The sequence below is a fragment of the Brevibacterium sp. CBA3109 genome (assembly GCF_040256645.1).
Taxonomy (GTDB): domain Bacteria; phylum Actinomycetota; class Actinomycetes; order Actinomycetales; family Brevibacteriaceae; genus Brevibacterium; species Brevibacterium koreense.
In genome coordinates this window covers 2,290,646-2,405,988 of the sequence record NZ_CP158281.1, presented here as the reverse complement: position 1 = coordinate 2,405,988, position 115,343 = coordinate 2,290,646, and the positions used below count along the sequence as shown (strand labels likewise).

At 63.5% G+C, this 115,343-nt stretch carries 106 protein-coding genes and 1 tRNA gene (2 of these 107 running past the window's edge); 91 read left to right on the top strand and 16 right to left on the bottom strand.

Going from position 1 to position 115,343, the window contains the following annotated elements:
• From leuD to AAFP32_RS11005, 6 genes are all read left to right on the top strand, one after another.
• On the top strand, positions 1-210 hold the 3' end of the coding sequence (gene leuD, locus AAFP32_RS11030; protein WP_350269179.1) for a 3-isopropylmalate dehydratase small subunit. The gene continues 390 nt to the left of window position 1, outside the view; 210 of the gene's 600 nt are visible here — the last part of the coding sequence; the start codon falls outside the window, past its left edge; the stop codon is at positions 208-210.
• A gap of 162 nt (positions 211-372) precedes the next feature.
• Positions 373-1,689 carry a UDP-N-acetylglucosamine 1-carboxyvinyltransferase gene (gene murA, locus AAFP32_RS11025; protein WP_101619672.1) on the top strand — a complete coding sequence of 439 codons (1,317 nt, stop codon included), beginning with the start codon at positions 373-375 and terminating at the stop codon, positions 1,687-1,689.
• Positions 1,686-2,474 (top strand): lysophospholipid acyltransferase family protein, encoded by a 789-nt coding sequence (locus tag AAFP32_RS11020; protein ID WP_101619673.1) that lies wholly within the window; start codon positions 1,686-1,688, stop codon positions 2,472-2,474. Before murA ends, AAFP32_RS11020 begins: the two co-directional genes overlap by 4 nt.
• On the top strand, positions 2,471-3,484 hold the full coding sequence (locus AAFP32_RS11015) for an NAD(P)H-dependent glycerol-3-phosphate dehydrogenase (RefSeq protein WP_350269178.1): 1,014 nt from the start codon (positions 2,471-2,473) through the stop codon (positions 3,482-3,484). The genes AAFP32_RS11020 and AAFP32_RS11015 overlap by 4 nt, the downstream gene beginning before the upstream one ends.
• Before the next feature lie 84 nt (positions 3,485-3,568).
• Entirely contained in the window at positions 3,569-4,102 is a 534-nt protein-coding gene (locus AAFP32_RS11010) for a YbhB/YbcL family Raf kinase inhibitor-like protein (RefSeq protein ID WP_350269177.1), read from the top strand.
• Between the two features lie 56 nt (positions 4,103-4,158).
• Positions 4,159-5,274, top strand: coding sequence for a D-alanine--D-alanine ligase family protein (locus AAFP32_RS11005; RefSeq protein WP_350269176.1), 1,116 nt, complete (start codon positions 4,159-4,161; stop codon positions 5,272-5,274).
• 423 nt (positions 5,275-5,697) lie between these two features.
• On the opposite strand, the gene AAFP32_RS11000 is transcribed toward AAFP32_RS11005, so the two are convergent.
• Both AAFP32_RS11000 and AAFP32_RS10995 read right to left on the bottom strand, forming a co-directional pair.
• Entirely contained in the window at positions 5,698-6,654 is a 957-nt protein-coding gene (locus AAFP32_RS11000; protein WP_350269175.1) for a hypothetical protein, read from the bottom strand.
• A gap of 281 nt (positions 6,655-6,935) precedes the next feature.
• Complete coding sequence (locus AAFP32_RS10995; protein WP_350269174.1) at positions 6,936-7,466, bottom strand: DUF3515 domain-containing protein; 531 nt, start codon at positions 7,464-7,466, stop codon at positions 6,936-6,938.
• Between the two features lie 32 nt (positions 7,467-7,498).
• Between AAFP32_RS10995 and thiL the strand changes: the two genes are divergently transcribed.
• The 5 genes from thiL to AAFP32_RS10970 are packed head-to-tail and all read left to right on the top strand — an operon-like array spanning position 7,499 to position 13,362.
• Positions 7,499-8,554, top strand: coding sequence for a thiamine-phosphate kinase (gene thiL, locus AAFP32_RS10990; protein ID WP_350269173.1), 1,056 nt, complete (start codon positions 7,499-7,501; stop codon positions 8,552-8,554).
• Position 8,555: 1 nt separating this feature from the next.
• Entirely contained in the window at positions 8,556-10,133 is a 1,578-nt protein-coding gene (locus AAFP32_RS10985) for a DAK2 domain-containing protein (RefSeq protein ID WP_350269172.1), read from the top strand.
• A complete protein-coding gene (locus tag AAFP32_RS10980) occupies positions 10,130-12,277 on the top strand; it encodes an ATP-dependent DNA helicase RecG (protein WP_350269171.1) in 2,148 nt (715 codons plus the stop codon). Before AAFP32_RS10985 ends, AAFP32_RS10980 begins: the two co-directional genes overlap by 4 nt.
• Before the next feature lie 48 nt (positions 12,278-12,325).
• The gene (locus AAFP32_RS10975) at positions 12,326-13,084 is read left to right on the top strand and encodes an RsmD family RNA methyltransferase (RefSeq protein WP_350269170.1); all 759 of its coding nucleotides are present in this window, start codon (positions 12,326-12,328) and stop codon (positions 13,082-13,084) included.
• Positions 13,081-13,362 carry a hypothetical protein gene (locus tag AAFP32_RS10970; RefSeq protein WP_350269169.1) on the top strand — a complete coding sequence of 94 codons (282 nt, stop codon included), beginning with the start codon at positions 13,081-13,083 and terminating at the stop codon, positions 13,360-13,362. The genes AAFP32_RS10975 and AAFP32_RS10970 overlap by 4 nt, the downstream gene beginning before the upstream one ends.
• 66 nt (positions 13,363-13,428) lie before the next feature.
• On the opposite strand, the gene ehuA is transcribed toward AAFP32_RS10970, so the two are convergent.
• From ehuA to AAFP32_RS10950, 4 genes are read right to left on the bottom strand one after another with little or no spacing between them, the layout of a single operon-like run.
• Complete coding sequence (gene ehuA, locus AAFP32_RS10965) at positions 13,429-14,247, bottom strand: ectoine/hydroxyectoine ABC transporter ATP-binding protein EhuA (protein WP_350269168.1); 819 nt, start codon at positions 14,245-14,247, stop codon at positions 13,429-13,431.
• A complete protein-coding gene (ehuD, locus tag AAFP32_RS10960; protein WP_350269167.1) occupies positions 14,234-14,893 on the bottom strand; it encodes an ectoine/hydroxyectoine ABC transporter permease subunit EhuD in 660 nt (219 codons plus the stop codon). The genes ehuA and ehuD overlap by 14 nt, the downstream gene beginning before the upstream one ends.
• Positions 14,890-15,690: an amino acid ABC transporter permease gene (locus AAFP32_RS10955; protein ID WP_350269166.1), complete on the bottom strand. Its 801-nt coding sequence runs from the start codon at positions 15,688-15,690 to the stop codon at positions 14,890-14,892. The genes ehuD and AAFP32_RS10955 overlap by 4 nt, the downstream gene beginning before the upstream one ends.
• Positions 15,691-15,714: 24 nt before the next feature.
• Complete coding sequence (locus AAFP32_RS10950; RefSeq protein WP_350269165.1) at positions 15,715-16,611, bottom strand: transporter substrate-binding domain-containing protein; 897 nt, start codon at positions 16,609-16,611, stop codon at positions 15,715-15,717.
• A 115-nt stretch (positions 16,612-16,726) separates the two neighbouring features.
• Here AAFP32_RS10950 and AAFP32_RS10945 point away from each other — a divergent pair, with 115 nt between their 5' ends.
• From AAFP32_RS10945 to mutM, 7 genes are all read left to right on the top strand, one after another.
• Positions 16,727-17,488, top strand: coding sequence for a GntR family transcriptional regulator (locus AAFP32_RS10945; protein ID WP_101619687.1), 762 nt, complete (start codon positions 16,727-16,729; stop codon positions 17,486-17,488).
• Positions 17,485-17,973 carry a pantetheine-phosphate adenylyltransferase gene (gene coaD, locus AAFP32_RS10940; protein WP_350269164.1) on the top strand — a complete coding sequence of 163 codons (489 nt, stop codon included), beginning with the start codon at positions 17,485-17,487 and terminating at the stop codon, positions 17,971-17,973. The genes AAFP32_RS10945 and coaD overlap by 4 nt, the downstream gene beginning before the upstream one ends.
• 3 nt (positions 17,974-17,976) lie before the next feature.
• Positions 17,977-19,164: an MFS transporter gene (locus AAFP32_RS10935; RefSeq protein WP_350269163.1), complete on the top strand. Its 1,188-nt coding sequence runs from the start codon at positions 17,977-17,979 to the stop codon at positions 19,162-19,164.
• A 121-nt stretch (positions 19,165-19,285) separates the two neighbouring features.
• A complete protein-coding gene (locus tag AAFP32_RS10930; RefSeq protein WP_350269162.1) occupies positions 19,286-19,804 on the top strand; it encodes a DUF177 domain-containing protein in 519 nt (172 codons plus the stop codon).
• Between the two features lie 2 nt (positions 19,805-19,806).
• Positions 19,807-20,010: a 50S ribosomal protein L32 gene (gene rpmF, locus AAFP32_RS10925; protein WP_009885115.1), complete on the top strand. Its 204-nt coding sequence runs from the start codon at positions 19,807-19,809 to the stop codon at positions 20,008-20,010.
• A 3-nt stretch (positions 20,011-20,013) separates the two neighbouring features.
• Complete coding sequence (gene rnc / locus AAFP32_RS10920) at positions 20,014-20,718, top strand: ribonuclease III (RefSeq protein WP_350269161.1); 705 nt, start codon at positions 20,014-20,016, stop codon at positions 20,716-20,718.
• Positions 20,719-20,743: 25 nt separating this feature from the next.
• Positions 20,744-21,688, top strand: a complete 945-nt coding sequence (gene mutM, locus AAFP32_RS10915; RefSeq protein ID WP_350269160.1) for a bifunctional DNA-formamidopyrimidine glycosylase/DNA-(apurinic or apyrimidinic site) lyase — start codon at positions 20,744-20,746, stop codon at positions 21,686-21,688.
• 107 nt (positions 21,689-21,795) lie between these two features.
• Here the strand turns inward: mutM and AAFP32_RS10910 are convergent.
• A tRNA-Asn gene (locus AAFP32_RS10910) sits at positions 21,796-21,868 on the bottom strand.
• Between the two features lie 86 nt (positions 21,869-21,954).
• Here AAFP32_RS10910 and smc point away from each other — a divergent pair.
• From smc to AAFP32_RS10820, 18 genes are all read left to right on the top strand, one after another.
• Positions 21,955-25,554: a chromosome segregation protein SMC gene (gene smc / locus AAFP32_RS10905; RefSeq protein WP_350269159.1), complete on the top strand. Its 3,600-nt coding sequence runs from the start codon at positions 21,955-21,957 to the stop codon at positions 25,552-25,554.
• 199 nt (positions 25,555-25,753) lie between these two features.
• Entirely contained in the window at positions 25,754-26,155 is a 402-nt protein-coding gene (locus AAFP32_RS10900; protein WP_009885107.1) for a hypothetical protein, read from the top strand.
• Between the two features lie 180 nt (positions 26,156-26,335).
• Positions 26,336-27,478, top strand: a complete 1,143-nt coding sequence (gene ftsY, locus AAFP32_RS10895) for a signal recognition particle-docking protein FtsY (RefSeq protein WP_350269158.1) — start codon at positions 26,336-26,338, stop codon at positions 27,476-27,478.
• 205 nt (positions 27,479-27,683) lie between these two features.
• Complete coding sequence (locus tag AAFP32_RS10890) at positions 27,684-28,904, top strand: ammonium transporter (protein ID WP_350269157.1); 1,221 nt, start codon at positions 27,684-27,686, stop codon at positions 28,902-28,904.
• 256 nt (positions 28,905-29,160) lie between these two features.
• On the top strand, positions 29,161-30,777 hold the full coding sequence (gene ffh / locus AAFP32_RS10885; RefSeq protein WP_350269156.1) for a signal recognition particle protein: 1,617 nt from the start codon (positions 29,161-29,163) through the stop codon (positions 30,775-30,777).
• Between the two features lie 160 nt (positions 30,778-30,937).
• Positions 30,938-31,363 carry a 30S ribosomal protein S16 gene (gene rpsP, locus AAFP32_RS10880; RefSeq protein ID WP_101619695.1) on the top strand — a complete coding sequence of 142 codons (426 nt, stop codon included), beginning with the start codon at positions 30,938-30,940 and terminating at the stop codon, positions 31,361-31,363.
• A 1-nt stretch (position 31,364) separates the two neighbouring features.
• The gene (locus AAFP32_RS10875) at positions 31,365-31,595 is read left to right on the top strand and encodes an RNA-binding protein (protein ID WP_009885102.1); all 231 of its coding nucleotides are present in this window, start codon (positions 31,365-31,367) and stop codon (positions 31,593-31,595) included.
• A 244-nt stretch (positions 31,596-31,839) separates the two neighbouring features.
• Positions 31,840-32,343 carry a ribosome maturation factor RimM gene (gene rimM / locus AAFP32_RS10870; RefSeq protein ID WP_101619799.1) on the top strand — a complete coding sequence of 168 codons (504 nt, stop codon included), beginning with the start codon at positions 31,840-31,842 and terminating at the stop codon, positions 32,341-32,343.
• A gap of 8 nt (positions 32,344-32,351) precedes the next feature.
• Positions 32,352-33,179 (top strand): tRNA (guanosine(37)-N1)-methyltransferase TrmD, encoded by an 828-nt coding sequence (gene trmD / locus AAFP32_RS10865; RefSeq protein WP_350269155.1) that lies wholly within the window; start codon positions 32,352-32,354, stop codon positions 33,177-33,179.
• Between the two features lie 175 nt (positions 33,180-33,354).
• Positions 33,355-33,696: a 50S ribosomal protein L19 gene (gene rplS, locus AAFP32_RS10860; protein WP_101619697.1), complete on the top strand. Its 342-nt coding sequence runs from the start codon at positions 33,355-33,357 to the stop codon at positions 33,694-33,696.
• A 33-nt stretch (positions 33,697-33,729) separates the two neighbouring features.
• The gene (gene lepB / locus AAFP32_RS10855) at positions 33,730-34,353 is read left to right on the top strand and encodes a signal peptidase I (protein WP_101619698.1); all 624 of its coding nucleotides are present in this window, start codon (positions 33,730-33,732) and stop codon (positions 34,351-34,353) included.
• 129 nt (positions 34,354-34,482) lie between these two features.
• On the top strand, positions 34,483-35,187 hold the full coding sequence (lepB, locus tag AAFP32_RS10850) for a signal peptidase I (RefSeq protein ID WP_350269154.1): 705 nt from the start codon (positions 34,483-34,485) through the stop codon (positions 35,185-35,187).
• On the top strand, positions 35,187-35,918 hold the full coding sequence (locus AAFP32_RS10845; RefSeq protein WP_350269153.1) for a ribonuclease HII: 732 nt from the start codon (positions 35,187-35,189) through the stop codon (positions 35,916-35,918). Before lepB (AAFP32_RS10850) ends, AAFP32_RS10845 begins: the two co-directional genes overlap by 1 nt.
• Entirely contained in the window at positions 35,915-36,232 is a 318-nt protein-coding gene (locus AAFP32_RS10840; protein WP_350269152.1) for a DUF2469 domain-containing protein, read from the top strand. Before AAFP32_RS10845 ends, AAFP32_RS10840 begins: the two co-directional genes overlap by 4 nt.
• 276 nt (positions 36,233-36,508) lie before the next feature.
• Entirely contained in the window at positions 36,509-36,877 is a 369-nt protein-coding gene (locus AAFP32_RS10835; RefSeq protein WP_350269151.1) for a YraN family protein, read from the top strand.
• A complete protein-coding gene (locus AAFP32_RS10830) occupies positions 36,874-38,424 on the top strand; it encodes a YifB family Mg chelatase-like AAA ATPase (protein WP_350269150.1) in 1,551 nt (516 codons plus the stop codon). The genes AAFP32_RS10835 and AAFP32_RS10830 overlap by 4 nt, the downstream gene beginning before the upstream one ends.
• Positions 38,421-39,656, top strand: coding sequence for a DNA-processing protein DprA (dprA, locus tag AAFP32_RS10825; protein ID WP_101619703.1), 1,236 nt, complete (start codon positions 38,421-38,423; stop codon positions 39,654-39,656). The genes AAFP32_RS10830 and dprA overlap by 4 nt, the downstream gene beginning before the upstream one ends.
• A gap of 52 nt (positions 39,657-39,708) precedes the next feature.
• Entirely contained in the window at positions 39,709-40,668 is a 960-nt protein-coding gene (locus AAFP32_RS10820; RefSeq protein WP_350269149.1) for a tyrosine recombinase XerC, read from the top strand.
• Between the two features lie 68 nt (positions 40,669-40,736).
• Here AAFP32_RS10820 and AAFP32_RS10815 read toward each other — a convergent pair whose 3' ends face one another.
• Positions 40,737-41,678, bottom strand: a complete 942-nt coding sequence (locus AAFP32_RS10815; RefSeq protein WP_350271489.1) for a D-alanyl-D-alanine carboxypeptidase family protein — start codon at positions 41,676-41,678, stop codon at positions 40,737-40,739.
• Positions 41,679-42,343: 665 nt separating this feature from the next.
• Here AAFP32_RS10815 and rpsB point away from each other — a divergent pair.
• The 9 genes from rpsB (at position 42,344) to AAFP32_RS10770 (ending at position 50,410) form a co-directional block, all read left to right on the top strand.
• Entirely contained in the window at positions 42,344-43,315 is a 972-nt protein-coding gene (rpsB, locus tag AAFP32_RS10810) for a 30S ribosomal protein S2 (protein ID WP_350269148.1), read from the top strand.
• A 34-nt stretch (positions 43,316-43,349) separates the two neighbouring features.
• Positions 43,350-44,177 (top strand): translation elongation factor Ts, encoded by an 828-nt coding sequence (tsf, locus tag AAFP32_RS10805; RefSeq protein WP_350269147.1) that lies wholly within the window; start codon positions 43,350-43,352, stop codon positions 44,175-44,177.
• Between the two features lie 173 nt (positions 44,178-44,350).
• Positions 44,351-45,103: a UMP kinase gene (gene pyrH, locus AAFP32_RS10800; protein ID WP_101619708.1), complete on the top strand. Its 753-nt coding sequence runs from the start codon at positions 44,351-44,353 to the stop codon at positions 45,101-45,103.
• A 150-nt stretch (positions 45,104-45,253) separates the two neighbouring features.
• The gene (gene frr / locus AAFP32_RS10795) at positions 45,254-45,811 is read left to right on the top strand and encodes a ribosome recycling factor (protein ID WP_101619709.1); all 558 of its coding nucleotides are present in this window, start codon (positions 45,254-45,256) and stop codon (positions 45,809-45,811) included.
• On the top strand, positions 45,811-46,833 hold the full coding sequence (locus tag AAFP32_RS10790) for a phosphatidate cytidylyltransferase (RefSeq protein ID WP_350269146.1): 1,023 nt from the start codon (positions 45,811-45,813) through the stop codon (positions 46,831-46,833). The genes frr and AAFP32_RS10790 overlap by 1 nt, the downstream gene beginning before the upstream one ends.
• A 129-nt stretch (positions 46,834-46,962) precedes the next feature.
• The gene (rlmN, locus tag AAFP32_RS10785) at positions 46,963-48,234 is read left to right on the top strand and encodes a 23S rRNA (adenine(2503)-C(2))-methyltransferase RlmN (protein WP_350271488.1); all 1,272 of its coding nucleotides are present in this window, start codon (positions 46,963-46,965) and stop codon (positions 48,232-48,234) included.
• An 83-nt stretch (positions 48,235-48,317) separates the two neighbouring features.
• A complete protein-coding gene (locus AAFP32_RS10780) occupies positions 48,318-48,878 on the top strand; it encodes a DivIVA domain-containing protein (RefSeq protein WP_101619711.1) in 561 nt (186 codons plus the stop codon).
• Positions 48,871-49,590 carry a hypothetical protein gene (locus AAFP32_RS10775; RefSeq protein WP_350269145.1) on the top strand — a complete coding sequence of 240 codons (720 nt, stop codon included), beginning with the start codon at positions 48,871-48,873 and terminating at the stop codon, positions 49,588-49,590. The genes AAFP32_RS10780 and AAFP32_RS10775 overlap by 8 nt, the downstream gene beginning before the upstream one ends.
• Positions 49,591-49,618: 28 nt before the next feature.
• Positions 49,619-50,410: a putative protein N(5)-glutamine methyltransferase gene (locus AAFP32_RS10770; RefSeq protein WP_350269144.1), complete on the top strand. Its 792-nt coding sequence runs from the start codon at positions 49,619-49,621 to the stop codon at positions 50,408-50,410.
• Positions 50,411-50,613: 203 nt separating this feature from the next.
• On the opposite strand, the gene AAFP32_RS10765 is transcribed toward AAFP32_RS10770, so the two are convergent.
• The gene (locus tag AAFP32_RS10765; RefSeq protein ID WP_101619714.1) at positions 50,614-51,813 is read right to left on the bottom strand and encodes an acyl-CoA dehydrogenase family protein; all 1,200 of its coding nucleotides are present in this window, start codon (positions 51,811-51,813) and stop codon (positions 50,614-50,616) included.
• 99 nt (positions 51,814-51,912) lie between these two features.
• Between AAFP32_RS10765 and dxr the strand changes: the two genes are divergently transcribed.
• Together dxr and AAFP32_RS10755 are read left to right on the top strand one after the other, a co-directional pair.
• On the top strand, positions 51,913-53,139 hold the full coding sequence (dxr, locus tag AAFP32_RS10760) for a 1-deoxy-D-xylulose-5-phosphate reductoisomerase (protein WP_350269143.1): 1,227 nt from the start codon (positions 51,913-51,915) through the stop codon (positions 53,137-53,139).
• A gap of 1 nt (position 53,140) precedes the next feature.
• Positions 53,141-54,631 carry a site-2 protease family protein gene (locus AAFP32_RS10755; protein WP_350269142.1) on the top strand — a complete coding sequence of 497 codons (1,491 nt, stop codon included), beginning with the start codon at positions 53,141-53,143 and terminating at the stop codon, positions 54,629-54,631.
• Between the two features lie 6 nt (positions 54,632-54,637).
• Here the strand turns inward: AAFP32_RS10755 and AAFP32_RS10750 are convergent, their stop codons facing one another.
• On the bottom strand, positions 54,638-56,041 hold the full coding sequence (locus AAFP32_RS10750; RefSeq protein ID WP_350269141.1) for a serine hydrolase domain-containing protein: 1,404 nt from the start codon (positions 56,039-56,041) through the stop codon (positions 54,638-54,640).
• 170 nt (positions 56,042-56,211) lie between these two features.
• Between AAFP32_RS10750 and ispG the strand changes: the two genes are divergently transcribed.
• Both ispG and AAFP32_RS10740 read left to right on the top strand, forming a co-directional pair.
• Complete coding sequence (gene ispG, locus AAFP32_RS10745; RefSeq protein WP_350269140.1) at positions 56,212-57,360, top strand: flavodoxin-dependent (E)-4-hydroxy-3-methylbut-2-enyl-diphosphate synthase; 1,149 nt, start codon at positions 56,212-56,214, stop codon at positions 57,358-57,360.
• A 59-nt stretch (positions 57,361-57,419) separates the two neighbouring features.
• Entirely contained in the window at positions 57,420-58,298 is an 879-nt protein-coding gene (locus AAFP32_RS10740) for a GNAT family N-acetyltransferase (RefSeq protein ID WP_350269139.1), read from the top strand.
• 169 nt (positions 58,299-58,467) lie between these two features.
• Here AAFP32_RS10740 and AAFP32_RS10735 read toward each other — a convergent pair whose 3' ends face one another.
• Together AAFP32_RS10735 and AAFP32_RS10730 are read right to left on the bottom strand one after the other, a co-directional pair.
• On the bottom strand, positions 58,468-58,884 hold the full coding sequence (locus AAFP32_RS10735; RefSeq protein WP_350269138.1) for an RNA-binding S4 domain-containing protein: 417 nt from the start codon (positions 58,882-58,884) through the stop codon (positions 58,468-58,470).
• 64 nt (positions 58,885-58,948) lie between these two features.
• Positions 58,949-59,689 carry an NUDIX hydrolase gene (locus AAFP32_RS10730; protein ID WP_350269137.1) on the bottom strand — a complete coding sequence of 247 codons (741 nt, stop codon included), beginning with the start codon at positions 59,687-59,689 and terminating at the stop codon, positions 58,949-58,951.
• 344 nt (positions 59,690-60,033) lie between these two features.
• Between AAFP32_RS10730 and AAFP32_RS10725 the strand changes: the two genes are divergently transcribed.
• Positions 60,034-61,881: a proline--tRNA ligase gene (locus tag AAFP32_RS10725; protein ID WP_350269136.1), complete on the top strand. Its 1,848-nt coding sequence runs from the start codon at positions 60,034-60,036 to the stop codon at positions 61,879-61,881.
• A gap of 13 nt (positions 61,882-61,894) precedes the next feature.
• Positions 61,895-62,701, top strand: a complete 807-nt coding sequence (locus AAFP32_RS10720) for a TSUP family transporter (RefSeq protein ID WP_350269135.1) — start codon at positions 61,895-61,897, stop codon at positions 62,699-62,701.
• Between the two features lie 70 nt (positions 62,702-62,771).
• On the opposite strand, the gene AAFP32_RS10715 is transcribed toward AAFP32_RS10720, so the two are convergent.
• Positions 62,772-63,791, bottom strand: coding sequence for an aminoglycoside phosphotransferase family protein (locus tag AAFP32_RS10715; protein ID WP_350269134.1), 1,020 nt, complete (start codon positions 63,789-63,791; stop codon positions 62,772-62,774).
• Positions 63,788-64,765 carry a hypothetical protein gene (locus tag AAFP32_RS10710; protein WP_350269133.1) on the bottom strand — a complete coding sequence of 326 codons (978 nt, stop codon included), beginning with the start codon at positions 64,763-64,765 and terminating at the stop codon, positions 63,788-63,790. Before AAFP32_RS10710 ends, AAFP32_RS10715 begins: the two co-directional genes overlap by 4 nt.
• A gap of 132 nt (positions 64,766-64,897) precedes the next feature.
• Here AAFP32_RS10710 and rimP point away from each other — a divergent pair, with 132 nt between their 5' ends.
• From rimP to AAFP32_RS10600, 22 genes are all read left to right on the top strand, one after another.
• Positions 64,898-65,362 (top strand): ribosome assembly cofactor RimP, encoded by a 465-nt coding sequence (gene rimP / locus AAFP32_RS10705; RefSeq protein WP_350269132.1) that lies wholly within the window; start codon positions 64,898-64,900, stop codon positions 65,360-65,362.
• A gap of 83 nt (positions 65,363-65,445) precedes the next feature.
• Positions 65,446-66,408, top strand: a complete 963-nt coding sequence (gene nusA, locus AAFP32_RS10700) for a transcription termination factor NusA (RefSeq protein WP_350269131.1) — start codon at positions 65,446-65,448, stop codon at positions 66,406-66,408.
• A 71-nt stretch (positions 66,409-66,479) separates the two neighbouring features.
• Positions 66,480-66,755: a YlxR family protein gene (locus AAFP32_RS10695; RefSeq protein ID WP_350269130.1), complete on the top strand. Its 276-nt coding sequence runs from the start codon at positions 66,480-66,482 to the stop codon at positions 66,753-66,755.
• A gap of 132 nt (positions 66,756-66,887) precedes the next feature.
• The gene (infB, locus tag AAFP32_RS10690; protein ID WP_350269129.1) at positions 66,888-69,890 is read left to right on the top strand and encodes a translation initiation factor IF-2; all 3,003 of its coding nucleotides are present in this window, start codon (positions 66,888-66,890) and stop codon (positions 69,888-69,890) included.
• A 312-nt stretch (positions 69,891-70,202) separates the two neighbouring features.
• Positions 70,203-70,631, top strand: coding sequence for a 30S ribosome-binding factor RbfA (gene rbfA / locus AAFP32_RS10685; RefSeq protein ID WP_350269128.1), 429 nt, complete (start codon positions 70,203-70,205; stop codon positions 70,629-70,631).
• Between the two features lie 183 nt (positions 70,632-70,814).
• Entirely contained in the window at positions 70,815-71,729 is a 915-nt protein-coding gene (locus tag AAFP32_RS10680) for a ligand-binding protein SH3 (RefSeq protein WP_350269127.1), read from the top strand.
• A gap of 13 nt (positions 71,730-71,742) precedes the next feature.
• Entirely contained in the window at positions 71,743-72,660 is a 918-nt protein-coding gene (gene truB / locus AAFP32_RS10675; RefSeq protein WP_350269126.1) for a tRNA pseudouridine(55) synthase TruB, read from the top strand.
• A gap of 80 nt (positions 72,661-72,740) precedes the next feature.
• Positions 72,741-73,364, top strand: coding sequence for a hypothetical protein (locus AAFP32_RS10670; RefSeq protein ID WP_350269125.1), 624 nt, complete (start codon positions 72,741-72,743; stop codon positions 73,362-73,364).
• The gene (locus AAFP32_RS10665) at positions 73,354-73,725 is read left to right on the top strand and encodes a hypothetical protein (protein ID WP_350269124.1); all 372 of its coding nucleotides are present in this window, start codon (positions 73,354-73,356) and stop codon (positions 73,723-73,725) included. Before AAFP32_RS10670 ends, AAFP32_RS10665 begins: the two co-directional genes overlap by 11 nt.
• A 73-nt stretch (positions 73,726-73,798) precedes the next feature.
• Positions 73,799-74,737 (top strand): bifunctional riboflavin kinase/FAD synthetase, encoded by a 939-nt coding sequence (locus AAFP32_RS10660; RefSeq protein WP_350269123.1) that lies wholly within the window; start codon positions 73,799-73,801, stop codon positions 74,735-74,737.
• A gap of 92 nt (positions 74,738-74,829) precedes the next feature.
• Positions 74,830-75,099 (top strand): 30S ribosomal protein S15, encoded by a 270-nt coding sequence (rpsO, locus tag AAFP32_RS10655; RefSeq protein ID WP_009882989.1) that lies wholly within the window; start codon positions 74,830-74,832, stop codon positions 75,097-75,099.
• Positions 75,100-75,592: 493 nt separating this feature from the next.
• Positions 75,593-77,812, top strand: coding sequence for a polyribonucleotide nucleotidyltransferase (locus tag AAFP32_RS10650; protein ID WP_350269122.1), 2,220 nt, complete (start codon positions 75,593-75,595; stop codon positions 77,810-77,812).
• 68 nt (positions 77,813-77,880) lie between these two features.
• The gene (locus tag AAFP32_RS10645) at positions 77,881-79,134 is read left to right on the top strand and encodes a pitrilysin family protein (RefSeq protein ID WP_350269121.1); all 1,254 of its coding nucleotides are present in this window, start codon (positions 77,881-77,883) and stop codon (positions 79,132-79,134) included.
• A gap of 130 nt (positions 79,135-79,264) precedes the next feature.
• Positions 79,265-79,954 (top strand): TetR/AcrR family transcriptional regulator, encoded by a 690-nt coding sequence (locus tag AAFP32_RS10640; RefSeq protein WP_350269120.1) that lies wholly within the window; start codon positions 79,265-79,267, stop codon positions 79,952-79,954.
• A gap of 106 nt (positions 79,955-80,060) precedes the next feature.
• Positions 80,061-81,227, top strand: coding sequence for a Glu/Leu/Phe/Val dehydrogenase dimerization domain-containing protein (locus AAFP32_RS10635; protein ID WP_350269119.1), 1,167 nt, complete (start codon positions 80,061-80,063; stop codon positions 81,225-81,227).
• Positions 81,228-81,234: 7 nt separating this feature from the next.
• Positions 81,235-83,343: an acetate--CoA ligase family protein gene (locus tag AAFP32_RS10630; protein ID WP_350269118.1), complete on the top strand. Its 2,109-nt coding sequence runs from the start codon at positions 81,235-81,237 to the stop codon at positions 83,341-83,343.
• Positions 83,340-85,040, top strand: coding sequence for a thiamine pyrophosphate-binding protein (locus AAFP32_RS10625; protein ID WP_350269117.1), 1,701 nt, complete (start codon positions 83,340-83,342; stop codon positions 85,038-85,040). The genes AAFP32_RS10630 and AAFP32_RS10625 overlap by 4 nt, the downstream gene beginning before the upstream one ends.
• Positions 85,037-86,203: an acyl-CoA dehydrogenase family protein gene (locus AAFP32_RS10620; protein ID WP_350269116.1), complete on the top strand. Its 1,167-nt coding sequence runs from the start codon at positions 85,037-85,039 to the stop codon at positions 86,201-86,203. The genes AAFP32_RS10625 and AAFP32_RS10620 overlap by 4 nt, the downstream gene beginning before the upstream one ends.
• 144 nt (positions 86,204-86,347) lie before the next feature.
• Positions 86,348-86,974, top strand: coding sequence for a superoxide dismutase (locus AAFP32_RS10615; protein WP_101619743.1), 627 nt, complete (start codon positions 86,348-86,350; stop codon positions 86,972-86,974).
• A gap of 199 nt (positions 86,975-87,173) precedes the next feature.
• The gene (locus AAFP32_RS10610) at positions 87,174-87,719 is read left to right on the top strand and encodes a GNAT family protein (RefSeq protein ID WP_350269115.1); all 546 of its coding nucleotides are present in this window, start codon (positions 87,174-87,176) and stop codon (positions 87,717-87,719) included.
• A gap of 65 nt (positions 87,720-87,784) precedes the next feature.
• On the top strand, positions 87,785-88,534 hold the full coding sequence (dapB, locus tag AAFP32_RS10605; RefSeq protein WP_350269114.1) for a 4-hydroxy-tetrahydrodipicolinate reductase: 750 nt from the start codon (positions 87,785-87,787) through the stop codon (positions 88,532-88,534).
• The gene (locus tag AAFP32_RS10600) at positions 88,534-88,992 is read left to right on the top strand and encodes a hypothetical protein (RefSeq protein WP_350269113.1); all 459 of its coding nucleotides are present in this window, start codon (positions 88,534-88,536) and stop codon (positions 88,990-88,992) included. Before dapB ends, AAFP32_RS10600 begins: the two co-directional genes overlap by 1 nt.
• Here AAFP32_RS10600 and AAFP32_RS10595 read toward each other — a convergent pair.
• Positions 88,955-90,319, bottom strand: coding sequence for a heparan-alpha-glucosaminide N-acetyltransferase domain-containing protein (locus AAFP32_RS10595; RefSeq protein ID WP_350269112.1), 1,365 nt, complete (start codon positions 90,317-90,319; stop codon positions 88,955-88,957). The genes AAFP32_RS10600 and AAFP32_RS10595 overlap by 38 nt on opposite strands.
• 127 nt (positions 90,320-90,446) lie before the next feature.
• Between AAFP32_RS10595 and AAFP32_RS10590 the strand changes: the two genes are divergently transcribed.
• The 4 genes from AAFP32_RS10590 (at position 90,447) to AAFP32_RS10575 (ending at position 95,921) form a co-directional block, all read left to right on the top strand.
• On the top strand, positions 90,447-92,450 hold the full coding sequence (locus AAFP32_RS10590; protein WP_350269111.1) for an NADH:flavin oxidoreductase: 2,004 nt from the start codon (positions 90,447-90,449) through the stop codon (positions 92,448-92,450).
• Positions 92,451-92,472: 22 nt separating this feature from the next.
• Positions 92,473-93,150 (top strand): TetR/AcrR family transcriptional regulator, encoded by a 678-nt coding sequence (locus tag AAFP32_RS10585; protein WP_350269110.1) that lies wholly within the window; start codon positions 92,473-92,475, stop codon positions 93,148-93,150.
• Positions 93,151-93,316: 166 nt separating this feature from the next.
• Positions 93,317-94,240, top strand: coding sequence for a 4-hydroxy-tetrahydrodipicolinate synthase (gene dapA, locus AAFP32_RS10580; protein ID WP_350269109.1), 924 nt, complete (start codon positions 93,317-93,319; stop codon positions 94,238-94,240).
• 34 nt (positions 94,241-94,274) lie between these two features.
• Positions 94,275-95,921 (top strand): ribonuclease J, encoded by a 1,647-nt coding sequence (locus AAFP32_RS10575; protein ID WP_350271487.1) that lies wholly within the window; start codon positions 94,275-94,277, stop codon positions 95,919-95,921.
• A 301-nt stretch (positions 95,922-96,222) separates the two neighbouring features.
• On the opposite strand, the gene AAFP32_RS10570 is transcribed toward AAFP32_RS10575, so the two are convergent.
• The gene (locus tag AAFP32_RS10570) at positions 96,223-98,247 is read right to left on the bottom strand and encodes an L-lactate permease (RefSeq protein WP_350269108.1); all 2,025 of its coding nucleotides are present in this window, start codon (positions 98,245-98,247) and stop codon (positions 96,223-96,225) included.
• 122 nt (positions 98,248-98,369) lie between these two features.
• On the opposite strand from AAFP32_RS10570, the gene aceB reads away from it, so the two are divergent.
• From aceB to miaB, 14 genes are all read left to right on the top strand, one after another.
• Positions 98,370-99,974 (top strand): malate synthase A, encoded by a 1,605-nt coding sequence (aceB, locus tag AAFP32_RS10565; protein WP_101641911.1) that lies wholly within the window; start codon positions 98,370-98,372, stop codon positions 99,972-99,974.
• A 153-nt stretch (positions 99,975-100,127) separates the two neighbouring features.
• Positions 100,128-101,588 (top strand): FAD-linked oxidase C-terminal domain-containing protein, encoded by a 1,461-nt coding sequence (locus AAFP32_RS10560; protein WP_350269107.1) that lies wholly within the window; start codon positions 100,128-100,130, stop codon positions 101,586-101,588.
• Positions 101,585-102,736 (top strand): FAD-binding oxidoreductase, encoded by a 1,152-nt coding sequence (locus tag AAFP32_RS10555; protein WP_350269106.1) that lies wholly within the window; start codon positions 101,585-101,587, stop codon positions 102,734-102,736. The genes AAFP32_RS10560 and AAFP32_RS10555 overlap by 4 nt, the downstream gene beginning before the upstream one ends.
• The gene (locus AAFP32_RS10550; protein WP_350269105.1) at positions 102,736-104,208 is read left to right on the top strand and encodes a (Fe-S)-binding protein; all 1,473 of its coding nucleotides are present in this window, start codon (positions 102,736-102,738) and stop codon (positions 104,206-104,208) included. Before AAFP32_RS10555 ends, AAFP32_RS10550 begins: the two co-directional genes overlap by 1 nt.
• A 93-nt stretch (positions 104,209-104,301) precedes the next feature.
• A complete protein-coding gene (locus AAFP32_RS10545; RefSeq protein ID WP_350269104.1) occupies positions 104,302-106,059 on the top strand; it encodes a sensor histidine kinase in 1,758 nt (585 codons plus the stop codon).
• Positions 106,056-106,715, top strand: coding sequence for a response regulator (locus AAFP32_RS10540; protein ID WP_350269103.1), 660 nt, complete (start codon positions 106,056-106,058; stop codon positions 106,713-106,715). The genes AAFP32_RS10545 and AAFP32_RS10540 overlap by 4 nt, the downstream gene beginning before the upstream one ends.
• Before the next feature lie 297 nt (positions 106,716-107,012).
• A complete protein-coding gene (locus AAFP32_RS10535; RefSeq protein WP_350269102.1) occupies positions 107,013-109,808 on the top strand; it encodes a DNA translocase FtsK in 2,796 nt (931 codons plus the stop codon).
• 52 nt (positions 109,809-109,860) lie between these two features.
• Positions 109,861-110,535, top strand: coding sequence for a CDP-diacylglycerol--glycerol-3-phosphate 3-phosphatidyltransferase (gene pgsA / locus AAFP32_RS10530; RefSeq protein ID WP_350269101.1), 675 nt, complete (start codon positions 109,861-109,863; stop codon positions 110,533-110,535).
• Positions 110,536-110,539: 4 nt separating this feature from the next.
• Positions 110,540-111,058, top strand: a complete 519-nt coding sequence (locus AAFP32_RS10525) for a CinA family protein (protein WP_350269100.1) — start codon at positions 110,540-110,542, stop codon at positions 111,056-111,058.
• A gap of 202 nt (positions 111,059-111,260) precedes the next feature.
• A complete protein-coding gene (locus tag AAFP32_RS10520; protein ID WP_101619757.1) occupies positions 111,261-111,590 on the top strand; it encodes a helix-turn-helix domain-containing protein in 330 nt (109 codons plus the stop codon).
• The gene (locus AAFP32_RS10515) at positions 111,590-111,817 is read left to right on the top strand and encodes a DUF3046 domain-containing protein (protein ID WP_101619758.1); all 228 of its coding nucleotides are present in this window, start codon (positions 111,590-111,592) and stop codon (positions 111,815-111,817) included. The genes AAFP32_RS10520 and AAFP32_RS10515 overlap by 1 nt, the downstream gene beginning before the upstream one ends.
• A gap of 371 nt (positions 111,818-112,188) precedes the next feature.
• Positions 112,189-113,307: a recombinase RecA gene (gene recA, locus AAFP32_RS10510; RefSeq protein ID WP_350269098.1), complete on the top strand. Its 1,119-nt coding sequence runs from the start codon at positions 112,189-112,191 to the stop codon at positions 113,305-113,307.
• Complete coding sequence (locus AAFP32_RS10505; RefSeq protein ID WP_350269097.1) at positions 113,288-114,037, top strand: regulatory protein RecX; 750 nt, start codon at positions 113,288-113,290, stop codon at positions 114,035-114,037. Before recA ends, AAFP32_RS10505 begins: the two co-directional genes overlap by 20 nt.
• Positions 114,038-114,076: 39 nt before the next feature.
• Positions 114,077-115,343 carry the 5' portion of a tRNA (N6-isopentenyl adenosine(37)-C2)-methylthiotransferase MiaB gene (gene miaB, locus AAFP32_RS10500; RefSeq protein WP_350269096.1) on the top strand. Its footprint extends 230 nt past the window's final position, so the window shows 1,267 of its 1,497 coding nt (coding positions 1-1,267); the start codon lies at positions 114,077-114,079; its stop codon lies off the right edge, out of view.

Genomic DNA, 115,343 nt, shown 5'->3' with positions numbered 1-115,343 from the left:
CCGGGCACCCCGATCACCGTCGACCTGAACGAGAAGACCGTGACCTGCGATTCGGTGACCGTGACGTTCCAGATCGATGACTACACGCGCTGGCGCCTGCTCGAAGGCCATGACGACATCAGCCTGACCCTGGCCAAGGAATCCGAGATCTCTGAGTTCGAGTCCCGGCGCGCGGCATTCAAACCGACGACCCTGCCCGCGAAGGTCTGAGCGAGCCGATCCGCGGCTCTCGCGGGAGTCCGTGCTGACTCTGAGGTCGGAGCTCGCGCCGTCTCTGAGTTGGAGGGACGTCTGCGCTAGTCTTGGACGAGTCCGGACTAGTCTGGGCCACGCCCGGATCCCACCGGGTGCAAGTGTGACGCAGGGAGGAACATGCTCGAAGTTCGCGGCGGTAATCCGTTAGGTGGAACCGTCCAGGTCAGAGGCGCCAAGAACCTGGTTCCCAAGGCTATGGTCGCCTCATTGCTGGCAGAGACGCCCTCCGTGCTGCGCGGCGTGCCGCAGATCAGGGACGTTGAGATCGTCACCGGTCTCCTCGAGCTCCATGGTGTCCGTGTCACACCTGGCACCGATGGGCAGCGCTCCGACGGTGAACTGCATCTGGACCCTTCCGATATGGCACAGGGGTCGATCGTCGACATCGACGCGCATGCTGGATCCTCGCGGATCCCGATCCTCTTCTGCGGACCTCTCCTGCACAGCCTGGGTCAGGCGTTCATTCCGGATCTGGGCGGATGCCACATCGGTGACCGCCCCATCAACTTCCACCTCGACGTCCTGCGACAGTTCGGCGCCGAGGTCGACAAGACCTCCGGCGGCATCATGCTCACTACCCGTGGGCGCCTGCAGGGCACCAAGGTCGAACTTCCCTTTCCCTCCGTCGGCGCCACCGAACAGGTGCTGCTGACCGCGGTGAGGGCCGAGGGCGTGACCGAATTGCGCAATGCGGCCATCGAACCCGAGATCATGGATCTCATCGCCCTGCTGCAGAAGATGGGCGCCATCATCACCGTCGACACCGACCGCGTGGTGCGCATCGAAGGTGTGGAGACTCTGCGCGGCTTCATCCACCGGGCGCTGCCCGACCGCAATGAGACCGCCTCCTGGGCCTCGGCCGCGCTGGCCACCGGGGGAGACATCTTCGTCGAAGGCGCCTCCCAGCCCGAGCTCATCACCTTCCTCAACGTCTTCCGCCGCATCGGCGGTGAATTCGAGGTCGAGGAGACTGGGATCCGCTTCCGCCACCCCGGCGGCAAGCTCACGTCCTTCGCCCTGGAGACCGATGTTCACCCGGGCTTCATGACCGACTGGCAGCAACCGCTCGTCGTCGCCATGACCCAGGCCGAGGGCCTGTCGATCATCCACGAAACCGTGTACGAGAACCGCTTCGGCTTCACCCACGCGCTCGGGGAGATGGGTGCCCAGATCCAGCTCTACCGCGAATGCCTCGGCGGTACACCCTGCCGCTTCGGACGCCGCAACTACCAGCACTCGGCCGTGGTCTCCGGGCCCACCGAACTCACGGGAACACGTATCGACGTGCCCGACCTGCGCGGTGGGTTCAGCCACCTCATCGCAGCCCTGGCCGCACGCGGAACCAGCCAGGTCCACGGCATCGAACTCATCAACCGCGGATACGAGAACTTCCTCGACAAGCTCATCGGTCTCGGCGCCGAGGTGGCCGCATGAGTGACGAGGACGTGCTGGTCTCCTTCGAACCCTCCGCGGTCCGGTCCCAGCGCCGAGTCGCCTTCGTCGTGGCCTCGACCGCCTATGGGCTCTACCGGCTGACCTCGAAGATCAAGGTCGACAATGCCGAGATCCTGCCGCCTCGGACGCCGCGAATGCGGCGCATGCGAGGGATGCCGGAGACGCGGGGCACCGGTGCCATCATCGCCGCTTACCATGCCAGCCACCTCGACCCGATCCTCGTCGGGCTCGCCCTGTGGCGCAACGGGCACCTGCCGCACTTCCTCGCCAAATCAGGTCTGTTCTCAGGTGCCCTCGGCGCCGTCCTCCGTGGACTGGGCCAGATCCCGGTTCTGCGCTCCTCCACACAGGCCGGTGACTCCCTCGAATACGCGAAGGAGGCTCTGGCCAAGGGCGAATGCGTCGTCATCTATCCGGAGGGAACGCTGACGAAGGACACGGAACTGTGGCCACAGCACTTCAAGACCGGCACCGCCAGGCTCGCACTCGAAACCGGTGCCCCGATCATCCCCGCCGCGCACTGGGGACTTCAGGAGATCTTCCCGCAAGGGGCGAAGGTGCCCAAGTTCCGACCTCTGCGACACACCTCGGTGGTCCGATTCGGTGACCCAATCGACTACGAGGACCTGTGGGCCCACCGCGAGGAGAAGAAGTCCAAGACGGTGCTCACCCACCGCCTGACGAACACCATTGCAGCGATGGTCGGCGAGCTCTCGAACCGTGAGCTGCCCGAGAGATTCCACAACGAGGAGGTCGGCGAATGAGCGTCAAGAAGACCGCAGTGCTGGGAGCCGGATCATGGGGGACGACCTATGCCGCCGTCGTCGCCGATGCCGGATTCCCCGTCACCCTCTGGGCTCGCCGGTCCGAGGTCGCCGAGGAGATCACCACCTCACACACGAATGAACGGTACCTGGGTGACCGTGCCCTGCCCGAGCTGCTGAGTGCCACCGCTGACGACATCGCCGCCGTCACCGACGCCGAGGTGATCATCCTCGCCGTTCCCGCACAGACCCTGCGGGAGAACCTGAGCCGATGGAAGCCGCATCTGCGTCCAGGGGTGAAGCTCGTGAGCCTGATGAAGGGCATCGAGGTCGACACGGGCAAGCGCATGTCCGAGGTCATCGCCGAGGTCGCCGAGGTGGATTCCACCCAGATCGCGGTCGTCTCCGGCCCGAACCTGGCCCGTGAGATCGCCGATCGTCAGCCCACCGCCACCGTCGTGGCTTCAGAGAGCATCGAGACGGCCGAAGTGGTCGCCCAGATCAGCGCGAACGGATACTTCCGGCCCTATACGAACACCGATGTCGTCGGCGTCGAGATGGGTGGTGCCGTCAAGAACGTCATCGCACTGGCGGTCGGCATCGCCGACGGGCAGAAGCTCGGCGACAACTCGAAGGCCTCGATCATCACCCGCGGCCTGGCCGAGACCTCCCGTCTGGCTGCTGCCATGGGCGCCGCGCCGCACACCCTCTCGGGCCTGGCCGGACTCGGCGACCTCGTCGCCACCTGTGCCTCACCACTGTCGCGGAACAGGACATTCGGGCGTCACCTAGGCGAGGGTATGAGCCTCGCCGACGTCATCGCCCACACCTCGCAGACCGCTGAGGGAGTGAAGTCGGCTCCTGCCATCCTCGCCCTGGGGCGCAAGTACGAGGTCGACCTGCCGATCACGGAAGCGGTATGCGCGGTCCTCGGCGGACGGCTGCGGGTTGACGAACTCGCCGGTTTGCTGTTGTCTCGGAAGCGTAAGCACGAGGGACCATCGGCCTGACCGCCTCGGCGGCCCGGGGCCTTTGAAGATCCGAGGAATCCTCAGCAACGTCCACTGCATCATTTCGTACGACAAGGAGCAGACATGAGCATCAACTCGCCGTTCTACAACCTTTCCGACGTCCCAACATTCACTCTCACCAGCACGGATATCGAGAACGGAGCCGAACTGAGCGGGCCTCAGCTCTCGGGCGCGATGGGCGTCGAAGGTGGCCAGGACACCTCACCGCAGCTGTCATGGTCGGGATTCCCCGAGGAGACCAAGGCCTTCGCCGTGACCTGTTATGACCCGGACGCGCCCACTGGCTCCGGCTTCTGGCACTGGGTCGTCACCGACCTCGACGCGTCGACAACCAGTCTGCCCGCCAACGCCGGTGACCCCTCGGCGGACCTGCTGCCCGCCGGTAGCGTGACGCTGCGCAACGACGCGGGCGAACCGCGCTTCGTCGGTGCCGCACCACCCCAGGGGCACGGATCACACCGGTACTTCTTCATCGTCACGGCATTGGCGGAGCCGCTGGGCCTCGACGAATCCGCGTCACCGGCCTTCGCCGGGTTCAACATGTTCTTCAAGGGCATCGCCCGCGCATGGCTGGAATGCACCTTCGAGCTCAAGTGAGCTAGAGTTTTCCAGTCCGTACAATCGGTCACGCGCGCTAACGACCAAGGATCTCCATGCCTGAATCTGATCACCGGCCACTCGTCGCAGTCCTCTTCGGCGGACGATCGAGCGAACACGCCGTCAGCTGCGTCACTGCTGCCGGGGTCATCCGGGCCATCGACGATGACGCCTACCGTGTTCTGCCCATCGGCATCACGAAGGCCGGTGTGTGGCGCATCGTCGAAGACTGGTCGACGATGGCCTTCGACCCGGCGAATATGCCCGAGGTCGCTGACAACGGAACCGAGATCATCCCGCCGATCTCAGCTCAGGGCTCGCCCCTGCTGCACAGGGACGCCGAGGGCCACTACACCGAACTCGGATCCGTCGACGTCTACTTTCCTCTCCTGCACGGCCAGTACGGGGAAGACGGCACCCTGCAGGGCCTGTTCGAACTCAGCGACACGGCCTTCGTCGGCTCCGGGGTCTTCGCCTCGGCGGCGAGCATGGACAAGCACTACACGAAGTCCCTCATGGCCCACGCCCAAATTCCGACATGCCCCTGGGAGCTCGTGACCGAAACCATGTGGGAGGCCGACCGGGCCGATGCTGAGGCTCGGATCACCGGCTTGGGGCTGCCTGTGTTCGTCAAACCGGCACGGGCAGGATCGTCGATGGGAGTCAGCCGCGTCGATTCCGTCGCAGGGCTGGATCAGGCGCTGCGCTCTGCCTTCGACCATGATTCCAAGGTCATCGTCGAACCACGGGTCGTCGGTCGTGAGATCGAGTGCGCGGTCCTCGGCTCCGTTCACGACCGTGAGGTTCGGGTCTCGTTCCCCGGAGAGATCGAAGTCTCCGGCGAGCACTCGTTCTATGACTTCGAAGCCAAATACCTCGACCTCGCCGATGCGCAGCTGACCTGCCCGGCCCGCGTCGATGAGAAGACGACGGCGCGGATCCAGGAGCTCTCGGCCCAGGTGTTCCGGCTCTTCGACTGCACGGGGCTCTCGCGTGTCGATACCTTCGTCACGGATTCCGGTGAGGTCCTCATCAACGAGATCAACACACTCCCGGGATTCACCCCCACCTCGGCGTACCCGTTCATGTGGTCGAACTCCGGCATCGAGTATCCGGCGCTCATCTCAGAGCTCATCACCATCGCACTGGTCGATCACGCCCGCACCCACTGATCATGTAGCCAGTGAGCCACTCAGTCGCTGAGCCACTCAGTCGCTGACCCGCTGAGGGGCCAGCTGTGACAGGTTTCCTCGGAGGTTGCTGGTGCTGCCGACGATGCTTGTGTCTGATCGCCTCAGCCGAATAACTCTGTAGGCAGGCCTTATATGGCACTTTTCTCATCGAGCGGACTGCTTAGCGTCGAGGGGGCACGTTATAGCCTGATCCCTCGACGCCAAGTAGTCCGGTCAATGCTGAGTGGTCTCGTTGGGGTCTGAGTGGTCTCGTTGGGCGCTGGCGGCCGTTCTTGCTTGCCGCGAAGAATTCAGTTGAATATGCTCGTCCCTGCCTGAACTGCCTGAACTGCCTGAGCTGCCTGAACTGGTGTTGCTCCTTGGCAGAAGCACTTGTCGGAGTGCTTTGAGTTGTGTCGGCCCTCAGCCGAACTCGGCGAGGGCTGCCCTGATCTTCGCGAACTCACTCGTGCGGAAGAGGTCTGCCCAAACGAGGTTGAAGACTCGGTACCCGGCGTTGAGCAGCTTCATATGTCGTTCATGGTTTGCAGAACTCGCCTGGTCTGGCCCCGCGGCATTGAGATAGTACTTTCCCACGCCGTGGACCTCGACGATCAGCGGATGCTTGTCATGTCGGAAGTCATTGCGAGCGATCCACGTTCCGAAGCGGTCGTAGGCATCCATCTGGGGAGTCATCCCGGTGATGTTGAACCGAAAGAACTTCACGGCGCACAGCGCTTCCCCCGATGACTCGTGAGCCGGGCTGGACAAGTCGATGGCCTGGGTCGCTCGTCTGCAGCCACGTGTGCCCGATCGGATACTCTCACGCAGTGACTCGCAAGATGTGAGTCCTCGACGCAGCGCCTCAGAGATGAAGGGCACCGAGACTTCAAGTGGATAGTCGTTGGCAAGGTCGAGGAGTGTTCTGGCGATGGTGGTCACGGGCAGATCGCCGATAGCCGCCATTTCTTCGCAGCTCAGTGCACGGTCACGGGTTCGCAGGGTCTTCTTCACGCGGTGAAATCCGGGCCGGACCACCTCGGCGGACTCAGTTGCCGGAAACGGAGGGTCCAGACCGTGGATCAGTGCTGCGGACACATGAGAGAAGACCGCTCCCGACGGAAGTTCGTCAGCATACGAGCGGATCAGCACTTTGAGCCATTCTGAGTTGTCTCGAATGTCTCCATACCGTCGCGGGTAGTCCGTCGCAGTGGCGTCGTGCAGAAGGTGGAGCGGTTGATGGTCAGTCGTGGCGCAGGGTGAATACAGAACGAAGTGCCCGCGCCGAATCCGGCGCAGACAACAGCTCAGTGCACCCTGAATGCCCATCTCCGTGAACCCGAGGTCATGGAGCTCCTTGGATCTGAAGACAGAGACCATAGCCTCATTATGAAGCCAAAGATGATCTAAATGCAATGAACACTATCAAAACGCATCAAGTGGAGGTTGCAGTCACATGACCCAGTGGTCGCCACTCACAGTCCACAAGCACAGGTGACTCTGCCGAAGGGACTGCTTATCATCGAGCGGCCACTGTATAGCGTCGCCCGTCGATGCTAAGTGGGCCGCTCGCTGCGCAGCGGACTTGCTCAGCGGACCCCAGTGGGCTCGCTCAGTGGGCCTGCGCAGCGGGCCCCAGCGGACTTGCTCAGTGGGTCTGCTCAGCTGTCGAGGTCCTCGGCTCCCACGCACTTGGCCTCAGGCTTGATCGCGGTCAATGCCGGCGAGATCGCTGCGAGCACATTGTTGCCCGATTCGGCTTTGCGGTTGACGAGGACTTCGACTGCCGGGGTGCGGCCGTAGCTGGTGAACACCCAGGTGTCTTCCTCCTCGGAGGCCTTCGAGATCCAGTCGACGCTGCTCACGCTCACGCACTGATCGGTGGTCGGTCCGGGTGGGGTGACGCCGCAGCGGACGACTGCGATGTTGGGATCTCCCCACGCTTTCGTGCCTTGGGAGGATGTCGTGCGTGACTTCTCGCCTGCGATCTCATCGGGCATGCGGAGCATGATGTCGGCGCATTTGGGATTCTGTGCGTCCTGGGCGGGGTCGACGACGACAGTTCGCTCGCACCCGGCTAGGCTCACACCCGCTGCCACGGTGACAACGGCTGCGAGGGCTATGGCGCGCGCCTTCCGAGGCGAGGGGTCAGGCGAGGGTCGAGGCGACGGGCGGAGGCGACGAGATCTCATGCAACTACCGTATCTCCCGATAACCTTGAGTCATGACCCGACTGTCCGAACTTGGCGAATCACACGTGCTCGAACGCATCCTCTCTCACAATCGCAGCGGTTCGCAGGTGATCATCGGACCCGGAGATGATGCTGCGGTGACCGCGGTGGACGGCAATCTGGTGTCCACGGCCGACATGTTGGTGGAGAACGAGGACTTCACCCGCGCCTGGCTCGACTGGTCTCGGCTCGGGACCAAAGCCGCCGCACAGAACCTCTCCGATGTGTGCGTCATGGGCGCCAAGCCGCATGGGCTGCTTGTGTCACTGGCGGTGCCGGACTCGACGAAGATCGAGGATCTCGAAGCTCTCTTCGCAGGCATCGTCGCCGAGGCGGCACGTGCCGGCGAGGAACTGGGCTGCGAAGTCCCGGTCATCGGCGGAGACCTCTCGTCCTCGGGCCTCATCGTCATCGCGATCACCGCGTTGGGCACCGTCGGCGATCACGCAGCGATCACCCGCTCGGGGGCGCAGCCGGGAGACTCGATCTACCTGGCCGGAACCATCGGACGCGCGGCAGCCGGATTGGATCTCCTCTTCGCCGGTGTCGACGGCGACGCTGAAGTCGCCCGCAATGATCCTCAACTCGGTGAGAGCCTCACGGAACTCATCACCACCCAACTGGCCCCACAGCCGGACTATGCGGCTGTCCTGCAGATGAGGGAAGCCTCGGCGATGATCGATGTCTCCGATGGGCTCAGTACAGATCTGGGACGGGTAGCGGCGGCCTCGGGAGTCCACGCCGGCATCGACCGTGCCTCGCTCCAAGACCTCATCGATCCGCTGCTGCCTGCAGCACAGCACCTGGTGGGCAACATCGAGGGGGTCGAACCGGACGAAGGGACCGCCGGGGCTGCGTCAGAGGCAGAGGAGTTGGCGTTGTCCTGGGTGCTGAATGGGGGAGAGGACCATGGCTTCGTCGCGTCGTCGGGCCAGTTCGACACACCTCCGGTAGGCTGGCGGAGAATCGGAGAGATGAGAGTCGGCAGCGGGGTCAGTCTCGACGGCGTACCGGTGCCGACGAGCGGCTTCGGCCATTTCGGGAAGTGACATGAGCGGACCCAATCAAGCCATCGGCCTCAACGGGCGTCTGGCCGCCAGGTGGGCTCGGCGGGCCGTTGATCGCCTGCGCAAGGAACGCGTCGAGATAGACGAGCTCAACGTCTTCCCAGTCCCGGACGGCGACACCGGCACGAACATGTACCACACGCTGCGCAGCGCCTACCTGGCCGTCGAAGAACTCACCGGACCCGTCACCCTGCCCCACGTCGTCGCCGCGCTCGCCGAGGGAGCAGGTCGTGGTGCTCGCGGAAACTCCGGACTCATCCTCGCCGTCGCGCTCCAAGGTGTCGCCGATGCCTTGGACGGCGTGACCGTGGCGACGCCCGAAGCCATGGCCGCAGCCCTCGAACTCGCCTCCGCAAGGGCCCGGCAGTCCGTGGCCCGGCCTGTCGACGGCACCATGCTCACGGTCCTCGACGCCATGGCCACCGAGGCGCGGGAGAAGGCCGCCGACGGGGCGAACCTCATCGAACTTATCTCTGCAGTGCGCATGCGCTCCCGGTCGGCACTGCGCGAGACCACCGGACAGCTGCCTGTGCTCCGCGAAGCCGAGGTTGTCGACGCCGGCTCGACGGGCATCGTCGAACTCTTCGACCTCCTCTACGCCACGGTCACCGGCCGGACCCCGCAGGATTCGATGCTCGTCGAGGTCACCAGGTCACCGCGGATCGTCCATCAGGCCAGTGCCGATGAGCTCGAGATCGTGGCAATACTGGCCACGAACCCGGCTTCGACCCTCGCCGAGGCGCTCGATGCCCTCGGTGGAACATCGATCGTCATCAATGGCACCAAGGTCCACGTCCATGTCGCTGACGAGGCCACCGCCGTGACCGTCCTTGACCACCTCGCCGACTACGGCATCGCCCGCCTGGACATGGAAGACCTGCGTCTGCATGAGGAAGAGGGCGAGACCCACCTCGTGGCCATCGCCTCGGGCACCGGACTGCTCATGCACTGCGCGCTCAATGGGGCGACGGCACTGACACCGGATGCCGGTGACACGGTGCGAATGACCAAGGACATCATCGCCGAAGAGGAACGCGAAGTCCTCGTCGTCCCCAGCTCCACCACCGTCCTCAAATCGTTGGGGCAGGTCACCGGGGCACAAGTGCTCCGCTCCCGCAATGTCGCCACCTTGTTGTCGGCACTCGCTGTCTACGACCCATTCGCCCCGGCGGGGGAGATCGTCGCCGATATGACCGAAGCCGCGGCCGGAACCCGCGTGGGCACCATCGTCTCGGCCGAGCAGTTGGCGCTCAATCCTCCTACCGGCGCACTTCCGGTCATCGATGATTCGAGAAGCTCCCACCCTTCACAGTTCTACCGCGTCTTCATCGATGGGAAGGTCAAGACCCAGAGCACCGAACTGACGACCCTGGTCGAGAAGCTCGCCGACCGGCTGCTGGGCGCCGGAGGAGAGCTTCTGACCGTCGTTCATGGTCCCGGCTGCGCCCCCGATGTCCTCTCGCACCTGCGGGACTGGATCCGCAAATCCCACTCCCAGGTGAGATTCCAGGACATCGACTCGAGGGACCGGGCAACACTGCTCATCATGGGAGTCGAATGAGCGCCCGCCTCGACGACTACTTCACCGCACGAGACCGGGGTGCCCTGAAGAAGCGGGGGATCACCTCGGTGGCGGACCTCTTCCGCTTCTTCCCGCGCAGATTCCTCGTCCCGGGGGAGAAGACGCCCCTGGGTGGGCTCCCTTTGGGAGAGACCGCGATCCTCCAGGCCGAGGTCATCTCCGTGGACACCCGGCGCATGCAGAAGCGTCGCGGGACCATCACCGACGTGATCGTCCACGACGGACAGCAGTCGATGAAGATCGCCTTCTTCAATCAGCGCTGGCTGGACAATCAGCTGGTGCCCGGACTCACCGTCGTCTTCGCAGGCAAGGTCGAGGAATACCGTGGGCAGCTGACCTTGAACTCGCCCACCTGGCTCAACCGGGACGAACACGATGAGAAGTGGACCCCGGAGGACCTCAACTCCCCGTTCCCCGTCTACTCACGGGTCAAAGGCATCGCACAGACGCGCCTGTGGAAGGCCATCAAGGTCCTCCTCGACGTTGCTGACCCGGCAGAGTTCGACGACCCGCTGCCGAGCGCTATGCGCGAGAACCTCGACCTGCCAGACCTGCGCACCGCATTCAACGATATGCATCGACCGAGGTCAGCAGCGGCGACGGAGAAGGCCAAACAGCGTTGGAAATGGGAAGAGGCGCTCGCCCTGCAAGCGGAATTCGTCTCCCGCAAGGCCGACTACGAGCAGCTCGAGGCCACCCCTCTGCTCAATGTCGGAGCCCGAAGCCAACGGTTCGATGAGAGTCTGCCCTTCTACCTCACCGCCTCTCAGCTGCGGGTCGGAGAAGAGATCGAAGCAGACATGGGCAGGCGTTCGGCGATGCACCGCCTGCTCCACGGCGACGTCGGCTCCGGCAAGACCGTCGTGGCCCTGCGGGCGATGCTCACTGCCGTCGATTCGCAGGCGCAGGCCGCGATGCTCGCTCCCACAGAGGTGCTCGCGACTCAGCATTTCCGCTCCATCGAGAGCCTCCTCGGCGATCAGATGGCGCTGAGCCCTCTGCTCTCAGGTGATGATCAGGTGCGGGTGGCGCTGATGACGGGGTCGATGCCGGCCCGAGAACGCAAACAACTCGCACTCGACCTCGCCACCGGTCAGATCGACATCGTCGTCGGCACGCATGCCCTGATGTCGGATACGACGATGTTCGACAAACTGGGCCTCATCGTCGTCGACGAGCAGCATCGCTTCGGCGTCGAACAGCGTGAGGCACTGCGGGCGAAAGCCGGACTCAAGGTCCCGCACACCCTCGTGATGTCTGCGACGCCGATCCCGCGGACCGTGGCGATGACGGTCTTCGCCGATCTCGACGTCTCCACCCTCGACGAGATGCCCGCCGGCACCAAGGACATCACCACCCACGCGGTGTCATTGGGGGACCACCCTCGGTGGTTGGGCCGCGTCCTCCAGCTCATCGACAATGCGGCCGAGGACGATCGAGGCGTCTTCGTGGTCTTCCCACGCATCGACCCCTCCGACATCGAAGATCCCGAAACGGGCGAGGTGATCGGCAGCAGAGAGGGAATTGAGGACCTGAGGGACAAGCTCCGGGCCGCCGACGAGCTCCGATCCCGTTCGATCGAGCTGCTCCATGGACGGATGTCGCCGGCGGAGAAGGACCGGACGATGGCCGCGTTCGTCTCCGGTGAGACCGACATCCTGGTCTCCACGACAGTCGTCGAGGTGGGAGTCGACGTGCCCCGAGCGACCATGATGGTCATCTTCGAGGCGGAGCGTTTCGGTGTCGCTCAGCTCCACCAGCTGCGCGGACGCGTCGGGCGAGACGGCAGTGCGGCACTGTGCTTCCTGCTCACCCAGGTGTCCGAGTCCGATGAGAGCTTCGAGCGACTGAGCGAAGTTGCAGGTACTCTCGACGGCTTTGCTCTGGCCGAGTATGATCTCGGCACTCGGGGAGAGGGTGATGTGCTCGGCGCCTCACAGTGGGGAGGATCGTCGCTGAAGCACCTGTCGATTCTGCGCGATGCCCCGATCGTCGAAGAGGCGAGAACCATCGCAGAGAAGATCATCGCCGTCGACCCCGAGCTGGGTTCGCTGCCGGCTCTGCGAACCTTCATCAACAGAGTCCTGCCTGCCGAATCGGCTCACTTCATCGAGGCGAGCTGAGATGAGTGACGGTGGCTTGAGACCGCACTACGAATGGAAGGACGAGCAATGAGAATCATCGCTGGTGCGTTCAAAGGATCCAGACTCGTCGCACCGGGTGGGTCGAATACCCGCCCGACCTCGGACAGGGTCAAGGAATCCCTCTTCTCCATGCTCGACGGGTATGGGGTGCTCAAAGCGGCGAACGTCCTCGATCTCTTCGCCGGCTCCGGCGGACTCGGCTTCGAGGCCATGTCACGCGGCGCGGCCGAAGTCGATTTCGTTGATTCGGCCAGTGCTTCGGCCCGAGCCGTCGAGGCGAATGCCCAGAAGCTCGGAATCGACCACTCGACCCGGATCCACTCCTCGGACGTCGTATCGTTCCTCAGCTCTCAGCATGGTCCCCGACAGCATGCTTCGCTGCAGCGGCAACCCGAAGACCATATGGGGGGATCGGCCCACGGTGGCGGGCTCGACGAGGTTCAGGACGGTCAGGTGCTGGAGACTCGAACCGTTCGCGATGAGGATGAGGGCCGCATCTTCGACCTGGTGTTCATGGATCCGCCCTACCCGCTGGGGGAGGACGCCGTGACCCAGATCCTGGGCAGGCTCTCCAGGCTCCTCGACATGGAATCCATCGTCGTCGTCGAGCGAGCATCACGAGCGCCTGAGCCGACGATGCCAGCTGCCCTTGAGGTCTTTCGCTCGAAGAGCTTCGGTGAGACCGCACTGTACTTCGTCCAGCTCAGGGCCACGTCTGACGAGGCATCGGAGGTTGCTGGGGTTGCTGGCGGAGTGGATGCGGCGACAGCCGACGAGTCGGCGTGAGCTCTCGACGTCCCTGGTATCGCACGCCCTGGGTATTCGCAGCCTGCGGGGTGGCTCTGCTGCTCTTCTGGTTCGCACTCAAATGGCTGACGAGTCAGTCGGACACTGCTGCCGGCGCAGATAGGAACGAGGCGGGTGCGAGCGCCGTAGACCCGGTGAGGCGATCCGATGTCTTCTGGGCCGGGCCCGCAGACATCGTGTTCTGGGTGGCCATGGTGCTCATCGCCATTGCAGTGATCGTGAGGATCTGGCGGCTCATTCGCCGCATCCGCAGCTGAAGCTCGCCGGAACAGCAAAGGCCCACCGGAGTCGCACACCGGTGGGCCATCGCAGTGTTCGTGAGGCTACTGCACGCTGGAGAGGAACGAGCGCGTCCGCTCGTGCTGCGGGTTGTTGAAGAGCTGATCCGGTGGGCCTTCTTCGAGGACCTGGCCGCCGTCGAACATCATCACCCGGTGTGAGACCTCACGGGCGAACTGCATCTCGTGGGTGACCAGAAGCATCGTGATGTCTGTCGTATCCGCGATGTCACGGAGGACTTCGAGCACGTCGCCGACGAGTTCCGGGTCGAGCGCGGAGGTGACCTCGTCGAGGAGGAGTATCTCCGGGCTCATCGCCAACGCTCGTGCGATCGCGACACGCTGCTGCTGACCACCCGAGAGGCGCGAGGGATGCTCATCGGCCTTCTCACCGAGACCCACCTTATCCAAGAGGGCCTTCGCTTCCTTGACTGCCTCACTCTTGGCTTTCCCGAGCACATGGATGGGAGCCTCGATGATGTTCTCCAGCACCGTCATATTGGGGAAGAGGTTGAACTGCTGGAAGACCATACCGATCCGCGTCGTCATGGCACGAGTCGTCTTCGAGGGAAGCTCGACCCGTTTGCCGTTCTTCTCCGTGTGGGTCAGCGGTTTCCCGTCGACGAAGATGTAACCGCCGGTCAGCTCCTCCAAGGTCATGACCAGGCGGAGGATCGTGGTCTTTCCGGAACCGCTGGGCCCGATGAGGGTCACGCGTTCGCCGGGAGCCACGGTGAAGTTGAGGTCCTTGAGGACTGTCGTCTTCCCGAACCGCTTCTCCACGTCCTTGAACTCGATCGCCGGTGTGCCCGAAGTCGAGGGATTCGCAGTCGGAGTTGATGAGGTGTTCTCAGTAGGTGGCAAGGCGTCGGTCCAATCTCTGGATGAGCAATGAGGTCGGGTAGCTGGCGACCAGGAATATGAGCCCGGCCAAGGTGAAGGCTTCCGTATAGGCGAATTTGGCCGCACCGAACTGTTGGGCAGAGGTCACGAGCTCAACGACGGAGATCGCGAACAGGAACGGGGTGTCCTTGAACATCGCGACCGCGTAGTTGCCCAACGACGGGACCGTTGCCCGCAGCGCCTGTGGCAGGACGACGGCGGTGAACTTGCGCATGGGTGGCAGCGACAGTGCCGTCGCGGCTTCGTGCTGGCCAGGCGGCACCGAGTCGATGCCGGCACGGTAGCTTTCGGACATGTACGTCGAATAGTGGATGCCGATGACAATGAAGCCGACGACGAGCGCTGGAATGTTCACCAGGCCGGGGATTCCGGCGAAGATGAAGTAGACGAATATCAGCTGCATGATCAGAGGCGTGTTGCGAACGAATGCAACGAGGAGCCTGACGAGCCAGTTGATCCAGCGTGGCAGGGTCTTGACCGCTACAGCGATGAGGAGGCCGAGGACCGTGGCGATGAGCGTGCCGATGACGGTGGCGATGAGGGTGTTGACGAAGCCTCGCAAGAGGATCGGCAGTGCCTCGAACGCGAATTCCCAATTCCAGATCATAGTGGGCCTCCGTTTCCGAGTGTGCCGGAGTTCGCGCCGCCGCCGGCAGCATTGTGGGAGGCCAGGCGGTCTTGGCGAACCGACTCGCGCGCGTCTCGTCGTGCCGCGCGCCGATCAGCCCGCGAGTTGGGGCGCTTGCGGCCCAGTCGCGCTGTGGCCCTGCGTTCGAGGAAATTCATGAACTCCTGCAGCAGCCAGGCGATGACGAAGTAGATGATGAGTCCGATCGTGAACGAGAAGTACGTGTCGTTCGTCGACTGCCGCAGCTGCCCGATCTTCTCTGTGAGGTCCTGCAGGGTGATGAAGGAGACCACCGCTGTGCCCTTGAGCAGCTGGATGAGCAGGGTCGCCAGTGACGGGATCATCAGCGCCCAACCCTGAGGGAAGATGACGCGAATCATCCTTCGAGTGGGGGAGAGGCTGAGTGCGATCGCGCCCTCCCACTGACCCTTGTCGACGGTCTTGATCGAGGAACGGACCACCTCGGCGGAATAGGCGCCGTAGTTGAGCGCCAGCGCGCCGATGCCGCAGGCCATGGAGTTGAGATCGACTCCGAGGAGGGGGAAGACGTAGAACAGCCAGAACAGCTGCACGAGCAGGGAAGTGCCGCGGAAGAACTCGACAATGATCCGTGCCGGGATGCGCAGCCAAGCGTGGGGCGAGGTCATTGCCAGTCCGAGTGCGATGGCGATGATGACCGCGCCGATCGCACCCCCGACCGTGAGGATGAGCGTTGCCTGAATTCCCTCCCACAGCTGTGGGAGGAAATTCAGCAACGTCGTGAAATTATCCATCATGATTTCTTAGAGCCTGCGCGGAGACTAGGACTGTGCTCCGGGCAGATCGCCCTTGCACAGCTGATCGGTCGTGATCGACCCGTCCGGGCGCTCTTCCTTCGTGAAGCCGTAGTCGCCGACGACGTCGAGGTATTTGTCCTCGTCGCTGACGATCTTCTCGAGCTCCTTGTTCCACGAATCGCGGAGTTCGGTGTCATCGGTGCGGAACACTGTGGCTCCGGCACCGACCTGTGGCACTCCGTCGACTTCCTGAACGAAGGAATCGCTGACCTCGACTCCGGCATCCGGATTGTTCTTCGCCATCCAGTTGAGCGAGATTCCGGTGAGGGCGAAGACGTCTGCGCGGCCCGTGGTGACAGCATCCATGCCGTCCTGTGGGGTGCCGACTTCCTGCGTCTTGATGCCCAGCTCCTTGGCGTAGACAGTGGTCTCAATCGCGCCGCTCATGGTCGCAAGCTTGAGCCCCTTGTCCTTGACGTCCTGCATGTCCTTCATGCCGTCCTGCTTGCCCTCTTTGGTCATCAGAGCAGTGGTGTACATGAATTCGGGATTGCCGAAGGCAGCCTGTTCGCAGCGATCAGGGAGGATCGACATGCCGGCGGAGATCGCGCCGAAACGGTCGGCATTGAGGCCAGGGATCAGTGAGCCGAATTCGGTGTTGACACCTTCGATGTCGTCGACCCCGAGCTCCTTGAATATCTTCTTGGCCATGGCGACGGAGGCTCCCTGGAGCTCACCGTCCTTTTCGAAGCTGTACGGTGCCTCACCCGCGAAGCCGACCGATATCTTGCCGGCATCGATGGCCTTCTGGAGTGTGCTGTTGTCCGAATCGGAATCGGAGTCGCTTCCACCGCAAGCCCCCAGAGTGAGTGTCAGAGCGATGATCGAGGTCGCGGCGGCTAGCCCCTTGATGGCTTTCATAGCTGTCCCTTTCTTAGTACGTCGACACATCTTCGTGGCATGCGTCTCAAGGACACTATTCAATACTTTTGCTGTCCGGATGTCACACTGTCAGACAACGTTATATGATCGTGATATGTCTCAACCCCCGACTTCGGAGCTGCCGGTCCTGCGCAAGGTCATCCGGTCCTCGACGATCGACCTCATCGCCGACCAGATCAGGAACGCCGTCTACAGCGGCTCTCTGGCCCCCGGTCAGTCCATCAACGAGGTGCGCACAGCAGAACTCCTCGTCGTCTCCCGGCCCTCACTGCGGGAGGCACTGCAGCGCCTCGTCAGCGAGGGAGTGATGACCCACGCGCCCGGCCGCGGTGTCTGGGTCAAGCGGATGACGTCTGACGACATCGACGACGTCTATGCGGTTCGAGAAGCCATCGAGGCACAGGCTGTGAAGATCGTCATTCGGGCGGGCAAGCCGGTTGCCCGCATCCACCAGGCGCTGGCCAAGCTTGAGCACGCGATCGAGGAGAACACCGCGCGGGCCATCGGTGACGCTGATCTCGACTTCCATCACTCGATCGTCGCCTGTTCCGGTTCGGTCCGGCTCTCCGACCTGATGAAGGTCTCGATGGTCCACACTCGGCTGCTCTCGCTCTCCGACCCGCGCGGATACGAGGTCAGGTGCGACCTCATCGAGACGCACCGAGAGCTCAATGAGGCGATCGTGGCCGGTGACGAGCCCCTCTCCCTGGCGATCGTGGGCAAGGTCATGACCGGAGCCGCCTCTCGACTGCACAATCCTCTGACGGAGCCCGAGGCTGTCATCGTCAGGGCCGGCGATCACGACGGGCCGGTTGATGACCAGTGGTCGCAGCTGCGGGATACGATGAAGGCATGAAGGTTGTCTGCCCCGGATCCTATGACCCGATCACCATGGGTCATCTCGACGTCATCGCTCGCAGTGCACGTTTGTTCGACGAAGTGGTCGTGGCAGTCGTTCACAATCCCAAGAAGTCCGGTCGCTTCGACCCAGAGGCGCGTGCCGATCTCATCCGCCGCTGCCTGGACGAGGACGAGCGGACCCGAGGAGCAGAGAACGTCACTATCGACACGGTCGCCGGGGGGCTCCTCGTCGACTACTGCACCTCGATCGGCGCCCCTGCGGTGGTCAAGGGGCTGCGCTCAGGCACGGATTTCGCCTACGAGCTTCCGATGGCGCTGATGAACAAGCACCTGAGTGAGCTCGAGACGATCTTCGTGCCCGGCAACCCCGAGTACGAGCACGTCTCCTCCTCGCTCATCAAGGAAGTCCACGCAGGAGGGGGAGACATCACGGGTCTGGTGCCGAGTGCGGTGCTGACCGCGCTGAACGCAGCGCACTGAGGCATGCCTCTTCCTGCTTCCTCACCCCGGGGATGGTTCCTCGGTCTGATCTTCCACACCGTGATCGCGCACGCGACGTACAACGGCGTGCGCGTCCTCATCTCCTACCGGACTCTGGAATTGGGCGGCAGCGGTGTCGTCCTCGGGCTCATGACCGCCTGCTACTCGCTCGTCCCGCTGCTGACTGCACTCCTCATTGGTCGGCTCGTCGACCGCGGCTATGCCACCGCTGTGCTGTGGACGGGAACCATGCTGTCGATCGTGCCCGTCGGGCTCGCTGCGATCGCGCCCAACCTGGGCGTGCTCCTCATTGCCACCATGTGCCTGGGGCTGGGACAGCTGCTGACCACCGTTGCGTCGCAGGCCCTGATCCCGCAGAGCTTCCCCGCCTCGGCGCTGACGGCGAAGTTCGGCTACCTCACCCTCGGCGTCTCGATCGGGCAGACTATCGGTCTGCCCGTGGCCGGTGCCATCGCCGGCGCGACGGATGGTGCGCCGGCGATCGTCAACGCGCTGTGGTTCATGACCGCGGTCTCTGCGCTGACGCTGGTCGCGGCAGCCATCGTCATGCTCCGCGGACGGACCCCTCACGTCTCCCGCGCCGAGGCGGCCAAGGACGCCCGTACGCCCTGGTCTCTGCTCTCAATTCGGGGAATGAAGCCCGCGATCCTTGCCTCCATGACCACGCTGGCCGCGGTCGACCTGATGACGGCCTATCTGCCGCTCATCGGTCAGCAGAACGGACTGTCGGTGACGACTGTGACCTGGCTGCTGACCCTGCGCACACTGGCCTCGGTGATCTCGCGACTCATCATCGGTGTTCTCACACGCAAATGGCACAATCTTTCGCTGCTGTGGACCGCCTCGGCGACGGCCGGCGTCTGCATTGTTCTGATCCCGGTCTTCACCCAGCCGTGGATGCTGGCGATCCTGCTGCTCCTGGCGGGATTCTGCTTCGGACTCACCCAGCCGCTGACGATGACCTGGGTCTCGACCTTGTCGGACCCGGCCAACCGGGCCGCAGTTCTGTCGATCCGCCTTGCCGGCAATCGACTCAGCCAGGTGGCGATCCCCTCGGTGGCAGCCCTGCTCACCTTGATCGCACCGTCGGGCATCGTCTTCACGATCTCCGGGGCATTGCTGTTGGCCGCCGGCGGGGTGACGCTGCGCAATCAGCACGAGAAGTGGTGACCGGGAACACCCGCGCATCCTCGGGGGCTCGATTGGCAATGACCGTCGATGATGACTAGAATGGTGACTCGCGTGTGAACGCAGGAGTAAGCATCCTCAATCACGAAAAGGAGGAGTGAGCATGAAGAAACAGTCTGAGTTCGTCTACGATCTCAGGTCGATGGGATTGCTCGGTCACCCTGGTGAATGGGAACGGGTGAACACCACCCTGTCTGCTCCGGCGGATCTCAAGATCGAAGTGATCGGGGTCGCAGAAGGTTCACCATTGACACTCGAGCTGATGTTCGAAAGCGTGTCGGAGGGAATCTACGTGTCGGGCACAGTCTCGGCCACGGCCCGCGGTGAAGATGTGAGGACTCTCGACGAAATCGAGTTGCCTATAGATGTCGACATCCAGGAGATGTATGTCTATGAGCAGGCCGATGGCGACGAGGATTCCTACCTCATCAACCGCGATCAGCTCGACCTCGAGCCCGTGATCAGAGACGCTGTTGTCATGGCTCTGCCCTTCAGTCCCTCACAGGACCGGAGCGAAGAGTTCAGCTTCACCCTGGGTGAGGACCTTGAGGTCGACGACAGTGAATCGGATTCGCCGTTCGCATCATTGAAGAGTTTGTTGGATGAGAAGAAAGAGAGCTAGACGTGGCTGTTCCAAAGCGTAAATTGTCGCGCAGCAACACCCGCCACCGTCGTTCGCAGTGGAAGGCACAGGCTCCTAGCCTGGTCAAGACTGTGGAGAACGGTCGCGTTGTGTACTCGCGCCCTCACCAGGCCAAAGTTGTCGAAGACGCAGCCGGCACCCCGCTGTTCCTTGAATACAAGGGACGCAAGGTCGCTGACGTCTGACCTGTGGACACTGACACCACAGCAGAACTGCAGAAGAGTCTCGGGATCGATATTGATCCCGAGACTTTTCGTCTCGCCTTAACCCACCGCTCCTTCGCCTTCGAAGCAGGTGGGATCCCCACGAACGAGCGCCTCGAATTCCTCGGTGACTCCGTCCTGGGTCTCGTGGCCACCGAGTCGCTGTACTACGACAACCCGGATCTGGCCGAAGGATCACTGGCCAAGATGCGCTCCGCCGTGGTCAACACCCGAGCACTGGCGTCCATCGCGCGCAAACACCAGATCGGACCTCACATCCTTCTGGGCAAGGGCGAAGAGCTCACCGGTGGTCGCAACAAGGACTCGATCCTCGCCGACACCGTCGAAGCCCTCATCGGCGCGACCTTCGTCGCACGCGGACGCGAAGAGGCCTTCGCCTTCGTCCACAGCCTCATCGACGGGATGCTGAGCGACGCCGTGAATCTCGGTGCCGGGATGGACTACAAGACCACCCTGCAGGAAGCAGCGGCCGACCTGGATCTGGGGGCCGTGAGCTACGAGATCGTCTCCTCGGGACCCGACCATGCCATGGTCTTCACCGCCACCGCGCTGCTGGGCGCCAACGGTTGGGGCAGCGGCGACGGTTCCTCGAAGAAGAACGCCGAAGCAGCAGCCGCGGAAGTCGCCGTTAAGGCCATCCGCACCATCTACCCGGACTACACGCGCTGAATAGTCTCATGCTGAGGTGTTTCTGATGCCCGAGCTTCCAGAGGTCGAAAGTGTGCGCCTCGGCGTCCATGAATGGACTGCCGGGGCCACGATTACCGGCGCCGAGGTGATCGACCCCCGAATACTCGGCACGACGTCCCAGCGTCGCATCGACGCTTCCGCAGCCGACGGGTTCGTCGCCGCCGTGACAGGTAGGCGCATCATCGGTGCCGAACGTCGCGGGAAATTCATGTGGCTGACGCTGGGGGAGACCCCTGCATTGGATCAACTTGGCGGTCATGAGGCGCCCGACCTCAGTCTTCTTATTCACCTGGGCATGAGCGGGCAACTGCGCGTACATCAACCCTGTGACGAGATCCATCGCCATACGCGTGCGATCCTGAGGCTTCAGCGCGGCGGGGCGCAATCGGGCCCGGCTCACGAACCCTACGAACTGCGGTTCATCGACCAGCGGATCTTCGGCCATCTGGGCGTACAGCCATTGATCCATGCCTCCGGGCGACTGGTGCCCGCCTCGGCGAATCACATCGCCGCTGATCCCTTGGAAGCGGCATTCGAACCGGGTCTCACCATCACTGCGCTGGCGAAGAAGCGGACGGCGCTGAAGTCCGCGCTGCTCGACCAGACCCTGATCAGCGGCATCGGCAACATCTATGCCGACGAGGCACTCTTCCGGGCCGGCATCCACCCGCTGGCGATTCCCGCCCGCACACGTCAGTCGCGCTTGGCCGCCGTCCTCGAGTCAGCGACGCGGGTCATGAGCGATGCCCTTCAGGCCGGGGGAACGAGCTTCGACGCGCTCTATGTCAACGTCAACGGTGAATCGGGCTATTTCGACCGGGCACTGCTCGTTTACGGACGTGGACGCCAGGAATGCGTGCGCTGCGGGACCGAGATTGAAAAGATGACGATCGGCGGCCGCACCAGTCACTTCTGCCCGAACTGCCAGAAGCCGCCGCGCTATCGCTGAGGGACTGCACACCCTTCACGAGGTTGTCTGCGGTCGAGAGATCGAGGTGAGGGCTATGCCCGGGCAAAGCAGAGGGCCCCGTCGCGAACGACGAGGCCCTTCCCTTGCTCCCCCGGCTGGGCTCGAACCAGCGACCCTTCGATTAACAGTCGAATGCTCTGCCAACTGAGCTACGGAGGAACGGCGCTTAAATCAGCGCACGAGGAGACACTCTATCAAAAGAATCGAGACTTGCAGGTACGCACCCGAGATATGCTGGGTGGACAATGCATCTCAAAAGCCTGACCCTGCGAGGATTCAAGTCCTTTGCCTCGGCGACGACTCTCAGATTCGAGCCGGGCATCACCTGCGTTGTCGGCCCCAACGGCTCCGGCAAGTCCAACGTCGTCGACGCGCTGTCCTGGGTGATGGGAGAACAGGGTGCGAAGAATCTGCGCGGCGGCAAGATGGACGACGTCATCTTCGCCGGAACCTCGAAACGACAGGCATTGGGCCGCGCCGAGGTGGCCCTGACCATCGACAACACCGACGGAGCCATTCCCGTCGACTACACCGAGGTCACGATCTCCCGCACACTCTTCCGCACAGGGGGAAGCGAATACGCCGTGAATGGGACACCGGCGCGTCTCCTCGACATCCAGGAACTGCTCAACGACTCGGGCCTGGGCAAGGAGATGCACGTCATCGTGGGGCAGGGGCGTCTCGATGCGATTCTGCACGCCGACCCGATCGAACGCCGCAGTTTCATCGAAGAGGCCGCCGGCGTCCTCAAGCACCGCAGACGCAAGGACAAGGCGGTCCGCAAACTCACGGGTCTGCAGACGAACCTTGATCGTCTGTCGGATCTGCGGACCGAACTCAACCGACAGCTGGGCCCCTTGGGGCGTCAGGCCGAGGCCGCGCAGAAGGCCGCCACAGTCCAAGCCACACTGCGCGATTCCACGGCCAGGCTTCTGGCCGATGACACCGTGCGCCTGCAGGCCTCGTTGGCCTCCACCTCCAGCACTGGGAGCGATGACGGCGGTGATCGCATCGGCGACCTCGAACATCGCCGGGCTCGCACAGAGCAGCGGCTGCAGGAGATTGAGACCCGGCTGGCCGCGCTCGATGCCGAGCTTGAGGACCTGCGCACGGCTGAATCCCGAACCCAGACCCAGATCGTGCGTGCCAAAGGGATCGCCCAGCGCGCCGACGACAAGCGCTCACACCTGCTCTCCGAGGTTGCGAGCCTGGGCCGACGAGACACGAAGTCGCCGGAAGAGCTGAGGTCCCAAGCGGAGCACCACAAGGCCGAGCTTCGCACGGCGGAGGAAGCGGTGGAGGAGTCCGCGACAGCACTGGATCACAGCCAGATGCGCAAAGAAGAACTCGCTCTGGCGCTGAAGAAGGCCGAAGACGAGGTCAAAGCGACTCAGCTGGCCATCACAGAGGCGATCAAGAACAGGTCGGCACTGCAGTCGAAGAGTTCCCAGGCGCGTGAGCGCATCAGCGACCTCACCTCCCGAATCGAATCCAACCGGGCAGAGATCGCCACCGCCTCCACCCGCATCGCCGAACGCAGCGAGGAACTGAGCACCGCTGAGGCTGCCATCGAGGGAGTAGAGGCAGGAGAGAGCGAACTCGACACGAAATACGAATCCGCCAGGGATGCCCAGACCACGCTGGAGACCGAACTCGAAGGGCTCCGTGCGCAGAAGGCGCAGACCGCCTCCGAACTGGCTTCGGCAGAGGCTCGGGCGGAGGCGCTGTCTCTCGGTACCGCCTTGGAAGCCGACCTCGAAGACATCGTCAACGCCGATCTGCCGGGTGTCGGCTCCGCCGTGACTGAACGGCTGAGCGTGGCCAACGGGTTCGAAATGGCCGTGGCGGCAGCCCTGTCGAACACGGTCTCCGGTGTGCTCGTCGACTCCGCTCAGGTGGCACTGACCGTCCTCGACCACCTCGGCGAAGACACCAATGTCCACCTCACGATCCCTGCAGGGGCGAGGGCCGGTGCGAGCACAGCCGCCGGTGCAGGCCAGGGGAAGGGCGCGAATCAGGCGAGTGGAGCAGACTCTGAGACACAGGCACTGCCCAGGCTGAGTGGGACTGGCGATGGCGAACCGTTCGTGCGGTGGCTGACCGACGTGGTCAGCAGCGATGTCCCGGAACTGACCGAACTTCTCAACTCTGCACTGGTCTCGGTCGTGTGCGTCGACGACGCTGCCGGCGGGCTGTCCATCATCGACTCCCATCCCGAACTCACGGTGGTCACCCTCGGCGGTGAGATCCTCACCGCGACACGGGTCAGCAGGGCCCGCACAGCCTCGGGCACCCGCCTGGCCTCACAGACCGCGCTTGAGGAGACCCGCTCGGCTATCACCGAACTGGATAAGACCCGCACCCGAATCGAGGCGGACATCGCCCAGATCGAGGCGAAGCTGGCCGCGGCGAAGACAGCGGCGGCCGCAGCCCTCGAGGAACTGCACTCCTCGGACGCGGCGATCATGGCTGCAGGGGAAGAGGTCTCGCGAATCACGGGCGACATCACCACCGCCCAGACCCGCCTGCAACGGGCCAAGGACAACGAGGTGGAGCTCGCGACACGACTGGAGTCTGCCGAACGCGAGGCCCGCACGGCCGAAGCTGCACTCGCCGGGGCAGACGACGTCGAAGAGGTCGTCGACACCTCCGACCGGGATGAGCTGAGCCGGCAGGTGTCCCAGTCCTCTGAAGACGTCATCGAAACCAGGATCAGCCACAAGGCGGCCACTGACCGGGCACGGTTCCTCTCAGACCGGGTTGACTCCCTGCTTCGCCAGGCGGCGGCAGAGGAGACCGCGCGCGAGCAGACCCAGCGGACGATCTCACGTAAGAACAGGTCAGCCGCTTCGGCGCTGCTCATCGTCGACACTGCAGGCAACGCGGCGTCGGCTGCGGAGACGACGGTGACCGAACTCGGCTCCCAGATTCAGGTCCTCGTCGACGAGCGCGGGCAGCTGCGGGAGGAGAAGGGCCACCTCGGCGAGGAGCTGGGCACCACGCGCACAGAACTGCAGCGGCTCAAGGACGCTGCAGCCGAAGCCGAACTCGCACAGGAGCGGTTCCGACTAAAACTCGAAGAGATCGAGAACCGGGCAGGGGAGGAGACCGGACTCGGACTCGAACGACTGGTCGAGCTCTACGGTCCTCATCTTCCGGTCCCTGCCTTCGACGAAGGCGAGGAGGAGCGCCCCTATGTGCGGGCCGAGGTTGAGAAGCGGCACAAGCAGGCAACCGCTGCCCTCAAGCGCATCGGCACGGTCAATCCTCTGGCACTCGAGGAGTACGAAGCGCTCAAGGAAAGACACCAGTTCCTTGAGAAGCAGATCACCGACATCGAGTCCTCGAGGAAGGACCTGATGACACTCGTCGATGAGGTCGACCGGCACGTCGAACGGGTCTTCGCCGAGGCCTATGCGGACACCGCGCGGGAGTTCGAAGACATCTTCTCCCGCCTGTTCCCCGGCGGTGAGGGCTCTCTGAGCCTGACCGATCCCAACGACATGCTGACGACCGGCGTCGACGTCCACGCCCGGCCTGCAGGCAAGAAGGTCAAACGGCTGTCCCTGCTCTCCGGCGGTGAGAGGTCACTGGTCGCCGTTGCCATGCTGGTGGCGATCTTCAAAGCCCGGCCCAGTCCGTTCTACGTCATGGACGAGGTCGAGGCTGCACTCGACGATCTCAACCTGTCCCGCCTGCTGACCGTGTTCGAGGAGCTGCAGGACTCGTCTCAGCTCATCGTCATCACCCACCAGAAGCGAACAATGGAGATCGCCGACGCGCTCTACGGGGTGACGATGCACGGAGATGGTGTGTCCAAGGTCATTTCGCAGCGGATCCCATGAGCGGCAACCGTGGGCGAAAGGCCGATTCGGCAGAGTTGCCCAGGGGAGTCCCAGGGAATTCTCCAGCAGGCACACGACCCCTGAGCGCAAATGTCGTAGGTGCAGACGATAGACTTGAGGACAGGGAAGCATTGTCGAAAAGCTTGAGGAGCGGGACGTCCATGGCCGAGTCGGCGCAATCACGAGGTGACTCGCGAGCATGAATGCAGTACTCGTCGTCATCGTCGGACTCGCCGTATCGTTCGCCCTGGCCCTCATCGTCGTACTCCTCGTCGCACTGCCGGGGCTGAGGGCTGAAGGTCGCCTGAAGTACTCTTCCGATGTGCAGCGGTTTCGACTGCCGGGGCAATGGACCGGATACGACGATGAGGTCCACGAATTCTTCGGACATGATGACGGCACCTCCCATCTGGCGACTCGGGAACAGGCTGCCGTCACCGCGATCCGGGACCATTCCTATGTCCTCAGGCCGCAGCCGCGCCGGCACGCCGCGCCCTCACTGCTGACAGTGAGGCCGCGCACCCGTCATTGGAAGATCCCTGAATCCGGCACAGGGTGGAGAACCACAGCCGGTCTGCTCTTCGGCAGCCGAGGTTCCTGACCGGAGTACACGACACCATCACACGCGCCCCGAGACAGCGGGGTGCTCGGGTGCGGGCCAAAGGAACGCGACAACGGTCTCGAGCCGATGCGCGCAACACGACCGGCACAGCACCCTTGACCGGCGGTCGCCGCGTGAGAGCGTGGGGCCAGCGAAGGTAAACAAAGGAGGATGCACGTCATGGATCAGCCGATCGTATTGCTCATCGTCGCAGCCATCGTCTTCATTCTGGTCGTCGGGCTGGGCTTCACCCTGCGCGTCAACGCCAAGAGGAAGGGGCTGCGCGACAAACGCAGCATCGACGCCGATGTCACCGGCGAGCTCAAGATCGACGACATCTCGGAGGCTGTCGCCAAGGAGAAGGACGCCACCCGTGGCTCCGAAGTTCCCACCGAACCTGCGAACCGACTCGTTCGCCTGCGTGAGCGCCTCGCAAAGTCCAACTCCGGCCTCGGGCGCGGACTGCTCAGCCTCCTGTCTCGTGAGACCCTCGACGAATCGACGTGGGAGGAGATCGAAGACACTCTCATCCTCGCCGATGTCGGAGTCGATCCGACCACTGAACTCGTCGACAGACTGCGCGAACGCGTCAAGGTCCTCGGTACCCGTGAGCCAGAAGAGGTCAGGGGGCTGCTCCGCGAGGAACTCATCAAACTCGTCGATCCCTCCATGGATCGTGAACTGGCCACCACAGGCACCGGCGGCGATCCGGCCGTGATGCTCGTCGTCGGAGTCAACGGCGCCGGCAAGACGACGACCGTGGGCAAGATCGCCCGTGTGCTCGTCGCTGAAGACCAGAGTGTGCTGTTGGGCGCTGCCGACACGTTCCGCGCCGCCGCCGCCGAACAGCTGTCCACCTGGGGCGGCCGTGTCGGTGTGGAAACCGTCCGTGGCGAGGAGGGGGCCGACCCCGCTTCTGTGGCCTACTCGGCCGTCGAGCGCGGCAAGGAAGACGGCACTGACGTCGTGCTCATCGACACCGCCGGACGCCTGCAGAACAAGATCGGCCTGATGGACGAACTCGGCAAGGTCAAGCGTGTGGCCACACGCCCCCTGGGTGAGGGGCACGAGATCGACGAGGTGCTCCTGGTCCTCGACGCCACGACTGGGCAGAACGGAATGCAGCAGGCCAAGGTCTTCGCCGAGGCGGTCAACATCACCGGCATCGTGCTGACCAAGCTCGACGGCACTGCCAAGGGCGGAATCGTCGTCGCCGTCCAACGCGAGCTCGGAGTTCCTGTCAAGCTCATCGGCCTCGGTGAGGGTGCCGACGATCTGGCTCCGTTCACCGCCGAAGGATTCGTCGACGCGCTCCTCGACTGAATCCGTCTCGTCGACGCGCTCCTCGACTGAATCCGTCTCCTCGCGGAACAACCTAGTATTTCCGCGGGGAATGCCGCAGTATTTCAATGTGAGAGCGCCTGTGTCATATGCTGGAAACATGATCGACTCACTGGTGTGACATTCGTCATGGACACTGTCGCTGTTCGGTTCTAATCGGAGCCGTCAGAGACGTGAAAGAGACGACATGGAACTCGACGCAGTGAATGTTTGGATGATGGTCGCGGCCGGTCTGGTCCTGCTCATGACCCCCGGTGTGGCCTTCTTCTACGGCGGCATGACCCGAATCACCTCGAGCATCAACATGATGATGATGGTGTTCTCGGCAATGGCGATGGGCGGGCTCGTCTGGGTCCTCTTCGGATACGGACTGAGCTCCGGAGACTCCGTGCTGGGGATCTTCGGCAATCCGCTGTCCCAGATCGGCCTCTCCGACACAGTCGCCCACGAACCCGAAGCTCTCATCTCCATCGGCTACGGATCCACCTTCGCGATGATCGCGATCGCACTCATTGCCGGTGCTGTCGCTGATCGGGCGAAGTTCTCCACCTGGCTGGTCTTCGCGGGGCTGTGGGTCTCCTTGGTGTACTGCCCTCTGGCCTTCATGGTCTGGGGCGACGGGCTGCTCAGCGAGTCGGGTGTGATCGGCAGCGCCTTCGGGCCCGCAATCGACTTCGCCGGCGGAACTGTCGTACATATCAACGCGGGAATCTCCGCTCTCGTGCTCGTCGTCGTCATGGGCCGCCGAGCCCGCTATTCGACACCGCACAAACCCCACAACATTCCGATCACAGTTCTCGGTGCGGCGCTGCTGTGGTTCGGCTGGTTCGGATTCAACGGGGGAGCCGCCTCGACGATCGAACAGGCCGGACTGATCTGGGTCAACACCCTGGCCGCCCCTGCCGCCGGAATGATCACCTGGATCGCAATCGAGCGGATCCGGGCGACTCGACCCAGCAGCATCGGCAGCGTCTCCGGCGCGATCGCCGGTCTCGTGGCCATCACCCCCGCCTGTGCGAACGTCGAACCGTACGCAGCGATCATCATCGGAATTGCGGCGGGCGCAGGAGCCGTGATCGCTGTGGAGGCGAAGAACCGCCTCCGCTACGACGATGCTCTCGACGTCGTCGGCGTCCACCTCGTCGCCGGTGTCATCGGCACTGTGATGATCGGACTCTTCGCGGTCCCGAGTGCGGACTCGGCCGCCGGCCTCTTCCACGGTGGAGGACTCGGGCTCCTCGTGTCGCAGATCGTGGCCACGGTCGTGGCCCTGATCTACGCCGGAGGCGTGACCCTGGTGATCGCTCTGGTCCTGCGGAAGACCATGGGGCTGCGCATCGATCCCAAAGACGAGCTGGCGGGCATCGATGCCTTCGAACACGCGGAGCAGGCCTACTCGTTCCGCTGAATCCCGAAACCTCCCGCCAGGGGGCCGGCCGGTCTCTCCGGCCGCCTCGGTGAGGGGAAGTGGGTGAGCGTACTCACCGATCGCCTCGGTGGGGTGGAAGCAGCCACTCCACCGAGGCGATCGGTCATCTGAGGCCCATCGGCAGGTTCTGGGATGAGACGGTTGTGGGCGCATTCCCAGCTGCGTCGGTTTCAGTCGGACACTGGTGAGTTGTTAGGCTAAGGAGTCGACCAATTATCGTGAAGAAGGCTTGTACGTGTTTAATTCTCTTTCCGACAGGCTCACCGCGACGTTCAAGAACTTGCGCGGCAAGGGCCGGCTGTCCGAAGCCGATGTGGATGCCACCATCCGCGAGATCCGGCGCGCACTGCTGGACGCCGATGTCGCCCTGCCAGTCGTCCGTGCATTCACCGGACGCATTCGCGATAGGGCGCTGTCCGAAGAGGTCTCGGGTGCACTGAACCCGGGCCAACAGGTCGTCAAGGTCGTCAATGATGAACTGGTCGGCATCCTCGGCGGTGAGACCCGTCGCCTGAACTATGCGAAACGCCCACCCACTGTCATCATGCTCGCTGGCCTGCAGGGTGCAGGTAAGACCACGTTGGCCGGAAAACTTGCCTACTGGCTGAAGTCCGAAGGCCACCGCCCGATGCTCGTCGCGGCGGACTTGCAGCGTCCGAACGCAGTGAATCAGCTCGAAATCGTCGGAGAGCGTGCAGGCGCCTTCGTCTATGCACCAGAACCCGGCAATGGCGTCGGCGACCCGGTGCAGGTGGCCACCGACTCCCTCGAGGTCGCTAAGTCGAAGCTCCACGATGTCGTCATCGTCGACACCGCCGGTCGTCTCGGCATCGACGAAGAGCTCATGGCGCAGGCCGCTGACATCCGCACGGCTGTCAACCCCGATGAGGTTCTGTTCGTCATCGACGCGATGATCGGTCAGGACGCGGTGAAGACCGCTCAGGCGTTCCTCGAAGGCGTTGACTTCACCGGTGTCGTGCTCTCGAAGCTCGATGGTGACTCACGTGGTGGTGCCGCGCTGTCCGTCGCCGAGGTGACCGGAAAGCCCATCATGTTCGCATCGACCGGTGAGTCGATGAAGGAGTTCGAACAGTTCCATCCCGACCGGATGGCTGACCGAATCCTCGACATGGGTGACATCCTCACCCTCATCGAACAGGCTGAGAAGAACTTCGATGAGAAGGAGACTGCGAAGCTCCAGAAGAAGGTCGAAGCCGGTGAGGACTTCGATCTCAACGACTTCCTGACTCAGATGTCGGGCCTGAAGAAGATGGGCTCGATGAAGAAGATGCTGGGCATGATGCCCGGCATGAGCCAGTACAAGGATCAGCTGGAGAACTTCGACGAACGCGAAGTCGACCGCGTCGAAGCCATTGTGAGATCGATGACTCCGGCGGAACGCACCAACCCGAAGATCCTCAACGGATCACGCCGGGCGCGCATCGCCAAGGGAGCCGGCACCACTGTGACCGCGGTCAACCAGCTGATGGAACGATTCACTCAGGCGCAGAAGATGATGCGCGGAATGACTCGTGGCGGCGGTATGCCCGGAATGGGTGGAGGCGGCGGCATGCCGGGCATGGGCGGTATGCCTGGAATGGGCTCAATGCCCGGCGGCGGCGCGAACCGCAAGAAGAAGGCCGTGACCAAGAAGAAGGGCCGCAAGGGCGGTCAGTCGGGCAACCCCGCCAAGCGGGCACAGCAGGCTCAGGCACTGGAGGACAAGAAGTCCGGCAAGACGAAGGACCCAGTCGGCTCGGCCTTCGGTGGAGTCGATCTCGACGGTGAAGACGAGTTCGATATGAAGAATCTGCCGAAGGGCTTCGGCGGGATGTTCCCAGGTGGAAAGTAGTAGGGCTTTCTGGCACAATTGAGTCTTGTACTTTTGCTTCCGACGTGGGCCCTCTCTTCCGCGTTGAGGCGATAGTCCAGGTCACAGACTCCGCTAGGTCAACCCCACGATTCTTCTGGAATCTCTGTGCAACAAAAAGACAAAAGGAGACACCACTAAAGTGGCAGTCAAAATTCGCTTGACCCGCATGGGCAAAATCCGTGCACCGCACTACCGCGTCGTCGTGGCCGATTCGCGCACACGTCGCGATGGTAAGGCCATCGAACAGATCGGCATCTACCATCCGACCCGCAACCCTTCGGTCATCGAGATCGACTCAGAGCGTGCGCAGCACTGGCTCTCCGTCGGTGCTCAGCCGACCGATCAGGTTCGCACCCTGCTGAAGCTCACCGGCGACTGGCAGAAGCACACCGGCATCGGCGAAGCAGTGAACACTGTGAAGCCGCAGCCGGAGAAGGAAGCCTACGTGGCTCCCACTGCCGGATCGGTGATCAAGGAGGCTATCACTCCTAAGGGCTCGGACAAGGCTGCTGAGCCTGCTGAGGAAGCAGCTCCTGCTGCTTCCGAAGAGAGCGCTGAAGCCTGACATGTTGGCTGATTCGCTCGAACACCTGGTCCGCGGCATCGTCGATCATCCAGACGATGTTGCTGTTCGATCCCGCTCGTCACAGCGCGGGACCACGCTCGAGGTTCGGGTTCACCCGGAAGACCTCGGTCGTGTCATCGGTCGCGCTGGAAGAACCGCAAAGGCTCTGCGCACCGTGATCAACTCTCTTGCCGGCCGTGAGTCGGTGCGAGTGGACCTCATCGAGGCGTAACACCTTCATCAGGAATGGGGGACGCGGCGTGTCATCGCCGCGTCCCCCTTTCCTGTATTCACTGATCTGCCTGTATTCACTGTTCTGTTGGTGACGAAGGACGCTGTCATCCGGATGCGGCGCAGATATAACCGAATCAGCCGACTAAACTGTGTGCTTGACGAGAATGCGCACCCGCATCTTCACTTTCACACGGATCGTCACACGCACGAGCCTGAGCACTTTCATGAACACGAGGAGCAGTATGGACACGGTGATCGCCCGGTTGGGCAAACCGCACGGCATCAAAGGCGAATTCACCGTCGAGGTGCGCACCGACAGGCCGGACGAACGGCTCGTGCCTGGTCAGACGTACTCCACCGATCCCGACATCGGTGAGCTGACGCTGACGTCGGCGAGATGGCACCGGGACCGTCTGCTGCTGACCTTCGACGAAGTCCCCGATCGGAATCGGGCTGAGGAGATCCGCAACACCCTCATCCTCAGCGACCAGGAGGAAGATGGCGAGGTTGAGGACGACGCCTGGTACCTCGAAGACCTCATCGGGCTTCGAGTCCTCGAGGGTGAGACACGCGTCGGCGAGATCGTCGACGTCACGAACGGCACCGCCCAGGACCTGCTCCATATGAAGCACGTCGACGGTCACCAGGCGCTCATTCCCTTCGTCACTGAGATTGTGCCCGAGGTCGACGTTGAAGCCGGGTGGATCAGAGTCACGCCTCCGGCTGGTCTCTTCGACGTCTCGTGAGCCCAGGCATGAAGATTGACGTCGTCTCCATCTTTCCGGAGTACCTCGCTGGGCTTCAGCTCTCCCTCATCGGCAAGGCCGTCGATCAGGGGCTGCTTCACATGAACGTCCACGACCTGCGCGACTTCACCTTCGACCGGCACAACACCGTCGATGACTCACCCTACGGTGGGGGCGCTGGAATGGTGATGAAGGCCGAGCCCTGGGCGTTGGCGCTCGAGCACATCCTTGGCGGGGAATCTCTCGGGACGACCGTTGACGAGCAGACGGTGACTGGAAACTCTGTCGACGCGGAATCCGACGCAGCCGTGAAGCCGATTCTCATCGTGCCCAGTCCCGCTGGACCCGTGTTCAATCAGCGCATCGCCGAGGAGCTCTCTGGTGCCGAGCACCTCATATTCGCGTGCGGGCGATACGAAGGGATCGACCAGCGGGTCATCGACTGGTCAGCCGACCATTTCGACCTGCGGCCCATGAGTATCGGAGACTATGTGCTCAACGGGGGAGAGGTTGCCTCAATGGTGATGATCGAAGCAGTCAGTCGCCTCATTCCCGGAGTCATCGGCAACCCCGAGTCGCTGACAGAGGAGAGCCACGAGGACGGACTCCTCGAATATCCGATCTATACGAAGCCCTCCAGCTGGAGAGACCGGGAGGTGCCCGAGATTCTGCTCAGTGGAAACCACGGCGCGATCGCACGGTGGAGGAGGGATCGGAGGCTCGAACGCACAGCCGAGGTCAGGCCCGATCTGCTTGCAGAACTCCCCAGTCTCGACAAGCATGACCGTGCCGTTGTGGAACGGTTTGAGTCCCGAGATGAATCCATGAAAGAATAGATCGTCGCGTTTGTTGGCATCCACCTGCTTCAGGGGGATGGATGCCCAAGACCGTTCTCCGATGACGACATCGGAGAATTTCGGGGAGTGATCCCGACAGACGATCCAATCACCGGTGAAACCGGTCCGATATGCGTGTCCTCGACCTGAAGCTGGGGACACATGGAGAAACACAATGCAGAAGCTTGATGTTGTTGATGCAGCCTCGTTGAAGACTGACGTTCCTGAGTTCCGTCCAGGCGACACCCTCAACGTTCACGTGCGCGTGATCGAAGGATCGCGTTCGCGTATCCAGGTGTTCAAGGGAATCGTCATTCGTCGCCAGGGCGACGGAATCCGCGAGACCTTCACCGCTCGTAAGATCAGCTTCGGCGTCGGCGTCGAGCGCACCTTCCCAGTGCACTCGCCCATCGTCGAGAAGCTCGAAGTCCTCGCCCGCGGTGACGTTCGTCGCGCCAAGCTGTACTACCTGCGCGAACTGCGCGGCAAGGCTGCACGCATCCGCGAAAAGGCCTGATTATTGCCTGGCACTGTGGGCAATGATCACGCTGTGCCGAAGAATCAAGAAGACGCGACCTTCGGGTCGCGTTTTCTGTATTCGGGCCGCATCTGGAAGATCGTCGCTGTGATCGCGATCCTCATCATCGTCATCGGCGGGTCGGTTCGCGGGTTCGTCATCCAACGGTTCACAATCCCCAGCGCATCGATGGAACCGACTCTGGACGTCGGCGATGACATCACAGTGTGGCGCCCCGACGCGCTGCGTTCACACATTCAGCGCGGAGACATCGTCGTCTTCGACGGTCGTGGCTCCTTCGTCGACGATGCCCTGCCGACCCCGCTGCAGAAGGTGGGATCATGGGTTGGGCTCGGAAGCCGAGACGTCTACTACGTCAAACGCGTTATCGCGGTCGGCGGAGACACACTCCAATGCTGCGACGCGCAGGGACGGCTGTTACTCAACGACGAACCCCTGAACGAGGACTACGCGCCACACCCTGCCTCAGCCATCGAATTCTCGATCGAAATTCCAGCCGACACTATGTGGGTGATGGGTGACAACAGGAACAACTCCGCAGACTCGCGCGCACTGATGGGTAAACCCGGGGGCGGATTCATCCCCTTCGACCGTGTCATCGGACCCGTCATCGGGCATGGTTCCTCGGTCGACTGACCGGTCGACTGACCGGTCGACTGACCGGAAGACCGAGATGATCGCTGCCTGAAAGGCGCCGCGACAGGGTGCTGGTACGCTCATTCCAGTCCCTCCGCGGAACCTGTGGCCCGATGCGAAAGCGAACGAATGTCAACCGAATCAGAAGCTTCCCCGCCTTCAGCCTCGAAGAGGTTCCTCCGCGGCCTGCTCGAGACCGCAGCGATCATTCTCGTCGCCATTCTCATCTCCACCGCACTCAAGACCTGGGTCGTCCGCTCGTTCTACATCCCTTCGGGATCGATGATGGAGACCCTGCAGATTGATGACAGGGTCCTTGTCAACCAGCTTGCGCCCCGGTTCGGACCAGCCAATCGCGGGGACATCATCGTCTTCGACGACCCCGACCATTGGCTGAGCCCTGAAGAGGTCTCGGAATATGAGCCCAACCCTCTCCTCGAATTCGTTGGACTGGCTCCCGCTGATGGGGGCAATCAGTTGATCAAACGTGTCATCGGCGTCGGCGGCGACACCGTCGAATGCTGCGACGCGCAGGGACGCATCCTCGTCAACGGCGAACCCATCGATGAGACATACCTCGACGATGGCACTGCTCCCTCAGAGATGGAATTCGATGTCACCGTCCCAGAGGGCCACTACTGGGTGATGGGGGACAACCGCAGCAACTCCGCAGACTCCAGGTACCACGTCGACACACAGCCCTATGTGTCCGAAGACAACGTGGTGGGCACGGTCTTCCTCATCAACTGGCCCTTCAAACACTTCAGCTGGCGGTCCACCCCGAAGGCGGTCTTCGCCGACGTCCCCAATCCCGAGGGAATCACCGGCAGCTGATGGCACAGATTGGATTGCACGACCTCAGCCTGGAACGCGCCCTGCTTGCAGAAGGCTACGAATTCGTCATCGGCATCGACGAGGTCGGCCGTGGGGCACTGGCAGGACCGGTCAGCGTGGGCGCAGCGCTCTTCGACCTCAGAGTCCTCACCGCCGCCGAGGTGCCCGAGGGCATTCATGATTCGAAGCAGCTGAGTGCGCTGTCCCGGCAAACCGCGACCGATCGTGTCAATGGATGGGCGCGCGCCACAGCAGTGGGGTCGACGACGCCGAGTGAACTCGACGAACTCGGGATGACCATGGCTCTGAACCTGGCCGGCCGTCGGGCACTGTCTGACCTGCTGATGGCTCTCGTCGGCTCGGCGGTCTTTCCGCCTTCGACGATGGTGCTCCTCGACGGCAAACATGATTGGCTTTCTGCACCACTCACGCTCGACTGCCTGGGGATATTCGGGCCCGCAGCAGACCTGGATCTGCCCCAGGTGCGGACCGTGATCAAAGGTGACGGCAGTGTTCCGGTCATCGCCGCGGCAAGTATTGTGGCAAAAGTGCACCGTGACGAGGCGATGATCGTACTCGCGAAGGCGCACCCCCAGTATGGTTGGGAGTCGAATGTCGGGTACGGAACCATCAGACACCGTCGGGGCATCGCCGACTTCGGCCCCAGCATTCACCACCGGAGAAGCTTCCGCCTGCAAACGACGCACGATGCGAAGGAGGGATCGTCATGAGCACTGATGATCTGGACGATTACGAAGCTCAACTGGAGCTGCAGCTCTACAAGGAGTATCGCGATGTCGTGGGACTCTTCGCCTACGTGGTGGAGACAGAACGACGTTTCTACTTGGCCAACCACGTTGATCTCAAGGCCCACAACGACGCCGGAGACGTCTATTTCGAACTGACGCTGCGCGACGCCTGGGTGTGGGACAGTTACCGGTCGGCGCGTTTCATCAAGACGGTGCACGTGCTGACCTTCAAAGACGTCAATATCGAGGAGATCGCCAAGAGCGATCTGGAACCGCCGACATCAATCAGGAACTGACCGCAGATCAGGGGCTGTCAGCCGGGCAGCGGTTGACTGCAAGCAGGGGTTGACTGTGAGCAGAGGGTGACTGTGAGCAGAGGGTGAACAGCGAGAGTTTCTGTTTCACGAGAACCACTCACCCGCTCTTTACCTGTGGACCGGGCCCCGACTTGCACGTATTCGGCCTGTGGACGACGAAGCGCCGTCCACAGGCTGATCTTCTGCTCTTGTCATGTCTGCAGTGCCGGTGGTGGTCTGTCTGTCATGGGACCAACATCTGGCAAACGGAGCACAATGACCCAGGGAATGCGTCAGCGCTCCCTGGGGCAGACAGGGGAGGACCTGGCCGCAGACTTCCTGCAACGGCAGGGAATGGTCATCATCGAACGCAACTTCAGATGCCCACGGGGAGAGATCGACATCATCGCGCGAGACGGTGACACCATCGTCTTCGTCGAGGTGAAGACCCGCAGAACCCTGGCGTTGGGATCTCCGCTCGAGGCCGTGACCAGGGCGAAACTGAAGCGGATCAGAATGCTGTCGGGAATCTGGCTGCGCGGGCAGAGCGACTTCTTCGCCGCCATCCGCGTCGATGCCCTCGGCATCGTCATGGAACCCGAACCTGACTATTCTCATCGCTGCAACCTGCAGGTCGACTCGTGAGCGAAGAAGCGAAGCTCAACGTGATCGGACGTTCCTCCGCCGTCGCACTCTGGGGCCTAACAGGCAAGATCGTGTCCATCGAAGCCTGCGTCAGCGCTGGCCTGCCAGGCATCGACATCGTCGGTCTGCCCGATGCCTCCGTGAGCGAATCCCGGAAACGACTTCGCGCCGCACTCGCGTATCTGGGGATCCCCGTTGCCACTCAGCATCTGACGATCAACCTCACTCCTGGCACCGTGCCGAAGATCGGTACGGGATTCGACCTGGGAATCGCCGTAGCCGTGCTCAAAGCTCAAGGCATCATCACCGAAACGGACACAGAATCGATCATCCACTGCGGCGAACTCGGCCTCGACGGGCGCATCCGCCCCGTCAACGGGGTGCTGCCGAGCCTCCACAGCGGTCTCCAGGCCGGCTTCGAACGATTCGTCGTGCCGGTGGGCAACAGTCGGGAAGCTGCACTGCTGGGTGGAGCCAAGGTCACAACCATCAACTCGTTGGCCGAACTGATCAACATCTATGGCGGAGCACTCAGCGTCCCGATGCTGCCACCGGTCTTCGACTCCGACACTGCCAACCTGGAAACTTCCGAACGCCACGACCTCGCCGAAGTTCAAGGGCAGGCTGAGGCGCGATTCGGACTCGAAGTCGCGGCAGCCGGTGGACACAATCTGCTGATGCGAGGCACACCGGGGGCAGGGAAGACGCTGCTGGCACAGTGCCTGCCGGGGATACTTCCACCATTGGACGACCCGCAAGCCGTCGAAGTAGCAGCCGTGCGTTCACTGCGGGGAGAGCTGCACAGCGGTGCAGGACTTGACCATCGGCCCCCGTTCGAGGCGCCCCACCACCGCAGCACCGCCTCGGCGCTCGTCGGCGGCCGCAGGCCGGGGTCGATAGGAATTCTCAGCAGAGCTCATCGTGGCGTCTTGTTCTTGGACGAAGCGCCCGAGTTCTCGCGGGATGTTCTCGAAGCACTGCGACAGCCGATGGAGGCTCGACAGGTCCACATCCACCGGGCTTGGGGCTCGATGGTTCTTCCGGCATCGTTCCAACTGGTGATGGCGGCGAACCCATGCCCCTGCGGAGCTGGAATGCGCGGAGCCGAATCCACCTGCCGATGCACGCCGATGGACAAACGTCGCTACCGCAACAGACTCTCCGGACCCCTGCTGGACCGAGTCGACCTGCAACTCGAACTGTTCCCCGTCTCACCGGCCGACATTCGCCTCGGCGGGGTACAGGAGGACAGTGCACCCGTCGCCGAGCGGGTCAGACGCGCCCGACAGCGGCAGGCCGAGCGATACGTCGACTGTGAGTGGACGCTGAACTCCAACGCACCCGGGGCCTGGCTGCGTGAGCACTTCTCCCTGAGTCCGAACAGTCTGCGCGACCTGGACCGCGCGCTCGACACCGGAAGGATCACCATGCGCGGATACGACCGAGTGCTGAGGGTGGCAACGACCCTGGCTGACCTTGAGGGGGCAGCCGCGCCCACGCCCGACAAGATCACGACGGCGCTGGCGCTGAGGACACAGGACTCATGAACGACGTCGGCAGTGGAGACATTCGGGCGGCTGTGGCTGCCCTGCTGAGGATCGGAGAACCCGGGGACGGGCTGCTCACGGGTCTCGTTGACGAGATTGGTCCTATTGCAGTGCTCGAACTGATCCGGGCAGTGGCAGCAGGAACGTCATCAGCAGCCGAGGCCGCCGACAGCCTGTCGTCGATCGTGACTGCGGTCGCCGGCAGTGGGCAGCTTGGAGAGGCATTCGACCGGTGGGCCGTGCGTGGTGCGGATGCACAAGGACACCGTGACCTCGAAGCAGTGCACAGACTGGGCGGGCGACTCGTCATCCCCAGCGACGACGAATGGCCGACTGCCCTGAGAGACCTCGGAACAGCGGCACCACTGGGACTGTGGATCCGAGGCACCGTGGCGCTGAACGCAGCACTGCAGCGGGCGGTCGCCATCGTCGGAGCGCGAGCGGCCAGCAACTACGGCACCAAATGTGCCTCCGATCTTGCCTGGGACCTGGCCGCGAGGGGGCTGACCATCGTCTCCGGTGGAGCCTTCGGGATCGATGCGGCAGCCCACCGGGCAGCCATCGCCCGTGAAGGCACCACGATCGCGTTCATGGCTGGGGGAGTCGACCGTTTCTATCCGGCTGCGAACACCGAGCTATTCCACCAAGTGCTCGAGTGTGGTGCGATCGTGTCCGAAACCGCTCCCGGGATGACGCCTATGCGGCACCGCTTCCTGCTTCGCAACCGCCTGATCGCCGCCTCATCCCAGGTCACTGTCATCGTCGAAGCCGGCTGGCGCAGCGGAGCCCTCAACACCGCCCGACACGCTCTCGAGCTTTCGCGTGAAGTCGCGGCCTTCCCCGGATCCGTGTATTCGGCTTCGTCGACGGGAACCCACAGACTCATCCGACACCATGAAGCGCAGCTGGTGACCAGCTGCGAGGACGTCATCGCGCTCACCGGTGGTGTGGAACCGGCGCTGTTCAACGATGGGAGCCTCCCCTCCGAAGACCCTCGCCTGCCCTCCGAAGACCCGAACCGCTCATCACCCGATCCGACCGATGACCTGGCCGAACGAGAGAAGATCTGCCTCAATGTGCTCTCAGCGACCAAGGCATTGGCTGTCGGAACCGTGGCAGCACGGGCCGGACTGACGGTGCCGAACACTCTCTCCGCGCTCGCCGTCCTCGAACTTGCCGGAATGAGCGTCCGCCGCGAATCCGGGTGGGTCAAGATGCGCAGACAGGTGTGAGTCTTCGCTCAAGATCCATCGCGAGGCTCAGACGATCGCGTAACCTGGGGTTGTGACCCTTCCGAGAACCATCGCCGAGGTGGTGTCCGGCTATGCCGACCACTTGAGATCGCGTGACGTCTCCGCCCACACATCGCGGGCCTACATCTCCGATGTCACAGACTTCTTTGCCCATGCGGCCCACTCTCCAGCTGCCCGCACCCGGTCCCGCACCGCTGAGCCAGTGGTGGATGACATCGATCTCAACGACCTGCGTTCGTGGCTCATCGCCCTCGACGACGCCGGAGCGGCGAAGTCGACCGTGGCCCGGAAGATCGCAGCTGTGAAGTCCTTCTTCGCCTACTGCGTGAACCACCAGGGGCTGACGAACAATCCGGCGGCACGGCTGCGGACTCCCAAGAAGGACTCTCGTCTTCCCACCGTGCTCAAACCCCAACAGGCCGCCGATCTCGTGTCCCGAGAGCGTACTGCTCATACCGAGGCTGAGCGCAGCGATCCCATCGAAGCAGCCAAATGGGCCAGGGACGCAGCCATCCTGGAGATGCTCTATGCCACAGCAGTGCGCGTATCAGAGCTGACCGGGCTGAACCGCAGCGACGTTGACCATCAGCGTTCGATGATCACTGTGCTGGGCAAGGGCAACAAGGAACGACGCGTCCCCTTCGGAACACCCGCCCAATCGGCGTTGCAGCAGTGGCTGAACCTGCGGGAGACGTTCGTCTCGAAGAGCAGCGGCGATGCGCTCTTCCTCGGTGTCAGAGGCGCTCGCATCGGAGCCAGGCAGGTGAGGGAACTCGTTCATCGGTACGGGTCAGATGACCCCAGCGCACCTGATATCGGCCCGCACGGACTCCGGCACTCGGCGGCTACACACATGCTCGACGGGGGAGCGGACCTGCGGCAGATCCAGGAGCTTCTGGGGCACTCGACTATGAGCAGCACGCAGATCTACACCCACGTCTCGATGCAGCGATTGCAGGAGACCTATCGGCAGGCACACCCCCGGGCCTGAACTCACCTCGCTGAGAGTCGTCTTGCCTCCACCTTCTGGTCAGGTTGTTCGTGGGACCAGCAGTGTCATCACCTTCGGAATTCCCAGTGCCACGGTTCAGGCAGTGAACCGGACTGGCGGGCCCAGCCTGGATGGATCCATCCGAACTTCGGTGCATTAGCGCGCATCCACTGGTGCTCGGCGCTGCCGAACGAGTTGATTCCACCGCCGAGGTCAACTGCCAGTGCCCAACCGTGATTCGAGGTTCCGGGCCTCGCTGCCATACGACCCTTGCGTCTTTTCAGGATGACCTGGGTGTCGTAGTCACGGTAGGCATCAGTCACGGAGATCGGAGTCGGGAATCTGGCTTCGTATGCGTGGGACATCCGGTCGAACGCCGCTTGGGCATCGCAGCGCAGCATCTGTCCGGGTGCCGACTTCACCGCGCACATTGCTGCGGCGGGAATTCGGCCATTGCGATGCCCGCCCCAGGCACCTGCCCCTGATCTCGTGGAATCGCCGGTGTGTTCATGTGCGGGCTTGCGAGACAGAGGCAAGAGGATCGACTGTTCCTGCCCGAAGAAGTCTGCCGGGTCGGTGTACTTCTTCACTCCCTCGGACTTCCAAATGCCGATATGCAGGCACGATTTTTCGCAGTGCCCGCCCTGGGCAACTGTTCCGATCTCAACACCGGCAGGGAACGCCTCACCCGTCTCCAGTGTCGACTCCGCTGGCTGGAAGGAGATGACGTATCCGGATTCCGTCTCGATGCTCATAGTCGGGGTGCTGGCCACGGAGCCTCGGAAGCGAATGGTCCCTGCAGCAGGTGCACGCACCGGTTCACCGCTGACCGTGAGCACATCGATGCCACGGTGTCCCTTCAACCATGCCTCCGTGGGCGGATCGAAGGCCTCGACGATCTCCATTGCGGGGACAGGCGAGACCCACGTCGGCCGCGCTTTGAACGCAGGTTCGGCGGATGCCATCGAGAACGGTGCCCCCACCTCGGTGAGGGTGAAGGTCAAGACCATCAGGCTCACTGCCACAATGAGACACACCCGCCGAGACACCGGCGAAGATGGAGTCCAGATGGAACGGACGGTGTTTCGAGAATCGGCGAAGAGGTCCATGAACCCATGGAAGCCCGGTCGGATCCGGATGTCAGGCGTGCGAACAGTGCCTGTGGACGGCCCGCTGACGTGCACAGGCGATACGAACACGAGTGGTGCGGGGATCCACAGGAAACGACGCGTGAGTGACTGCGTGAGAGTGCCTGATCAGACAGGTGCGCAGCTTCTGAACTCGAAGGGCCAGTCGCAGATACGGCGCCCAAGAACCCACACGGGACAGCGATATCCACACATGAGCGGACACGAGTCGAAAGAGCTCACCACCGCAGAACAGTCGAAAAACTGTCCGGGGTGTGATGCAGCCCATTTCGCAGGAGCCTGATCGATTGGAAATGGCTTGGGAATCGGGGATAGACTGGCCCCAGCAGAAGCGTGTCTTCTGACTACGCGTATTCGATTTCTTCTCCATCCCATGGTGCAAATAGCCTGCGAGGGCGAATTTGTGGGGCGGATGAACCGAATACCAGGAATCAACCGAAAAGGTCACTGTTGCCGACGGCTCAACGCCGTCCGGAGAACACTGACGTAAAAGCGCCTGCGGGCGCGAAAGAAAGGAGGGCGTCGGCATGGCCGTCGTCACCATCCGCCAGCTGCTCGACAGCGGCGTTCACTTTGGACACCAGACCCGTCGTTGGAACCCGAAGATGAAGCGCTTCATCTTCACTGAGCGCAACGGCATCTACATCATCGACCTGCAGAAGTCGCTGGGATACATCGACACTGCATTCGAGTTCGTCAAGGAAACCGTGACCCACGGTGGCTCGATCCTCTTCGTCGGCACCAAGAAGCAGGCGCAGGAATCGATCGCCGAACAGGCCAAGCGCGTGGGACAGCCCTACGTCAACCAGCGCTGGCTCGGCGGTATGCTCACCAACTTCCAGACCATCTCGCTGCGCCTGCGCCGCCTGAAGGAACTCGAAGAGATCGACTTCGACGACGTTGCAGGTTCCTCGCACACCAAGAAGGAACTGCTCATTCTCCGTCGTGAGAAGGACAAGCTGGAGAAGACTCTCGGCGGTATCCGCGACATGCAGCGGACCCCTTCGGCTGTCTGGATCGTTGACACCAAGAAGGAACACCTCGCTGTCGACGAAGCGCGCAAACTGGGCATCCCGGTCATCGCGATCCTCGACACCAACTGCGACCCTGACGACGTCAACTACCCGATCCCGGGCAACGACGACGCCATCCGCTCGGTGTCCCTGCTCACCCGCGTGATCGCCGACGCAGTGGCAGAGGGCCTCATCGCCCGCCACTCCTCGGACGACAAAGGCGGCGAGAAGAACGTCTCCGCTGTCGAACCGATGCCTGAGTGGGAGCGCGAGCTGCTCGAGGGCAATGCTCCGGCTTCCGAGGAAGCTGCAGCTCCAGCCGCTGACGCTGCTGCGAAGCCGGCCGCTGAAGAAGCCGCCGCTGACGCTGCTGAAGAGGCGACCGACGAGCCCCCAGCTGAGGCTGCTGCCGAGGCCGCTGACAAGGCGACCGAAGCACCCGCCGCAGAAGCTGCCGCAGACTCCACCGAGTCGACAGAGTCCTGATTTCCTTTAACTCCACCAACTTTTAGGAGAAAGAATGGCAAACTACACTGCCGCTGATATCAAGGCATTGCGCGAGAAGACCGGCGCCGGAATGATGGATGTCAAGAAAGCTCTTGACGAAGCAGACGGCGATCAGGCGAAAGCCATCGAGGTCCTCCGTGTGAAGGGCCTCAAGGGCGCCACCAAGCGTGAAGGTCGCTCGACCTCCGATGGTCTCGTGGCTACGCACGTCGAGGGCGGCGTCGGAACGATGATCGAGCTCAACTCGGAGACCGACTTCGTTGCGAAGTCCGATCCCTTCGTCGCACTCGCTGACGAGGTTCTGGGCCTGGCCGTGTCCAGCAACGCCGATTCGGCCGAAGCTGTTCTCGAGTCCACGAAGGACGGCAAGCCCGTTTCGGAGTTCATCACCGAAAGCGGTGCGACTCTGGGCGAGAAGGTTGCCCTTCGTCGCGTCGGACGTCTCGAAGGCGCAAGCGTCGAGTCCTACCTGCACCGCACGAACAAGGACCTGCCCCCTCAGGTGGGCGTCCTGCTCGCGTACGAAGGTGACGACGCAACCGTCGCACACGATGTCGCAGTGCACATCGCAGCGATGAGCCCGAAGTACTTCTCCCGTGAAGAGGTCCCCGCTGACCTCGTGGAGAACGAACGTCGCATCGCTGAGGACATAGCGAAGAACGAAGGCAAGCCTGAGCAGGCTGTGCCCAAGATCATCGAAGGCCGCGTGAACGGCTTCTTCAAGGAGAACTGCCTGCTGGACCAGGGATTCGCCAAGGATCCCAAGCAGTCCGTGAGCAAGGTCCTCGAAGCTGCCGGTGTCAAAGCCACCGGATTCCTGCGCTTCCGCGTCGGAGCCTGAAGCACCATTGACCGCCGGGTGCGTCTTCATCGACGCGCACGGCAGTCGTCCCGCTTGAGAGTGAACTCATAAGCGGCTGACGGGGTCGGACCATTCGGTCCGGCCCCGTTTTCGCTACACTGACACCGACGACACATCCGGGCTTCAACCTGCCCAGACGGAAGAAGGACTAAATGACATCCACCCCGGTTCACGAATCCAGCTACGCCAGCAGACCCGTCCGCACCCATCGCCGCCGTGTGCTCCTCAAACTCTCGGGCGAGGTGTTCGGCGGAGGAAAGATCGGAGTCGATCCCGATGTCGTCGCCGCTGTAGCCAAAGAAGTAGCCCCCACCGTCGACGAGGTGGAAGTCAGCATCGTCGTCGGCGGCGGAAACTTCTTCCGTGGAGCAGAGCTGTCCCAGCGAGGAATGGATCGTACCCGTGCCGACTACATGGGCATGCTCGGAACAGTGATGAACTGCCTCGCGCTGCAGGACTTCCTCGAACAGCTGGGCGTCGACACCCGGGTGCAGACTGCGATCCCGATGTCCCAGGTGGCCGAGTCCTACATTCCGCGCCGGGCCATGCGCCACATGGAGAAGAACAGGGTTGTCATCTTCGGTGCAGGGGCCGGACTGCCGTACTTCTCCACCGATACCGTCGCCGCGCAGCGTGCGCTGGAAATCCACGCCGACGAAGTCCTCATCGCCAAAAACGGAGTTGACGGTGTCTACACCGCCGACCCGAACATCGACCCCACAGCGGAGAAGATCCGCGAGATCACCTATCAGGAGGCGCTGCAGAAGGGCCTCAAAGTCGTCGACGCAACCGCCTTCTCCCTGTGCATGGACAATAAACTTCCGATGCACGTCTTCGGCATGGAAGGTGAAGGCAATCTGCGCAAAGCGATCGTCGGAGACAAGATCGGCACCGTAGTCAAATAGCCCACGTGGTGCATGGCCCCGGGCACGCAGCGCCTCGAAACATCTTCGCAGACGAAGTCCAGGACTCTCCCTGGACCAATCGGTTGCGGCATTCGGCAGCTATGACCCATAGAATGAACCCAAAGCTCCCATCGACGAAAAGAGTGAGTCGTGATTGAAGAAACGCTGGCCGAGGCCAGAGAGAAAATGGACAAAGCCGTGGAATTCACGCAGGAGGACTTCTCGTCCATCCGCACCGGCCGCGCCAATCCCGCACTGTTCGCTGCCATCGAGATCGAATACTACGGTGCACCGACGCCTCTTCAGCAACTGGCCTCGTTCCAGACCCCGGAAGCCCGTACGATCCTTGTGACTCCCTATGATCGTGGTGCGCTGGGTGACATTGAGACCGCTCTGCGCAATTCGGACATCGGCGCCAACCCAGCCAACGACGGCAACGTCATCCGCGTCGTGCTCCCGGAACTCACCGAGGAGCGCCGCAAGGAATACGTGAAGATCGTCAAGAGCAAGGCTGAAGACGGCAAAGTGTCGATCCGCAACATTCGTCGTCACGCCAAAGAGACCCTCGAACGCATCAAAAAGGACGGCGACGCCGGTGAAGACGACGTCGCACGTGGAATCTCCGAACTCGACGACCTGACGAAGCGCAAGGTCGACAGCGTCGACAAGCTGCTGAACCAGAAGGAAGCTGAGCTCCTCGAGGTCTGATGATTTCGTTGACCGGTCCAGGCAGTCCTGCATCGGATCCGGCTCCCCTTGGGGAGTCGGATCCGGTTCCGCATGCATCAAGCCTTGAGACCCCATACCCGAAGCGCAGAGAACTGCGCAACTCCGGTAAGGACTACTCGCCGGAAGATCTGGAGACGAACCCGGCTGCGGAGACCGGGCAGGACGTCCCCGAGGTGGCACAGAAGGACTACGGCAGGGCCGGACGAAATCTGCCCGCTGCGATCGGCATCGGGCTGCTCATCGGCGGAGTCGTCCTGGCCTCGCTCATCGTCTACCCGATCTCCTTCCTCTTCATCATTCTCATCGCAATCGTCGCCGCGATGTGGGAATTGGCCAACGCGCTGTCTCGATCGGGATCACTCGTGTCGCGGATACCGACCATGGTGTCGGCCGCCTGCATGGTGGTGGCGACTTTCGTCGGCGGCCGCGAAGCACTGTGGGTGACCTTCGCCGCCAGCGCCGGCGCCGTCATGCTCTTCACCATGGTCGAGCGACGTAAGAACGCGGTCAAAGATGTCTCGCTGTCTCTCTTCGCACTGACCTATGTCGGTCTCATGGCCTGCTTCGTCGTGTACCTGCTGACCCAACCCGACGGCAATCTCTACGTCATCCTGTTCCTCGCCAGCGTGGTCGCCTCGGACACCGGCGGCTACGTCTTCGGCGTCCTTTGGGGCAAACATCCGATCGCACCGAGAATCTCCCCGAAGAAGTCGTGGGAAGGCTACATCGGCTCGGTGGTCTTCGCCGCCGCGGTCGCCACCATCCTCGCTCTGACTCTCTTCGACGCCCCGTTCTGGACCGGATTGGTCTTCGGTGCCGTCATCCCGGCCTTCGCCACCCTCGGCGACTTCAGCGAATCGATGATCAAACGCGATCTCGACCTCAAAGACATGGGAACACTGCTGCCTGGACATGGTGGCGTCATGGACCGACTCGATTCGATCCTGCCCACCGCCCCGGTGGCCCTGGTGATGTTCTCGGTCCTTCCCGGCTACCTCTGATCCGCACCGGCCCGGCCGTCAACAGGCCCGGCCGTCAATAGGCGTGGCGGCACACACACCCCAAGAGATTTGCTCTCATGAGACAATGGTCGTGTGAGTTCTCAAGCAGGCAACAGGCAGACCCGTCCCATCGTCGAACACGCAGACGGGACGACATCGAAGACGCCGACGCGTGACGGTCGTCCGCTGCTCAATTTCAAATCTCCGCGAGCCAGTCAGCCGAAGCAGCATCTGGCCGACATGACGATGGACGAACGCATCGAAGCGGTCAAGGAGATGGGACTGCCAGCCTTCCGCGCCAAGCAGATCTCGACCCACTACTTCTCGCACTACCAGACCGATGTCGAGTCCATGACGGACCTGCCCAAGGATCTGCGTGCGGACCTGCAGGAACGATTCTTCCCCCACCTTCTGACCGAGGTTCGTCGCCTGCGGACCGCGAACGGCGACACGATCAAATTCCTGTGGCGCCTCTACGACGGTGCACTCGTCGAATCGGTGCTCATGCGCTATCGCAACCGCGTCACACTGTGTGTCTCCAGCCAGTGCGGCTGCGGAATGAACTGTCCCTTCTGTGCGACGGGACAGCAGGGCTTGACACGCAACATGTCCGCCGCGGAGATCGTCGAACAGGTCATCCGCGCCAACCAGGTCATCGCCGCGGGCGAGCTCGCACCGGCACCCTCGGGCGATATGCCAGCGGAAGGTGAGACTGCTCTCGGCGCCGAATCCGATGAAGACCAGGGTGAGACATCCGAGGCCACGGTCGATGAATCGGAAGCCACCGCCTCGGCGACGGGACCCGAACGCGTCTCCAATATCGTGTTCATGGGAATGGGCGAACCCCTGGCCAACTACAAGCGGGTGATGAACGCGGTGCGCCGGTTCGTCGAGCCTGGTCCGCAGGGACTGGGAATGTCGGCCCGTCGGATCACCATCTCCACGGTCGGCCTGGTCCCAGGCATCAACAAGCTGGCGGCCGAGGAGATTCCGGTCACCTTCGCCCTCAGTCTCCACGCACCCGATGATGAACTGCGCGACGAGATGATCCCGGTCAACACCCGCTGGAAGGCTGATGAAGCCATCGATGCCGCGTACAACTACTACCAGGTGACAGGACGTCGGGTGAGCATCGAATACGCGCTCATCAAGGACATGAACGATCACCCCTGGCGTGCGGAGCTGCTGGCGAAGAAGCTCAACGCTCGTGGTCGCGGCTGGGTCCACGTCAATCCGATCCCGCTCAACCCGACGCCCGGCTCCGTGTGGACCGCGTCCGAGCCTGAGGTGGCGGACGAATTCGTGCGCAGGCTCGTTGACCAGGGGATCCCCACGACGATCCGCGATACGCGCGGTTCGGACATCGATGGGGCCTGCGGACAGCTTGCTGCCGCTGACTGAGAAGTCGCGAACACGCATTTTCCGCGTCCGCCATTTATCATGGTGGATAAGACACTTACGCACGATTCGCTTCTGGAGGCTACATGGCGGACACGACTTTCCCCCGAATGTCCGGATGGAAGAACGGCTACGACCCGAAACAAGTCGACAGCTTCTTCAAACGTGCGCGCGAATCCTTCGAACGCCCCACCCCGCAGCCCGGTGACCTCGACTCCCGAGCGGTGCGCACAGTCGGGTTCGATCTGGTGCGCAAGGGATACCACGTCGCCGTCGTCGATGCCGCACTCGACCGCCTTGAAGACGCCTTCGCCAAACAGGCACGCGACCGCCTCATCGCACAGTCGGGCCAAGATGCCTGGGTATCCGAACTGACCCGTGTGGCCTCGTCCCTACGGGGACGCCTGGTCCGCGAACCCGGTGAGCACTTCGACAATCCGGCCCCGGGAGTCATCGGCTACGACATCGATCAGGTTGATGACATGTGCGAGAAGGTCAACGCCTACTTCACGCAGGGTGTGGCGATGAGCGTCGACCAGGTCCGCCGTGTCCTGTTCAAGACGGCCAAGGGCACCAAGGCCTACGACGAGGACCAGGTGGATGCCTTCATCGACCGCGTCGTCGAAGTGATGGCCTCCGTTGACTGACTTCCACTACTTCGAAGCACCCACAGACACTTTCGCCGGAACACTCAACCCGGTGTTCGAGCTGCTCGATTTCCCGATCGTCATGGGCGGCGCGGATGACATCGTCCTGACCGGACCGACCCCGGAGACACCACTGGTCGATGGCCGCGAGGTCACCGACCCGCGGCTGGTCAAGGCGCTGTCGAAGCCCGTGGAACTCGATCGCGCCGAGGTGCTGGACCGAAGCGCGAAACTCGGCGGAATCCTCCGCGCCATGGGGGTCGTGGGCACTGAGAGCGAACGAGTCGTCATCGCCGAGGATGTTCCACCGATCTCTCGGGCGCTGAGCATCCTCGGTGCCGTCCGCATCGGAGCCAGCGTCGACGTGCGCTCCGGCGCCGCGTCCACCCTGGATACGTCGTCAGCGAAGTCTTCCTCTGCTCAGGCCGGAGCCGAAGGCATCACCACGGTGATCGTCCACACGATCGACGCGCCTCCGATCGAATCGGGGCGGGCATCGGTCAAGGTCATCCGTTCCCAGTTCGAGGGTGTCGGCATCACCGTCGCAGGCGAGACTGCGAACATCGACCAAGCGATGAGGGACTCTCGAGTCGAACCAGCCGCAGTGGCCGCGCTGAGACCGGACCGGCCGCTGATCGTCATAGACGAGAAGTTGCTCGACGCGCAGTCGAGCCTGGAATGGCTGTCCCAGGAGATCCTCGCTGAGGTCTGAGGCCTCCGATCCAGAAGAGACTGAGCTGTTGAGCGCTGCCTCGGTGGCGGCCCACCTGCGCCACGCAGGGTGCGTCTTCGCCGAAGACGAAGCCCGGATTCTGATTCAAGCCGCGCAGGAATCCTCTTCCGACACGGCAGACCGCGACGCCACCCTGACCGGACTCACGGCTCGGCGCGTGGCGGGCGAACCCCTCGAACAGGTCGTCGGCTGGGTCGAATTCTCAGGTCAGCGGCTCGCCGTGGCTCCAAGCGTGTTCGTACCCCGGCAGCGAACCATGCTGTTGGCGAAACAATCGGTCCGTGCCGTCAGAGAAGCGGGGGTCGGAGCACGCTTCCTCGAAGCATTCTGCGGCGTGGGGCCTGTAGCCGCCTCAGTATTGCGGGCGTTTCCTGACGCTGAGATCCACATCGGTGATCGGGACGAATCGACCCTTGACTGTGCGCGGAGAAATATTGGTCCACGTGGCGAATATCATCTGCTCAACTGCTTGGACGGTCTGCCGCAGCACCTGGCGGGCAGCTTCGACGTCATCTCAGCAGTTCCGCCCTACGTTCCCGACGCTGCGGCGATGTTTCTGCCCAGGGAGGCACGGGACCACGAGACGTCGGCGGCCCTGTTCGGAGGAGCCGACGGCCTGGACCTGGTCCGGCGCCTCATCGGAGAATCACGTCAGTGGTTGTCTCCAGGCGGCGTTGTGCTGATCGAATGCGGGATCGAACAGCAGCACACCGCCGTCGAATTCGCCGCGACCGCGGGATTCTCGGCCAGCATCGTCCTTGGTGATGACGAGCAGACCACGGTGCTGAAGCTGCGGTGACCAGGGTCAGCCGGCAACGCGCCGTCGACTGACCGCCGCGCCCGCACAACGACGACAACCGCTTGCCATCGCGCGAGCACGGCATTTGTGCTCTACATTCACACTTCTGGCAAGCGGTTGCTATGCGGCGGCCGGAGCGCACCGAGGACGTGGAGGCGCCGCCGGCACTGCACGCTTGTCGACCGGCGCCGCACGCCAGTCGATCAGTTCGCGAAGGCGTTGATTCCCGTCAGGCTGCGACCGAGTGTGAGCTGATGGACCTCGTGGGTGCCTTCGTAGGTGAGCACGGTCTCGAGGTTGACGGCATGGCGCAGTGGCGGGTATTCACTGGTGATGCCCGAACCGCCGAACAGCGCGCGCAGGTCCCGACACACGTTCATCGCTGTGTCGACGTTGACCATCTTGCCCAGGCTGATCTGCTCGGGACGCACACCGTTCTCCGAGTCCTTGAGCTTCCCCAGATGGGCGGCGAGCAGTGTGATCTGCGAGTACTGGCCGAAGGCCTTCGCGAGCTTCTGCTGGCTGATCTGGAACGAGGAGAGCGGACGGTCGAACTGAACGCGGGTGCCGGTGTAGTCCAGCGCAGACTGGAGGGCGTCGCGTGCTGCGCCGGTGACTCCGAAGACGATTCCGTAGCGGGCTTCGGACAGGCAGGACAACGGTCCCTTCAGACCCTTGGCCTCAGGCAGCATGGCATCTTCGGGCAGGCGCACGTTGTCGAGGACGATCTCGCCGGTGATCGAGGCGCGGAGGGAGATCTTGCGGTGGATCTCGGGAGTCTGGACGCCCTCGGTGTCGCTGGGGACGACGAATCCTCGGACAACGGGCTTGCCCTTGGAGTCGGTCTCCTCGGTCTTGGCCCAGACGACCATGACATCGGAGACGGGGGAGTTCGTGATCCACATCTTCGCGCCGTTGAGGATCCAATCGGACCCGTCCTTCTTCGCTGTCGTCTTCATACCCGACGGGTCAGAGCCGACATCCGGTTCGGTCAGACCGAAGCAGCCGATGGCCTTGCCTGCCGCCATCTTCGGCAGCCATTCTTCCTTCTGCGCCTCGGAGCCGAAGTGGTGGATGGCGAACATGGCCAGTGATCCCTGGACCGACACGAGCGAGCGCAGACCCGAGTCCACGGCTTCGAGCTCACGGCAGGCCAGACCGTACTGGGTGGCGGTGGATCCGCCGCAGCCGTAACCGTCGAGGTGCATGCCGAGGAGCCCGAGCTCGCCGAGTCCCTCCGCGAGTTCCCGGGCAGGGATCGTGGCGTCGAGGAAGTAGTCGCCGATCTTGTCGCGGACGTTCTCATCAAGCCATTTCTTCACGATGGATGCGAACTCGAGGTCATCTTCCTCGAAGACCGAATCCAATCCCAGAATGTCGTCGGGGCTCAGCGTTGCACTCATAAAAACCTCTCTCGCCATTGATTCGCATTGCATATCTCACGTCGCCGTTGACACCGATGTCGAGTCATTTCTCAGAGAACTTTGGCATTATCGGTAGGCGTGAGCAAACGTAGAATCATTGTAGTCGGCTCGACCGGTTCGGTCGGCACCCAGGCCCTCGATGTCCTGGCGGAGAATGCGGCGGATTTCGAAGTATTCGGCCTCGCTGCTGGAACCCAGCTCGATGCGCTGGTCGTCCAGGCCCTCGATTTCTCGGTCCCCGTCATCGGCCTCACCCACCCACCTGAGGGTGGTCCGAGTGAGATCCGGCAGCGTCTGGAGCAGGCCGCCGGCGAACGGGGGATCAGTGATCCCGTCCGTGAGATCCACGTGGGCCCCGATGCCGCCGAGGTGGTCGCTGGGCACACGTGTGACATCGTCCTCAACGCCGTCACCGGAGCCGCCGGTCTCGGTGCGACCCTGGCAGCGCTCGACCGCGGTACCGATGTCGCGCTGGCGAACAAGGAGTCGCTCATCATCGGCGGCTCGATCGTCCTCGATGCCGCGGCCCGCACCGGAGCCGCCCTGATCCCCGTCGACAGTGAGCACTCTGCGATCGCCCAGGCACTGCGCTCGGGCACACACGGTGAGGTGAGCAAGCTCGTCATCACAGCCTCTGGTGGGCCCTTCCGCGGCATGACTCGTGATGCGCTGCGTCGTGTCACGCCGGCTCAGGCACTCAAACATCCCACCTGGTCGATGGGGTCGATGATCACCATCAACTCGGCGACCCTGGTCAACAAGGGCCTCGAAGTCATCGAGGCCCATCTGCTCTTCGACATCGACTTCGACCACATCGAAGTCGTCGTCCATCCACAGTCCCAGATCCATTCGATGGTGGAGTTCAACGACGCTTCCACCCTCGCGCAGATCTCCCCACCGGATATGCGCCTGCCCATCGCCTACGCCCTGGGCACACAGGCAGACGGTCAGACCCGTCGGCTGGCATCCGGGGCGGTGGCGAACAACTGGGGACAGCCGATGCACTGGTCGTTCGAACCCGTCAACCACATCGCCTTCCCAGCGCTGGGTCTGGCCGTTGAAGCAGGACGGAAGCGGAAGAGCTTCCCCGCGGTGTTCAACGCCGCCAACGAGGTCCTCGTCGAAGCCTTCGTCAACGGTGAGATCCCATTCACCGGAATCGACAAGGGAATCGAACGGGCGCTGCAGGCCCACGAACCTGCGGCCGAGCACACGGTCGACACCGTCCTTGCCGCCGACGCCTGGGCCAGGGAGTTCGCCCGCCGGGACTTGGCAGCACAGGGCAAGACCCTCGGCGGCTCCTGATATGACAGTCGTGCTCTACATCGTCGGGATCGTCCTGTTCCTGATCGGGATCTCGATCTCGATCGGACTGCACGAGCTCGGCCATCTGACTCCGGCGAAGAGGTTCGGGGTCAAGGTCACCCATTACATGGTCGGCTTCGGCCCGACGGTGTTCTCCTTCCGCCGCGGTGAGACGGAATACGGAATCAAGGCACTGCCCTTGGGCGGGTTCATCGCCATGCCGGGAATGTATCCTCCGCTGACTGCGACGACACGCCGGGCCGACACAGCCTCAGGCGGCGATGCCCTCCACGCTGAAGACGCGGTCGGGGACGATCACCTCGGCGATGGCACCGCCGAGGGAAACACCGGCGCCGACGTCGTGACCGAGGCCCCTCGCCCGCGGAAGCAGCGGCGCGGTCGCCTGTTCGAGAACACGATGGCCGATGCCCGGGATTTCTCGAACCAGGAGATCGAACCGGGGGAGGAACACCGGACGTTCTACGCCCTGAATGTGCCCAAACGACTCGTCGTGATGTTCTCCGGTCCTCTGGTCAACCTTGTTCTCGGGATCATCATCATGGCGATCTCACTCATCGGCATCGGGATCATGGCACCGACGACCACGGTGCAGACGGTCGTCGAATGTGCGGTACCGGCTTCCGAAGCGGCGCAGCGTCCCGCAGACCAGAAGAAGAGCTGCCAGGACGATGATCCGCTCACTCCCGCGTGGGAAGCCGGGATCAAACCAGGCGATGACATCACCTCGGTGGCCGGAGTCTCCACCGACAGCTGGGACGAACTCTCCGGCGTCATCAAGCAGCATGCCGGTGAGCGAGTCGACGTGGAGTTCACCCGCGATGGTCGCTCTCAGTCCGTCAATGTCCCGATCATCGCGCATGAGAGCGTCCGCGTCGACGACAGCGGACGGCCCGTGATGAATGCCGATGGCACACCACAAACGGTCACGGAGGGCTTCTTCGGCGTTGGGCCCGTCCAAGAGCGTCAGCCGCTGCCGCTGAACGAGTTCCCCGGCGCGGTCTGGGAGCAGGTCAGTGGCGTCTTCCACGCGATCGTGACCCTGCCGGTCAAGCTCATCGACATCGCCGAGGTGGCCACCGGTTCGAAGGAACGCGACGCCGAGGGGCTGGTCGGCATGGTCGGAGTCGGGCGCATCGCCGGTGAGATCGTCTCAACCGATAAGTTCCAGATCATGGAGAAGGCACAGTTGGGGCTGGGCATGCTGGGATCACTCAACATCTTCCTGTTCGCCTTCAACATGATCCCGCTGCTGCCGCTCGACGGTGGACACATCGCAGTGGGCCTCTACGAAGGCGCACGGCGCCAGATCAACAAATTCCGCGGGCGCGGACGAATCGGTCCCTTCGATACGGCCCGGCTGCTGCCGCTGACTTACGTCGTCATCGGGCTGATGCTGTGCATGACGGCGCTGCTCGTCTACGTCGACCTCGTCAAACCCGTCACGCTCGACGCGATCTTCAACTCCGGGTAGGCACCCTCAGCTGCTCAGCGAGATCGTCTGCACCTCGCCGAGGTGGTCCAAGCTGACCGTGATCGTCGCCGTCTGTGTCGTGTGTGCCGTCACCGTCCCCTTCAGCGGGGTCGTCATGGTGACATCCTCATCAGTGAAGGACTGAGTGAGCTGCCGGTCGTCTTTCCACGCGTCGAAGCGCTCACGGCGTTCGGTACGGGGCTCATCCAGGTCCATGTTGACAGCGAAGAGTTCGTTCGCGACCTCCTCGTCGAAGTCGATGACCAGGTTCGCTGCGCGCAGCACAGTCTCTGACTGTTCGGGTGCGACGCGGTGGTGGGGTGCCGGCACCGCGAAGCTTGTGCGTATCAGCTGCCGATCGGGACTGGCCGTGGCGGCGGCCCAACCGGCGTCGATGGCCTCCCTGACGGTGCGTTCAGCCGGGTAGTACGTCGTATTGCCGAACACGACGATGCTCAGTCCCAGGTCCGGGAACCAACGCATGTGCGAGCCGTATCCGGGGTAGCCGCCGGAATGGCAGACGACGCGGCCGAACCGGGAGTCGAGGCGGGGCTGCAGACCGAAGCCGTAGTTGACGGATTCGGCGTGGTGCTCGCTTGTCTGGACCTCGATGAGTCGATGCGACTGCTGATTGTCACTCAGGATCCGCGGCAGTGCTCCCGGCGCATAGGCGTCGAGGCTGTCCAGGGCGTCCATATGGGCGTTCATCCAGGTCCCGATGTCGTTGACCGTGGAGATGACTCCGCCAATGGGGGAGAAGGCTCCGGGGCCGGTGAGTTCGGTCGGGTGGCCCTGGCCGTTTCGGTCGATGCGGATGCCGGGCATCAAGTCTGGGAAGTCGGCGACGTCGAAACCAGTGCGACTGAGGCCCAGAGGCTGAAGCACCTCGGCGGTGACGATGTCGATGAACGACTGCCCGGTCACGGACTCGGCGACGAGCCCGAGGAGTGCGTAACCGAGGTTGGAGTACTCGAATCCGGTGTCTGCGGGCGCGATGGGGATGGCTCCGCGTTTGAGATAGTCGATGAGTTCGGCACTCGTCATCGCCTCCACCCGATCAGCCCAGGGATCGTCCTTGGCGAATCCGGTGCCCATCGTCAGCGCCTGTCGGCAGGTGCGGTCGGCAATCGATGTGCCCCTGAGCTCGGGAACGATCTGGCCCAGCGACCTGTCAAGATCCAGGCCGTTGGCCGCGAGGCAGCCTATAGCCGCGGCGGTGAACGACTTCGTCATCGATGCGATCCGGTACGGAACGTCGCCGTGGGCAGCCGTCCCGGTCTCGCCTCGGCGAAAGACACCCCAGGCGAGTGTTCCGCCCTGCTCCGCGAGGGACTTCGCTGCAGCTTCGAGTCCGCCGATGATGGCCTGGGTATCGGGGTGGGTGAACGGCATCGAATCTCCTGGGCTCACAGACATCTCCTACGACCGGACGGCAAGTTTCCTTCACACTACCTGCGAAATGACCCTGTGGTGAGCGATCACACCGTGGTCGGAGAGCCCAGACACGGTTTGAAGTCCTACAATATGAATGACTCAAACGATCAGTCTGGTCACCAGTCGTCAATGAAGGGAATGTCTTCGTGACATCGGTCAACCTCGGAATGCCTGCCCCACCACCTCCTGTGCTCTCGCCACGACGGAAGACGAGACAGATCCAGGTCGGCAAGGTCGGCGTCGGTTCCGATTTCCCCGTCAGCGTCCAGTCGATGACGACGACTCCCACCACCGACATCAACGGGACTCTGCAGCAGATCGCCGAACTCACAGCCTCAGGCTGCGACATCGTTCGTGTGGCCTGCCCCTCACCCGATGATGCTGCTGCACTGCCGGCGATCGCGCAGAAGTCGCAGATCCCGGTCATCGCCGACATCCACTTCCAGCCGAAGTACGTCTACGCAGCGATCGACGCCGGTTGCGCCGCGGTACGCGTCAATCCCGGCAACATCCGCAAATTCGACGATCAGGTCAAAGAGATCGCGAAGGCGGCGGGGGACGCCGGAGCCTCGATCAGGATCGGTGTCAACGCCGGATCGTTGGACAAGCGGATCATGGAGAAATATGGCAAGGCCACTCCGGAGGCACTCGTCGAGTCCGCCGTGTGGGAGGCCTCGCTGTTCGAAGAACACGACTTCCACGACTTCAAGATCTCCGTCAAACACAACGACCCCGTGGTCATGGTCCGCGCCTACGAGATGCTCGCCGAGCGCGGTGACTGGCCCCTGCACCTGGGTGTGACCGAGGCTGGACCCGCATTCCAGGGCACGATCAAATCCGCCACCGCCTTCGGTGCACTGCTGTCGCAGGGCATCGGCGACACGATCCGCGTCTCACTCTCCGCACCACCTGTGGAGGAGATCAAGGTCGGCAACCAGATCCTCGAGAGCCTCAACCTCAAACCTCGCAAGCTCGAAATCGTCTCGTGCCCGTCCTGTGGACGTGCCCAGGTGGACGTCTACACGCTCGCTGACAAGGTCACTGCCGGGCTTGAAGGCATGGAAGTTCCGCTGCGAGTCGCTGTCATGGGCTGCGTCGTCAATGGTCCCGGCGAGGCCCGTGAGGCCGACCTCGGTGTGGCCAGCGGCAACGGCAAGGGTCAGATCTTCGTCAAGGGGGAGGTCATCAAGACCGTGCCCGAGGACATGATCGTCGAGACCCTCATTGAAGAAGCCAATCGCATCGCAGCGGAGTCCGACGTCCCATCCGGGGCGCCCGACGTCGTCGTCGGCTGAGATCTGACCTGTCCGAAAAGCTGCCTGGTGTGTGAGTATCTGAACAAGGAGGCTCTCTCGTGTTGAGAGTCGCTCGTCTGGGACATCAGCACACCCGTTGGCTGAAGAGCCTGCTCGCGCTCAACCCGTGTGAGAACGTCTACCTCATCGCGCTGCTCGAAGTCACGGGCACAGCGCAGATGGGCTCACCCGCCGGTTCCCTGCTGGGCGTCTTCGACGATGACCGACCGGTCGCAGCCTACTGGGTGGGCGGCAACATCATCCCCGTCGCGGCGACCCCGGGGACCAATCAGGCCCTCGCCGAGAAGCTCAACGCCGATGGCCGCTATTCCTGCTCCCTCATCGGTGCCCGTGAGATCATCCTCGATCTGCACAGCCGCCTGAACTGGGGACGTCCCCGCGGGGTCCGTGATCGGCAGCCGTTGCTGGCGATCAGTTCCGACCCCTTGGTCCAACCCGACGAGTCGGTGGATCTGGTGACGGTGGAACAGTTGCCTGCGGTGTTCTCGGCCAGTGTTGACATGTTCACCAACGAGGTGGGCTTCTCGCCGGTAGAAGGCGGCCAGTCAAGCTATATGGCTCGAGTCCGCAACATCATCAGGGGCAAGAACTGCTTTGCGCGCATCTCGGACACTCTGCCCCAAGGCGGATCGGTGGCACGCTGGCCCGCGACGGACCAACCCGAGCAGGTGCTGTTCAAAGCAGACATCGGCATCCGCGCACCGCGCATTGTTCAGGTTCAGGGCGTCTGGGTTCATCCCGATGTTCGGCAGCAGGGCCTGGGCGCTGCCGGAATGGCGGCAGTCGTGGCGCAGACTCGAGCGGCCGGGCACACCACGGTGAGCCTCTACGCCAATGATTACAACCAGGTGGCCCTACGTATGTACGCACGCGTCGGCTTCGAACAGGTCGGGACTTTCTCTACAGTCATGTACTGACCGACCTCCGGCCAGTGGCAACGCCAGCCAGTAGCCGCGCCGACAGCAGAGTTGCGCGTCGAGAGCAGGGCGCAGCGTGGAGAGCCGAGGGCAGGGAGTCTGCTCTCGAAGGTGCGATCGTCTCTCGACGCCGTCAGCGGGCTCAGAGGTCTCGACTACGTCAGCGGCCTCAGAGGTCTCTGCGATCCCGGTTCCGGGGCTTTGCCAGGTCTCCCAGAAACTTCTCCATCTCCCGGCGGTCCTTCTTCGTCGGCCGGCCCAACCCCTTGTCTCTGCGGGGGACGAAACCGCGCAGAGCAGGATCCGGTTCCGGGGTGAGATCCTCGTAGCACTGCACGGCGATCGATGCCTGCGGACGTGTGGGGACGAATCCGGTGATCTTCCAGGTGAACTCGGTGCTGGCCTTGCGCACGCGCACCTCCTGGCCGATGAAGACCTTCTGCGCCGCCTTGACACGCTGACCCTCGACCTGGACGTGGCCACCACGGCAGGCCTGAGTCGCTAAGTTCCGGGTCTTGAACATCCGGGTCGTCCACAGCCAGACGTCCACGCGAACGTGCTTGCCCGGCGAACGGTCAATCTCCACAGTCAGCCTCCCTTCCGTCAGTGTGCATCACAGTCAGCCTCTGCTGCGTCGGTGCCCACTATCCTCAGTGTCCACTATCGCCACCATCGTCAGCGCCGGCGGTCGGGGCCACGCTGCCTGCATCGCGATGCAGAGCGATCTCGGTGCGGCGGGTGAATGTCTGGGCGGGGCGGCCACGTCCCTGAGACACAGCCTGCCCGGTGGGTGCGAGCAGCGGCAGCATCGTGCGGCGGAACGTATCTGCCTGCAGATCCTCTCCCGAGACGATCTGATGCAGCTCACGCAGCTGCCGCAGCGAGAACTCGTCCGGCAACAGTCCGAACGGGTCGGGTGTGCGCTCATGCAGGGAACGCAGGCGGTGGACCGCAACCCGGACGATCTCCTGATGCTCGGCGCTGAGCTCACGCACCGAATGCACGGGCGCCAGCTTTCGCCGCCGCGCATCCTGCGGATCGGGCTCGGTCTCTGGAGAACTCGCGTCGCCGAATCCCACATCGGTCGTCGACAGCACATCGAGGTGCGCCACCGAGATCACCCACCCGCGATCATCACGATCGGGCTGGTCGAAGACATGGAGCTGGACGGGGGCGCGATCGACGAGCCGCGCCTTTTCGCGCAGGCACCGTGCAACCGCCTCGGCGAGTCGCTCCTGGGGCCGCAGAATCGATCCCGGCAGCTGCCACGCGCCGTCGCCGGAATGGGTGAGGAGCACGTGCAGACCACGTCGGGGGACTGGGCAGAGGACCGCGGTGTCGACCGCGACCGATGGCCGCGGGAACTGCGTCAGTTGTGTGGAATCAGGCATGCTCTTCGTATCGGTCAGCGAGTCGGTCGGTCAGCGATTCGGCCTGAATCGCTCAGGCACTGGTGGACGTCTGTGCCCACCAGTCTAATTCGCTTCCACCACCTGACGAATCCAACCCCGCCACGTCGCGAATCCGACCCCGCCAACTGACGAATCCAACCCCGCCACGCCGTGAATCCAACCCCGCCACCTGACGGTTCCATGATCAGAACACGGCAGATCCGGACCCAGCAGCTGCCTGATCCCGATCGTCACTCTGGTCGGTTCTGCACCGCAATTGCCGTGCGGATACTCGCGTGCGATAGTGTTCGACCTGAGTCCTGACAAGTTGAGGAGTATCACCCATGGCCCTGCGCATGTCGTCCCTGTTTGTGCGAACCCAGAAGGAGGACCCGGTCGGAGCCGAGGTCGCCAGCCACAAACTTCTGCACCGTGCGGGATACATCCGCCGATCGGCCCCGGGGATCTACACATGGCTGCCGCTGGGACTGAGTGTCCTGGGCAAGATCGAAGCCATCGTGCGCGAGGAAATGGCCCGAGCCGGATCACAGGAAGTCCACTTCCCCGGCCTGCTGCCCGCCGACCCGTACAGGAAGTCCGGACGCTGGGAGGCCTTCGGCCCCGATCTGTTCCACCTCAAGGACCGCAGAGACAACGACTACATCCTTGCCCCCACCCACGAAGAGGTCTTCACCCTCCTCGTCAAGGACCTGTACTCCTCCTACAAAGATCTCCCACTTTCGATCTACCAGGTCCAGACCAAATACCGTGACGAGGCCAGGCCCCGCGCGGGTCTGCTGCGCGGACGCGAGTTCATCATGAAGGACGCCTACTCCTTCGATATCGATGACGCCGGTCTCGACGCCTCCTACGAAGCGATGCGTGTGGCCTACCTGCGCGCCTTCGCCCGCCTCGGCCTGCCCTGCCTGCCGGTCAAGGCCACCCCCGGCGCCATGGGTGGATCGGGCACTGAGGAATTCATCTACCCCTCCGAGGTCGGTGAAGACACCTTCGTGCGCTCACCCGGCGGGTACGCCGCCAATGTTGAGGCCGTGACCTCGATCGTGCCCCAGCCGATCGACTTCTCACTCTCACCCGCAGCCCACGTCGAGGACACGCCCGAGACACCCACGATCGAGACTCTCGTCGCCGCCGCCAACGAGAACCATCCTCGCGAGGATCGGGCCTGGACCGCAGCAGACACGCTCAAGAACGTCGTCTGCGCCGTCACTCACCCCGACGGTGCCCGCGAGATCATCGTCATCGGTCTGCCCGGTGACCGTGCCGTCGACCTCGACCGCGCCGCCGGCACCGGAATGCTGGGCAACGGCGAAGTCGATCTCGAAGCGGCCACGGGCGACGACCTCGCCGCCCACCCGGAGCTCGTCAGGGGCTACATCGGACCGGGCCTCGACCTCGACAATCAGGTCCTTGGCCTCAAGGGCACCTCGAAGGTCCGCTTCCTCCTCGACCCGCGCGTCGTCGACGGCACCCGCTGGATCACCGGGGCCAACGAGCCCGGGCGGCACGTCTTCGATCTCGTCGCCGGTCGCGACTTCACCTCCGATGGCAGCATCGAAGCCGCCGAGGTGGTCCTCGGTGACCCCGCACCCGACGGTTCGGGCCCGCTCGAGTTGGCTCGTGGTGTCGAGATCGGTCAGATCTTCAAGCTCGGCCGCAAGTACGCCGAGTCTCTTGACCTCAAGGTTCTTGACCAGAACGGCAAGGCCACGACCGTGACGATGGGCTCCTACGGCCTCGGCGTCACCCGCGTCATGGCCTGCATCGCGGAGGAGTACCACAGCGAATCCGGTCTCCTCTGGCCTCAGCACCTGGCCCCGGCTGACGTGCACGTCATCGTCGCGGGCAAGGGCGAGGACATCGCCGAGGCTGCCGAGAAGCTGACAGACGAGCTCGAATCCGAGGGCGTCACCGTCCTTCTCGACGACCGTCTCAAGGTCTCACCCGGCTTCAAGTTCGCCGATGCCGAACTCATCGGCATCCCGACCGTGATCGTCGTCGGTCGCGGCCTGGCCGAGGGAGTGGTGGAAGTCCGCAACCGTCTGGCCGATGAGAAATCGGAGGTGCCCGTCGCCGAGGTGGTCGCCTCCACTGTGGCCACGATCCGCGCCGCCTACGCCACGGCGTCTGCCGCGGCAGACGCTGCAATCGCACAGACTTCTGCACGTTGAACCGACGCAGGTGATGGAGGCGCTCACCGCCGGCATCGATGTCACCCTTGGCATGCTTCTTTGGCTGTTGGCCGCGGGCGTGCTGGCTGGGTGGATCGATGCCGTTGTCGGTGGTGGCGGCCTGATCCAGCTGCCGGCCCTGCTGTTGGTGCCGGGCATGACGCCAGTCCAAGCGGTGGCGACGAACAAGGTGGGATCGATCGCGGGGACGACCGCCTCGGCGGTGACCTATCTGCGCAAGATCACCCCTGATCGATCGGCGACGATCCCCGCCGCTGCCACGGCCTTCATCGGAGCCGTGTTCGGTGCCAAACTCGCGACCCTGGTCCCTGGTGCACTCTTCACTCCGATCATCCTCGCCGCGCTCATCGGGGTCGGACTCTTCACGGTCCTCAACCCCAGCCTCGGCGCCGATGCGAGTCTGCGGTTCGGGGAGTCCTCGAAACGCCACCATGGGCTGTCATGGCTGATCGGACTCACGATCGGTGTCTACGACGGAGTGCTCGGTCCAGGCACTGGATCCTTCCTCGTCATCGCGTTCGTCACGGTCATCGGGTTCTCATTCCTCCAGGCCTCGGCCACAGCGAAGGTCATCAACTGGGCGACGAACTTCGGAGCTTTGGTCTACTTCATTCCGGACGGCCAAGTCGTCTGGGCCCTCGGCCTCGTTGTGGCAGTGGGCAATGTGCTCGGTGGAATCTTCGGCGCGCGCACGGCATTGAGGAAGGGGTCCGGCTTCGTCCGGGTCATCTTCGTCGTGGTGGTCTCCGCGATGATCCTCAAACTCGGCTACGACGTGATCTCCGGCCTCATCCGCTGACTGCTACCTGACGGCGGCCCAGCAACCTCGCGCGAGGTAGCTGGGCCGCCGTCAGGTAGTTCGAGAGGGGTCAGCCGATGGGTTTGAGAGCGTGGGCATTGACGCCGGCGACGTCTGCCCCTGACAGCGCGCGCGCCACCCACAGGGACCTCGCGGCATCGGCCAGTGCCCCGGACGATCCGCTGCGGGCGGACCTGAGGTACCAGAACATGTTCGTGACCTCCCGCGCGACGGCGGCACCCATCCCGTACTGAGGGTCCATGCCCGCGCACAGAGCGAGGTCGGTGGCGAACCCGCGCAGCCAAGCGGCTTGAGCCTGCGAATGCTGGGACGGGATCTCCACGAGACGGTTCCACAGCACCGGTGCCAGTGTGTAGGCGGTGGGCCCCGACAGCGGTTGCGGGTCGATGGCCTTCCACGTCGAGATGCCGGCGGCATCGGGGTTGCCAGCGAGGATGTTGTAGTAATGCAGATCGGCGTGGATGAGCCATTTCTCCTCAGATGCGGCAAGAGTGTGCATCCAGTTGCGTGCGAACGAGAGCAGGCGTGAATCATCTGGACCTGCCTCGGTCCAACCGTTGAGCAGACCCGCATCGGCATCGAAAGTGCTCAGCCATCCTGCGGCCACATCCTGGACACGCAGAAACTCCGAATCCGCGGGAATCTCGAGCGACCGCTGAAGGGCACCCCAGACCGGGGGCACATCAGCTAAGGGCAACACGGAGAGATTGTCCGTCGTCCGCAACCGCTCCTGCAGCGTCACCCTGAAGCTGTGATCGTCCCTGATCACCCGGACGGCGCCGTGCCCGTTCCACATCTTCAGCGCCCGCAGAGCCTGCGCATGCGCGGCTGTGTGCGCCGAGGTGGGGGCCGCGAACCGCAGCACGCCTTGATAGTTCTCCTGGGTCAGGACCGGGATGACGAGGCTCTCGCAGCCGGCCCACGGTGAGCCAGGGGCATCGTCGAAGCTCAGCTGCCACCGATCGGCGAGCTCATTGGCCATGAAGTCCAGTGCGGCGACCCAGGAGGTGGTGCGGAAGTCGCCGATGATGTCGGCAGTGGCGTTGAATAGGACCGGTGGGACCTTCACTTTCTCGCCTCCGCCTCTCCCGAGCCTCCGGAATAGGAGTAGCGCAGAACCTGTGGGCTCGCGAAGACCGTGCGTGTTCGGGCCGATTCCCACAGTCGCGCAGCGGCTCGCGGATCGGACTGCAGCCACGGCAGGAGGGCCGCTGCGAGATTGTCCTCGATGGACCCAGCCAACTCCTTGGCGGCTTCCGGGTCGGTGGGGCTGGGGTCGAGCGTCCACGCCGGAGCACCTGGATCTGCGTTCTTCTCACCCAGGTTTTCGAGCATTTCTCCTGCCAGTGAGCCCAACGACTCCAGCCGGGCCACAGCACGACTGCGCTCGCGCGACTTCGCGTCGAAATTCACGGCGAGTCGCTCATACCCATAGGACGTGGCCCTGGCTTGGTCGAGGATCGCGTTCCACATCGGGGCAGCAGTGGAATCCTCGGCCCTCGGGGACTCTGCAGCGGACGACCCCGAGGCCATTGCGGATTCCGGTTCACCGGTAGCGTCGTCGCGGCCGGACCTGCGTGAGTCCTGGATCAGAGCGTCTGCGCTGCGAATGATCTCGGAGTGCTCTGCCCCCGCAGTCAGTGCCAGGCCTGTCGCCACGTCGACCAGCACGGGGATGAGGGTCGAGCCCAGTGTCGGCAAAGCTGTGAACACGGCAGCGGAAACCGCCTCGGCGGCGGCGATATAGGTGCGGGGCTCCTCAGCCGGTGGGGACTCGGTGGCGATCTCGGTGGGTGGTGACCACACCGGACCGATGGCATCCCGGAGTTTCTGCAGGTCCTCACCTGCGGTCTCTGGGTCGTCGTCTCCTGCGGTGGTGGCGGCAAGGATTCTGGCGACGCGGTTACGCAGCTGGTTCGTCTCATCGAGAGTCGGCACGTCCGGGGGAGTATCGAGTCTCACACCGCACCCGGACAGCAGGCTCAGGCTCGCCCCGCTCGCACCGACGAGGAGAAGAGCGCGACGGCTGAGGGGAAAACGCATAGGCCAATCCTAGCGGATGCTTAACCACACCCGGGGGAGTCGCTTAGGGTTGGGCATAGGCAATCAGCAGGGGCAGAAACGACGTCTCCGCGCGGGGCACACCTCGGGTGCGGGACGAGGACTGGAGGACACATGGATGAGGACGTGGCGCATATCGAGGAACTCCTGAGGGAGCCGCTGAAGACCTCCGGGTTCTACCTGGAATCGGTGAAGGCCGTCGCTGCCGGCCAACGGCGGGCGCTGACGGTTGTCGTCGACCTCGACGAGTCCAGTACGGAACCGATGTCGATGGACAAAATCGCCGAGTCCAGCCGACTTGTCGGTGACACCCTCGACGAGGTCGAGATCTTCCGCGACAAGCCCTATCAGCTCGAGGTCACGAGTCCGGGTGCGACAAGGAAGCTCGAGTCCCCGCGGCACTTCAAGCGAGTGCTCGGCCGTCGGCTCGAAATCAGCACGAAGAAGGGCAATTTCAAGCTCGATCTCGATGATGTGGGCGAGAACTCAATTTCCGGAATGGATCCCGCCAGCCATGAGAAGCGGACAGTCTCGCTGCGCGACATCGTCAAAGCGCAGGTCGAACTCAAGTTTCGGTGAGCGCAATCTGAGATAGAATGTCACGCCTGCATAAATGAAGACCGACAATTCAATGCTCGAGGGAGCCGGAGAGGATATAGGCCATGGATATCGACCTCAGTGTTCTGCGCATTATCGAGCGAGAGCGGGAGATTCCGCTCGACACTCTGATCGAACTGATCGAACAAGCGCTCTTCCTTGCCTATCAGAAGACCGAGGGTGCGTGGCCAGACTCCCGCGCCGAACTGGACAAGGCCTCAGGCGAAGTCCGCATCCTTGCGGTCGAGTTCGACAACGATGACAATCCGATCGGCGAATTCGACGACACTCCCACCGGCTTCGGACGCATTGCTGCGCAGACGGCTCGCCAGGTCATCTACCAGCGTCTGCGCGACGTCGAAGACGAATCGGTGCTCGGCAGCTTCAAGGGCCGCGAGGGTGAGATCGTCTCCGGCACGATCCAGCAGGGCAGGGATCCGCAGATGGTGCAGGTCGACCTCGGCGATGTTGAAGCAGTCCTGCCTCCGCACGAACAGGTTCCCGGTGAGTCCTACCGCCACGGAAGACGCCTCCGCGTCTACATCGCCGACGTCCACAAGGGCCCCAGAGGAACATCCGTCACCGTCTCGCGCACGCACCCGAACCTCGTGCGCAGGCTCTTCGCGCACGAAGCACCGGAGATCGCAGACGGCACCGTCGAGATCGTCTCCCTGGCTCGTGAGGCCGGCCACCGAACCAAACTGGCAGTGCGCGCCACGAAACCCGGTGTGAATGCGAAGGGGTCATGCATCGGCGAGCTCGGCTCCCGCGTGCGGGCCGTGATGAACGAATTGGGCCAGGAGAAGATCGACATCATCGACTACAGCGATGACCCGGCCAAGTTCATCGGCCATGCACTCTCACCCGCGAAGACGACGAAGGTCGACATCCTCGATCCTGACCTGCAGGAATCACGCGCCATCGTGCCTAAGGACCAGCTCTCCCTGGCCATCGGCAAGGAAGGGCAGAACGCGCGCCTGGCGGCCAAGCTCACCGGCTGGAAGATCGACATCGTCCCTGGCGAGTAGGCATCGGGCGTGACCTGAACCACTCGGGGCGTGGCGCTGGTGGGGATGGAAGTGCTGTAGAATTATGTACTGTGATTGTAGGCGCGGCACCCCGAAGGACGTGCATCGCCTGCAGGCAAAAGGCAGACCGGGGCGAACTCACACGATTCGTGATTCGACCCGATCGGCATCCAGCGATCGTCCATGACGTGTCAGCGACACTTCCGGGACGAGGAGCCTGGGTGCACCCGGACGCCACATGCCTGAAGAAGGCATTGACGGCCGCATCCTTCGCTCGAGCCTTTCGAACGAAGGTCACCGCCTCGGACCTGCCGAGGATGGATACCGAACCCAAGAAGAGCGGGTAGCCCGAATGGATAACAAGTTGTGAGTGTCGTGCGATGACACCGCTATCGGAATTCGAGAGAGCAGTGAAATGAGAACTGCTCTTCATTGATGAGGTTCTTTCCTGACCGGGAAAGAACCCGGACAGGAGAACTGTGGCAAAGCCCCGTGTTCATGAGCTCGCGAAAGAGCTCGGCACTACAAGTAAGAACGTCCTCGAGAAGCTCCAGGGCCTAGGCGAATTCGTTCGCTCCGCCTCCTCGACCCTCGAGGCACCCGTTGTGCGGAAGGTGAAGGAAGCATTCGCCGATTCCGCTCCGGACACCTCCAGTGCAGACAAGGCATCCGGCGCATCCGCTGATTCGAAGCCGGCCGCCAAGCCGGGCGCAAAGCCCGCGGCGAAGCCCGGTGCTCCCAAGCCCTGTGCAAAGCCTGCGGACAAGCCAGCAGCCAAGCCCGGTGCCAAGGCAGCCTCGGCGCCGACCGAAGCAGCTGAATCCACACCCTCAGACACGACACCCGCAGCCAAGTCAACCGCGGCGAAGCCGGGCGCTAAGCCTGCTGCAGATGCCAAGCCTGCTGCAGATGCCAAGCCTGCTGACACTGACGCGTCCGCCGCTGAGGCCGCAGCAGACTCATCTGCCGAGGAAGCCAAGCCCGCAGCGCGTTCGAACGCGCCGAAGCCAGGTGCTGCTCCCAAACCGGCCGCTGCTCCCAAGCCGGGTTCGGCGCCAAAGCCGGGCTCTGCTCCGAAGCCGGGCGGTCGCTCGCCGGCCCGTCCCGGAAACAACCCCTTCGCTCCAGCGCAGGGCATGCCCAAAGCAGCAGGACGCGGTGCACCCAAGTCCGGTAATCGCCCCGCTGGCCAGGGCAGCCAGGGTGGTCAGGGCGGTCCAGGAGCGCGTCCGGGCAACAACCCGTTCGCGAATTCGCAAGGGATGCCGAAGCCAGGTCAGAAGCCGCCTCGTGCATCCGGCGAAGAGGGCGCCGCAGGTCCACGTCCGGCGCCACGTCCGGGCGCACCTCGCCCCAACCCATCGATGATGAAGAACTCTGCGCTGAACAAGCCGGCCCCAGGCCGCGGTCGCGGCGGAGGACGCGGTAACGCGCCCGCCGGCGGACCAGGCGCAGCACCGGGAGCAGCTCCTGGAGGCGCACCCGCAGGTCGTCGCGGACCCGGAGGCGGCCCTGGTGGTCGTGGCTCAGGTCGCGGTCGCGGAAGCACTCAGGGTGCATTCGGCCGTGGTGGCGGTCCCCGTCAGAAGGGACGCAAGTCGAAGCGGGCCAAGCGCGCCGAGTTCGAACAGATGCAGACACCGTCGGTCGGTGGCGTCTCTGTTCCACGCGGCAACGGCACCACTCCGCTGCGTCTGCGTCGCGGATCCTCTCTGGCTGATTTCGCCGAGAAGATCAACACAGATCCGACGAACCTCGTGACGGTGCTTTTCCACCTCGGCGAGATGGCGACGATCACGCAGTCTTTGGACGAGGGCACTTTCGAGGTCCTCGGTGACGAGCTCGGCTACAAGATCGAGATCGTCTCACCTGAGGACGAGGACCGTGAGCTGCTGGGGACCTTCGGCCTCGACCTTGACGCGGAAGCCGCGGACGAGGACGACGAGGATCTCGCAGCACGTCCACCGGTCGTCACCGTCATGGGTCACGTCGACCACGGTAAGACCAAGCTTCTCGACGCCATTCGCTCGGCGAATGTGGCGGCCCGCGAAGCCGGCGGAATCACACAGCACATCGGTGCCTACCAGGCCGAGGTTGAACATGAAGGCCTCGATCGCAAGATCACCTTCCTCGATACCCCAGGTCACGAGGCGTTCACCGCTATGCGTGCCCGTGGTGCGAAGTCGACCGACCTTGCGATCCTCGTGGTCGCGGCCGATGACGGCGTGATGCCGCAGACAGTTGAAGCACTCAACCACGCGCAGGCCGCGAATGTGCCGATCGTGGTCGCAGTGAACAAGACCGATAAGGAAGGCGCTAACCCTTCCAAGGTGATGCAGCAGCTGACTGAGTACAACCTGGTAGCCGAGGAATACGGCGGCGAGACCATGTTCGTGCCGATCTCCGCGCTCAAGCGTGAGGGCATCGACCAGCTGCTGGAATCCGTGCTGCTGACCACCGATGCTGCGCTGGACCTCCGGGCCAACCCGGACAAGTCCGCTCGCGGCATCGCGATCGAAGCCAAGCTGGACAAGGGCCGTGGCGCGGTTGCGACCGTGCTCGTCGAATCCGGGACTCTGCGTCAGGGAGATGCCATCGTGTGTGGCACCGCCTACGGACGTGTGCGTGCGATGTTCGATGAGAACGGCAACCTCGTCGAGGAAGCGGGACCATCTCGTCCCGTCCAGGTGCTGGGTCTGTCCTCTGTGCCGCGCGCCGGTGACACGTTCATCTCCACAGATGATGACCGCACCGCACGCCAGATCGCGGAGAAGCGTGACGCCATCGAGCGCAATGCCGCTCAGGCTCGCGGTCGCAAGCGCATCAGCCTCGAGGACTTCACTAAGGCACTCGCCGAGGGCAAGGTCGACATGCTCAACCTCATCCTCAAGGGCGACGTGTCCGGTGCTGTCGAAGCACTGGAGGATTCGCTGCTCAAGATCGATGTGGGCGACGACGTCGACCTGCGAATCATCCACCGCGGTGTGGGTGCGATCACGGAGAACGACATCAACTTGGCGACGGTCGACAACGCGATCGTCCTCGGCTTCAATGTCCGTCCGGAAGCGAAGGCTCGCGACCTGGCCGAACGCGAAGGCGTCGACGTCAGGTACTACTCGGTCATCTACCAGGCGATCGACGACATCGAGAGCTCGCTCAAGGGCATGCTCAAGCCGGAGTACGAAGAGGTCCAGACAGGCACCGCGGAGATCCGCGAAGTCTTCCGGTCCTCCAAGTTCGGCAACATCGCCGGCTCCATTGTTCGCGATGGTCACATCACCAGGAACGCGTCTGCTCGCGTCACCCGTGATGGCGTGGTCGTCGGGGACAAGGTCAAGATCGAGTCCCTGCGTCGCTTCAAGGACGATGCCACAGAGGTCCGCGAAGGATTCGAGTGCGGTATCGGCCTGGGCAGCTTCAACGATCTGCGAACCGGTGACATCATCGAGACCGTCGAGATGCGCGAGAAGCCTCGCGACTGATCAGCGCATCGCTTTCCCATACCGGGTTCTGAACGGGGAGTGTGCGAGCGGGTGGCATGAGTCCACCCGCCTGCACACGGCCCGGGCAGGACCCGGTCTGCGGTTTGCGGGCCTCCGCACGGTTCCGCGCTGGGCACTGTTCCGCAGAGAGCACTCCTCCGCACTGGCGTTCCTGGTGATGAGAGAATGTGGCGGAGAAGTTCCCGCATGGACGCAGCTCCACCCCAGATACAGCAACAACCCCAGATACTCACGTGGCAGTTCCAGCCGAACTCGGTCACTGTCACAGCTCAGACTAAGAAGGAAGACACCATGGCAGATTCAACTCGGGCGCGTAAGATCGCCGACCAGATCAAGGTCATCGTCGCCAGCACGATAGAACGCAGACTCAAAGATCCCCGTCTCGGTTTCGTCACGGTCACCGATGTGCGCGTGACCGGAGATCTGCAGCACGCATCGATCTTCTACACGGTATTCGGCGACGGACAGGACCTCGAAGCCACCGGCAAGGCACTGGAGTCAGCGAAGGGCTTCATCCGGTCAGAGGTCGGCAAAGGCCTCACGATCCGACTGACTCCCAGCCTCGAATTCATTGCCGATGCCGTGCCGGAAGCTGCCGCCCACCTGGACGGCCTTCTCGCTCAAGCCGCAGCCGATGACGCCCGGGTGGCCGGACTGGCCCAGGACGCTGAACCTGCCGGTGATGAAGATCCGTACAAGAAGACCGACGACCAAGACTGACTCGTCACACCGCCGCGACAGAGCACAAACGCGGCAGTGGCGCGCGTCGGGTCCCGTTGCCGCGATCGCGATGTCAGTCACTCTCAGGAAAAAACATCACGTAACAGTTTTGTTATCTTTCACTTCTGGTTTAGACTTTTTCCGGTAACGAAATGATTACGACTCTGTTAAGGGATTTCTGTATTGGGTAAGCACTCTTCGCCAAAGCCTAGCTTTGCCAAGCAGCTGGTCCGGGATCTGACCCCCGCCAGCAAGCGCTCTGCCGGTCGGCACTCCTCGGATGCGCCGTCGACTGCCACCTCGGTGCTGGCAACCGTCAGGCAGCGTCCCGTCGTTGCCGCGATCGCGGTTCCGGCCGCAGCCACCGCTGCCGTTGTCGGCTCCACCGTGGTCATGGGCCCGCCTGAGGCCGGCAATGTCACGACGGAGGCCGCTGACACCTCTGTCCAGCACCAGAAGTCGAGCCCCTCGGCTGTCAGTCAGGATGAGATCGACGCCCAGCGGCAGAAGGCCGGCGAAGAGTACCTCAAGGACGTCAAGGACGATCCCAAGTACAAGAACAAGACCTCGAAGACGAAACTCGACGTCAAGGCTCCCAAGCCCAAGCCATCCCCGACGTCGGAGAAGGCCGATAGGGAGTCCAGCAGTGCGCAGTCCTCCGACAAGAAGTCGTCGGGCTCCGATGAGAAGCCTTCGGACTCAGATGAGAAGTCCTCCAAGGGCGGGGCCACGCCCGGCGGTGTATCCAACGCTCCCTGCTCGGTCTCGTCCTCGATCGAATCCGGTCTGCAGGCCAACGCGGTCAACGGCTACCGTGCCGTGTGTGCGAAGTTCCCCGAAGTCAAGACCTACGGTGGCCGTCGGCCGGGCTCCGGCAGCTCCGACCACTACACCGGCGGGGCCGTCGACATCATGATCACCGGCGCCTCCGGCGACCGCATCGCCGAGTACCTGATCCAGAATCGCGGCGCTCTCAACGTCAAGTACGTGATCTGGAAACAGCGCATCTGGAACCCGGGCAGCGGTTGGTCCAGCATGGCAGACCGCGGTTCACCCACGGACAATCACTTCGACCACGTGCACGTATCGTTCAACTGATCGCATCTGTGACGTGAGCGATACCTCGCCGCAGGGTGTCCTTGTCTGCGACAAGCCCCAAGGCCTGACTTCCCACGGCGTCGTCTCTCGGATTCGGCGCTGGTACGGCACCCGCAAGGTCGGGCATGCCGGAACCCTCGACCCGATGGCCACGGGTGTGCTCGTGCTCGGACTGGGTCGCGGGACCAAGCTTCTGGGCTACATCACCGGCGTGTCCAAGACCTATCTGGCCACGGTCCGCCTCGGCTCGGCCACGCCGACCGATGACGCGGACTCCGAGCCAGATCTCTTCGCCGAGCCTGTGGCGCTGTCGGCAGTCACCGATGATGGGATCGCCCAAGGCGTCTCAGCGCTGACGGGCTCTATCGACCAGGTTCCCAGCGCGGTCTCCGCGATCAAGGTCAACGGCCAACGCTCTTATGCCCGCGTGCGTGCGGGCGAAGACGTTGAGCTCAAGGCGCGCAGAGTCGAGATCTCGAACTTCACCATCCTCGATACGCGGTACTCCGTTTCTCAGGGCCACATCGATGTCGACGTCGAAGTCGACTGCTCTTCGGGAACCTATGTTCGTGCTCTGGCGCGAGATCTCGGCAGCAGCCTCGGCGTCCATGGTCATCTCACCGCTCTGCGGCGCACTCGTGTGGGCGCCTTCGGCCTTGATGATGCCGTGACGATCCCCGATGATCTCGATACCGAAGCACCTGCTCTGACTTCTCTCGCCGAGGTGGCCCGGACCCTGCTTCCGACCGTGCACGTGGACTCCGGGCAGGCCACAGCGCTGATGCAGGGCAAGACGGTCAGCACCGATCGGAGCCCGGATCAGGGCAATGAGGTCGCCGTGATCGTCGGCGACGAGCTCGTATCGATCGCCGAGGTGCGAGCTGGGGGAGTGCTGAAGTCCCAGACGGCCTTCGCGATCGACCTCGCCTGACACTACAAGTTACTTGCTTGTATTCGATAGATACAACTGAAAAGGTTGTATATCACGGTGGGGTTTGGTGTACTTGAGTCATGTACGTCATGACCATCGATCAGCGGGGATCTCGTGACCGCACCGATGAGGTGCCCGGACTGCTCGACATCCTGGCTCGTGTTGAGACACGACGGGGCTTCGAGCGCACGATCGGCGATGAGGTGCAGGGCGTCCTCGACTCACCCGACCAGGTGACTCTGGCCGTGCGTCTGCTGGCTGCGCAGACTGGTTGGCACATCGGAATCGGAGTCGGCTCGGTCGACACTCCGTTGCCGGCCTCCACTGTCGAAGGCAGGGGAGAGGCCTTCTATGCGGCCAGGCGCGCGGTCGAAGCCGCGAAGGGTGCGCCCGCTCATCTTGTCGTGGATCCGGCGACAGACCACTCGCGTCTGGCCGAAAGCGCGCTGCGCCTGATGGTCTGGACGTTCGAGAACATTCGGGTCCAAGCTCGTCGCTACATCGACCGCAGGCTCGACCACCCCGAATCCACTCAGCACGACATCGCTGAACACTTCGATGTCTCCCAGCAGGCTGTGTCACGGGTGCTCTCTCCCGGCGGTGTGGAACTCATCGAGGGGGCCTGCGCGCTGTCGACCTTTCACCTCGCCCATGCTGGAGAGGCCCGGGACAGCGACTCTCAGGCAGGTGACCATGTGGTTTGATGTTCTCGTCGCAGTCCTCGCGGCGATCGTGGCCGCAGCGGGTGGTTACCCGCTCGTTCCGTTGTTTCTGCGCATGACCCACGACGGGCCCGGCTCGAAGCCGGGTCGCACCGGCAGTGAGGACATCGAGGTCTTGCAGGGCGGAATGTGGATCGGCATCGTCGAGCGCGCACTCGTGGCCGGAGCCATCGTGCTGGGGCGGCCCGAGCTCATGGCCGTCGTCGTCGCGGTCAAAGGACTCGGACGCTTCGCGGAGATCAAATCCTCTGCCGCCGCAGGCGAGCGATTCATCATCGGAACGTTCGTCTCCATCGCGATCGCATCCTTGACCGGTGTGATCGGCTGGGCCGTCATCTCCTGAGGCGTGCGTGGGTTAGCACGTGGGAACATCTCTGCGATAACCTGATTCGGTGCACGGAAGGAGCAAGCGTCGAGTGGAGCTTTATCACGGACTGAATGAGGTCGGGGCCGATGATGTCGGCACCGTCGTGACCCTGGGCAACTTCGACGGGGTCCACCGCGGTCATCAAACCGTTCTCCGAGCCGTAGCAGCTCTGGCCGCTAAGCGATCTCTGCGCTCCGTGGCCATGACCTTCGATCCGCATCCGCGCACGGTCCACCGCCCGGATGAGCCCACGTTGATGATCACGAGCACCGATCAGAAGGCCGGCTTCATCGCGGACACGGGCATCGACGCCCTGTTCGTCCAGCACTATGACCTCGACTTCGCGGCCCAGACTGCTGAGGAGTTCGTCCGTACCTACTTCGTTGAGGCACTGCACTGCGAGATCGTCGTCGTCGGTGATGATGTGCGATTCGGCAAAGACAACGAGGGCACCATCGAGACTCTGCGCCACCTCGGCGAGAACTACGGATTCCGGACCGAGACGATCGAAGAGGTCGGACGTGGGGGACGGTACTCCTCCTCGCGGATCCGTGAGCAGATCGTCGGCGGGGACGTCGCCGAGGCTGCTGATCAGCTGGGTCGCTACCACCGGGTTGAAGGGACTGTCGTCCACGGCGACGCCCGCGGTCGCGACCTCGGATTCCCGACCGCGAACCTGTCCGAGGATGCTGCAGGCCTCATTCCCGCCGATGGCGTCTATGCCGGATGGGCGACGTTCTCGGGTGAGGACCAGGCTTACCCTGCAGCCATCTCAGTGGGTACGAACCCCACGTTCGAAGGTTGTGTCCGACGGGTCGAGGCGCATGTGCTCGATAAGGAATTCGGCGAATTCGACGTCTACGGCAGGCACATGACTCTCGAGTTCGTGTCACGGATTCGTGGACAGGTGACATTCACCGGCATGGACGAACTCGTCGTGAAGATGCACGAGGATATTGCCGATGTGCGCGAGGTGCTCCACACCTGATAAACTGAACTCTGCCGTTTTCACCGGCCGCGGTTCGATAGTGCTGAGACTGACAGGTCTGAGCGCCGCGCAACGATCACAAGGAGAAGTCCATGGCTCTCAGTACTGCTGAAAAGCAAGAAGTCATCAAGGAATATGCAACTCACGAGGGCGACACCGGTTCTCCCGAGGTTCAGGTTGCGCTGCTGACTCGCCGGATCACCGAGCTCACCGAGCACTTCAAGGATCACAAGCACGACCATCACTCGCGTCGTGGCCTGCTGCTCCTCGTCGGTCAGCGTCGCCGGATGCTCAAGTACTTGCAGCGCGTCGAGATCGAGCGCTACCGTTCGCTCATCAAGCGCCTGGGCCTGCGTCGCTGAGACCAGCCCCCTCATGTTGAGCACGACTCGGACGAGCTGACACAGGCTCGAACGAGACACCTCAGACGATATGAAGCGTCCTGCATCATGCAGGGCGCTTCTTCGTATTCTGCTGCCGACCGCCCCTCTCACCGAGCGCACCGCCTTCAGGCTAGACCTCGTTCAGCCCCGACCTCGTTCAGCCCCGACCTCGTTCAGCCCCGACCTCGTTCCGACCGGCGATTTCTCCTCGGCATGCCCGGGTGGTACGCGTCTCGATGGCCCAAGGGGGCAACTGCGGTAGACTTCAAAGTGGACAATCATGCCATGGACGTTTCGGTCCTCGGTAGTGGCCTCCGGAAGAACGGGCAGATACCTGCCGGTTCCGTGGGCCCCGATCGATGACCGGCTTGGATCCATGGGATGTCCAAGTCAATATCCACCGGATTGACGCGGGCTTTCCGCCTTCGGGCTTCGAAGGTGTCCGCGCGCCGGTTACGAACAAGGAGAATACGTGGGACTCAACCCTGAATCCGCCGTAGCGCACATTGACAATGGCAGCTACGGTTCACACACCATCCGCTTCGAAACAGGACGGCTCGCACAGCAGGCCGCCGGTTCGGCCGTCGCCTACCTCGACGACGAAACCATGCTCTTCTCGGCCACCTCGGCCGGCAAGCACCCCCGTGAGGGCTTCGACTTCTTCCCTCTGACCGTCGACGTCGAAGAACGCATGTACGCCGCGGGTCGCATCCCCGGTTCGTTCTTCCGCCGTGAGGGACGTCCCTCGACCGACGCGGTCCTCACCTGCCGACTCATCGACCGCCCGCTGCGCCCCTCCTTCGTGAAGGGACTGCGCAACGAGGTCCAGGTAGTCGTCACTGTGATGTCGATCCACCCTGACCACATCTACGACGCCCTGGCCATCAACGCGGCCTCGATGTCGACCCAGCTCTCCGGGCTGCCCTTCTCCGGTCCCATCGGTGCCGTGCGCATCGCACTCATCGACGATCAGTGGGTCGCCTTCCCGAACCACTCCCAGCTCGACGACGCCGTCTTCAATATGGTCGTTGCCGGCCGTGTCGTCGGTGACGACGTTGCGATCATGATGGTCGAGGCAGAAGCCACGGACAACGCCATGGACCGGATCAAGACCGGTGCCACTGCGCCGACCGAAGAGGTCGTGGCCGAAGGACTCGAAGCCGCCAAACCCTTCATCAGCGAACTCTGCCGTGCGCAGCAGGAGTTGGCCGACAGCGCTGCCAAGCCCACCGTCGAATTCCCAGTCTTCCGCGACTACCAGGACGACGTCTACGAGGCTGTGCGCGAGCTCGCCGAAGCCAAGCAGACTGAGAACTTCCAGATCGCTGACAAGCAGGAACGTGAAGCAGCAGGAGAAGTTCTGCTGTCTGAACTCTTCGATAAGCTCGGTGAGCGCTTCGCGGGTCGCGAGAAGGAAATCGCCGGTGCCCTCAACGCCCTGACCAAGCAGGTCGTGCGCAAGCGCATCCTCACCGAGCAGATCCGCATCGACGGTCGCGGACTCAAGGACATCCGTCCGCTGACTGCAGAGACCAACGTGATCCCACGGGCTCACGGCTCAGCCATCTTCGAGCGCGGAGAGACCCAGATCCTCGGTGTCACCACGCTGAACATGCTCAAGCTCGAACAGCACATCGACTCGCTGTCACCTGTGACTACGAAGCGCTACATGCACCACTACAACTTCCCGCCCTACTCGGTCGGAGAGACCGGCCGTGTGGGCAGCCCGAAGCGTCGCGAGATCGGACACGGTGCACTGGCTGAACGTGCGCTCGTGCCGGTTCTGCCCAAGCGCGAGGACTTCCCCTACGCCATCCGTGAGGTCTCAGAGGCACTCGGGTCCAACGGCTCGACCTCAATGGGCTCGGTCTGCGCCTCGACTCTGGCCATGCTCTCGGCCGGTGTGCCGCTGCAGGCTCCTGTCGCAGGCATCGCCATGGGCCTCGTCTCCGACGTCATCTCCACCGACACCGGTGACCAGACCGCATACGCGGCACTGACCGACATCCTCGGTGCCGAAGACGCCTTCGGCGACATGGACTTCAAGGTCGCCGGTACGCGCGACTTCATCACCGCGATCCAGCTCGACACCAAGCTCGACGGCCTTCCCGCCTCGGTCCTCGGTGCCGCGCTCAAGCAGGCTTATGAAGCACGCATGGTCATCCTCGATGTCATCGCCGAGGCCATCGACGCTCCGGCAGAGATGGCTCCGACTGCTCCACGCATCATCTCGGTGAACATCCCCGTCGACAAGATCGGCGAGGTCATCGGACCCAAGGGCAAGATGATCAACCAGATGCAGGAAGACACCGGCGCTGATATCAGCATCGAAGATGACGGAACCGTTCTCATCGGTGCCACCGACGGACAGTCCGCTGAGGCCGCCCGCTCGATGATCAACGCCATTGCCAACCCGCAGGTGCCCGAGGTCGGCGAACGCTACCTCGGAACGGTCGTGAAGACGATGAGCTTCGGCGCATTCGTCTCCCTGACACCGGGCAAGGACGGTCTGCTGCACATCTCTGAGCTGCGCAAGCTCAACGATGGCAAGCGCGTCGAGGACGTCGAAGACGTCGTCGGAGTCGGCCAGAAGGTCCAGGTCGAGATCACGAAGATCGACGACCGCGGCAAGCTGTCGCTCTCGCCTGTCGGCGACGATGACGAAGAAGCAGAAGAGGAATCAGACAACTGATACTCAAGGATTCTCACACCGGGGAGGGCAGCCGAATCGATCGGTCTGTCCTCCCCGGTGGTTTGACAGTGACCACTGAACACATGCCCGGACTGGCGTCGGAGACCATCGGCATCTGGGTCGCGGCAGGTTCGCGCGACGAATCGAGAGAGACCGCCGGATCGACCCATTTCCTCGAGCACATGCTCTTCAAGGGAACGCCCACGAAGGATGCGAAGACGATCGCAGCGGCCTTCGACCGGACAGGAGGAGACTCCAACGCCATCACGGCCAAGGAACTCACCTGCTACTACTCTCGCTGCTTGGTCACGGACCTGTCGGACATCACCGCTCTGCTCGTCGACATGGTCTCGAACTCGAACCTGGACGCCGAGGAGTTCGAGCGCGAACGCGGAGTCATCATCGAAGAGTTGGCGATGTCCGCCGACGATCCCGGTGATGTCCTGTTCGACGACTTCGACGAGCTCATCTTCGGTGATCATCCGTTGGCGCGTCCTGTCGGCGCGACGAAGAACCAGATCCGCGTGCTGGGACATCACACACTCCTCGAACACCATTCGACGACCTATGTCCCCCCGCGTCTGGTCATCGCCGCAGCCGGCGGTGCCACCCACGACGAGGTCCTGGGCATGGTGGAAGACGCATTGGCTCAGGCCGGCGTCGGCTCCGAGGTCGGTTCTCACCCTTGGGACATCAGTTCCGCGACTGCAGGCGCTGGGCATGGCCGCGGCGCACGCGAGGTGCCGACGTTCCAATCGGGTCGCTCACACACGGTCAAAGACACTGAACAGCTGGGAATCCTGCTCGGCTGCGAAGGCCTTGAAGAGGGGCATCCGGATCGCTTCGTCTATTCGGTGCTGCTGACGATGCTCGGTGGAGGCATGTCCTCACGACTCTTCCAGAGTGTGCGTGAAGACCGCGGTCTGGCCTACGCCGTCAATTGTGTGGCAAGCCAGTTCACCGACTTCGGCACGTTCGGCATCTACGCCGGATGCACACCGGAGAACGGGCAAGCCGTCGTCGACCTGGCACTGGCTGAATGGGATCGTTTGGCAACTGAGACACCAACGCGCTCGGAGCTGGACGCGATCGTCTCCCAGCTCTCGGGGTCGATGGTTCTCGGGCTCGAATCCTCGGCCGCGCGCATGAATCGCCTGGCCAGATCCGAGATCTTCGGCATCTCCCTCGAATCTCCTCTCGACCTCATCGAACGCGTCCGGTCGGTCACCGCCGAGCAGGTATCGACGATGGCAGGAGACCTCATGAGTCGCCCGAAGTCGCTGTCCCTCGTGGGCCCGCAGGCCGACGTCGCACTGCCCTGAGGCTGAGATGACGCTGCCCCGGCGTTGCTCTGGGGCAATGGTCGCGGGCTCGGCAGAGTCAGCATCTAGAATGGCTGTACAACAAGAATCTTGTTGTACAGCCATTTCTGTCTGTGTGGGGGAGAGGTTCATGCCCAGGAAGAGCGCATCGGTCCGTCGGGAAGAGATCCTGGCCGCGACCGTGGAGGAGATCGAGAGCACCGGCCTGCGCACCCTGCGAGTCGCCGATGTCGCCGCCCGGCTGGGGCTGAGTCCGAGCCTGGTCATCTACCACTTCGTGACGAAGGAGGCGCTCGTCGCCGCAGCCTTTGCACATGCCGGGGAGAACGACCTCTATCGCGCGCGTCGACTGGCAGCGGCGCGGAAGCCGGCGCGGGAGAGGTTGAGAGATGTCGTCCGGTGGTACATGCCGGCCGGGTCGACGAGAAGCTGGAAGATCTGGATCGACGGCTGGTCGGCCGGTCTCTTCGACGCGGATGTGAAGTCGACGTTCGCGGCCCTTGATCGAGAATGGAAGACGATTCTGGCGGGCCTCATCGTCGACGGGCTCGAGTCGCGGGAGTTCCTCTGCCGCAACGCGGACGAGGCTCGAGGCGACGACGCGGACGAGGTTCGAGGCGACGGCCCGGAAGGGGTTCGGTCCGATGACGTGGAGGATGAGGCCGGCGCCGCAGTCGCCAGGGCGGCCGAGGACTGTGCGACGAGGATCCTCGCCTACCTGGATGGGTTGGCGGTCCAACTCATCTTCAACCCCGATTCCGTGTCCACGACGACTCTGTCCCACTGGGTCGAGACGTTCGTCGCACGTGAACTGGAATGAACCTTGCCCAGTTCCTGAGCCGGTCTTGACGGACCTGCCCTCGGACGGTCAGAATGAGAGTCTGATCTCTACTGAATGGCTATTCAGTTAAACCCTTGGGAGCGATATGTTCATGGACATCACCTGGCAGGACCCGGTCACCAGAACACACGGGTTCGTCGTCATCGACACGCTGGTGAGGGGAACGGCCTCGGGCGGACTGCGAATGCGTCAGGGGTGCACACTCGACGAGGTTCGGGGTCTGGCTCAGGGGATGACGCGCAAGGAAGCGATTCATCTGCGACCGGGCCGGCGCTACGTTCCCGTCGGCGGTGCGAAGGGCGGCATCGACTTCGACCCACGCGCCCCCGGGGCCACAGACGTCCTCGAACGGTTCCTCGTCGCCATGAACCCGATCATGCGTGCCTATTGGGCCCTCGGTGAGGACCTGGGCGTGCGCCAGAACGATATCGACGACATCCTTGCCAAACGTGGACTCGGGAGCGGACTGGCAGCCGTTCAGAAGCTGCTGACGGACCCGACGGCGGCCGAAGCGCGGGCTGAGATGGCCTTCTCCACGATCGTTGATGGTCTGGCTCAAGACGAACTCGTCGGTGGACTCGGGGTGGCCACCTCGGCGATCGCAGCGCTCGAAGCCGACGGGCGCGAACCGGCAACCGCGGCCGCAGTGATCCAAGGATTCGGATCGATGGGCGGGGCGAGCGCCCGATTCCTCGCCGAGGCGGGGGTGCGCATCGTCGGCATCGCCGATGCCGACGGGTTCGTGTCCAACCCGGCGGGCCTCGACGTTGAGGCCCTGCTGGCGACGCGGGATCCCTTCGGCGGCATCGACCGGGGCGCACTGCGTCCCGAAGATCTGGACAGTGATCGCGGAGACTGGCTGGCCGCTGACTGCGATGTTCTGGTTCCCGCCGCCGTCAGCTATGCGATCACGAGCGAGAACTGTGGGCAGATCAACGCCAAGTACATCGTCGAGGCCGCGAACATGCCGGTGCTGCCCGAAGCCGAAGCCGAACTCGCAGCGCGTGGGGTCATCGTCGTTCCCGACTTCCTCGCCAACTCGGCCACCAATGCGTGGTGGTGGTGGGTGACCTTCGGCGACATCGACGGCAGCTGGGAGTCCAGCCGCGACATCATCTCGGAGACGCTTGGCACCCTCACAACTGAGGTGCTGGCGACGGCGAAGGCCGAGAACATCAGTCCCCGTGCAGCAGCGCAGGCCAAAGTTGACGACAACCTCGTCGTCCTGTCCTCGAACGACCCCGCAAGGTAGCAGAACAGTGAAGCAATTCTTCGATCCCGCCAGCGTCGCTATCCTCGGGGCCTCGAACGACCCGTCCAAATGGGGGTTCTGGCTCTCCGCCGGTGCCCTGAAGGGGGCAGACAGGCGCCGGGTCCATCTCATCAACTCCCGCGTCGCCTCGATTCAGGCACAGCCGACCTATCCGACGCTCAGCGACCTGCCGGAGACTCCGGAGCTCCTGGTCATCTCGATTCCGGGAGCCGCGGTCCCGGCCGTCGTCGACGAAGCGCTGACGGCCGGAGTCAGGGCGTTCCTCATCATCTCCGCGCGGGTGCCCCACGCAGCAGACTTAGCGCAGCGAATCGTCTCCGCCGGAGCTCGCCTGATCGGCCCCTCGTCACTGGGGCTGGTGGATTCGAGCAACGACCTGCTTCTGGCCTGGGGCAACTTCACCCCGGGGTCACTGGCCGTCGTGACACAGAGCGGCCAACTGGGCACGGAGATCGCCACACTCTCGGCACGCAGCGGTCTCGGGATCTCACGATTCGCCTCGATCGGAGGTCAATCGGACGTGCGAGCCGCAGAGATCCTGAGGACCCTCGTCGATGATCCCGACACCACGCAGGTCGTGCTCTACCTCGAATCCTTCACCGGCGGTGCGGCACTCGTCGCGGCCATGCAGGCCCTTCGTGCGGCGGGCAAACCCACGATGATCCTCACCACGGGCCAGTCGAACGCGGGTGCCAGGCTTGCGAAATCGCATACGGGATCGCTCACCTCGGCGATCGACACCGTCGACGCTGCCTGTCGCGCAGCCGGTGCGATTCGCCTGTCCACCCCTGGCGAAGCGGTCGAACTCGCTGGCTTCTTCGCCACTTCCTGGCTGCCTGCGGCCAGACGGATCGCGATTATCTCCGACTCCGGTGGGCAGGGCGCCATCGCTGCCGACAGGGCCGTCAGTCACGGCCTGGGCGTGGAGGTCCTCGAGGCCACGACTCGTCAGCAGGTGAAGCAGCACCTTCCGGAAGCCGCGCACATCGACAATCCCATCGACCTCGATGGGGCGGGGGAGGCGGACCTGGGAGTCTATTCCCGTCTCGTCGACGCGCTCCTGGGCGATGACACGATCGACGCCGTGGTCCTCAGCGGATACTTCGGCTGCTACGGCGAGGATATTCCCGATCTGCTCGAGGCGGAGCTGGCCGAGGTCCAACAGTTGGGCCGGACAGTCCACACCCACCGCAAACCCCTCGTCGTCCACTCGATGAGTGCCGATTCTTCGGCGGTCGCGGCGCTGTGGGAGAACTCGATTCCCGCATACGCCTCAATCGAATCGGCCATGCGGGTCATCGCCGGGGCAGGTTTCTACGCCTCCCACTCGGGGCGCATCACCGAGGCTCTGGAACAGTCGGGACCGGTCACTCCCTGGGGGACTGGCTACGGGGCTGCCCGGGACACGATTATGGCCGCAGGGGTGCCGGTGCCGCGGGCAACGATCTTCAGCCGCGGCACCGGGCTCGCCGAGGCGATGGCGGACTCACCTCTGACACCACCGTTCGTGCTCAAGGCCGGCTGGCCCGCGCACAAGACCGAAGTCGGAGCTATCGCCTTGGGGCTGGGCGACACCGCCGCACTCGAGACCGCCTATGCGGAGATGGCCAGCCGCCTCGGCGATGGCGAATACATCGTCGAGGAGATGGACACTCGCGGTGAGGTAGTCGAAATCCTCGTCGGCGGCAGACAGGACGAGAACTTCGGCCCCATCGTGATGGTGGGAGCAGGAGGAACCGAGACCGAACTCTACGGCGACACCTGGCTCGAGCTGGCACCGGTCTCGCACGCTGAAGCACTCGACATGGTCTCAAGGCTCACGTGTTACCGGCTGCTCACCGGGTGGCGGGGCAGGCCCGCCGCGGATCTGGACGGATTGGCCGAGGTCATCGTCTCCGTGTCCCGCCTGATCGCGGCCAACAATGAGATCCAGGAGATCGAGATCAACCCGGTGCGCGTGACGCCCGAAGGAGCACTTGCGGTGGACGCCCTCGTCGTCACGAACCGCGACGAGGATGATAGCGACGAGGATGACAGCGACGAGGACGACAGCAACGGCAACAGCAACGGCAACGGCGACAAGGAGTCACCATGACAGAAGAGACGTCACAGATCACCGGTGGTGCACACCTGGCTCGTGCGCTGAGCGCTGAGGGCATCACGCGGGTCTTCGGGATCCCCGGGACACACAACCTCGAGATCTTCGCGCAGCTGGCGGCCCACGGCATCGAGATCGTCTCGCCGCGGCACGAACAGGGAGCCGGATTCATGGCTGATGGCGCAGCCCGCGTCACCGGCGAGGTCCAGGTCGTCGTCACGACCACCGGACCGGCGGTGCTCAACGCCCTCACCGCGCTGCTGCAGTCATTCACCGACTCGGTTCCGGTTCTGCTCGTCAGTCCCGGAATGCCGCTGACCCACCCCGGTCGCGGCAACGGTCTCCTCCACGAGGTGCGCAACCAGAGTCAGGCTCTTGCAGCAGTCCTGGGCGACAGCCACCGAGTGACAAGCCCGGGTGAGGTCTCCTTGGCGGTCGGACAGGCGCTGTCGACGATGCGATCGAGTCGCACGCGGCCGGCATTCATCGAGATCCCACTCGACCTCATCGAGACCTCCGGGCCCGGGTGGCTCCATCCGGCGGTGACCCGGCCGCTTGCGGCACCCGAGGCGGATGCGATCACCTCCGCCGCCGAGGCGCTGGCGGGATCTCAGCGTCCGCTCCTCATCGTCGGGGCAGGGGCCCGTGACGCCGGGACCGAGGTCGAAGAGCTCTCCGACGTGCTCGGAGCCGGCATCGTTCTGTCCTCGAACGCCAAGGGAGCAATCGACGACGAGTTCGCGAACAGCCTCGGCGCCATCGGGGTCCTGGAGCAGCTGCCTGATCTGCTCACCGCGGCCGATGCCGTCGTGGCGATCGGCACAGAGCTGGCGCCAAGCGACTTCTGGCCCGAGCCGCTGCCGCTGCCGGACACCGTGGTCCGCATCGACATCGATGAGGTGCAGATGCTGCGCAATGCCCGTGTCACTCATCCGATCCCGGCACAGGCCAAGGCGTCGACGATCGCGCTGGCGCAGGAGCTGCGAAAGATCAGGCCCTCGCAGCAAACCGAATCGGCAACCGCATGGCTGCGCGGCTGGCAGAAGACGATCACCGCGGCAGCCGCGGATGACGGGGCACCGTGGGCGCAGCTCAGCGCCGCGCTCAACGACTTCACCGTCTCGGGCGCTGCCCCCGTCATCGTGGCCGCGGACTCGACGATGTGCTGCTACTACGGTGTGCAGACCGGGTGGAAGGCTCGCCGCGGCGACCACTTCCTCTATCCGGCCGGCGCCGGGACGCTGGGCTATGGCCTGCCGGCAGGGATCGGCGCGAAGCTCGCTGTGCCTGCGGCGCGGGTCGTGGCGATCGAAGGCGACGGCGGTGCGATGTTCACGATCGCCGAACTCGCCGCCGCGGTGCAGGCACAGGTGTCGATGTCGCTCATCATCGTCGACAACGGCGGCTATGGGGAGATCAGAAACGAAATGGCCGACCGCGGCGACACCCCGGCCGGCGTGGCACTGCTGGGACCGGATTTCCCCGCGTTGGCGACATCGCTGGGCGCACTCGGCCTCCACGTCGACACGCAGGACCAACTGCTGAGCGCGCTGAAAGAGGCCGAGGACTGCGCCGGCCCGACCCTCATCCATCTCACCGAGAACTCCCGTGCAGCTGCGGACATGCTGGGCTCCTCCCGGCCATCTCAGCTGCCCGAACACACCGCTCCGATCGATCAGAAGGACTTGACATGAGCTACACGCCCTGGCCGCTGTCCGATGAACAGAACGACATCATCGAGCTGTGTCGATCGTTTGCGAAGGACCGGATCCGTCCCGCCGGTCGCGGCGTCGACGAAGCGGACACCGAATCGCCTGTCGAACTGTTCCGCGAAGCCGCACGCGTGGGCATCACGGACTTCATGATCCCCGAGGAATATGGGGGAGGCGGCTTCACCGACGTCTTCACCCAATGCCTCGTCCAGGAGCAGCTGTGCTTCGGCGACCCCGGCATCGGCAACTTCGTGTGCTCGAACGGCTTCTTCGCCGACCCGATCATGGCCCTGGGCACCGCAGAACAGAAGGAGACCTGGCTGCGCCCGCTGACCGGAACCTCCCCGCAATTCACTGCTTTGGCGACGACGGAGCCCGGGTCCGGGTCCGACTCCGCCTCCATCATCACCCGGGCCGACAAGGTCGACGGGGGATACCGTCTCAACGGGCAGAAGGCCTGGATCTCCAATGCTGGACTGGCCGACTCCTACGTCGTCTTCGCCAAGACAGATACCTCGCAGCGATCGCGCGGTGTCAGCGCCTTCCTCATCCCGCGCGAGACCGAAGGGATGGAATTCGGGGCGCCGATGAAGAAGATGGGACAGCGGGCGATCGTGTGCAGGGAGGTCTTCTTCTCCGATGCATTCGTTCCCGCCCATAACCTCCTCGGTGAGGAGGGACAGGGCTTCTACGGCCTCATGCGCACCTTCGACATCTCTCGTGTGGTCCTCGGTGCCGCGGCCCTGGGTACAGCCAGAGCCGCCTACGAATACGCCCGTGACTATGCACGGGAGCGGACCCAGTTCGGCAAGCCGATCATCGACCACCAGGCCGTGGCATTCCGGCTCGCCGACATGTCCGCACGCATCGACGCGGCCTGGCTCCAGGTTCTCAATGCGGCCCGGATGATCGACGCGGGTGAGGCTGTGCCGCGGGAGAAGGTCACCGCCTCGGCGGCGATGGCGAAGCTGAATGCCTCGGAGACTGCGATGTTCTGCACCTGGGCGGGAGTCCAGACCCTGGGCGGATGGGGCTATTCGCGTGAGCACCCGGTCGAGCAGTGGATGCGCGATGCGAAGCTTGAGGAGATCGAGGAAGGCACCTCCGACATCATGCGTCTGCTCATCTCGCGCAATCTCTCATGAGCTGACGCAGGCTTTTCTGAGGTCACCTGGCTCGATCTGGAATAGTCCTCACTATTACCGTGTTGTTCGAGATGACACCCTGCTATAGGGTCGAAATGAAGCCGCCGACTTGGGCGGACATCAATTCTCTTCAGGAGGAATTTCATGGCTGAGCAGTACGTCCTTCCGGAACTGCCCTACGACTACTCCGCACTTGAGCCGCACATCTCGGCTCGCATCATGGAGCTGCACCACGACAAGCACCACGCAACCTACGTCAAGGGTGCCAACACTGCTGTCGAACAGCTGGCCGAAGCCCGCGAGAGCGGCAACCTCGCCAGCGTGCCGAAGCTGACCCGCGATCTCGCGTTCAACCTCGGTGGACACGTCAACCACTCGATCTTCTGGAACAACATGTCTCCAGACGGTGGAGACAAGCCCGTCGGTGAGCTCGCAGCAGCCATCGACGACCAGTTCGGCTCCTTCGATAAGTTCCGTGAGCACTTCACCACGGCAGCCACTACGATCCAGGGCTCCGGCTGGGCCGTGCTCGTCTACGATCAGCTCGGTGGAAACCTCTTCATCGAACAGCTCAAGGATCAGCAGTCGGACATCCAGCTCGGCGGAACCCCGGTTCTCCAGCTCGATATGTGGGAGCATGCCTTCTACCTCGACTACCAGAACGTCAAGCCTGACTACGTCAAGGCCTGGTGGAACATCGTGAACTGGGCAGATGCAGGCGCCCGCTTCGACCGCGCCGTGACTCAGACCAAGGGACTCCTGCTCGGCTGATAGCCGTACAGACCCCAAAACGGCGGCTCCGACCCATAGTGGCGGGGCCGCCGTTGTCGTGTCCCCGCGTGCGGTCAAGGAAATCAGCAACCTGGCGGGCGCGCAGCAACCTGGCGCCAGGTTGCTGCGCGCCCGCCAGGTTGCTCAGAGTGGCGATACTCTGAGCATATGGCCGAATTCCTCAGACGGTGGCGCCGCGATGATGCGGACTCTCTCAGCGACATCTATGCCCGAGCCGACGCAGATCTTCTCAGCAACATTCCCGACGATCGCTCGCTTGCTGGCGCCCACATGGATCGACTGGATTCGTGCCGCTGAGGGTGAGGGGGCGGCGGTGGCTTTCGCGATCATGCGCGGTGACCCGACAACAGCAGGCAATGTCCCCGTCGGCAACGTCATGGCAACAGCCATCGATCCGCATCATTCGACCGCCTGGATCTCCTATTGGCTCGACTCGACCGTTCGCGGTCACGGTCTGGCCGCAGCCGGACTGCGCAGTCTCGTCGACCACCTCCACGATGAGCTTGACGTCTATCGCCTCGAATTGGGATACCGCATAAACAATCCTGCATCGGGCGGAGTTGCCAAGAGCGCCGGATTCTTAGTCGAGGGCAGAGAACGCGAACGCCTGCTCTACGACGGGTTCCGGTTCGACACCGAGGCGTGTGCCCGACTGAGCGGGGATCAACGAGCCCCGGGTCCTCGACTGCCGATTCTGACGACTGCCGAACACGTCACCGGATGACGGGCGCGGCAACGGGAGTCGTTAGACTGGCTTGCGGAGATCGTCGAGCAAGGAGTTACGAAGTTATGAATGCGATTCGGGTAGCCGTCATCGGAGCACAGGGCCGCATGGGCGCCCAAGCTGTCGACGCCATCACCGAGGCCGAAGGCCTCGAACTCGTCGCGACCCTGGGCAGCAGCGACTCCCTGGAGAGCCTGCTCGAGAAGAACGTCGACGTTGCGGTCGAACTCACGGTTCCCGCCTCGACCGAAACGAACGTGGCCTTCCTCGTCGACCACGACATCGACACCGTGGTCGGTACGACCGGCTGGGATGCTGACAAACTCTCCGGACTCAAAGAACTCCTTGCCGAGCATTCGGACACGGCCGTGCTCATCGCCCCGAACTTCTCGATCGGCGCAGTCTTGGCGATGCGCTTCGCTGAGCTGGCTGCACCCTACTTCGACTCCGCCGAGGTGGTCGAGATCCACCACCCGCGCAAGCTCGATGCGCCATCGGGAACGGCCAACTACACCGCGCAGCGGATCGCCGCTGCCCGGAATGACGCGGGCCTGGCCCCGGTTCCCGACGCCACCGAAATCGATCCGCACGGTGCCCGCGGCGCCGTCGTCGACGGTATCCACGTGCACGCGATTCGCCAACAGGGCATGACGGCCTCGGAGGAGATCCACTTCGGCTCCAGCGGCGAAGCCCTGACGATCCGAACGGACTCACACTCCACCTCGGCGTTCATGCCGGGAATCGTCACCGCGGTGCGGTCGATCTCCGACTACACCGGTCTGGTGCACGGCCTCGAGAACATGCTCGACCTCTGATGTCCAAAGGCAAAATCGGCGCGATCGTCGTCTCCATACTGCTCGTCTTCTACTTCGTCCTGATGGGACAGCGGGCGTGGATTTTGGTCAGTGAACCCGATCTCGTCCCCCGTCTGATGGGCATCGCCCTCTTCGTCCTTCCACTCGTCGGCGCCTGGACTCTGGTCGTGGAGCTGATGTTCGGTGCACGGACCGAGAAGTTGGCGCGCATCCTCAAGTCTGAGGGCGGTCTTCCCGTCGATGATCTGCCGCGAACTCCGGGTGGGCGAATCATCCGGGAATCCGCTGACGAGGCTTTCGGCCAATACCAGTCCGAGGCCGAAGCTGCACCCGAGGACTGGCGCTCATGGTTCCGTCTCTCCTGTGCCTACGATGCGTGCGGGGACCGCAAGCGCGCCCGTTCAACGATGCGCAAGTCGGTCAATATGTATCGGGCGGGCGCGAAGCAGACTTCCTAGTCGACTCCGACTCCGACTCCGACTCCGACTCCGACTCTGACTCTGACTCGGCACCGGCCTCGGCCCCGGGCATGGGTTCTGACGGCTCCAGCCCAGGTTCTGGAACAGGCGACGCGGACCGGATGATAGCTGCGACGCCCGCTTCAAGTGGGCCGTGCGCATCGATCGCCAGCTTCCACATCAACGCAAACCCGATGAACACGAGAGCATGCAGACCGAACTCGACGGTCTGCGGTGTCATAGCCTGACCGCCGAGCATCGGGTTGGCGTCGATCCAGCGCCGAGTGATTTCGAGCAGGACGACGTGGGCCGAGTACACGCTCAAGGGCATTGAGCCGGGAGCCGTCAGCGGCGCCAACACCCAGGTTTGTCGCCCCAGGAGCATGGCCAGTGACTGGCAGGTGACGATGGTCATCAGCGCGGTCCCGGCCGTGGCGAGCAGGTCGAAGGGCGTGGATGAGTGCGGGCCCGCGATCGCCAGCCACCACCACGAGGTCGTCGGCGTCACCCCATAGCTGCCCGTGAACAGCGCCGCATTGAGATCGGTTCCGTACAGCTGGGAGACCCGGACCAGTCCAGGGCCTCCTCCGGCGACGTTGATGAGCAGCCAGGAGACTCCCTTGCCGACGAGGAACAGCCCGAGTCCGGCGGCGAAGAGAGACATGAGGTGCTTGCCGATATCGATCTTCGCGACCGCCATCCCCAGCAGGATGTAGGACAGCCACTGCAGCACCGGATAGTAGCCGGTCAGCACCAGGTCATGGAGCATGGTCAGCGGGCTCGCCAGGTCGAACCATGACATGGAGGAGTACATCGGTTCCAACCCGAACTCGCTGCGGATGAGCATCGAGAGCACGGGGCTGAGGATCATCCACACAACGGCGATGATGAAGAGAGTGCGAGCGCGCAGGCGCAGGAACAGCATTGCAATCGCGAACATGACCTCGTAGTTGACGAGGATGACAGCCAGCAGTGACGATACCGACCCCAGACAGAGGCCGATGATGACGATCGCTCCCGCGCGGATGAGCACGCTGGGCACGGCATCGCGCAGACGCCCGGAACCTGCCATCCGCGACCGTGTCGAGAGGACAAGGGAGCAGCCGGCGAGGACCGCGAACAGCGCCGAGGCGCGACCTGCGAACACGGCGGCCCAGGTCGGGAGGCCCGCAGGGTCGGACAGCGCGAAGATGTGCGTGACCATCATTGCGAACAGGGCGATCCCGCGCGCGGCATCGAGTCCGATGAGACGGCCGGCGGGGCTCAGGCGTTGCCGGACCGTTGAGCCGGATGTCGTCGCCGAGGTGGGGGAGCGGTGAGTGCTCATGCCTCGATTCTCACATGATCGGGTCCGCCCCCGGTTGTTCTGTCCCGAGCAGTGGGGCCTTCCGCTGTTAATAATATCGTGATATGAATTATGCGTCAGGCCGCACCCGCATGGATCAAGGATGATCATGTCTCAACTGTTCCCCCACCTCTTCGAGCCCATCACACTGGGCCGGCGGTCCATTCGCAACCGCATCGTGTCCTCGGGCCACGACACCGTCCTCGACGAGAACGGGATGATCGGCGATGACCTCATCGCCTACCACGAGGCACGAGCCGAAGGCGGCTGCGGACTCATCGTCCTCCAGGTCTCCGGGGTCCACGAGACCGCCCGCTACACCAACCATGTGCTCATGGCCACCGATGATTCCTCGGTGCCCGGATACCGGGCCGTCGCCGAGGCGGTCCACCGTCACGGTGCCACCATCTTCGCCCAGCTCTTCCATCCCGGCCGTGAAGTCATGGACGGCGAGGCCGGCATGGCGCCGCGCGCCGTGGCTCCCAGCGACGAACCGCAGGAGAGGTTCAAGGTGGTCCCCGAGGCGCTGAGCACCTCCATGATCAAGGAGATCATCGCCGGGTATGCGAGCGCTGCGAAGCGCATCGCCGGCAGCGGCATCGACGGGGTCGAGATCGTGGCCAGCCACGGTTACCTGCCGATCCAGTTCTTCAACCCGCGAGTGAACACGCGCACCGACGAATACGGCGGCAGCCCGGCCAATCGTCGCCGCTTCCTCGCCGAGGTCGTCGCCGGGGTCCGTGCCGCAGTGGGCTCAGACATCGTGGTTGGCTTAAGGATCTCGGGGGAGGAGAAGACAGAGGACGGCCTGGTCGCCACCGAGGTTCTCGACCTCATCGCGGCCCTCGACGAGATGAAGACAGGCAATAGTGTCGAAGGCACAGACGGTGTGGACTGCCTCGACTACTTCTCGATCACGGCCGGAGACTCCTCGACTCTCCAGGGTGCGGTGCACATCGTCCCCTCGATGCAGATCGACCCGGCCTACGCGGCGAGCCTGTCCGAACAGGTCAAGAAGATCACCGACCGGCCGGTGATGGTCGCCGGACGGATCAACCAGCCCCACGAAGCGGAGAAAGCCATCGCCGAGGGCCGTACCGACATGGCGATCATGACTCGGGCGATGATCTGCGACCCAGCGATCGCCAACAAGGCAGACCGCGACGCCGTGGACGAGATCCGAGCCTGCATCGGCTGCAACCAGGCCTGCATCGGTCACTTCCAGATGGGTGTGCCCATCTCCTGCATCCAGTACCCCGAATCGGGCAGAGAGCTGACATTCCTGCCCCGGCCACGGGTGAGGGCCCGACGTCGTGTGCTCGTCATCGGGGGAGGGCCCGCCGGACTCAAGGCGGCAGCAGTGGCAGCCGAACAGGGTGATGACGTCGTACTCTGCGAACGCGAGCCCCACCTCGGCGGGGCCGTGCTGCTGGCACAGGAGCTGCCCTATCGATCTGAATTCGGGGGAGCGGCAACGAACCTCAGCGCCGAGGCCAGGCGCGCGGGAGTCGACCTCCGCACCTCGACTCCGGTGACCCAGCAGGTCCTTGACGATGTGGCACCCGATCACGTGATCGTCGCGACGGGTGCGAAGCAGCGCATGCCGCACCTCGAGGTCGACGATGAGGCACTCGTCATCGGTGCCCGCGACTATCTGCGCACCCCGCCGAGCCTGCCTGCCGGCCGTGTGCTTGTGAGCGACTGGAAAGGCGATTGGATCGGCCTGGGCATCGCTCTGCGCCTGGCCGAGGCTCGGGTGCCGGTGACCTTGGCGACCGCCGCGAACTTCGCCGGAGCCGCGATCCAGCAGTACACACGCACACTGCTCATGTCCCAGGCCCTGCGGGCAGGAGTCGACTTCGTCAACGATGCCCGCCTGGTCGGAGTCGACGCGACGACAGGCTACCTGCAGTCGACGCTGTGCGAGATCGTCCACGAGGTCGACGGTGTCGCCGCTACCATCGTCTCCGGTGCGCCGCAATCCGTGGTCCCCGATCTCGACTTCGGGTCCGCCAGTGTTCGCACCATCGGCGATGCCGTGGCACCGCGAACCGTGGAGGAAGCCGTCTTTGAGGGCCTGCAGGCCGCAAGCAGTCTGGCTGCAGTCTCTTGAGCGACGTAAGGGTGGCAGCAGCGTGAGCCCGCGTCCCCAGTATTCCGCGGTCGAGGTCGCGGCCAGGCGCGGGATCATCCTCGAATCCGCCCTTGACCAGATCGCGAAGCGCGGCCCGGAAGCAGTGCGGATGAGGGACATCGCCGAGGCGGCGGGATTCTCCGTGGGCACAGTGCAGTACTATTTCGGCTCGCGTGAGGATCTGCTCGTCCGCGCGTTCTCAGCCCACACCAGCTCGGTGGTCGAAGCTATCGCGGGTCTGACTCAGGAGCAGGGGACAGCGTGGGAGAGGCTGCAGTCAAGTCTGCGGGCCGTCCCGATGATCGGTGACCTGCAACGACGCTCACAGGTATGGATCGAACTCGTCGCCGCCTCGTCGCGCAATGACTATCTGGCGGAGTCGGTCGAGGCAGTCTTCGACACATGGAGCGCCCACTTCCGGGCGCTCATCGAGATCGGCATCGACGACGGTAGCTTCTTACCGCATGCCGATGTGGATCTCATCGTCGACACCCTCATCGCAGCGATCGACGGCTTCGACCTTGCGGCGGCCACCGGTCGCAGTTCCACCACGTCCGATCGGATCGCTGCCTCCCTTGAGCTCACCGCTGGGAGTCTGCTGGGTGTCGCTGACATCGCCGCAGGCCACGCCGCCGACATCGCCGCAGGCAAGGCAGAGGCCAGGTTCCGGTCCGTGTGATCTGTCTCTCGTGGCCTCAACGCCAAGGATCACCCCAGATGAACGCCTCGCAACCCGCCGATGAGCGGCATGCAGCGACGGGTGGCAGGCGGTGATGGCAAAACGCACCCGTGGCGCGCGGACGGCCGCTGCCGCAGTCGTTGGCTCTGCGCGGTATCCTTTTCGTATGGCGATTCTCGGTGACAGCGCAGCAGCCGCTGCAATTGATGCGTTCGGTACTGTCGGCACGGCGATGGTGACGCCGTTCAAGGACGACGGAACCATTGATTATCCTGCCGTGGAGAAGGTGGCGAACCACCTCGTCGACCTGGGCAACAATATGCTCGTCGTGTCCGGGACCACCGGCGAATCACCGACGACGACCGACGATGAGAAGATCGAGCTGCTCAAGGTCGTCCGCGGTGCCATCGGCACTCGCGCGAAGATCATTGCAGGCACCGGCAACAACGTCACCTCACACACCATTGATCTGTCCAAGCGCTCGGCAGCCGCGGGTGCGGACGGCATCCTCATCGTCACGCCCTACTACTCGAAGCCGACACAGCCGGCCATCGCCGCCCACATGCGCGCGGCCGCAGACTCCACTGATCTTCCCGTCATGCTCTACGACATCCCGGGACGATCGGGCGTGCCCATCAGAACGGAGACCCTCCTCGGGTTGGCCGATCACCCCAACATCCTCGCGGTCAAAGACGCCAAGGGTGACCTCTTCGCCTCGGCGCAGGTGATGAACCGCAGCTCCCTCGTCTACTACTCGGGCGAGGACTCGCTCAACCTGCCGCTGCTGGCCCTCGGCGCCCTGGGCGTCGTGTCAGTGGCGGGCCATGTCTGCACAGCGCGGTTCGCGGACATGGTGCAAGCTGTGGCGAACAATGACCTCACCACCGCTCGCGCAATCTCCCTGGCAACCGGGGACATGGTCGACGCGCTCATGAATCACATGCCGGGAGTCATCTCGGCGAAGGCCGCATTGCAGGCCCAAGGAGTACTTGACAACCGCGGTACGCGAATGCCGCTGCTCCCAGCAGATGACGAGCAGATGGCCCTCGTGACCGCCCAATTGACCAGGAGTGGTTACCTCAGTGAATAATGCATTGACTCAAGAATTGAAGCTTCCGCCGAAGATGGACCCAGAAGCGGTCCGCATCGTCGCGCTCGGCGGCCTCGGCGAAGTCGGCCGCAACATGACCGTGTTCGAGTACCACGGCAAGCTGCTCATCGTCGACTGCGGCGTCCTCTTCCCAGAAGAGGACCAGCCCGGCGTCGACCTCATCCTTCCCGATTTCTCCTACCTCGACGATCGTCTCGATGACATCATCGGCCTCGTGCTGACCCACGGGCACGAGGACCACATCGGAGCCGTGCCTTACCTGCTGCGTCGCAAGGCCGATATCCCGATCCTCGGTTCGAAGCTGACGATCGCTCTCATCGAAGCCAAGCTCAAGGAACACCGGATCAAGCCGATCACGCGTGTGGTCAAGGAAGACGACCTCGATCAGCTCGGTCCCTTCGACCTCGAGTTCGTTGCCGTCAACCACTCGATTCCCGATGCTCTCGCGGTCTTCATCCGCACCGGGGCGGGCAACATCCTCCACACCGGCGACTTCAAGATGGACCAGCTTCCCCTCGACGGCCGGATCACGGACCTGCGCGCCTTCGCCCGCCTCGGCGAGGAAGGCGTCGACCTGTTCATGACGGACTCGACGAACGCCGAGGTCCCCGGGTTCACCGCCCTGGAGAAGGACATCGGACCGGTTCTCGAGAACCTCTTCGGTCACGCCGAGCGCCGCATCATCGTCGCCTCGTTCTCCTCGCACATCCACCGTGTCCAGCAGGTGCTCAACGCCGCCGACGCACACGGCCGCAAGGTCGCACTCGTCGGCCGGTCGATGGTGCGCAACATGAAGATCGCCGAGGATCTCGGGTACCTCAAGGTCCCGCGCGGTGCTCTCATCGACATCAAAGAGGTCGACAAGCTCCCCGACGACCAGGTCGTGCTCATGTGCACCGGTTCTCAGGGTGAGCCGATGGCTGCGCTCTCGCGCATGGCCAACCGCTCACACCGCGTCGAGGTGGGCGACGGCGACACCGTCATCCTCGCCTCCTCGCTCATCCCCGGCAACGAGAACTCCGTGTTCAAGGTCATCAACGGGCTGATGAAGCTGGGCGCCAACGTCATCTCCAAGGCAGACGCCAAGGTCCATGTGTCCGGACACGCCTCCGGCGGCGAACTGCTCTACTGCTACAACATCGTCAAGCCCCGCGGCGTCATGCCCGTCCACGGCGAATGGCGACACATGCTCGCCAACGCCAGACACGCCGAGGCGACCGGAGTGAATCCGGACAACATCGTCCTCGCCGACGACGGCTGGGTGGTCGACCTCAAGGACGGCCACGCCGAGGTTGTGGGTGCAGTGGACTGCAACTTCGTCTTCGTCGACGGCTCCTCGGTCGGCGAGATCACCGAAGCGGACCTCAAGGACCGTCTCGTGCTCTCCGGCGAAGGCTTCGTCACGATCTTCATGGCCGTCAACAGCCAGTCCAAGTCCCTCATCGCCGGACCTGAGATCCATGCCCGTGGTGTGGCCGAATCCGATTCCGTCTTCGACTCGATCATGCCGAAGGTCACGAAGGCCGTCGAGGATGCCCTCAAGGACGGCAACGCGGACCAGTATCAGCTGCAGCAGGTCGTGCGCCGCACTGTGGGGCGCTGGGCGTCCTCGAAGCTGCGTCGCAAGCCGATGATCGTCCCCATGGTCGTCATCGTCTGAGTTCGTTCGACAGGGTTCGTTCTTCAGAGTTCGTTCTTCAGAGTTCGTTCGACGAAGTCTGTATAGTTCGCCCGCGGTGCACCCTTGCAGGAGGGCCCACCGCGGGCGAACTGCATCTCTGGGGTCTCTGGACCGACATCCCGATCAACGCGCACTCGGACGTCAGGCGCGCCGATCAACGTAGAGCTCGCTTTTACCGTCCCCAGCGGCGATGAAAGCGGGCTTCGCGTTGATCGAGGGAGGCGAACTCGCCTGAGCTGTGCACAGATGCTGCGGGCTCGGTCCTCGAGGGCCTTCGCGACTACGACGTGATGGGCCGGTCGGCAGTCGTGCCGGCAACGACGAGCGGCTTGCCCGGCGATCGGGAGGCGACGACGACTGCCACGAGGAGACCGACGATGACCGCGGAGAAGACCACGGTGCCGGCATTCATCCCGATGCCGTTGATGCCGATGAAGGCCAGGGCGCCGGCAGCCAGCGAGTACACGAGCATCGGGATCGAAGTGCGCCGGATGAGCTCGCCCTCGCGCCCGACGAGGCCGACGGTCGCCGAAGCGGCCACGACGTTGTGGACGGCGACCATGTTCCCGGCCGCGCCGCCCACGGCCTGCGCGGCGACCACCGTCTCCGGGCTCGAGGCACCGATGGCCACTCCGGTGGAGAACTGGAACTGCGAGAACATGACGTTCGAGACCGTGTTGGAGCCGGCGACGAAGGCACCCAGGGCACCGACGAACGGGGCGAGGAGGGGCCAGGCGTCTCCGACGGTGCTCGCGGCCGCCTCGGCGAGGGTGACCGGCATCGAATCGAGGCCGGCATTGTTGTAGTCGGCTCCGGAGTTGATGAATACGCGAACGAGCGGCAGTGAGCACAGCAGCGCTACCGCGGCACTGGCGATCTGGGAGCCGGCGATCTGCCACGACCCGAGGATCTGCTTCCCGCTCATCCGGTGGATGAGGTAGGTGAGCGCGCAGGCGAGGACGAAGATGGCGCCGGGGGAGTAGAGCAGATCGAGGTTCTGATTGATCGGAGTGCCGAAGATCCCCTCGACCTTGATGACGGCAGGACCGGTGAGGAACTCCTTGACGGCGGGAATGTTGCGCGTGAGGAGCAGGCAGATGACGACGATGAGGTAGGGCGACCAGGCTCTGACCAGAGACATCCTCTTCGTCAGGTGTGCCTTCTCCTTGTTGGGGTCGACCGTGCCCATCCAGTGCGCGGGCCAGTTCTCACGCGGCGCGAAGTCCCAGATCTTCTTCGGCATGAGGAAGCCGAGCTTGCTCGTCGTGACGACGATGGCCAAGCCGATGAGACCGCCCAGCAGGGCGGGGAACTCGGGTCCGAGCAGTTTGGCCACGATGAGGTAGGGCACGACCATGGCCAGCGCCGAGAAGATGGCGAAGGGCGCCACGGCAAGACCATCGGCGAATCGTCTGTTCGCGCCGAAGAATCCGGTCATCAGGCAGGCGAGCAGCAGTGGGATCAGGATTCCGCAGATGGCATGGATGAGTGCGACCTGAGTGGCCGTGTGGGCGATGAATTCGGATTGGTTGAGCCCGAGCTGAGCGGCGCGTTCCGCGACGCCGGTGGACATGGTCCCATCCTCCTTGGCCAGACCCTCACCGATGCCCACGAGCATAGGAGTGCCGACGGCGCCGAAGCTCACGGGAGTCGACTGGATGATGAGTCCGGCGAGGACCGCTGCGATCGCAGGGAAGCCGAGTGCGAGCAGGAGTGGGGCGACGACGGCGGCGGGTGTGCCGAAACCGGCTGCGCCTTCGATGAAGGAGCCGAAGAGCCAGGCGATGATGATGACCTGGATGCGTCGGTCGGGCGAGATCGAGATGAAGCCGGCCCGAATGGTCTCGATGGCGCCCGAGCGAGTGACCGTAGCCAACAGGAGCAGAGCACCGAAGACGATCCAGAGCAGGCCGATCGCCACCAGCAGGCCCTGAACGATGGAGGCGCCGATCGTCACCCACTCGATCTGCCAGGCGAAGTTGGCGACGAGAGCGGCCGCCACCAGACCGATCGGCATCGCGTATTTGGCAGGCCAGCGAAAGCCGATGAGCAGGATTCCCGCCAAGAGGATGGGTGTGAGCGCAAGCAGCGCGGCTACAGCGAGGTTGTCCATCGTGATTCCGATCCGCAGCGTCGTTGCCGCTTGGTCGAGGAGCGCGAGTCCCACGCCTGCCACCAGGGGGTGGGCAGTCACCGGCTCGACTCCGCAAACGAAGTACCTGGCCTCATCGTCGTTGGTCGGCTGTGGAATCGTCAAGGGCTTGGACAGTCTCACCTCGAGGGAAGCGTTTGACGAGATGTGCATCACCTCCTATTCTTTTCGGTGTGTGAACAATAGATTTCACGATGTGAAAGTTTCGCAGGCTAAACCCCGTTGCCAGCGACAAGCGATGCACTAGTGAATGTGCCGACTAAGGAGAACGACCGATGACTGCTCATATTGAGAATCTGGACATTCCAGCAGGCATGGAGATCACCGGCGAACTGCCGGACGGGGCAGAGAAGGTGCTCACCCCGAAGGCCCTCGAACTCATCGTCGAGCTGAACCGGAAGTTCAACGGGGACCGCCTCGAACGGCTGGAGGCCCGCAAGGAGCGCCAGGCTCAGATTGCCGCCGGTGCCGACCTCGACTTCCTCCCCGAGACCGCCGAGATCCGCAATGATCCCAGCTGGCAGGTCGCACCGCCGGCACCGGGCCTCGAGGACCGGCGCGTGGAGATGACCGGGCCGACGTACAAGAAGATGACGATCAATGCCCTGAACTCCGGGGCCAAGGTCTGGCTGGCCGACCAGGAGGATGCGAACACCCCGGAATGGGGCTCGGTCATCGGCGGACAGGTCAACCTGCTTGACTCGTTGAACCGTGAGATCGACTTCACCTCACCCGAGGGCAAGTCCTACACCCTGGCTCCCGACGAGGAGCTGCCGACCATCGTCGTCCGCCCCCGCGGCTGGCACATGCCGGAGAAGCACATCCTCGTCGACGGTGAAGAGACCTCGGGTTCCCTCGTGGACTTCGCGCTCTACTTCGCCACCGCCGGGCAGCTCCAGATCGAGAAGGGCAAGGGTCCCTACTTCTACCTGCCGAAGATGGAGTCCCACCTCGAGGCGCGCCTGTGGAACCAGGTCTTCGACCATGCCGAGGACTCTTTCGACCTGGCGCGGGGCACCATCCGTGCCACCGTGCTCATCGAAACCTACCCAGCGGCCTTCGAGATGGAGGAGATCCTCTACGAACTGCGCGAGCACTCCTCGGGACTCAACGCCGGCCGCTGGGACTACATCTTCTCCGTGATCAAGAACTTCCGCGCCCGCGGCTCCGACTTCCTGCTGCCCGACCGCTCGGATGTCACGATGACGGTGCCGTTCATGCGCGCCTACACCGAGCTCCTCGTGCACACCTGCCACAAGCGCGGCGCACACGCGATCGGAGGCATGTCCGCTTTCGTTCCCTCGAAGGATCCTGACGAGAACGAAGCCGCCTTCAACAAGGTCCGCGAGGACAAGTCCCGCGAGGCCGGCAAGGGCTTCGACGGCTCCTGGGTGGCTCACCCCGGCATGGTCGCCCTGTGCAAGGAGGTCTTCACCGAGACGCTGGGAGACAACGCGAACCAGATTGAGAACAAGCGCGATGACGTCTCCGTGTCCGCCGCTGAGCTCCTCGACGTCAAGTCGACCCCGGGGTCGATGACAGAGAAGGGTCTGCGGACCAATGTCTCAGTGGGCATCCAGTACCTGCGCGCCTGGCTCGAAGGCAACGGTGCTGTGGCCATCAACGGACTCATGGAGGACGCCGCGACCGCGGAGATCTCACGCTCCCAGGTCTGGCAGTGGATGGACGCCGGAGTCGAACTCGACACCGGAGTCACCGTCACCGCTGACTTCGTGCGCCAGGTCGTGACCGAAGAGGTTGCGAAGCTCCCGGGCGAGGAGTCGGACTGGAAGGATGCCACTGACACGTTCCTGTCCGTGGCCGTCGCCGATGAGTACGTTGACTTCCTGACACTGCCGGCCTACGCGCGCATGCCCTGAGCCTGCTCAGTCCTGAGCCTGCATGGTCCTGAGTCTGCACGGTTCAGGAGTCTCACCACGTAAGAACGCCGTCGAAAATGTGCCAGGGAGCACATTTTCGGCGGCGTTCTTCGCTAAGCTCGACTTCATTGACGCAAGGAGGCGGAAGTGGGCATGAGCAGAATCGACTCGGTTCTCACACGGATCGAACCGCATTTGCCACCAAAGGCGATCGTCATCGACGAGAACGAACGCAAAACGTATGAGTGCGATGGTCTGGCCGTGCACAGGACCGTGCCCGCGCTGGTCATCCGTGTCACCTCCACCGCCGAGGTGGCCCTGACCGTGCGTGCCTGCCATGAGTTCGACGTCCCCTTCGTCGCCCGCGGTTCGGGCACCGGGCTCTCCGGTGGGGCCCAACCGCACGCAGAGGGTGTGCTCATCGTCATGTCGACGATGAGGGACATCCTCGACATCGACCCGCTGGCCCAGCGCGCGATCGTGCAGCCAGGGGTCATCAACCTCACGCTGTCCACCGAGGCCAACCCGCACGGCTACTACTTCGCCCCGGACCCCTCGAGTCAGAGCGTGTGCTCGATCGGCGGGAATGTCGCTGAGAACTCCGGCGGTGCCCACTGCCTGAAATACGGTTTCACCACCAATCACGTCACCGGTCTCACTCTCGTCACCGCCCAGGGTGACATCGTCGAGATCGGGGGGCAGGCTCCCGAATACCCGGGCTATGACCTCCTCGGCGTGCTCTGCGGATCCGAGGGGACTCTTGGCATCGTCACCGAGGTGACGGTGCGGCTGACCCGACTGCCTGAAGCGGTGGAGACGCTGCTCATCGGGTTCGAGTCGACCGATGCGGCGGGGGAGGCGGTCAGTGACATCATCTCTGCGGGAATCATGCCCGCCGCCATCGAGATGATGGACGCGCTGGCCATCGAGGCCGCAGAGAAGGCCGTGGCGTGTAACTATCCCGACGGTGCCGGTGCCGTCCTCGTCGTCGAACTCGATGGGCCGGCCATTGACGTCGATCTCGAGCGGGAGACGGTCATCGCCCGGGCGAAGGACCACGGTGCTGGTGAGGTGCGCGTCGCCGTCGACGATGTCGAACGCGGTCTGATCTGGAAGGGCCGGAAATCAGCCTTCGCGGCGGTCGGCCGGATCAGCCCCGACTACATCGTCCAGGACGGAGTGATCCCACGCTCCAGACTCGGGCCCGTGCTGGCTTCGATCTCCATGATCGCGGAGGAATGCGGTGTACGAGTCGCCAACGTCTTCCACGCCGGAGACGGCAATCTGCATCCGCTTGTGCTCTTCGACGGCAGCGTCGAGGGCCAGACCGAATTGGCGGAGACCGCTTCGGGTCGGATCCTTGACCTGTGCCTGAGTGAAGGCGGTTCGATCACCGGGGAGCATGGGGTCGGATCCGACAAAGCCAAATTCATGCCGCGAATGTTCACGCATGAGGACTTGGACACGATGCAGGTTCTGCGCTGCGCGTTCGACCCGGACTATCTGTCCAACCCGGGAAAGATCTTCCCGACACCACGGCTGTGCGGGGAACCGCCTCGGCGAACATCGGGGGAGCACCCACTCCAAGCAGCCGGAAAGGCGGAGCTGTTTTGACGCAGGAACTCCCCAGGATCGCCCGACCCGACAGTGTCGAGGAACTCTCCGAACTCGTCTCCCGCGCGCATCGCGACTCACGCACCATCGCCGTCTACGGTGGTGGGACCGCGCTCGATGATCACCCGCCGGGGCACACCCCTGGCCTCCTCATCGACATGGGCGGTCTCAACCAGGTCACCGAACACTCTCCCGGCGACCTCATCGTCGTGGCCGAGGCAGGAACCACGATCTCCGAACTGAACCGAGTCGCCGACACCGGAGACCAGGAGCTCCTCCCGGACTTTCCTGCCGACCGCACCGACTCCGGCTCAACCTTGGGCGGAGCCATCGCCACCCGCGCCGTGGGCCCACGGCGCATCGGCCGCCTGCCGCTGCGTGAAGTCGTCCTCGGGGTCACCGTCGTCCTCGCCGACGGCACGATCGCGAAGGCCGGAGGCAAGGTCGTGAAGAACGTCGCGGGCTACGACCTCGCCAAGCTCATGACCGGGTCCTGGGGGACGTTGGGGATCATCACCAGCGCCGCACTCCGGCTGTACCCGAAACCCCAGGCCCAGGGATTCGTCGAGATCCCGGGCGCCGATTCCGCCCTCGGGGCCATCGGCTCCCAGGTGGCTCCGGCCGCCGTCGAGATCGACCGTTCACCGGGTGAGCAGGCGTCGACCGTGGTCATGGTCGACGGACTCCCCGAGTCCGTTGAGTCCCGCACCGACACCATCGTCGACACCTTCCCCGGGGCCGCGCACAGTGTCCGACCCAGCTGGTGGTCACGGCGAGCCCAGGCACCGGTGACCATCCGGGCCGCAGTCTCACCGGCACTGGTCCCGCAGCTGGTCTCGGAAGTCGAGCACCTCGAAGACGCCATCGGCTACCCGATCCAACTGCGCGGGTCCGCCATGGGCGTCTTCGACCTCGGCATCGGTGCCCTTGACTCGGATCCCACGATTGCGACCCGAGTGGTTCTCGAACACCTGCGCTCATGGGGCCAGAAGCAGCTGAGCGCGACCGTTCTGTGTGCCCCCGCCTCGGTGTGGGGCGACGTCGATGCCTGGGGTGAGATCCCCGGGTTCGGCCTCATGGCCACCATCAAGGACCGGTTCGATCCGGACGGTCTGCTCTCACCCGGACGTGGAATAGGAGGACTGTGATGTCATGCGATTGCGGTGGCGCAGGAGGCTGCCAGGGCGGCGGAACGCCAAGCGAAGGGACCGGGCCGACGCCGCTGGAGGCGACGATGGCCACCGCGGGTCAGGCCACGATGGAAATGGCGCCGCCGACCATTGACCATTCGGCCTTCGATGTCTTCAACCCACCGGATCCGAGTCTCATCGCTGACTGCGTCCATTGCGGCTTCTGCCTTCCCGCCTGCCCCACCTACCAGCTGTGGGGAAATGAGGAGGACTCACCGCGCGGACGCATCTACCTCATGCAGGAGGGTCTGGAGAACGGGCCGATGAGCGCATCCATGGTCGAACACTTCGACGCCTGCCTGGGCTGCATGGCCTGCGTCACTGCCTGCCCGTCGGGAGTTCAGTACGACAAGCTCATCGAAGCCACCCGCGGACAGGTCGAGCGCAACGGAAAAGCGCATCGCAGCCGCGCCGAGGTGGCGCTGCGGGCCGCGATCTTCCAACTGTTCCCGTACCCGGGCCGTCTGGCCATCCTGCTGGCACCGCTCAAGGCCTACCAGCGGACGGGACTGTCCTCGCTCATCCGCAAGTCCAAGATCCTCGAGAAGCTCTCACCGACCCTGGCCACGATGGAGGCCATCGCACCGCCGGTGACCAAGCGAGTCACCATTCCAGCGTCGAACCCGCCTCGCAGCGCCGAAGGCGACAGCCTGCCGGTCAGGTCGCGAGTGGGGATGCTGCTGGGATGTGTGCAGCGAACCTTCTACCCCCAGGTCAACGCCGCGACGGTGCGCGTGCTCAATATGGAGGGCTGCGAGGTCGTGGTGCCCCAGTCGCAGGGATGCTGCGGTGCACTGTCGGTCCACGCCGGGCGCAGCGAGGAGGGTGAGGACTTCGCACGAAAGATCGTGGACACTTTCACCGTCGCCGAGGTCGACTATCTGGTCGTCAACTCCGCCGGCTGCGGATCGACGATGAAGGAGTACGCCGACATCCTTTCCGATGATCCCGCCTATGCCCAGCGGGCAAAGGTGCTGGCGGACAAGGTCAGAGACGTGACCGAGATCCTCGTCGAACTCGGACCCAGTGCTCCTCGACATCCGGTGGCCAACGGTGGGCTGCGTGTGGCCTACCACGACGCCTGCCACCTCTCCCATGCTCAAGGAGTGCGCAATCCGCCACGGGAACTGCTGGGTCAGATCCCCGGGGTCAAGCTGGCTGCGATCAAGGACGCCGACACCTGCTGCGGCTCGGCCGGCATCTACAATCTGGTGCGCCCGGAGGCAGCCCGCGAGCTGGGGGACAAGAAGGCCACGAACATTGCCGCCACCGGAGCCGACATCGTCGTCACCGGCAACCCCGGTTGTCTGCTGCAGGTCACTGATGCACTCCGCAGGCGGGGAGAGGCGACCCTGCCGAGCGCACACACGATCGAACTCCTCGATGCCTCACTCACCGGTGCGGGTGCCGAGCTGCTGCTGGCCAGGTAAGGTTGCGGCAGAAGGTGTCGTGGCCCATGCCCGACGTCATTGCCGCCTCGGCACCTTTTGCGCATTTCGCTCATGCCTGGATAGTGTGAGCCGGTGCCACGCCCGACCCGATCGTTCTCCCGCCGTGTGCTGCTCAGTCAGCTCGCGGTCATCGTGGTGACTCTGGCGCTGGTGACTGGAGTCTTCGCCTGGATGGGTGCCCGCTCGGTCACCGAGGTCACCGAGACCAAGGCACTGGCGACAGCACGGACGCTGGCGATCGATCCTGAGGTGAGGAAGGGCGCCACCCAGGCCTCGGCCGAACCGGCGGGGGAAGCCGACGGTGCGATCACCTCTGCGCTGCTCGAGATCACCGGCAACCTGCGCAGCTCCTCGGGCATTGAGTTCGCGGTCATCACCGACGACCGGGGCATCCGACTGACCCACCCGAACCGGGACAACATCGGCAGACGGGTGTCCACCTCCCCGGATGAGGCACTGGCAGGCAGAGAGTCCGTGACGCATGAGAGAGGCACTCTGGGAGAGACGGTGCGCGCCAAGGTGCCGATCTATTCCACTTCTGATGACGAGACCGTCGTCGGGGAGGTCTCCGTGGGCATCCACGCTTCGGTGCTCGACGCGGACCTGCGACGTGAATTCCTTGTCCTCGGCTCTGTCGCCGTCTTCGCCCTGGTCATCGGTGTGATCGCCTCACTCGCGCTGGGACGCAGGCTGCGCCGCGAGACCTTGGGTGTGGGTCCCGAGGAGCTGGCGGAGATGGCACGTGATCAGGGTGCGGTCCTCCGCGGCCTCGACGACGGTGTTCTGGCCTTCAGCTCCGTCGGAGTCCCGACCCTAAGCAACTCCACGGCGGAGCAGCTGCTGGGGATCGCCCATGTCGACACGGGCAAGGACACGACGGTCTCGGTGCCGGATGACACCTCGACCAGCTCACGCTCGGATGTGCCCGAGGTGATCCGCAGCATGATGCTTCAGGCGCCCGACCGCGGTGCCCTGCGGCGGCGAGTCAACGTCGGCGATCGGATCCTGTTGGCCACCGCTGTTCGTGTGAGTCGTGATGGAGTCTCGGTCGGTGGGGTCCTCACCCTGCGCGACGAGACCCAGGTGCTGACCATGGCACGTCAGCTCGAATCGGTGACGTCGATGGCGCGTGCCCTGCGCACGCAGCGCCACGAATTCGCCAACCGTCTGCACACGGTTCTAGGCCTCGTCGACACGGGGGCCACCGACGAGGCACGGAACTACCTGACCACAATTCTGCGGACCGGACCGATCGCGACGCCAGTCGAAGGCATCGAGGTGATCACCGACCCGTACCTTCGTGCACTGCTCGAAGCGAAGGGGACCACCGCCGCCGAGGTGGGTGTGGCCCTTGCCGTCACCCCGGATTCCCTGGTGCTGGGCCGGGTGAAGGAGCCCGAGGACGTCACCCTCATCCTCGGCAACCTCATCGACAATGCGGTGCGTGCAGTCGTGACGAATGCAAGCGGCAGCGGTGCTGAGAGTGCCGCTCGGACCGACGAGGTGTTCGGCAGAGTCGAGGTGACGCTGCTGGGTTCGGGCCCGGAGCTGCATGCCGTTGTCACAGACTCCGGTGGGGGAGTGGAGGATGAGGATGCGCCGTCCATCTTCGACGAGGGGATCAGCAGCGCCGATGGCCTCGATCCGGAGCATGGCCACGGCCCGGAGCATGGCCACGGCATCGGCCTGGCTCTGTGCCGAAGGACTGCACGGCGACACGGCGGCAGGGTGTGGCTGCTGGCAGGTCACGATCCTCAGCTCGGCGGTGCCGGCTTCGCCATGCGCCTGCCCGATGTGCTCAGCGACGACGCGGACGACAAGGAGAGATGATGGTCAACGTTCTGGTTCTCGACGACGACTTCTATGTGGGGCAGATCCACTGCCGGTACGTCAACGAGGTTGCGGGATTCCACGCTCTGGAACCGGTCAGAGATCTCCGCACCGCACGCACGATCATCGCCGAAGAAGACGTGGATCTGCTGTTGGTCGACTACGTTCTGCCCGAAGGCAATGGTGTTGACCTGATTCGTGAGAGTGAAGTCGATGCCATCGTGCTTTCGGCGGTGGCTGATCCCGACGTGGTGCGCTCGGCTCTGCGGGCGGGAGCGATGACCTATATTCTCAAACCCTTCGCTGCGAAGGAGCTGCAGGACTTCCTTCGGCGCTATGCCCGCTTCCGGCGTTACTGGGAACGCGAGAAGGTGAGCCAACCGGAACTCGAACGTCAGCTGCGCAGTCTGCATGACGTCTCCTCGCCCGGGAGCGCCCCGGCCCGGGGATCGGGCTCGTCGACCAGCGGTCGGATCCTTGAGGCGCTTCAAGATGCGGATCGTGCGCTGACGGCCACGGAGGTCTCCGATGTCGTCGGCGCCTCCCGCGCGACAGCTCAGCGCCACCTGGCAAGGCTGGCCGAGTCCCGAGCCGTCACCGTCTCACTCCAGTACGGAAGCACCGGTCGACCCGAACACCTCTATGGGGTGGGGTGAGCCCACGATGCTCGTGGTGGTCTCAGGTATTGGTTGCCGATCTCACCATTGTATTCAGCCCGACACGCCCTCGTGAACTGGCCCTCGCCGGTCCGTTCGGCGCGCCGAACCCTGCGGATTTACTGGGCAGGAGCGCAAAATCACCCTAAGATGAGAAGCATGGCGACCAGAACGACTTCCCCCGCTTCTGGTACCGGAAAAGGCTCAGCGCGCAAAACTGCTGGTCGGACCGGGCAAGCGGGGACCAAGGACCCCGGGACAAACGTTGTCACCGGTGCGTGGAGGGGAGTGTCCCACATGGCCGGAAACCGTGCGCGAAAGATCCTCAGTGACGAACCGAGTGATTCACCGACTAAGAGAGACGGCACTGCCTTCTTCCTGATCGGTCTCTCCATCGTCATTGCGGCCTTCGAATGGTGGAACATTCCCGGTGCGATCAGCGAAGGCGTCCGAGGCGTCGTCGAAGGCACCTTCGGCCGCGTGGCCCTGGCCCTGCCGGTGATCTTCACCGGCTATGCGATCCGACTGTTCCTCAAAGGTGACGACAACAGAGGCAACAACCGGATCCTCATCGGCATCATCTTCTTGCTTCTTTCCGCCTCGAGTCTGGCCCACATCGCCGCAGGCAACCCAACATTCACCAACTCCAGTGAGGCCATGGCCAACGGAGGCGGCGCGCTCGGATTCGTCATCTCCTCGCCCCTCGTCGTGGCGACCACCAACTATGTGGCGGTGCCGCTGCTGATCCTGCTCGGGCTCTTCTCGATCCTGGTCATCACCGCGACACCAGTGCGATCGATTCCCGAACGTCTGACAGCGCTCTACCTGCGTCTGACCGGGGGAGCGCGCCCGGAGAAGTCCGCCGAGGTGGACGCCGACGGCAACCCGACCGACCTGGTCGCCGACAATGCGCGCACCTCCACCCTCAAGCCCGTCATGGGGACCAAGCGTCGGAGCCGGAAGAAGAAGACCGAGATCTCCGATGCCGATGCACCGATCTCGGCCGACGATGACACTGCGACCAAGGCCTACGACAAGGCCTACATCCACGAAGACGACGTCAGCGACGAAGACGCTGACACCACGGTCATCGAGCGACCGCAGTTCAAGCCCGGTGAACGTCGACCGACGAAGGCCGAGCGGGAAACTGCCGCGCTGAAGAAGACCATCGGCATGGACGATGACGCTGCCACGGTGGCGAACAAGACCACGCCAGGCGACACCTCGGCGTCGGTGCCGGTGACGAGCAACCCAGCGCCCCCACCCACGGAGCAGCTGCCCGAACGCGTCGAACAGCTCACCTTGGCCGGTGACGTCACCTATACACTGCCGAACTCGGACTACCTCGTGCCCGGCCCCCCGGCGAAGGAGCGATCAGAGGCCAACGACCGTGTCGTCGAAGCACTGCGCGACGTACTCGACCAGTTCAAGATCGACGCCCAGGTCACCGGTTTCTCGCGTGGTCCTACGGTCACTCGCTACGAAGTGGAGCTGGGTTCGGGCACGAAGGTCGAGAAGGTCACGGCGCTGTCGAAGAACATCGCCTACGCGGTGGCCAGCGCCGATGTCCGCATCCTCTCGCCGATCCCCGGCAAGAAGGCGATCGGCATCGAGATCCCGAACTCCGACCGTGAGAACGTGTCCCTCGGCGATGTGCTGCGGTCGAAGGCCGCTCGCAAGACCGAGCACTCCCTGGTCATGGGCGTGGGCAAGGACGTCGAAGGCGGATTCGTCGTCGCCGACCTGTCGAAGATGCCCCACCTGCTGGTCGCCGGTGCCACCGGTGCCGGTAAGTCGAGCTTCGTGAACTCCATGATCACCTCGATCATGATGCGCGCGACCCCCGACGAGGTGCGCATGATCCTCGTCGACCCGAAGCGCGTGGAGCTCACGATCTACGAGGGCATCCCGCACCTCATCACTCCGATCATCACGAACCCGAAGAAGGCCGCCGAGGCCCTCGAATGGGTTGTGCGCGAAATGGACGCCCGCTACGACGACCTCGCGAACTACGGGTTCAAGCACATCAACGAGTTCAACAAGGCCGTCCGCGAGGGGCGGGTCCAAGTTCCCGCAGGCTCGGAGCGCGTGCTCCAGCCCTACCCGTACCTGCTGGTCGTCGTCGACGAGCTTGCCGATCTGATGATGGTCGCCCCACGCGACGTCGAGGCCTCGATCCAGCGCATCACCCAGCTGGCACGCGCGGCCGGCATCCACCTGGTCCTGGCCACGCAGCGACCCAGCGTCGACGTCGTCACGGGTCTGATCAAGGCCAACGTGCCCTCACGTCTGGCATTCGCCACCTCATCCCTGGCCGACTCCCGAGTCGTGCTCGACCAGCCGGGTGCAGAGAAGCTCATCGGACAGGGTGACGCACTGTTCCTGCCCATGGGTGCTGCCAAACCGATGCGTGTTCAGGGTGCCTGGGTCAACGAGTCGGAGATCGAGAAGGTCGTTGAGCACGTCAAGGGACAGCTCAAGCCCAACTACCGTCAAGACGTTGCGGTCGAGAAGCCGACGAAGCAGATCGACGAGGAGATCGGCGACGATCTGGAGCTGCTGCTCCAGGCAGCTGAACAGGTCGTGACCACACAGTTCGGTTCGACGTCGATGCTGCAGCGCAAGCTGCGCGTCGGCTTCGCCAAGGCCGGGCGCCTCATGGATCTCATGGAGTCACGCGGAATCGTCGGACCCTCCGAGGGGTCGAAGGCCCGCGACGTCCTCGTCCGGCCCGAGGATCTGCCGGGAACACTGGCGATCATCAAGGGTGAGACGCCCCCGGGCGAGGAACCGAACCCGGATACAGGCGGAGACGGCGGTTCGGACGGCGACGGCTCCGGCTACGGCGCGAGCAGCCGAACACATGGTGCGAGCGGACATTCGGCGGCCGCAGACTATGACGAGGAATTCGAAGACTTCGGAGACTCGGGGGTGAGCCCACCGGCGTCGTCATCAGGTTCCGGGGCCAACGACCGTTACGCGACGGGAGTCGGGCATGCCGGCGACCTGCATGTCGGCGACGTCGACCCCGAGACGGGGTTGGAAGTCGTCGAGACCAGCGGTGAGGACGCTTGGTCACTCACAGGTCGCTGAAACGAGCGGTCAGCTCCACACCATTCACATGTCACTCCGATAGGGTTGGTCTGTGAATGATCGACCAGAGAACAGCGCCCCGGGACACCCACCGGCAGAGCCCAGCCCGTGGAATGTTCCCAATGCCCTGACCGTGCTGCGGATCCTGCTCGTACCCGTCTTCCTCGTCCTTCTCCTGGCCGACGGAGGCCAGGACATGAGCATGCGATGGTGGGCGCTGGTCGTCTTCCTGCTGGCGATGGCCACGGACAAGATCGACGGAGATCTGGCACGCAAATACAACCTCATCACGAACTTCGGGAAGATCGCCGACCCGATCGCCGACAAATCTCTCATGGCGGCGGCACTTATCGGCCTGGCCGCGATCGCGGAGATTCCCTGGTGGGTTCCCATCATCATCCTCATCCGGGAACTGGGCATCACCGTGCTGCGCTTCTTCATGATCCGCATCGCCGTCATGCCCGCGTCCAGAGGCGGCAAGATCAAAACGGTGCTCCAGACCGTCGCCATCGGACTCTTCCTCCTGCTGCGCCCCGTGGCGCATATCGTTCCCGAGAGCGTGACATTCGCCTTGGTGATCCTGGCCTGGCTGGTCATGGTCGCGGCGATCGTCGTGACCGTCGTGACTGGAATCGACTACTGTCTCCAAGCCGCGAAACTCGCCAAAGACTCGCGTGGGGGCAACGCGGCTGCAGGCGATGATCCCGCCGGTACGAACCCGAAGTGAGCCTGTGAACGACACCGAGCTGTTCTCCCGAAGTCAGCACCTCATCGCCACTTGTACCCAGGTGGGACTCTCGGTCGCTGCGGCGGAATCGTTGACCGGCGGCCGTTTCGTGGCCACGCTCGTCGACGTCCCGGGCGCCTCCGCTGTGGTGCGCGGCGGACTCATCACGTATGCCACCGACCTCAAGGCGAGTCTGGCCGGGGTCGACGCCGATCAACTCGAAGACACAGGCCCCATTGATGAGGTTGTCGCCGCGCAGATGGCAGCCGGCGCGGCCAGAGAGTGTGTCGCCGACATCGGTGTCGCCTGCACTGGTGTAGCCGGGCCCGAACCGCAGGATGGCAAGCCGGTCGGGCTCGTCTACACTGCCATCGCCTTCGCCGGAAAGGCACAGGTCAGCGAGCATCATTTCGCCGGGGGCCGAGACACGGTTCGCAGCCTGACAGTTGCGGCCATGGTGGCAGATCTCGATGACTTCGTCACGCAATTGGCGTTCGGGCCGGTGGCGGACGCCCACGACTGATCATGATCGCTCAGTCGTGGAATAAGTTCAGCCTCGGCGCAGTTGAACAGGTAATGGCACTTGGACGAATATGCACCAGTACCTTCGAATGGACTGGCAAAACTATCAGGTCACGCACCCAGGTTGGCGCTTGGCAGCGACCGGGCTGTAAAGTCGAGTACATCATCAAGACTGCTCGCGGAGACAAGGGGAGGGACGCACAATGTTACTGAGAGTTGAAATCGGTGACGCACTGCGTTCCGTTCGTCGGCGCCAGGGGCGGACCCTGCGCGATGTCTCCACAGGAGCCAGCGTATCGCTGGGGTACCTCAGCGAGATCGAACGCGGACAGAAGGAAGCCTCCTCGGAGCTCCTCTCCGCGATCTGTGAAGCTCTCGACCTGCCGTTGTCGGCTCTGCTGTCATCGGTCTCCGGTCGTTTCGCACTCGAAGAGGGCGTCGAAATCCCCGACACCATTCCACAGGAACTCTCCGATACGATCCTCGGTCGCCCCGGCGGATACCCGGTGCCACGACTGGCAGCCAAACCGTAATGCGTCACACCCTCTACTGGGTCCTGATGAATGAGGAATTCGGGGAGGCTCGTGCTGCATCGCTGCACACCGACCTTGCGCTCAGCAGCCTGGGCTCCCGAACCGCCGAAGAGGCCTTCCGCGCAGGCATCGAACCCCGCGACATCTGGATTGCAGTCTGTGATGCCTCGGGCGTGCCCGAATCACACCGGTTGGGTAAAGAAAAACCGCGCTCACGTCCCTTCTAGGGCAGTCCTTCCCGGATTGTCTGTCGTCTCAGACATCCTGCCTCGTGCTGACTCACTGCCTGGCCCCTGTCGTTGCGAGATCGCAGCTGCGGCACTGGAGCCATTGCTGATGGCGGATCGCTTGCACGAGGCAATCACTCGAACGCACAGGGATCGTCTTCCATGCGGGGGAGAGGCCTCGGATACAAAATAGTGCGACACGCTCCGACATATAGAACACTTGTTCCCATGTCGGTTATGCTGGTAACGAATCACGGGACCTGTGACCATGAGTGGCTGATTATCCACGGGGGAATTCGTTCCTCTGTTGTTATGTCAGTGCCACCTTCTAGCCTTGGTCTCAACGGGAAACGAAATTTTTAGGAGAGACCATGGCTCGTACACCGAAGAACCTGCAGATCCCAACCGGCGGAGATAAGTCGAAGGCGCTTGACGCCGCGCTGGGCCAGATCGACCGCAACTACGGCAAGGGCGCGATCATGCGTCTGGGTGAAGGGGTCCGTGAACCGATCGCCTGCATTCCCACCGGTTCCATCGCACTCGACATCGCTTTGGGCATCGGCGGCCTCCCGCGCGGTCGTGTCGTCGAGATCTACGGCCCGGAATCCTCGGGTAAGACCACAGTGGCACTGCACGCTGTCGCCAATGCACAGAAGACGGGCGGAATCGCGGCATTCATCGATGCTGAGCACGCCCTTGACCCGGAATACGCGAAGAAGCTCGGCGTCGACACCGACCAGCTGCTCGTGTCTCAGCCGGACACCGGTGAGCAGGCGCTTGAGATCGCCGACATGCTCATCCGCTCCGGAGCACTCGACGTCATCGTCATCGACTCCGTTGCGGCACTCGTGCCGAAGGCCGAGATCGAAGGCGAGATGGGTGACAGCCACGTCGGTCTCCAGGCACGACTGATGTCGCAGGCACTGCGCAAGATCGCGGGTGCACTGTCCCAGTCGAAGACCACCGCAATCTTCATCAACCAGCTGCGTGAGAAGGTCGGTGTCTTCTTCGGCTCACCAGAGACCACCTCCGGTGGTAAGGCTCTGAAGTTCTACGCCTCCGTGCGCATCGATGTGCGACGCATCGAGACTCTGAAAGAGGGCCAGGACGCGGTGGGCAACAGAACCCGCGCCAAGATCGTCAAGAACAAAATCGCTCCACCATTCAAACAGGCCGAATTCGACATCATCTACGGTCAAGGGATCTCCCGTGAAGGCAGCCTCATCGATATGGGTGTGGAGAACGGAATCGTCCGCAAATCCGGGTCCTGGTTCACCTACGACGGTGATCAGCTCGGTCAGGGCAAAGAGAATGTTCGCAACTTCCTGCGCGACAATCCGGGACTTGCTGAGGAGATCGAACTCAAGATCAAACACAAGATGGGGCTGATCAAGGTCGACGGGCCCGAACCTGAGGCCGAGGCGGGGGCCGACCAGGCTGAAGGCACTGCAGCAGAGAGCGCGAAATCGGATGACGTCGAAGTCTCCTGACCCGATCGATCGCGACAGCGATCTCGCCGAGCCGAGGCCCCGCGGGGGCGACTCGGCGAGATCATCTGCGCCGACCACGAAGCTGGCCAAACTGCGCGAGGCCATCACCGAGATCGACCAACGTCATGCCGAGGGGCAGTCCGAGTACTTCGGCGAAGCCACCTTGGTTCCGGAATCTTCGGTGGCCCCGGATCTCGCATCATCGACGGATGTTCCCTCGTTCGCTGACGCGCTGTCGTTCGACGACGAAGGTGATGGGCCGGAAGACTTCGATGCTTCCTATGCGAAGGCGAAGAAGACGGCCATGAACATGCTGGCCATGCGCGATCATGCCAGCGGCGAACTGCGGGACAAACTGCTCAAGCGCGACTTTCTGCCCGAAGCAGTCGACGAACTCATTGCCAAACTGCAGAAGTCCCGGCTTCTTGATGACGAGGAATTCGCTCACCGCTACGTGCGCGCTCACAGGGAGCGAAGAAAACTGTCTCGAACCGCTCTCAAACGAGAACTGAGCAAGAAGGGGTTGGCCGCCGAGATCGTCTCCGGCGCCGTCGAAGGCGTGGACGGGGAAGATGACCTCGCCCGTCAGGTTGCCGAGAAGAAGGCCGCATCGACGCGCGGACTCGACTACGAAGTCCGCGAACGTCGAATCCTGGGGATGCTCGCCCGACGCGGATTCGCGTCCTCGGTCTGTCTCAAGGTGACACGCGAAGTCCTCGTCGAGGACTGAGCATCGCCGATGACAGACAACGGCTACAATAGTTGCGCCATGACTGAACTGATTGATGCACCTGCCGCCACCGAGAAATCACCGCGCAGCTACGAGGTGAAGACCTACGGCTGTCAGATGAATGTCCACGATTCCGAACGACTCTCCGGACTTCTCGACGATGCGGGCTATGTTCCTGCAAACACCGATGACCAAGCCGACGTCATTGTCTTCAACACCTGCGCGGTGCGGGAGAATGCGGACAATCGCCTCTACGGAAACCTCGGTCAACTGGCCCACGTCAAGGAACGCAACCCCGGTTTCCAGATCGCAGTCGGCGGCTGCATGGCACAGAAGGATCGAGACACGATCGTCAAGAAGGCCCCATGGGTCGACGTGGTCTTCGGCACCCACAACATGGGATCGCTGCCAGCGCTGCTCGAGCGAGCCCGACACAACCAGGAAGCCCAGGTCGAGATTCTTGAGAGTCTCGACGTCTTCCCGTCGACCCTGCCCAGCCGACGCGAGTCGCAGCATTCCGGGTGGGTGTCGATCTCGGTCGGATGCAACAACTCCTGCACGTTCTGCATCGTGCCCAGCCTGCGCGGCAAGGAGAAGGACCGCAGGCCCGGCGACATCTTGGCAGAAGTCGAGGCACTCGTCGCCGACGGAGTCGTCGAAGTCACGCTTCTGGGCCAGAACGTGAACTCCTATGGCGCAGAATTCAGAGACAAGGGCGCATTCGCGAAACTGCTGCGGGCCGTGGGCAAGGTGGAGGGCATCGAGCGTGTCCGTTTCACCAGTCCACATCCTGCCTCATTCTCCGACGATGTGATCGATGCTATGGCAGAGACACCGACTGTGATGCCTCAGCTTCACATGCCCCTGCAGTCCGGGTCCGACTCGATTCTCAAATCGATGCGCCGCTCCTACCGCACCAGCAGATTCATGCGCATCCTCGACTCCGTACGCGAGAAGATCCCGCACGCAGCGATCACCACCGACATCATCGTCGGTTTCCCCGGGGAGACCGAAGAGGACTTCCTGGGAACCATGGACATCGTCCGACGCGCGCGTTTCTCGCAGGCCTTCACCTTCCAATACTCGATACGACCCGGCACTCCCGCCGCCACGATGGACGATCAGGTACCCAAGCACATCGTGCAGGAACGCTTCGAGCGGTTGACTGCCCTCCAGGATGAAATCTCCTGGGAGGAGAACACTGCACAGATCGGGCGAGAGGTCGAAGTGCTCGTCACGACCAGACCGCACGATGACTCCCCACGACTCAGCGGCCGTGCCGCGGACAACAGACTCGTCCACGTCG

Coding starts and splice junctions, on each gene's coding strand:
- murA (WP_101619672.1), top strand. CDS start 373: ATGCTCGAAGTTCGCGGCGGTAATCCGTTAGGTGGAACCGTCCAGGTC.
- AAFP32_RS11020 (WP_101619673.1), top strand. CDS start 1,686: ATGAGTGACGAGGACGTGCTGGTCTCCTTCGAACCCTCCGCGGTCCGG.
- AAFP32_RS11015 (WP_350269178.1), top strand. CDS start 2,471: ATGAGCGTCAAGAAGACCGCAGTGCTGGGAGCCGGATCATGGGGGACG.
- AAFP32_RS11010 (WP_350269177.1), top strand. CDS start 3,569: ATGAGCATCAACTCGCCGTTCTACAACCTTTCCGACGTCCCAACATTC.
- AAFP32_RS11005 (WP_350269176.1), top strand. CDS start 4,159: ATGCCTGAATCTGATCACCGGCCACTCGTCGCAGTCCTCTTCGGCGGA.
- AAFP32_RS11000 (WP_350269175.1), bottom strand. CDS start 6,654: ATGGTCTCTGTCTTCAGATCCAAGGAGCTCCATGACCTCGGGTTCACG.
- AAFP32_RS10995 (WP_350269174.1), bottom strand. CDS start 7,466: ATGAGATCTCGTCGCCTCCGCCCGTCGCCTCGACCCTCGCCTGACCCC.
- thiL (WP_350269173.1), top strand. CDS start 7,499: ATGACCCGACTGTCCGAACTTGGCGAATCACACGTGCTCGAACGCATC.
- AAFP32_RS10985 (WP_350269172.1), top strand. CDS start 8,556: ATGAGCGGACCCAATCAAGCCATCGGCCTCAACGGGCGTCTGGCCGCC.
- AAFP32_RS10980 (WP_350269171.1), top strand. CDS start 10,130: ATGAGCGCCCGCCTCGACGACTACTTCACCGCACGAGACCGGGGTGCC.
- AAFP32_RS10975 (WP_350269170.1), top strand. CDS start 12,326: ATGAGAATCATCGCTGGTGCGTTCAAAGGATCCAGACTCGTCGCACCG.
- ehuD (WP_350269167.1), bottom strand. CDS start 14,893: ATGATCTGGAATTGGGAATTCGCGTTCGAGGCACTGCCGATCCTCTTG.
- AAFP32_RS10955 (WP_350269166.1), bottom strand. CDS start 15,690: ATGATGGATAATTTCACGACGTTGCTGAATTTCCTCCCACAGCTGTGG.
- AAFP32_RS10950 (WP_350269165.1), bottom strand. CDS start 16,611: ATGAAAGCCATCAAGGGGCTAGCCGCCGCGACCTCGATCATCGCTCTG.
- AAFP32_RS10945 (WP_101619687.1), top strand. CDS start 16,727: ATGTCTCAACCCCCGACTTCGGAGCTGCCGGTCCTGCGCAAGGTCATC.
- coaD (WP_350269164.1), top strand. CDS start 17,485: ATGAAGGTTGTCTGCCCCGGATCCTATGACCCGATCACCATGGGTCAT.
- AAFP32_RS10935 (WP_350269163.1), top strand. CDS start 17,977: ATGCCTCTTCCTGCTTCCTCACCCCGGGGATGGTTCCTCGGTCTGATC.
- AAFP32_RS10930 (WP_350269162.1), top strand. CDS start 19,286: ATGAAGAAACAGTCTGAGTTCGTCTACGATCTCAGGTCGATGGGATTG.
- mutM (WP_350269160.1), top strand. CDS start 20,744: ATGCCCGAGCTTCCAGAGGTCGAAAGTGTGCGCCTCGGCGTCCATGAA.
- smc (WP_350269159.1), top strand. CDS start 21,955: ATGCATCTCAAAAGCCTGACCCTGCGAGGATTCAAGTCCTTTGCCTCG.
- AAFP32_RS10900 (WP_009885107.1), top strand. CDS start 25,754: ATGAATGCAGTACTCGTCGTCATCGTCGGACTCGCCGTATCGTTCGCC.
- ftsY (WP_350269158.1), top strand. CDS start 26,336: ATGGATCAGCCGATCGTATTGCTCATCGTCGCAGCCATCGTCTTCATT.
- AAFP32_RS10890 (WP_350269157.1), top strand. CDS start 27,684: ATGGAACTCGACGCAGTGAATGTTTGGATGATGGTCGCGGCCGGTCTG.
- AAFP32_RS10875 (WP_009885102.1), top strand. CDS start 31,365: ATGTTGGCTGATTCGCTCGAACACCTGGTCCGCGGCATCGTCGATCAT.
- rimM (WP_101619799.1), top strand. CDS start 31,840: ATGGACACGGTGATCGCCCGGTTGGGCAAACCGCACGGCATCAAAGGC.
- trmD (WP_350269155.1), top strand. CDS start 32,352: ATGAAGATTGACGTCGTCTCCATCTTTCCGGAGTACCTCGCTGGGCTT.
- rplS (WP_101619697.1), top strand. CDS start 33,355: ATGCAGAAGCTTGATGTTGTTGATGCAGCCTCGTTGAAGACTGACGTT.
- lepB (WP_350269154.1), top strand. CDS start 34,483: ATGTCAACCGAATCAGAAGCTTCCCCGCCTTCAGCCTCGAAGAGGTTC.
- AAFP32_RS10845 (WP_350269153.1), top strand. CDS start 35,187: ATGGCACAGATTGGATTGCACGACCTCAGCCTGGAACGCGCCCTGCTT.
- AAFP32_RS10840 (WP_350269152.1), top strand. CDS start 35,915: ATGAGCACTGATGATCTGGACGATTACGAAGCTCAACTGGAGCTGCAG.
- AAFP32_RS10835 (WP_350269151.1), top strand. CDS start 36,509: ATGACCCAGGGAATGCGTCAGCGCTCCCTGGGGCAGACAGGGGAGGAC.
- dprA (WP_101619703.1), top strand. CDS start 38,421: ATGAACGACGTCGGCAGTGGAGACATTCGGGCGGCTGTGGCTGCCCTG.
- AAFP32_RS10815 (WP_350271489.1), bottom strand. CDS start 41,678: ATGGTCTTGACCTTCACCCTCACCGAGGTGGGGGCACCGTTCTCGATG.
- rpsB (WP_350269148.1), top strand. CDS start 42,344: ATGGCCGTCGTCACCATCCGCCAGCTGCTCGACAGCGGCGTTCACTTT.
- tsf (WP_350269147.1), top strand. CDS start 43,350: ATGGCAAACTACACTGCCGCTGATATCAAGGCATTGCGCGAGAAGACC.
- pyrH (WP_101619708.1), top strand. CDS start 44,351: ATGACATCCACCCCGGTTCACGAATCCAGCTACGCCAGCAGACCCGTC.
- AAFP32_RS10790 (WP_350269146.1), top strand. CDS start 45,811: ATGATTTCGTTGACCGGTCCAGGCAGTCCTGCATCGGATCCGGCTCCC.
- AAFP32_RS10780 (WP_101619711.1), top strand. CDS start 48,318: ATGGCGGACACGACTTTCCCCCGAATGTCCGGATGGAAGAACGGCTAC.
- AAFP32_RS10765 (WP_101619714.1), bottom strand. CDS start 51,813: ATGAGTGCAACGCTGAGCCCCGACGACATTCTGGGATTGGATTCGGTC.
- AAFP32_RS10755 (WP_350269142.1), top strand. CDS start 53,141: ATGACAGTCGTGCTCTACATCGTCGGGATCGTCCTGTTCCTGATCGGG.
- AAFP32_RS10730 (WP_350269137.1), bottom strand. CDS start 59,689: ATGCCTGATTCCACACAACTGACGCAGTTCCCGCGGCCATCGGTCGCG.
- AAFP32_RS10725 (WP_350269136.1), top strand. CDS start 60,034: ATGGCCCTGCGCATGTCGTCCCTGTTTGTGCGAACCCAGAAGGAGGAC.
- AAFP32_RS10720 (WP_350269135.1), top strand. CDS start 61,895: ATGGAGGCGCTCACCGCCGGCATCGATGTCACCCTTGGCATGCTTCTT.
- AAFP32_RS10710 (WP_350269133.1), bottom strand. CDS start 64,765: ATGCGTTTTCCCCTCAGCCGTCGCGCTCTTCTCCTCGTCGGTGCGAGC.
- rimP (WP_350269132.1), top strand. CDS start 64,898: ATGGATGAGGACGTGGCGCATATCGAGGAACTCCTGAGGGAGCCGCTG.
- nusA (WP_350269131.1), top strand. CDS start 65,446: ATGGATATCGACCTCAGTGTTCTGCGCATTATCGAGCGAGAGCGGGAG.
- rbfA (WP_350269128.1), top strand. CDS start 70,203: ATGGCAGATTCAACTCGGGCGCGTAAGATCGCCGACCAGATCAAGGTC.
- AAFP32_RS10670 (WP_350269125.1), top strand. CDS start 72,741: ATGTACGTCATGACCATCGATCAGCGGGGATCTCGTGACCGCACCGAT.
- AAFP32_RS10665 (WP_350269124.1), top strand. CDS start 73,354: ATGTGGTTTGATGTTCTCGTCGCAGTCCTCGCGGCGATCGTGGCCGCA.
- rpsO (WP_009882989.1), top strand. CDS start 74,830: ATGGCTCTCAGTACTGCTGAAAAGCAAGAAGTCATCAAGGAATATGCA.
- AAFP32_RS10640 (WP_350269120.1), top strand. CDS start 79,265: ATGCCCAGGAAGAGCGCATCGGTCCGTCGGGAAGAGATCCTGGCCGCG.
- AAFP32_RS10635 (WP_350269119.1), top strand. CDS start 80,061: ATGTTCATGGACATCACCTGGCAGGACCCGGTCACCAGAACACACGGG.
- AAFP32_RS10625 (WP_350269117.1), top strand. CDS start 83,340: ATGACAGAAGAGACGTCACAGATCACCGGTGGTGCACACCTGGCTCGT.
- AAFP32_RS10620 (WP_350269116.1), top strand. CDS start 85,037: ATGAGCTACACGCCCTGGCCGCTGTCCGATGAACAGAACGACATCATC.
- AAFP32_RS10615 (WP_101619743.1), top strand. CDS start 86,348: ATGGCTGAGCAGTACGTCCTTCCGGAACTGCCCTACGACTACTCCGCA.
- AAFP32_RS10610 (WP_350269115.1), top strand. CDS start 87,174: ATGATGCGGACTCTCTCAGCGACATCTATGCCCGAGCCGACGCAGATC.
- dapB (WP_350269114.1), top strand. CDS start 87,785: ATGAATGCGATTCGGGTAGCCGTCATCGGAGCACAGGGCCGCATGGGC.
- AAFP32_RS10600 (WP_350269113.1), top strand. CDS start 88,534: ATGTCCAAAGGCAAAATCGGCGCGATCGTCGTCTCCATACTGCTCGTC.
- AAFP32_RS10595 (WP_350269112.1), bottom strand. CDS start 90,319: ATGAGCACTCACCGCTCCCCCACCTCGGCGACGACATCCGGCTCAACG.
- AAFP32_RS10590 (WP_350269111.1), top strand. CDS start 90,447: ATGTCTCAACTGTTCCCCCACCTCTTCGAGCCCATCACACTGGGCCGG.
- dapA (WP_350269109.1), top strand. CDS start 93,317: ATGGCGATTCTCGGTGACAGCGCAGCAGCCGCTGCAATTGATGCGTTC.
- AAFP32_RS10575 (WP_350271487.1), top strand. CDS start 94,275: ATGGACCCAGAAGCGGTCCGCATCGTCGCGCTCGGCGGCCTCGGCGAA.
- AAFP32_RS10570 (WP_350269108.1), bottom strand. CDS start 98,247: ATGCACATCTCGTCAAACGCTTCCCTCGAGGTGAGACTGTCCAAGCCC.
- aceB (WP_101641911.1), top strand. CDS start 98,370: ATGACTGCTCATATTGAGAATCTGGACATTCCAGCAGGCATGGAGATC.
- AAFP32_RS10560 (WP_350269107.1), top strand. CDS start 100,128: ATGAGCAGAATCGACTCGGTTCTCACACGGATCGAACCGCATTTGCCA.
- AAFP32_RS10550 (WP_350269105.1), top strand. CDS start 102,736: ATGTCATGCGATTGCGGTGGCGCAGGAGGCTGCCAGGGCGGCGGAACG.
- AAFP32_RS10540 (WP_350269103.1), top strand. CDS start 106,056: ATGATGGTCAACGTTCTGGTTCTCGACGACGACTTCTATGTGGGGCAG.
- AAFP32_RS10535 (WP_350269102.1), top strand. CDS start 107,013: ATGGCCGGAAACCGTGCGCGAAAGATCCTCAGTGACGAACCGAGTGAT.
- AAFP32_RS10520 (WP_101619757.1), top strand. CDS start 111,261: ATGTTACTGAGAGTTGAAATCGGTGACGCACTGCGTTCCGTTCGTCGG.
- AAFP32_RS10515 (WP_101619758.1), top strand. CDS start 111,590: ATGCGTCACACCCTCTACTGGGTCCTGATGAATGAGGAATTCGGGGAG.
- recA (WP_350269098.1), top strand. CDS start 112,189: ATGGCTCGTACACCGAAGAACCTGCAGATCCCAACCGGCGGAGATAAG.
- AAFP32_RS10505 (WP_350269097.1), top strand. CDS start 113,288: ATGACGTCGAAGTCTCCTGACCCGATCGATCGCGACAGCGATCTCGCC.